Here is a 115,343-nt window from a genome sequence, read left to right as displayed (position 1 = left end):
AGACATGGAACGAATTCGCACACAATACGTTGAAAAAGGTCAATACTATAAATCATTACAAAAATAATTTTCCTGCTGCCATAAGATTGGCAGCTTTTTTCATCCCGATTGGTGAAGGCTAATAATCAGTGGTGGATGAACAGAATCCCCCACTGATTAAAGTTTCACTTTATAAAAACTAACTTTTTCTTTACAAAACATTATTATTCCCTCAACAAAATCTTATTAAAATAGAAGCAAATATCTCCATATATATGTAGATGAGGGAGGAGAATTTTCATGAAGGTCAGTGGATTATATAAAATAGAATGTTACATTTTCAAAGGAATTAATCGCTACTTTGATCAAAAAACATTAAACATCTTTTTCAGCAATATTACTCATATTGGTGGTGCCACTTTCTCCATTGCACTCACACTTTTCTTTTTAATTTTCGCAAAAGGGACTTTGCATCAAGCTGCAATTGCAACTGCTATTTCTTTAGCAATTAGCCATATTCCTGTGCAAATATTAAAAAGATATTATCCACGAAAACGTCCTTATTTAACAATTCAGGATGCAAAATATCCAGTCCATCCATTAAAAGACCACTCTTTCCCGTCTGGTCATACAACGGCTGTTTTCTCTGTGTTCATTCCATTTATTTGCTATAATCCAAGCTTACTTGTTTTTCTATTACCGTTAGCATTATGCGTCGGGATTTCTCGCATTTATTTAGGGCTTCACTATCCATCAGATGTATTCGTCGGTATGTGCCTCGGCACTTGCTCTGGCATCATCTCTTTTTATCAATGCATCCCACTCTTCACGTAAAGGAGCGATATGATGAGAGTCGCCATATTTACCGATACTTTTACACCACAAGTCAATGGGGTTGCGAAAACATTAGAGCGATTAACACGTTACTTTCAAAAAGAAAATATCGCCTATTCTGTTTTCGCCCCTCAGCATACCGCTGAAGATAATTTCGTAGCAAATGTGAACAAAATGAGGAGTATCCCGTTAACAATATTATATCCAGAATGCCGCTTTTCTTTTCCTACCCCGCGCATTAAACGGGAACTTCTTACCTTTAAACCTGATATGATTCACATTGCTACACCTTTCAACATGGGACTTTGTGGATTGTATTATGCAAAAAAGTTAAACATTCCAGTTGTCGGTTCTTATCATACTGATTTCGATGCCTATTTACGCTATTACAAAATCGAATTCCTCTCTAATATGCTTTGGAACTATTTAAAATGGTTTCATAGTCATATGCAAAAGAATTTTGTTCCTTCCTCTGAAACATTACATCAACTAAAAAATAAAGGGTTTCAGTCCCTCTCTATTTGGGGACGTGGTGTAGATTGCACACTCTTTCATCCAGCTTATAATACAGACCTATTCCGAAAAAAATATAATATTACAGCGAAGTATGTCCTTTCCTATGTTGGACGGATTGCTCCTGAAAAAGATATTGATACGTTGCAAGACCTTATCGTTAAATCCGCGCATACTCGAAACGACATTCATTGGCTCATCGCAGGAGATGGTCCTCTAGCAGGAAACTTATGTGCAGCTGTCTCGAAAACAAATGTCACTTTTACTGGCTATTTACAAGGTGAAGATTTAGCTGAAGCATATGCTTGTTCTAACATAATGGTATTTCCATCAGCTACTGAAACGTTTGGAAATGTCGTACTCGAATCACTTGCATGTGGTACCCCTGTCATTGGTGCAAATAGTGGCGGAGTTAAAAATATTATTACAGATGGAAAAACGGGAGTTCTTTGTCCACCAAAAGATGCGGATGCATTTCTATCATCCATTTATTCTTTATTACAAAATGAAGAAAAACTTATACAGATGGGAATAGCAGCTTCGTCTTATGCGAAATCCAAAAGCTGGGATGAGATTTTTCGTGGCTTACTTAATCAATATGAAGAAGTCCTTCAGCACACCACATCAGAATTACTCGCTTAAACACAAAACTCCCTTCAAAAAATGAAGGGAGTTTATTACACGAACACAAATTTTAGTTTAATAAATGATACATAAGGTTAAATATCACTTTATTTCTATATTCATTATAACAAAAATAAACATAACTAAACAGACTTGTAATAAAAACCCATAAAAATTAATATATGGTTATACAGTGTTTTTACTGTATAGTGATTTTAAGAATTCCCCTTAAAATCAGCTTACTCACATACCTTTATACAGCAATTGTTCCCCAATTCTGTATATCAAAAAACCTTTCATTCATTTGAAAGGTTTTTTTGAGCTTGCGCATATTCTTCTTTCGTATTCACATTTATAAACCATTCTGCATTTGCTTGTATATCTTCTCCGGCAACATATTTCACATTACATTGTGATAAAAGCTGCCCCATACTTCTTTTTTCTTCTTGAAGTAAAGTATAAATCTTTTCTTTCACACGGTTATGATACGCTGCAAGTAACGGTTGTTTTCTTCCATTAATAATAGGTACAACCGCATCATATTCATTGTTCGTTTGCTCTAATAAAATAGTAAACCACTCATGCGAAACATTTGGCGCATCGCAAGGCATAATAGCGTACCAATCTGCTTCTATATATTCCATTCCTGATACAATTCCAGCAAGTGGACCGTTTCCTTTATAGTGCGGAATATCTTCTATAACAGGAACTTGTACGAATTGCTCTACTCGCTCTTTTATATCAGAATGACTAATGACTATAACTTCTGGGAGCGTACTTTCCATCACTTTCAAAATATGCTCAATAAAAGTACTCCCTTGCCAGTTCACTAATGCTTTCGGTTCGCCAAACCTACTCGACATACCACCTGCTAATACAATTCCAGCCCACTTACTCATTGGCGATGCAGTTCGAATGTAATATGACCTAACTCCGGTAAAATCAACTTATTCATCGCAAGGCGAACTGCTCCGCTAGATCCTGGCATTGAAAAGACAACTTTTCGCCCAATTGTGCCACCAATCGCTCTACTTAACATTGCACTACTTCCGATATCTTCTAAATAACTAATCATGCGGAACAACTCACCAAATCCGACAATTTCTTTATCTAATAGCGCTGATACGGCTTCAATTGTGACATCACGTTTCGTAATACCTGTACCACCATTTGTTAATACAACATCAACATCTTCCTTATGATAACCAGCTAACACTGCTTGCTGAATACTTTCTTTATCATCTTTTACAATTGCATAAGAAGTCACTGTATGGCCTGCTTCTTTTAACAATTCATGTAATAGTTGTCCGCTCTTATCTGTCTCTTCCGTACGTGTATCGGAAATTGTTACAATCTTGCAACGCACTTCTTTTGGCGCTTGTTTTTTATGTTCATTGACACTCATTTTTCTTCTTCCTTTCTTAAAGACTTTTCTTCATTTTATCATACATACCTTTACACAATTATGTATGAAGACGATGATGCATCATGATACAATATAAGTATAGTAATCCACAAAAAGGAAAATGAAAAACATTCTTTCTTATCCCCCTAGACTTCACATCATTAGCTAACCTTTAACTTTTCTTATATTTTCTACATAGTAGAATTCAGTTTTTAAAATTGCACTACCAAATAAATCGGAGGTCTACCTATTATGGAACTATACAAAAAATTAACAACAACATTCATCCTCTTATTCGTTGCTTCCATCACTGTCGGTTTTTCTCTAAAAGGAGCAATTCCATACGCCACATTAGTAAGTATTATATTCGCAACGCTATTTTTACTAAGCAGTGCCTTTTGCGCGGGTAAAGCACGTCAAATGAAAGGTTGATTGCATATGTTACATAAGAAACGGACCATTTGTAAATCATGTGAAAAAGAAATACAAACATATGAAAAATCACGGATTCATATGCCATTTCCAGCAAGTGATATGACTAATATGAAAAAATATATTGAGCTAGACGGAGAAGTGTATTGTAAATCATGCATTCAAATTGTAAGTAAAACGAAATAAAAAAAGCTTTGCGCTCACTGCGCAAAGCTTTTTTTCATATATTATAGACCAGCTTGCTCTTTTAAAGTAGCTGCTTTGTCTGTACGTTCCCATGAAAGATCTACATCAGTACGTCCAAAGTGACCGTAAGCTGCTGTTTGTTTGTAAATTGGGCGACGTAAGTCTAGCATTTTAATAATACCAGCTGGGCGAAGATCGAAGTTGTTACGAACTAGTTCTACTAGTACGTCTTCAGATACTTTACCAGTGCCAAATGTATCAACTGAAATTGATACTGGTTGTGCTACGCCAATTGCGTATGCAAGTTGTACTTCTGCTTTGTCAGCAAGACCAGCTGCTACGATATTTTTCGCAACATAACGAGCTGCATATGCTGCAGAACGGTCAACTTTCGTTGCATCTTTACCAGAGAATGCACCGCCACCGTGGCGAGCGTATCCACCGTAAGTATCAACGATGATTTTACGTCCTGTTAAACCAGCATCACCTTGTGGTCCACCAATTACGAAGCGGCCAGTTGGGTTAATGAAGAATTTCGTTTCTCCATCCATTAATTCTGCTGGAACTACAGCTTTAATTACATGCTCTTTTAAATCGCGATCGATTTCTTCCCATGTAACATCTGGATGATGCTGTGTAGAAATTACAATTGTATCTACACGTACAGGTTTACCATTTTCATCATACTCAATTGTAACTTGCGTTTTTCCATCCGGACGTAAGTATGATAATGTGTCATCTTTACGTACTTCAGTTAAACGGCGAGCTAATTTGTGAGCAAGCGAGATTGGAAGTGGCATTAATTCTTGTGTTTCATTACATGCAAAACCAAACATTAAACCTTGGTCTCCTGCACCAATTGCCTCAATCTCAGCGTCAGTCATTTGACCTTCGCGTGCTTCTAGCGCTTGGTCAACACCCATAGCGATGTCAGCAGATTGCTCATCGATAGATGTTAAAACTGCACAAGTTTCTGCATCGAATCCGTATTTTGCGCGTGTGTAACCAATGCCTTGAATTGTTTCACGAACGATTTTTGGAATGTCTACGTAAGTAGAAGTCGTAATTTCCCCCGCTACCAATACTAAACCAGTTGTTACAGTTGTTTCACAAGCTACACGTGCATTTGCGTCTTTTGATAAGATCGCATCTAAAATTGAATCAGAAATTTGGTCACAAATTTTATCTGGATGTCCTTCAGTTACAGACTCAGATGTGAACAGATGACGTTTTTTTGTCATGTGGTAAACCTCCCTACAGTAATTGTATATATTGTACGGAACTCATCCTTAATTTGCCACAAACTGCGACATACATTTATTCTCCCACACAAGCATACAGAAAAACCTTTCCTACTTAACATAGAGGAAAGGTTTAATTTGCTACTTGCATACTGCTTTTTGCCCTTTGCTCTTATCGTTCGAGACCATTAGCCTCGCACAGGTTTTAGCACCTATTCACATGTATTTACCACTACAAGTGAGGTTGCTGGGCTTCATCGGGCCTGTCCCTCCGCCAGCTCGGGATAAGAGAGTATCCGTCCCAACCTATACTAAAGAAATGATATTCATTTGTCAATTAATATTCACATTTTCCTGAAAGTTTTTCTCAATACGCCTGGAATGAAATATTAATAAGGAAATAATACATTCACACAAACAAAAATAAATAAATAGTATACATTATTTATATAATTGTGTTATACTCTTGATGGGGATTACGAGAAATATTTCATTAAATGAAAAGGATGGTATATAAATATGAGTACTGTGAATGTCCAAATCGGTTTACATGAATTATTGAACGGAAGCAATGCACAGATTCAACTAAGTGTTCCGCAATTAGTGGAAAAAGTATTAATGCGAAATGAAGGGAAATTAACTTCTACTGGTGCAGTTTCTGCTTCAACAGGAAAATACACAGGACGTTCTCCTAAAGATAAATTTATTGTGAAAGAAGCATCGGTTGCTGACAAAATTGCTTGGGGAGCTGTGAACCAACCGATTTCTGAAGAACATTTTAATAAATTATATACTAAAGTTTTAGAATACTTAAAAGAAAAAGAAGAGTTATTCGTCTTCAAAGGATTTGCAGGCGCTGATCGCAACTATCGCCTACCAATTCAAGTTATTAACGAATATGCATGGCACAATCTATTTGTACATCAATTATTTATTCGTCCAACTGAAGAAGAATTAACAACTCATGAATCAGAGTTTACAATTGTTTCTGCACCGAACTTTAAAGCAGATCCAGTAATTGACGGTACAAACTCTGAAGCATTCATCATGGTTTCATTCGAAAAACGTATCGTACTAATTGGTGGTACAGAATACGCTGGAGAAATGAAAAAATCAATCTTCTCTATTATGAACTTCTTACTACCTGAACAAGATATTCTTTCTATGCATTGCTCTGCAAACGTAGGTGAAGAAGGTGACGTAGCACTATTCTTCGGTTTATCTGGAACAGGTAAAACAACTTTATCTGCTGATCCAAACCGTAAATTAATCGGTGATGATGAGCATGGTTGGTCTGATAACGGTGTATTCAATATTGAAGGCGGTTGCTATGCGAAATGTGTAAACCTTTCTCATGAGAAAGAACCACAAATCTTTGATGCAATCAAATTTGGATCTGTTTTAGAAAACGTTGTCATTAATGATCAAACACGCATCGCTGACTATAACGATACTACTTTAACAGAAAATACACGTGCTGCCTACCCTATGCATGCGATTGACAATATCGTGCTGCCAAGTGTTGCAGGACATCCAAATACAATCATTTTCTTAACTGCTGATGCATCTGGCGTATTGCCTCCAATCAGTAAGTTATCAAAAGAACAAGCTATGTACCATTTCTTAAGTGGTTACACTAGTAAACTAGCAGGAACAGAGCGCGGCATTACATCTCCGCAAGCTACATTCTCAACTTGCTTCGGTTCACCATTCTTACCACTTGATGCATCTCGCTATGCTGAAATGCTTGGTGAAAAAATTGAGAAACACGATGCGAAAGTATTCTTAGTAAACACTGGCTGGACTGGTGGCGAATACGGTGTTGGTAAGCGTATGAACTTAGGTTACACTCGCGCAATGATTCAAGCAGCACTAAGCGGTGAACTTGCAAAAGCTGAAACTGCTAAACATGACATCTTCGGTCTTGAAGTACCTCTTCACGTACCAGGTGTACCTGACGAAGTATTAATGCCTGAACAAACTTGGGCTGATAAAGCTGCTTACAAAACAAAAGCAATTGAACTTGCAAACGAATTCAAAGCTAACTTCAAAAAGTTCGACAGCGTTTCTGAAGCTATTATTAACTTAGGCGGTCCAATCGCTTAAGTTAAAACTTTCTGTTGGAATAACCCTTTACTCATATGAATAAGTGTCGTGTAACCGTAAAGTTTCGCGTACTCACCGACAAAACCCAATGCGGCTTAACGGTTACACACACTTACATAAAAAAGAAGCTTACGTTTTTACGTAAGCTTCTTTCTATCTATTTTTTATACAAGTACGGAGCTAAAAAAGGCTCTAATCGCTTCTAACCATCGCCGGATTCTCTATTCCATCTAAAAAATTCCCAACCACAATCTACAATTCATATACTTAAATTTTCACACATACAAATCACGGATTCAAACACACAAACTATTTCCCTACTTACTACATCCTTCTGTTCTCACACTGTATGGAGCTAAAAAAGGCTCTAACCGCTTCTAGCCACCGCTGGACCCTCTATCCCATCTAAAAAGCAGCTTTTATCTTTTTATCTCTTCGTTAATTCTTTCTCATCTTTCATGCTATAGTAGCCTAAATTAACAACAATTAAGAAATAACCGCCCATAATCCCTACTGCAAAAGCCCACATCACCATATGGTGCTCAATTTCGTACATAATAATAGCACCCAAAATAGCAGCGGCAAAACGGTTAAACATACCGAGCGTCGGTGCTTTCGTTTTCTTTACAATGCTATCTCCAAGCTTCTCAATTCGTCTCCCTAAAAGCCAAACACAATACATACTTACGATAAGTCCAATTCCTGCACCTAGAAAATGCGCTGAAAACGGCGTTAACATCCAGCCTAATAGCAGAATACCTAGTAAATAATACGATTGAATTTTAAACGATCTTAATGACATACTAATCATGCTGTACCCCTCTTCAGTAGTTTTAATCTATCCAGCAAAAGCTGTATAACTCATTTCTTTCGAGTTCATACTACTTAAAATTCTCTTCACTCAAATTAAAAACAACATAAACGCAATGTTTATGTTGTTTAAATGTTTTCAGAAAATAATATTATACAAGATTTCGAACATCATATTCTTATAATTTGTGACGTTTTTCCAAACATTTTTCGTCCATTTATGAAAAAAGTGATATCAATCTATGAACATACGGATATGATGTAATAAATACACAAATAAAGGGGGCGTCTAATGATTTATTTTTTAATGGCTCTCATTCACCTCATTGTCCCTGCACTTATTGGACTTTCGCTATATTGGTACACGAAAAATCATAGTATTTTCTACGCTGTCCTCGGTGTTCTCCTTCCAGGTATTATTCTTATCACACTCTTCCGTATTCCATTTTTAAACTTAATTCCACTTATTACTGCTATCTTATTTCTCGTCTTCTTACCAAAAATAAAAAAATAGGAAAGCAGATCATAAGTGATCTGTTTTCCTATTTTGATATAGGTTCCTGTACGGTAGTATGAACTTTTACTTTCTCCAATTTTACAAACCATAGACCAAAGAAAATGATTATCCCACCGATCATTTGTTGTACTGAAATAGATTCATTTGTCCATATAGCTGCAAATAAAACCGCTACAATCGGTGTAATATACATATATACCATCGTATGGGATGCCCCAATTTTTTGAACACCGATATACCACATTACTAAACCAAATACTGTTACAAAGAAAATAGAATATAGTAAAGCAAATAGTGTCATCCCTTTTGTAATAAGAAACGGCATGACAAATACATGTGGACCACTTAATAATAAAAGCGGAATTGCTCCAACTAATGCCGACCATGCAGTAACACGTAGTGCTGAATATTTTTTAATTAATGGCCCTGCTAAAACAGGATAAAGCCCCCAGCATATTGATGTAATCATTCCAATTCCATTCCCGTAAAAAGAACTAGCGAGTGAATGCCCCGCTACTAAAACTAATGCTGCACCCACAAAGGCAATCATAGAACCAATTAACTTCCGAGAAGAAAACTTTTCTTGTTTCAAAAAAACCGCAAATAAAGTTGTAAAAATAGGTGAAATAGAAATGAGTAAAGAGGCATTTGTAGCGGATGTATATTTAACAGTTTCCATAAATAACGTTTGATATAGTACAATACCTACAAAACTAACAACGATTAATCTTGGTATATCTTTTCGCTCCACATAAAGCGACTTTTCAATAAAGAATGTAAGCAATAACAGTAACGGTGCCGCCGCCATCATCCGAATAGCAGTAAACTCAATTGCTGTAAATTCTACAAGCCCATATTTTGCAATGGTATAGTTAATACCCCAAATCATAACGACACTTAAAATTAATAACTCAATTCCCCATCTTCTCATGCGTATCCCCTCCGCAAAGAAAATTATACAGAAAATTCAATCACGTGTACATTTCATTATGTGAAAAAATCTTTTATTGTATCAAGAGCTTTACTTTGACACATGAAATTATATCGGCGATTTTTTAAGTATATCGACTTATCAACAAAAAACGGCAATAATAACACCTTATGCAATGAAAAAGACGATTCCAAAAACATATTGGAACCGTCTTTTCTTTATTATACTCGAACATGTAACTTCATATTTGGATTATAAAACTGGCTCGGGCTTTTCAACTGAAAAGTTCCTCCACCTTCATGCCAATCAACCGTTAACTTATCATCCATAAATACAAGCTTTGTGCGATCGGCGATAAAGCTAAGTGTACTTGATTCAATATCTACATCACGCTCATCTTTTTCGACTACAGCTACTAAATCAATGATTCCGCTCATAACACAACCGCAACCTTCATTATCGTAAAATAACTTTATATATTTCGCTTCATTTGGAATCGTATCCATGATTTTTTTATATGCTGCTTCTGTTACAGTAACGTACATCTGTTAATGTTCATCCTCTCTTCTCGTATCATTCATATATTGTACCACTATTTTTCTAAAACTTTGTATACAGAAAATTAAGACTAATATACAATGTATGTGATAAAGGAGGTTCTATCACTGATGTCTCAACTAAAGCGATATCCTATTTTATTAGGCCTATTAGGTAGCTTTTTTATTTCTAGCGGAATGATATTACAACATATACTTCCCTATTCTCCTTCTATTGGTTGGATTCTAGGTTTTATTTGTTTCCTATCCGCTTCTTATTTTGCCATGAAAAACAAAAATAACTATAGAGTAAGAATTAGTTTAAGGAGGATAACACAACATGCCAGCTTTAAAAGAAATAGAACAATCACTCAATCATATATTCCAAATCGAAAAATACGGAAAAGACATTGCCTTTAGTCGCTTTATCCCTGCTGTATATGATTCTATCCAATTTCCATGGCAACAATTTTTTGAAGCAACTTTTGTAGAGCTATTTAACGGTCTTATGATACGAGGGGCTGAAAATGTAAACAAAGTATTTTTAGCTGTATTCCCTACAGATGACGTTCTTGAAGCTTTCATTTCACAATCGACACCCGGTGATTTACTCTTTATGCATCATCCACTTGTAATGGAGTGCGGTGATCCGCTTGGAAAATCAGGCCGTGGTTTTATTCCCATTCCAGAAAAATATTTGCAGGCGATAAAAGAAAAACAACTTTCTATATATACATGTCACGGACCAATGGATTTTCATCAAACGTATGGAACAAGCATTTCAATCGCAAAAGCACTCCAAGCCAGTGTAATTGACGGATTTGCTTACGGTGGTCCAGAAAGCGAGCCAGTCGGTCTCATTTGTGAAATAGATGAAACATCAACAGAAGCACTCCAAAAACGTCTAAAAAAACTCTTCCACATTCCTTACACAGACTTCGAAGGTAAACAACACGATTCCATTAAAAAAATTGCAATTATCGCTGGATGTGGCGATGTCGTATCTTTAATGAACGAAGCAGAAGAAAAAGGTGCTGAAGCATATATTGCAGGAGAAATCCATTGCCATATCGACAATGATTACGGTAGACATAAATACTCGCTCATTATGGATTATGTAAAAACAACGAATATGTCACTCATCGGTGTGTCGCACTCTGCCTCTGAATACTTAGTGAAAGAGACATTGATATATGATTGGTTTAAAGAGAACTTTCGTTTGGATATTACTTTAATTCCGCAGGAGAAATGGTGGTTATAAAAGGGCGCTTTAATTAGTGAAGATGGGTACACACACCAATTTATTTTTTACAGAATAAAAAAGGAGATCGCTCTCAAGTAAGTAATCTCCCTTTTTCGAATATTTTATCATTACATCGGCAACATTACCTTTACCGTCGTTCCAACTCCAACTTCACTTTCAAAGCTCATTTTACCGTTGTGGTCTTTAATAATTTTTTCTGTAACTACTAACCCTAAACCTGTGCCCGTTTCTTTCGTTGTGTAAAAAGCTTCATTTAACTTTGGAATTTTATCTTTCGGAATGCCGCACCCCTCATCTTTCACCTGAACGACGATTCCATCTTCTACGGTAACTTTAATCGTAATCGTTCCACCAACTGACATTGCTTCAATCCCATTTTTGATTAAATTAAAAAATACTTGTTTTAATCGTTGTTCGTCGCATGTAATTGACGGTATGTCTTTACTGTAAATACCTTGTATGTGCACCCCTTGTTCTAAAGCAGGCTTACCCATAACCCGAATAACATAAGCGATGATTTCTTGTATGTTATGAGTTTCTGATTCTAGCGATTTAGATTTCTCAAACCCACTAAGTTCTGTAGTAATTGTATGAATTCGTTCTACCTCTTGCTTCATAATATCGCTATAAATCTTATCCTCGGGATGCTTGTTTGCTTGTTTATTCACAAGTTTTTTTAAAGTTGCTAAAGGTCTTCTAATCTTATAGCCAATAACTGTTGCCATTTTTCCAACAGTTGCTAGCTTTTCTGTTTGTTTTATTTCTTTATCCATCATCTCAATCGTACGAATGTAAGACTGGAATCTCAAAAATATAATCCAACATATAATGGAGAATACGCTACATAATGCCATTGGGATTAAAACGAGAGAAGATTGAATAATGATTCCAATAAGAGCGTACCTTCCAACAATTATCCCTATAACTAACCAAAAATATTTTTTACTCACGAAGATTGGTGCAAATAAAATGAAAAATCCTTCTACTATATTTCCACCATCAAACTCAGCATCACTACCAGAATAAATCATAATATTATGGATAAAATCTAATATATTATAGCCAATTAAAATGATATACTTTACCGCAAATGGATTCTTCCATTTCATAAAATATATGCCGATGCAAAACAATATCACCATCCAAAAATAGAGCCATAAACCTAAACCATCTTCGAATTTTCCTACTCCTTCTTGTTCCCCCCCTATTAAAGGTACGATAAATTCATAGGCAAGATCATATACAAAAAATATAATAAAAAATAAGCTTAAAAATACTTTGAGTGCCTTTATTTCTTCATTTTTAAATATATAGCCTTTATTCATATGGTAACTCCTAGCTTTTCTTCCACTTGGACTTCATAATTTCCAAACTTCATTGGAAGAATGATGTCTATTCTTGTTCCAATATCTCTTTCACTTACAATGCATAATTCACCAAGATGCTCGGCAACAATTCGATCCGCTACCGTAAGTCCTAGACCAATTTTATCTTGTTTCGTTGTATAAAAAGCCTCTGTCACACGAGCTAAATTTTCCTTCTTAATACCGTAACCACTATCGATTATACTTATCATCACATAATCTTTCCCTTTATTTTCTAATCGCAAATCTAAAATGCCACCTTGCTCCATTGCCTCCAGAGCATTATTTATGACATATAAAAAAACTCCTCTTATTTTTCGTTCATCACATTCAACTTCCACTGTTTTTTCTTCCACATTAGAAATAAGTTGAACATTTGATTCATTCATTTTTTCGTGAAGAGTTTTTACTGCTTGTAATACAATTTTTCCTACATCATGTTTCTCATAAATAGAAGGTTTACATGTAGCAACTTCCATTAACTCACTTATCATATTATTCATATTTTCTATTTCAAAGATCATTCGTTTATAAATAGGATCATCTTCATGCTTCTCTCGCTGTAATTGCGTAAATCCTTTTAACGAAGCAAGTGGATTTTTAATTTCATGCCCGACTGTCGCTGCCATTTTTCCGATCACTGCTAATTTTTGTGATTCACTAGCAATCTTAATACTTTCCTTTACAGCTGAAAGATATTGTAAAAATCGATTTAAAATGATGTATGCAGCTATTAATAAAAGTATATACATAATAAGAAACATAAACGCTTTTACTTCCTCTAATACAAATAAATAAATCACATATTTCCCTATAATCGTAGCAAGTAAAAACACAAAATACTTTTTATTTAAAAATATAGGTACAAAGAAAATGAGAATAATTTCCATTATATTTACCCCATCAAATGCCGCCTTATTATAAAGAATATACGAAAGTATATTAGCCATTTCTATCCCTACGTATGCAAATAAACATGTATATTTAACAAGGTTTGCTTTCTCTTTTTTTATTAAATATATATTCACGCCGAGTATTGCTGTTCCACAAATAACTTGCCATAGTATGTTATGTCCCTTATCCGTTAGTGATTTATTTTCTAATACGATTGCATAGAAAATTTGATATGCAGTAACAGTAACAAATAGCACCCATAAGAAAATTTTTGCATTCCTTTCTTCTTCTTTATATGATAGAAAACTTTCTTTCACTTTAACACCCCTTCAAAATAATATCTCGAAGAATACCATTTATTATAATAAATGATTTTCATAGACAAACAAAGATAAATCGAACATTTGAGGAAAATCATACCAACAGTGTAATATCTTCAGACTATGTGCAAGCATAAAAACTACAATCAATAATACGTATATTATGGGAGGTGTTTTATATGGACGGCAAAAAAAATAAAAAGACAGAACAGCTCCAATCCTTTACACGCGAAAATGAAGGAAAGGAGATGACAACAAATACAGGTGTTAAAATTTCAAATGATGAAAACTCTTTAACTGCCAGTGATCGTGGCCCTACCCTTCTGGAAGATTTTCTTATGCGAGAAAAGCTTTCTCATTTTGATCGTGAACGAATTCCTGAAAGAGTCGTTCATGCACGAGGATACGGAGCACATGGCATTTTTGAGTTATATGAATCTTTAGAAGAGCTAACAATGGCACACTTTCTACAAAACCCTTCAAAAACAACACCACTTTTCGTTCGTTTTTCTGAAGTAGCGGGATCAAAAGGAGCCAATGAAACGAATCGAGATGTTAGAGGATTCGCTGTTAAATTTTATACAGAAGAAGGAAATTTCGACTTAGTAGGAAATAACATACCAATTTTCTTCATTCAAGATGGTATTAAATTTCCTGATCTTATTCACGCCCTTAAACCAGAGCCACATAATGAAATTCCACAGGGCCAAACAGCACATGATACTTTTTGGGACTTCATCGCCAATAATCAAGAATCAGCTGCAATGATGATGTGGATTATGTCCGACCGTACAATTCCAAGAAGTTTTCGAATGATGCAAGGATTTGGCGTTCATACATTTCGTTTCGTTAATAAAAATGGAAAGTCGCGATTCGTAAAATTCCACTGGAAGCCAAAGCTCGGCGTTCATTCGTTAATTTGGGATAGAGCATACTAACACACATAAGGGGGATACTTCATGTTTGTTACGGTCGAGAAAGATGTTCATATTTTTGTGCAAGACGTTAATCCCGGTACCGGTAGTAAAACTGTTTTTTTCGTCCATGGCTGGCCTTTAAATCATCAAATGTATCAATATCAACTCAATGTTTTACCGGAGCACGGCTTTCGCTGCATCGCCATGGATATACGCGGAAATGGGCAATCTGATAAGCCATGGACTGGTTACACGTATGACCGATTAGCTGATGATATTGCAATTGTTCTGGAAGCACTCCAAGTAGAAAATGCTACGTTAGTCGGTTTTTCAGTCGGCGGTGCTCTTTCTATTCGCTATATGTCTCGCTACAATGGGCGTCGTATTTCTAAGCTCGCATTAATTGATGCCGTCTCTCCTTCTTTCGTGAAAAATCAAGAGTCCCCTTACGGTGTACCAAAAGAACAAGCAGATACCCTCATTCATCAAATGTATGTAAATTTACCAAAATTTTTAAGTGATGTATCTTTATCATTTTTCAATAGAAACTTAGGAGCTGCAACCCTTGAATGGTTTTCTTATCTCGGTATGCAGTCCGCTTCCTATGCTCTCATCAAAATTTTGCAAGCAGCTGCAAACGAAGACGTAACGAAAGACTTAAGTAAAATTAACGTTCCAACAAAAATATTCCACGGCGTTCACGACCAACTGATCCCATACAAAAGTGCTGAACTCACGCAAAAACGGATTAAAAATGCTCAACTACATGCTCTTACAAATAGTGGTCACGGCTCTCCAATCGACCAAGCAGATGAATTAAATGCAGAACTTATAAAATTTTTAAATTCATAGTTTCCTTACAGCAAATTCTTTTTTATTAACTATCTTTTTTGTTTACCCAATTAAACCGGCCCATTCGTAAGTAAGAATAACTACGATACGAATGATACATTCTGTTATCTTCCCATCTCTTTTTTTAATTTATCCCATCGAATATCATTACAACTTATTTTTCCGTTAATATAATTTATTTTTCAAAGAAAGTGAAAGTATATGCCCTATAGGTTATTTGTTGAAGTGAATGAAGTTTTCACAAAATAAAATTCACACATTTCTCACAAATCAATTAATAAAACGATTACATTTTTGTTTATACTAAATGTACAAGTAATACTCCCTAAACCCAGCTTGCCTGGTTACCCCGTTAAATACTATGAAAAAAGGACTTGTATCCTATACAAGTCCTTTTTTGTTTCTCCTATTTAAAGAGTATATCTTTACTATACTGCTTTCCAACGAGTAAATCATATTGAATCATTTTATATTGCTCTAACATTTCTTTTTGTTTCTTTGTTAAGTCTTTAATCTCTTCGCCATTTTTATCAACTTTTAATTCATCTCTAAGCACTGGGATTTCTTTATATAATCCCGATAAAAATTGATAAAATGGTGATTTATTTAATCCTGCGTAATCAAAAACAAGATTTGAGAAATACATTGGACTTACTAAACCTAAGTTGTCATTTGGTATATCAAAATTTGCATACATTAACAATGGTGTTTCTGCCATTGATAATCTTTCACTTACAGTTTCTTCATTCTCTATATATCCAGCCTCTTTATAAATAGCCTTATTTGTCCCTAGTACTGGTAAATGATCTCCAAAAAAGACTAATAAAGTAGGTCTTTCTAATTCATCAAGCTGGTCTATTAAATATTTTAAAGCTTCATCGGAACGCCTTACACCTTCCGTATATATTTCTAATTCTGCCTTCGATGCATCTTCTGTTAATCCATTAACTTCTATTTGATTTTCTTCAAATCGTCCCGGATTATACGGAAAATGATTTTGCATCGTTACCGCATGAATAAATGTAGGCTGTTTTCTCTTATTCAATTCATCTATTATTTCTTTACTCATAGACAAATCACTAACATTGTCCCCAGCTAATTCTTTATGCTTCATCGTATCTTCTGCATTAAAGTTATCAAATCCAAATACATTATATACAGTATCTCGTTTGTAAAATGAGCGATCAAAAGCATGAATTGCACTTGCATAGTATCCTTGTTTTTTCAATTCACTTGCAATAGATGGGATTTCTTTCTGACCTGTAACAGCTTGTTGATACGGTATAGAACCGGGCATTAACAAACTCATTGAATAACTCGTTAGCGCTTCAAATTCGGTATTCGCTGTATTCCCCCCAAATGTAGGAGCTATTGTTTGTCCACCTGGAAAATTCTCAATATAATGATGTAGATTCGGGACTGGATCTTCGCTAAATGAAAGATTCGTTAGTTTTGTAGGGTCCCAAAAAGCCTCGCTCATCAGAAATATAATATTCGGTTTCTCGGCTTTTTTTTGTTCACTCACATTAACACCATATTGTTTCTTTATGTCATTCGCAATTTGAAGCATATTTTCCTTTGAATATTTTTCTGGTTCCTGAATAACTGTCGTATCTAAGTTACTTAAAAATCCTAAAACCAAGCCATTTTGACCATAGTTCATATTTTGATTCCATAAAGGGAAGTATACCCCACCCTTTACAAATAACTTATTCACAAATGTATTAGGGTAATTACTAAACGCATACACCATAAACAGAGATGTACATATTAAAACAATTCGCATACCGATATGGATTTTTATAGATTTAATATGCTTTCGAATAGTAAAAACAACAAATGCAAATACAACTATACTAATGATTCCTATTAATATATTTTTCAAACTAAAATAATCCATAACCATTGGTATAACTGACTGCATATGCCCTATTTGTGTAAAGTCAGATGGATATAGCGGCTCTCCTCTGAACATACTCTTGAAGTAATTAACAATCCCTAAAATAATAAAAGAGCAACTAGTTAACATTACACTTAGTAAAATTTTTCCAATTGAATTGTAAACTAAAATATACACCATATAAATGAGTAAAACGCTGAATAGGTACTGTGTATACTGCAAATAAATCCAGTTATTCACAAGCAAAAAATTCATATATTCTTGTATGAATATATGAATAAAAACTATTAAATGAGCTATTGGCAGCAATAAAATATGAACTCTTATAGCTGGTCTAAGTTTATTGATTATCCCTTTATTCAAATAATCAATAAAAAATAGTATGCTCCATAAAATTATAGTAATTATACTTAACGTGATTCCTTCATTAAAAAATAACTTCGTCTTCTCTAATTCGAAATAGCCTAATGTAATAACAAACAACGTTTCTAAAAAAACAGTCCATATTCCGCTAATAATGAAAGAAAGTAATGGGCTCTTTCTTTCTTGCTGAACAGAAAAATTATAACGAAATTCATTTCTTCTTTGTTGCTGAACTACAAAATCCAAACTCAACTTATTTCCCTCTTTTCTCTTCTTGTTTTCTTCTCTCTATTTCACCCCGCATCAGTAAAAAACATTATACTTATGATCTTCATATCTATTTTTATTATATATATATAACCTTAAATACCCCTTAAAAAATAACATTTTTTCGTACTTTTTACAACAAAATAGATTCTAAAAAGCACAAAAATACTGCATATACAAACTATATTACAAAAGGATTCTATCTTCAAAAAAAGTTAAAATTTACCGTTATTTTAGGAGATATAATCTATTTATTATGCAAATTAAAATCCGAAGCAAAACCTGATCAAACTTGCAGGTTTTGCTTCGGATTTTGATTTCTATTTCTTTATTCCTTACAAACTAAGAGGACAAATCATGATGCCTTTAAGAACGTGTTGAAACATCTACTATAAAAGAGAAACTATCCACATTCTCCATATAATACATACGATTACTATAAATACAAAATCAAAAAAATCTAGTCCCGGACCCTTTTCCATATGCATATGTAGCCACATATGAACCCATTTCATTTTTTATACTTATGAATATTTTTCTGTGTAAATTGATAAATGAGCAGTTGCATGATGTAAAAACCGACTACAAAAATGAATACTAAAATGAGAAATCTAATCACGAAATTCCTTCCTATTTTTGTAGCGGTTTTTCGACGATATGGTTCTTCAAAACCCACTCCTCAAACTGAGCACTTCCAAATTCCCAGCTTAAATCACGAGCATGTACAGAAAAAACGTAATAACCAGCATATTCGTCCATAAACCTTCCTAACTCTACATCGTCTTTCTGAATACTGTATACTCCAAAATTAAAATACACATCCCATACGTCTTCATTCTTCCTCTTATAAGCAATCGATTCCATATCACATTCTGTTCCGAAATAATCAAGATGTAAATGTACGCTGTCATCATATTCGTACTTCATTTTATCACCCCTTATATTTGTACTTCTTTATCACTCAAAAAATTCCTGCTATCTATACTCACATATGGGCACTTACCTACATATCATGCTTGTAGAGTGACTTCTAGGAGGTGTTATATAGTGAAAAAATTAATAGCTGTTTTTTGTATCATGTTACTAACTGTTTTCACTTTTGCTGCTTGTAGTAGTAAAAAAGAAGGGCCAAAAGATCAAACTCAAAACATTCGCGTCGGCGAAGTTACCCATTCTCTTTTCTATGCACCGTTATATGTTGGGATTGAAAAAGGTTTTTTTAAAGATGAAGGACTAAATATTGACCTACAAACAACAGCTGGCGGAGATAAGACGATGACCGCCCTATTATCTGGTGGAATTGATATTGCTCTTGTCGGTTCTGAAACGTCTATTTACGTTCATCAACAAGGAGCAAAAGACCCTGTTATTAACTTCGCACAGCTTACACAAACAGATGGGACATTTTTAGTTTCACGTAAAAAGCTAGATTCTTTTAATTGGAATGACGTAAAAGGTGTTACGTTTTTAGGTCAGCGTAAAGGCGGCATGCCGCAAATGGTTGGAGAATACGTTTTAAAGAAAAATGGCATTGATCCTCACAAAGATACGAACTTAATTCAAAACATCGAGTTTGCTAATATCGCAAATGCCTACGCATCTGGTACGGGAGAATTTGTACAGCTCTTTGAACCGACTGCAAGTATATTCGAAAAAGAAGGTAAAGGTTATATCGTCGCTTCGTTCGGAAATGAATCTGGTACTGTTCCTTATACATCGTTCATGGCAAGAGAAAGTTTCTTAAAGAAGGATAAAACTGCTGCTGAAAAGTTCACACGTGCGCTCTATAAAGCGCAGCAATGGGTTGATACACATAGTCCCGAAGAGATCGCTGATGCCGTTTCTCCGTTATTTAAAGACACTTCAAAAGACATTACAGTAAAAGTAATTGAACGGTATAAAAAGCAACATTCTTATGCGACAAATCCGCTATTAGATGCGGAAGAATGGAAACAGCTCCAAACTATTATGAAAGACGCTGGTGAATTACAAAAAGAAGTCCCACATGAAGCGCTCGTCAATACGAAAATTGCCGAAAGCGTTATTAAGAAATAGAGGCGAAGTGTATGAGTTTTTTACAAATACGTAACGTTTCTCACTGCTTTTTCGCAAAAGAGAACGCCAAACTAATTCTCGAAGATATGAGTTTACAAGTGGAAGAAGGAGAATTTATTTCTATACTCGGTCCAAGTGGTTGCGGGAAAACAACGCTTCTCTCGATTATCGCCGGTCTACTTGATCCAATTGAAGGCATCGTATTTTTAGATGGTGAACCAATTACAACAAAAAGTCCATCTATGGGTTATATGCTCCAGCAAGATTACTTGTTTCCGTGGAAAACAATTGAAGAAAATATTATGCTTGGACTTCATATTCGAAAGATTTATGATGAACGAACGAAAGAACATACTTTAAAGCTTTTAAAACAAGTCGGTTTGCATGATGTAGAACAGCAATATCCTCGTGAATTGTCCGGTGGTATGCGTCAACGCGCTGCACTCGTTCGAACATTAGCGACTGATCCAAAAATTTTATTGTTAGATGAACCATTTTCCGCTCTCGATTATCAAACAAAGTTAAAACTAGAGGATCTCGTCTTCACATTATTACGTAACTTTAAAAAAACATCTTTACTCGTGACACATGATATAGAAGAAGCAATTGCGATGAGTGATCGTATTTATTTACTACAAGCGAATCCTGGGAAAATTGCAAAAACGTTCGTCGTCCCAGAAAGTATTCGCTCCTTATCACCGTTAGAATCGCGCCATCACTACGACTTTCCAGCCCTTTTCCAAGACATATGGAAGGAGCTGGAGCGCCTTGGATAATATAAAACAGCTACATGAACAATTTCGAAAGGAAGAACGCAGGCGTGCATGGATTGCTCGTTCGCTACAACTTTTACTGCTCATTCTTTTCTTTGTATTATGGGAAATAGCTAGCAAAAACGAATGGATTGATCCTTTACTCTTTAGCTCTCCGTCGAGTATTTGGGATCTCTTTCTTAGCAAGTGGATTGATGGTTCGCTTTGGATTCACATATGGACGACGCTACTTGAAACAGGAGTAGGCTTCATTCTTGGAACAGTACTCGGGGCTATTATTGCCACGTTCCTTTGGTGGATACCACTTTTAGCTCGCGTTCTTGATCCATATCTCGTCGTCCTAAATGCAATGCCAAAAGTCGCACTCGGCCCTATTATCATTGTAATCTTCGGTCCTAATATTTCATCGTCTATTGCAATGGGCGTAATCATTTCCATCATCATTACCATTCTCGTTATTTACAGCGCATTTCAAGAAGTCGATTCTAACTATATAAAAGTAATGGACACATTTGGCGCAAATAAATGGCAATGCTATAAGCAAGTTATACTCCCCTCATCGTTCCCTGCAATTATTTCAACGCTAAAAGTGAACGTTGGATTATCATGGGTCGGTGTTATTTTCGGTGAGCTTCTCGTTTCTAAACAAGGACTTGGCTACTTAATTAGCTATGGATTCCAAGTCTTTAACTTCACACTCGTCTTACTGAGTGTGCTACTCACATGTGTTCTCGCAACACTGATGTATGTGTTTGTAGAAGCATTTGAAAAACTTCTAATCGGAAAACGAAAAAGAAGCTGACTCAAAACAATATGCTAGAGTCAGCTTCTTTCTTTTACCTTTTATCACACATTTTTGTTTCATTTGTAACATTTCCATCCGCAACCGTAACTGTATGGAAACAGTCTTTCACACGTACTGTAACGACATTATCTTTTCGATCTATTACATGATAATCGTTGAACTTTTTATTTAGTGCACTACGAATTTGCTCCCCTTCAAAAATCGGAAAACCGTGAGACATTACCCAAATGAGACCAGCAACAGCAAGAATCGTTTTCATACGTTTCATTACCTCCTCGAGAGTAAACTTATAGTCCCTACAACACGCGCATTATAATTGTGTCTAAATTGTGACATTTTTATACTAATTCTCTTTTATAGCACTAGTTCCTTCTTCTTTTTTTAAAAAGATAGAATTTTCAACTTTCTCAACATAAAAAACGTAAAGAACTAAAATTCTTCACGTTTTCTCTTGGCTAAAATATATCGGATACATAGCTCACATTCGTGTCCAATTGGTTACTCTATCGTTTTCGAAACATCATATAATCCAGCTAACACTTCCGCTCTCATTTTTACAAGCTCAGGGAACTGATAGAAAAACGCAATTTTTTTATATTTTAACTCAGTTCCTTCTTCCACCTTTTTTGAATCTTGTAAAATAAACGCTGTAAATGTATCTGCAATGTCTTCTGCTACATTTGTCGTCCCGTAAAGAGAAACAAACTCATTTTGTTTCTCTTTAAAAAATTCAATTTGAGCTTCTTCGCTTTCTTCCACTTTCTTTTCTGTCCACTCCTGCTCAATTGGTTTCCAGAACAAATTGTGGAATTGATTTATATAAGAGCTCTCCTTCGCACATCCTTCTTGCAAGAAAAGAGATTTACATTTATTTTGGTATGATGAAATATCTTTTTCTTCTTCAAAAGCCTTTAAGTATTTTTCATTTACTGATATTTGTTTATGTCCGAGTGTTAATACGTGGGCTGTCTCATGTATTAATGTTTTCATCACTTGATCAATATTTACTGCAGAATCAAGCGTATCTAAACTAAGGGTCCACTCTTTCGGATACTCTACACTCGGCATAACGTGGGCGACAATTCCGTCGTAACCATCTGTTACCATGTCAAACTCTTTTATGTCAGTGCGATACTTAGCTGGAATAAGAGTGCTATACATCTCCCATAATGATTGATGATACTCTTTATCTTGACGTTGTTTTAGTATCTCTTCTTTCGCTTCTTTATCTTCTGCGAACGCCGTATTCAATCGTTTCCGATCTAGTTTATCGAAATACGGATCTACAATTTCATCACCATCAATATAATAAGAAGCTAAAAAGAAATAATTTTCATCATCCTCTTTTTTCATTTCCGCTTCTTTCATATCATTACTTGAATTTCCTTCTAAATCATAATCCTCTAGTACTTCAAGTTCTGAAAGTCCATCTATTTTTTTATATACCTTTTGAAGCGTCTTATCACCTATTTGTGCACATTCTTCTGTCGTTTCGCACGCATCTTTTTTCTCTCTTTTTGAAGTTTGCTCCGACATATCACATCCAGCTACTAAGCCCGTTGAAATCATAAAACACACTAACTTGCCATATAGTTTTTTCATACGCCCTCCATTATTCCATTCTACAAAAATATCATAATCATTTTTTAACGAATATGCGATAATTAATTATAAAAACTGTATGGAGGTTTCCCATGATTCGAGCAGTCTTATTTGACTTAGATGGAACACTATTAGATCGTCGCCAATCTCTAGAGCAATTTATTCGAGATCAATATAATCGTTTCGCCTTTCATTTGATAAACATAGAAAAATCCGAGTATTGCTCTCGTTTTCTCGAGCTCGATAATAATGGTTACACGTGGAAAGATAAGGTATATTCCACTCTCCTTTGCGAATACAACATTACCACTTTAACGCCAGAGCAACTGTTGCACGACTACATTACAAACTTCCGACATCATTGTATTCCTTTCCCAAACATGCATGAACTACTTCAACAATTAAAACAGCTAAACATTAAAATTGGTATAATTACAAACGGCTTTACTGAATTTCAAATGAGCAACCTTCAAGCATTAAACATACATACGTATACAAATACAATTCTCGTTTCAGAAGCGGAAGGAATCAAAAAACCTCATCCTGAAATTTTCAAACGTGCTTTACAAAAGCTGAATGTAAAAGCCGAAGAATGTCTTTACGTTGGAGATCATCCAGAAAACGACGCGCTCGGTTCTGAACAAGTAGGAATTCTTGGCGTTTGGAAGAGAGATTTATTTTGGGGTGACTTCGAGCATTCACGTGTGATAGATGATTTATTAGATGTTCTTTCATTTTTAGAGGTAGAGATAAAAACAAAATAATAGGAAATAAATTATATAAGCGATTTACCGCCAAAAAGAGGAGGCCGTTATTCAAAAACGCCTCCTCTTCCTTTATTGTTCATAAACTGTAAACTGCGGTTTACTCGGATGATCTTTTACTAGTGCATCATCTGGAAACTTTGAAACTTTTTGATATAGAGCAATGTCACCAATACAACTTGCTGTTAGTAGAACACCTAAAAATGAAAGTGGCTCCAGATTCATGGCTAATCCTAATACAATTGGTAAAATTCCAGTCGGTAAAAATGGCAACATTAAAACTTTCTTCATTTGCTTTACTGTAATCACCTGTTTAGAATGAGCATATGCTACACCTAATTTCCAATTGACACCCCATGTTAGTTCACTCCACGGAACACCTCCGATATAACGAAACCCTATTAAATGTATCGCTTCATGAATACAAATGAGAACAATCATTCCAATAATTAAAAGAAACATAACGGGCAATGTAAATTCAACTTGAAATCCGCCTAAAAAAAGCGCATGTAAAAAACTAATTCCAATCGCTAGAGCGAATATTATAAAAAATGAATAGATATTTAATTTAACCATCGAAACAGTAACAGTCGTTTCTTTTCCTTTATCCATCTTCTCCTCCTAAAATGTAAATACATCTTTACAAAATTGTATAATATACCCAAAACGATATAAAGATATATTTACATTCTCGAACAAAAAAAGAAACCGGCCATTTTACTTCGTAAAACAGCCGATTTCTTCTATATGTTTCATCGTACGCGCTAATACATCGTCGCGCATAATAAAGCTAAATTTTCTATCAGTTTTAATGTTATCAGGAATGTCTTTCAATAAAACAGACCCTTTCGTTTCTTCGTAATGCGTATGTTCTTCTACCGCACTAATTGTTGCAAAATAAATGTTTTTAATGATTATTTTGTCTTTTCCAGATACTTTATATTGTCCTAAGTAAGTTAAATCCGAAACTATGCCGCCGGTTTCTTCATGAACTTCTCGAACCGCCGCTTCTTCCGGTGTTTCCCCTAGTTCTACTTTACCACCTGGAAATTCAAGACCGCGACGTAAATGATGCGTTAATAACCATTGATCCCCGTACCGGCATACAACCCAAACATGCTTTGGCTCAGGAGAAAATGGATAACGTTCAAACGATAATTGTACAGTGTTGTGGTAATAATCTTTAAATTTGTACATGCCATTACTCCCCTATTGATGGTTACAAGTTTTTCCTACCACAAATTGTAGCATATTCTCGCTTTTCTGCATAATATTATCCAATTACAATCCATTGATTATTCCCATTTGTGCGACTAATTCTTTCGTCTCATGATTTCCTAATTCGTAAATCATTTTATATGCTTTTTGTAGTTGTTCATCATATCGATCATTATTTGAATCGTGATGATATTCAACAAATGGAACGTGAGACCGTACAAATGAACCTAAATCCTCTACATATGCTTGATCAAAGTACGCTCTTAACTCCGTAATTTCCTCATCATTTGCGTAAACTTCAAAATTGTACGTATCTGCCGTCTTCACTTGTGAAATTTGACCATTACCTATTGATATATAATATGTTTTTTTCTTCTCCATGTAACACCCTTCTTTCATCCTTTTAGTTTCTATTGTTTTCATCAATTACAAAATTATGTAAAATAAAGAAAAGGAGGGATTTCATGTTCAAAATATTAATTATCGGTATTATAATCGTCCTAGTCATACTAGTACTCTCCGTCATGACGATTAATAAAGGCTATGCATACAAACATTCCGTTGATAAACCAGAAGATAATCCTTATACAAAAAATAATAAGGAGGATTCATAATATGCTTCGTGTACTTCGCATTGCAATCGCACTCACTGTGATCATAATGTCGATAATCGGGCTCTATACAGGTCAAAATAACTTTCTACCACTTTCACAATTTTTATTAGGAGCTCTCATGTTCCTCATTGCAATGGAACAAATAAAAAAGAAGGATTCAGGAACAGGATTCATTTGTATTGTTGCCGGTGCTTTCATTTGGATTGTTCTTATCATTAGCTATATAAAATAAAGGGGATACATGTATGCTAAAAGGATTGCGAATTACTTTTTCACTTATTGCTTTATGTATAGCAATCTATAGTTTCTTTACTAGTAATAGAGAAATTATGCCTTATATGTTCATCTTTTTAGGGATGATGGCTTTCGTTATTAGTATAGAGGAAATCTTAAAACAGCAAAAAGGTGGTAGTATACTTGCTCTGTTAGCAGGAGCTGGTGCTTTATTTCTTGGCTTCTCAGAAATATTTCGATAAATAGTCTCTTTAAAGGAGGTATACAATGCTAACTGGATTACGCTATTTTTTCATGCTTCTCACATTCTCTCTTTGCACTTATTCTCTTGCTACCGACAACTTCACACTTCTCCCATACATGCAATTTGCTCTCAGTTGTTTCTTTATTCTTCTAGGAATTAATGAACTGAAATCCGGAAGAAAATCAATGGGCATCTCGCATTTTTTCGTTTCTAGTCTTATGCTCTTCATTGTAATATCGAATTACTTTCACTAAAGATAACATGTAATTTCCAATCACCTACTGACCATTATCTCTCACTAATTTGGATTTTTTAAACAGTTAATAAATTGGAGGATACTATGCTAACAAACCTTCGAATCTTACTATCTGCTATTGCTTTTATTCTTGCTTTTTTTAGTCTTTTTGCACAAATTTCTATTCTTTCCTCTTATGTATTTATCCTTTTAAGCATCACATTTATTCTTTCGGGAGTTGCTGAAATACAACAAAAGCAAAAACCGAAAGCTATCTTTTGTTTTATAGTTGGGATAATCACTTTCTTCGTTGGGATTTCTGACATACTTCCATAAAAAAGAAGAGCTTGTGTGCTCTTCTTTAACTCACTACTTTCAATCCAATAATCGTCCCCATAATCCCAACGATACAAATAATCCGAAAAGCGTTTTTAGGTTCTTGAAAAAATAAAATACCGACAACTGCTGCCCCGAGCGTTCCGATTCCAGTCCAAACTGCATATGCGATCGATAACTGAATTTCTTGAAGCGCCATCGTTAAAAATTGAAAACTAATAATAAAACCACCTATTAAAATAATATTATTCGTCCAACTATTATTTTTTGCTACTTTCTTTATCCCAATTACACCGACAATTTCAAAGAGCCCAGCTATAATTAAATAGATCCATGCCACTTTATTTCACCTCTTCCTTATTCCCACTAAATTTCAATCCGATAATAAATAGTGCCAATAAGCAAACGAGGAAAATTTTGATGAGCGAAAATGGTTCTTTGAAATATAAAATATCTACCAATATCGTTCCAACTGTACCAATTCCAGTAAATACTGCATATGCCGTACCAATTGGAATTTTTTTAGTTGCTTCAATTAGTAGTTGAAAGCTCACTAAAATTGCAATGAGTGTCAAAATACTCATTGAATTTGTTTTTAATCCTGTCGCCCAATATATTTCAATTAAGCCCCCAAATACTAAATACATCCACACCCTATTTATGCTAATCTCCTTTTTCTTTTTCACTTCTTCTTTTATCTCTTCTCTTGTTTCTTGTTTCGAAGAATTACGCTTCTTTTTCGGAAAAAGAATGTAAGACATCGCCCATATAAAATGAATAATAAGCACTGATGTCCAGACACTTGTAATCGTATTAATCGTTTCATTTTTATAAAATCCAATTTGTTTATTTAAAATCCACTCTTTCATATGAAGGAAATAGGAACCGCTTGGCAACTCTTGAGCTGGTACAAGCCCTACTATAAAAATAAATAGAAGCTGTGCAAAAATGAAAATCCCCAGATGCTTATAAAAATATTGCCTCTCCATCCGCGCATGCTTAATTCCATATAGCTTCTCTTTTCCCGTGCCCGTCATTTACCCTCCTCCTTTTTTAAATAACAATCCATCATCTTTTCTAAATAATTCATCGTTTCTAAATCAAGTCCGTATACTCTTGCAATCTCTCCCTCTTCAGGTTTAATTAAATCCCAATACTTATTTATTAATTGTTCATCTTCATGAAATACGTGCATTGAAAAGGCCACTACCCTTTCCGCTAATTTTTGAATTTCCGGTGAATCTACTGGTTCATTTATACGCTGACGAATTTCTCTTAATACTTGTAACCATTCTTTTGTTCTTTCATCGTTTTCTTCAAGTGTTGGTAAATCCTCTATAACCTTCTGTTCTTCCTCCGTAAAATATTTTTGTCGGAAATTTTCTCTCTGCTCAATTCCCTGTACTGATTTTATGAATAACATTAAATCTTCTGTTTTAAGCTCTCCAGTTAATTCAATGGAATGAAATGCTGTATATAATAGTTTTTCTAAGTCCTGTAATCTTTTTACTTCCGCTTGTATTGTTTGAATTTCATTTTGAATTGCACTTTTCCATCTTTCTTCTGAATTCCCCTTTTCCTCTTTTAACACTTTTTTTATTTCCGAAAGCTTAAAACCAAGCTTTTTAAACGTTGTTATTTGTTGCAATGTAATTACATCATCTTTTGAATAGTAACGATATCCTGACTCAGCAACGTACGACGGTTTTAATAATCCAATTTCCTCATAATATCTAAGTGTTCTCGTCGTTACATTCGTTTCTTTTGAAATTTCACCAATGCTATACTTATCCATCGTTTCCTCCTCACGCCTTATTTATCTTCACTATAAACTTTGACGTATACGTTAAAGTCAATACTCCATTCACACAAAAAACTCCTGTTTTTCAAACAGGAGCTCTCATTAATATATTCACCTACTGCCTTTCATTTCTTAAAAATGCTCATAAGTGAAACTCATTGTTTTTCTATAAAACCTGTACTTTTCTCTTTTACAAATAAAAAAACTGCCTTTTCACAGGCAGTTTTTCTTTATCCAAATACTTTTTCAAGTTCGTCTTTATCTTGGCTTAACCAGAAGTTCATTAAGCGTTGTGCTCCTTCTAAATCGTGAAGCTTCGCTTGGCCACATTGTGTTTCGTTTGCAGCTGGAATTTCTGTAATTTGAACCGCATCTTTTAATGTTAGTTCTAATAAATCAATGATTTCACGAACTGTTGGTGTTCCGCTTACAACAAGATAATATCCTGTTTGGCAGCCCATTGGTGAAATATCGATAATATCAAAATGCGGATAACGATCAATATATTTACGTAAATTAAATGCTAATAAATGCTCTAACGTATGAATAACATCTGGTTTCATTGCTTGTTTATTCGGTTGGCAAAAACGAATATCGAATTTATTTACAATACCGTCACTACCTACGTTATGAACTCCGCAATGTCTTACATAAGGTGCCTTTACAATCGTATGATCTAATTCAAAGCTTTCTACTGATGGCATACAACATCTCTCCCGCTTTTAATTTAATTCCGTTATATCCAATATGATATAACGGAAATGCACATTAGTAAAGTATTATGTACAGTCGTGCTATAATACTTTAAGAATATGCTGAAAAGGAGACCATTATGAAACAGATTTTCATTGGAATTATACGCTTTTATCAAAAATTTATTTCGCCGATGACACCGCCAACGTGCCGCTTTTATCCGACTTGTTCTCATTACGGATTAGAGGCGTTTCAAAAGCATGGTGCATTGAAAGGTTTTTGGCTTACTTGTAAGCGTATATTAAAATGTCACCCTTTCCACCCGGGAGGATTTGATCCTGTCCCAGATAAAAAGGATGACAAAGTAAATTCTTAATTGTCGTAACCATTCACAACTAAATCTAATTTTCCTGTATCAGGATCTATAACAAGACCGTGAACAGGTACTTCTTCCGGAAGTAACGGATGATTGCGAAGTATTGATACACTATGTTCTACACTTTCTTCAACACTAGAGAACCCTTGTAGGAATCTTTCTAAATCGATTCCAGAATAACGAAGTGTATCTAATTTCTCATCTGTTACACCGCGCTCTTTCATCTTCTCAATTGTACTGCTTGCTTGAATTTTTGCCATACCACAATCATGATGACCAACTACACAAACTTCATCGGCACCAAGTTCGTATACAGCAACTAAAATACTACGCATAATACTTCCGAATGGATGGGAAATAACAGCGCCTGCTACTTTAATAATTTTCACATCACCGTTACGCATATTCATCGCTTTCGGTAATAATTCAACAAGACGAGTATCCATACAAGAGATAATTACCATTTTTTTATTTGGAAATTTTCCTGTTTCATACTCTTCGTATTTTTTCTCTTCAACGAATTTTTCATTGTATTGTAAAATCTCTTCTAATGACTTCATAGTACAGAACCCTCTTTTCTCTCATTTACATTACATATGTAGTGTACCAAAATTTGAAAAACTCAAAAAGGATATTGCTTTATAGTAAAAATGAGATATTTTCAGATAACCGACATAATTCTTTCAAAATATACACACACCTTTGTAACAAGTCTCACATACTTTAAACGTATTTTCACTATAAACTGATTGTAGATAATGTAAAAAAGGAGTGAATATTTATTATGTCCGACGTTCTGTTACTAAGTCGTTTTCAATTTGCAATTACTATTTTTTATCACTTTTTATTTGTACCTTTAACAATCGGACTTGTTATTTTAGTAGCATGTATGGAAACTCAATACGCCCACACATTGAATCCAACATACCGCAAAATGGCAAATTTCTGGGGTAAATTATTTACAATTAACTTCGTAATGGGGATTATAACCGGGATTACGATGGAATTCCAATTTGGAACAAACTGGTCTGAGTACTCCAAATATATGGGAGATATTTTCGGATCCCCTCTCGCAATCGAAGCACTCGTTGCCTTCTTCTTAGAATCTACGTTCATGGGAATATGGTTATTCGGTAAAGACAAAATTTCACCAAAGTTCCGTGCCTTCTGTATGTGGATGGTTGCACTTGGAACAAATATTTCCGCACTTTGGATTATTACAGCAAACGGCTTTATGCAAAATCCTGTTGGCTATGTAGTACGTAACGGCCGCGCTGAATTAAATGATTTCTGGGCACTTGTTACAAATCCATATGCTTGGAACATGTTCTTCCATACTGTAATTAGTTGTTATATCGTTGGTGCTTTCTTCGTTATGGCCATTAGTGCCTATCACTTGCTACGTAAAAATGAAGTGGAATTCTTCAAAAAATCATTTAAGTTTGGTTTAATGTTAGGCTTATTCGCCGCAACTATTACACCGTTTATGGGACATCAATCTGGTGTATCGGCAGCTAAATATCAACCTGCTAAAGGCGCTGCGATGGAAGCAGTTTGGGAAACTGGAAAAGGACAAGGTTTCTCAATCATTCAAATTCCTGATGTGAAAAATGAAAAGAACTTTGAACTACTTACAATTCCAAAACTCGGAAGTTTCTTCTATACAAACTCATTTGATGGAGAAATTGTTGGTTTAAAAGATATTCCGAAAGAAGATCGTCCAAACGTTAACCTCGTGTACTATAGCTTCCGCTTAATGGTCGCACTTGGCATGTTCTTTATGGCATTAACTTGGTTCGGTTTCTATTTAAACCGAAAAGGAAAACTAGAAAACTCAAAACGTTATTTAAAAATTACAATGTGGTCTGTCTTACTTCCGTACATTGCGATTAACGCTGGCTGGATTGTCGCTGAAGTAGGTCGTCAACCATGGACAGTTTATAAACTAATGCGTACAGCAGAATCTGTATCACCTATATCAGTTCCACAAATTTGGTTCTCATTAATTAGTTTAATATTGTTCTACACCTTACTTTTAATTGCAGATGTATACTTAATGCTGAAGTTCGCAAAAAAAGGACCAGCTGCATTAGAAGAGCCTGCTACTGAAGGAGGTACAGCTCATGTCTCATGATATGCTTGCAATCATCTGGTTCGGTTTATGGGGCGTAATTTGGACAGTTTACTTCATTCTTGATGGCTACGCACTCGGTAACGGAATGATTTTCCCATTCGTTGCGAAAGACCGACAAGAACGAAATCAATTACAAGAAGCAATTGGTCCATTTTGGGGTGGTAATGAAGTATGGTTAATTACAGCTGGTGGCGCAACATTTGCTGCCTTCCCAATCACATATGCAAATATGTTTAGTTACCTATACACACCACTATTTTTAGTATTACTTGCACTATTTGCTCGTGCTGCTGGACTTGAATTTATGCATAAAGATGATTCACCAATTTGGCAAAAAACTTGTAAATGGGCATTTACAATTGGTAGTTTCCTAATCGCTTTTTTATTCGGTGTTACATTCGCTAACCTATATTACGGACTACAAATCGGAAAAAATGGCTATGAAGGAAATTTACTTAGCTTACTAAACCATTACGGTATTTTAGGTGGTCTGTTCTTCACTGCTATATTCGTCGTATCTGGCGCTCTTTGGGTTATGATTAAAACGACTGGTGAAGTATCCGATCGTGCTTATAAAATCGCAAGACCATTTTCAATGGCAGCTGCTATCATTTTAGCTATCTTCTATGTAGCAACTGCAAATCGCACAAACTTATTCCAAAACTTTACGGAATATCCGGTACTATTTATTCTTCCAGTACTTGCAATGTTAATGAGTGTACTCGCACTTATTATGGTGTACAAACATAAAATCGGCCTCGCCTTTACATTTGTTTGCTTAACAATCGCAATGTTTATGACAACTGGCTTTGCAGGTATGTTCCCAAGAATGTTACCTTCTCGCATTAACGACGCCTATAGTACAACGTTATACAACGCAGCTGGTAGCCAATTAAACTTAAAAATTATGTTCTTCGTTGCAATAGTTATGGTACCAATTGTTATTGGCTATCAACTTTGGAGCTACAGTATTTTTAAAAATAAAATCCACAAAGACTCTGCTAAAGGATATCACTAAGATAAAAAAGACACTTCGTTTGAAGTGTCTTTTTTCCGTATGATTTTCGATAAAGTGAAACTATAATCAGTGGGGGTTTTGTTCACCCCCACTGATTATTAGCCCACACCAATCGGACATTTCCGGACATTCGATCCCCCACCTAAATTGAGGTGGGAGTCTTACTGCCCGCAAATAGCAGGATAAGATGTTATACTTTCAATCTAACAACTATGATACAGAAGAATCACAAACAGCTCACAACTAAATTGTATCATAGGGCAAATTCATCATTTTATGCAATTTTACATATTGCACTATAAGGTAAATTGTATCTCTTGGTCATTTACATCATTATCCCTTACATCTGCTGTACTAATCCCGCTAAATGTTCTCACATTTAATCCAGTGTTCGATGATCCCGATCCATTATAAGCTTTCGTCTTTTCAATCGGTTGCACGTTATATTTATCCCCTAAATTAATCGTTCCATTGCAGTTTTCAATAATAACACCTTCAACAACTGCCGGCATATTGTCACCTACTTTCATTTCCTTACTTTCATTTTATGAAAATCGCCTATAAAAATAGCATGTTTCAATAAGAAAAAGCACTCAAAATGAGTGCTTTTTCTCTAAGCATGAATGGCAAGTTTGGAGACAGTTGACTTCTTCAAAATTTTATTAGGGGTAATATTTTGAAAAAGAAAGCCTTTCATATTTAACTTAACACCACTGGAATATATAGTAAATTGATAATGTTTATACGGAAGATTGCTAATGTTTAGTATAGATAGTTTCCACTATGTTAACAGTAAAAACTCATCTCCACTAAACAACAAAAAGTGCCCTCAAAGAAGACACTTTTCATAAACAGACACTATAAAACAGAATTATTTATTGTTATACGATTGTTAGATACAAAAAAGTAGAGGGAAATGCTTGTACAAAATTCTGCTTTATAAAGTCTGTCTACAACTTATATTTTAATCCTCTTCATTTGAAAATAAATATAATATGCACAATTACATACAAAAAAGAAAAGACACTCTACCGAGTGCCTTTTCAACCACTTTACTTTTAATATATCGCCTTACATACATTTTAACATATGTATCTATATAACTTATTGAGAAAATTCAAAATCCTTTTTCTTTCATTTTCACTTATGAAATCATGTAATATAAAAGATATGTCAAATTCTTATACAAGTTGAGGTGTACTATATTTATGCTGTATTTTGGAATTATTCCTCTTATATTGTTTATTATTTTTCTTATCTCTTATTTAAAAGATCCGCGAAAAATCATAAACGGCTTTTTATTTAATGCCTTTATCTGTTTTTTCCTTCTTTTTTGCGTAATCGTATCTTTGAACTCAGATAGTGCTGTCTTGCGTTACATTATATTTTTACCTTTTTTAGCACTCCTCATTATGCTTCCTTTCGGTATTATCGCTTTAATGTTTGGATTATTTCTTAATGCAAGAATTTTAATGAAGCGAGAAGGAAGACGGTTCACTAACTGTTTAACGCTCCTTGCTGCTTTAGGGATGTTATTCTTTATGTTACTCCCTATTATAAATCCAGCAAGTTTGGTCTCATCACATTTAGAGCCTATTTTTGCAGGTATTTCTCTTATAAGCGTATATTTCTTTATACACTTATCTAACTTTTTAAGTGCTTATTTTCTATACCAATTCAACAGACCTAGACGTAATCAAGATTTCATCATCGTTCTCGGTAGTGGCTTAATTAATGATAAAGTACCACCTTTACTTGCAAGCCGCATTAATAAAGCTATCGACTTTTATTGGAAACAAGCAGCTGTGAATACACCACCAACAATTATTTTCTCTGGTGGACAAGGTCCAGATGAAGGGCTTCCTGAAGCAGAAGCGATGCAAAATTATGCGGTCGAAAAAGGAATTCCTCTTAAACATACAGTGCAAGAAAATCGCTCTGTAAACACATATCAAAATATGTCGTTCTCTAAAGAAATTATGGACTCTTTAAAACCTGAAGGTAAGTATAGAAGTATTTTTACAACGAATAATTTCCACCTTTTCCGCGCTGGTATATATGCAAGACAAGCTGGCCTGAATAGCCAAGGAATTGGATCAAAAACTGCATTTTATTACTGGCCTAATGCAATGATTCGTGAATACGTTGCGATTGTCGTAATGGGACGTAAACGTCATATGAAGTTTTGCGGGGCTATTTTAGGATTCGCTTTATTCGTGTCAGTACTTAGTTTTATATTTTCTTAATAGCATCCCATCCTTTGAAAGGATGGGATTTCTTATACTCATTTCAAAAATATTTTAAAGATAATATGGCGATAATATTCCCTGCATACATCCATTAAAGGAGAATTTTTTCAAATTAAATGTTAAAATGAAATTTAGGTGTGAATGATGTAACAAACAAGAAACTAGTTTGAAACGAGGAAATTATATGGAGAAAACTATCAAAAACAAGCCCAATAAGCTAAAAATCGCTTCAAAAGCTTTGATGATTATTATTGGGGCATTTATTACAGCGTACGGATTAGAGGCTGTCTTAATTCCAAATAACGTATCCGACGGTGGTGTAACTGGTTTAAGTATCGTTAGTTCAAGATTATTTGGATTGCCATTAGGGGCTCTAATCGCAGTTATTAACATTCCTTTCGTTTGGTTAGGATATAAGCAAATCGGTAAAAGTTTTGCAATTTATTCCATTATCGGGATTGCTTCATTAGCAATAGGTACCGTTGTCATGCACGGAATACCAACTATTATTGAAGGCGATACATTATTAGTTACAGTTGTTGGTGGTATTATTATCGGTTTTGGTATGGGACTAGCATTACGTAACGGCGGAGCATTAGATGGAATCGATATGCTAGCTGTATTACTTTCTCGCAAGTTACCTTTTGGAACGAGTGACCTTATTTTATTCTTAAACATGTTCGTGTTTATTTTCGTATCAACAGTATTCGGTCTTCAAGGAGCTATTCTTTCGGCAATTGCTTACTTTATTGCTTCGAAAGTGATTCATATCGTTGAAGTTGGTTTAAGTGGTTCGAAAACATTTAAAATTATCACAAAAGAGCCTGAATTAATGGTAGAAACAATTCGCGATCGTTTAGGCCGAAGCGCAACGTATAACGAAGTATACGGTGGTTATTCAAGAGAGAAATTCAAAGAAATTTCTTGTGTAATTAACCGTTTAGAAGAAAGTAAAATGAAAGATCTTATTAATGAAATCGATCCAAATGCCTTTATTACAGTTTATGACGTAGCAGAAGTAAAAGGCGGTAATTTCAAGAAACGTGATATTCATTAATCGTTATGAAAAAACGAGGCTGTGCCAACATTTTGGCACAGCCTCGTTTTATTATTAAGTTGCTATCGTTGTCAGTTTTTGTCGGTAAGTCGATATATTTCAATAATCGCTGATATATTTGGAGTTGTGGTCGATATATTCCAATAAGCGCTGATATATTTGGAGTTGCGGTCGATATATTCCAATAAGCGCTGATATATTTGGAGTTGCGGTCGATATATTCCAATAAGCGCTGATATATTTTTACTCGCCCCACCGGCTCCCTCGTTTAATCCACTCTACATACTTTTGAAAAACCGGCACTTCTTGTTGAAAACGAAGCGGAACATATAGAAAAAGAGTACATGTACATAGTATCCATAGAATACCTACTACAAAGTGAAATTTCATCGTTGTGCTAATAAACAAACTTAAGAATAATACGAGGAACATAATTACACTAAATCTTTTATACATAGTCATAATAATCTCCTCCTTATAACTTCATTGTACCAGCTATAAGGAATTAATTTCCACGACATAAAAAAGACCAAAAAGCAATTTACACTTTTCGGTCTCTATACTATCTTCTCTTCGTAATTTTCCCAGAACCACCGACCCTCGTTTTCGGAGGAGATGTATTCCTTGGCGGGGTTTTAATAGATGATTTCGGCTTCACATCTGATCCGCTTGAACCACCTGGTGTTTTTGTAATTTTCCCTTTGCTTCCGGTAGAAGGTGGAGGCGTCGTATTATTTCCTTTTTCAGTAATACTTCCCTTATCACCTACTGATGACTTCGAATCTACATTATCGCCTCGCTTAATGATAGATCCTTTCCCTTCCTTCGTAATTGGAGGCGGGGTTTTCTTTTCTTCTTTCGTAGGTGGCCTTTCCGGAATAACTGGTTTATGATTTTGTCTGTCATTGTATCCTCGATAATCACCAGATGATGATTTTTTTGAACCGAATATATCGTTTAATATACTCCCCATAATATACCCTTGCAAGAAGGATGGTTGGTAATTTTGACGGACAAACTCTTTATTACTTATTTCAATTAACGTATCAGACGGTTTCTCTTTATCCTTTTGCAGATTATAAATCTTATCAGAATAAACGAGGAACATTTGATTTTCGTCTTCTTTAGATGCTTGCTTCGGTTCTCTTTCATTAATGAGTTCCTTTGCTACTTCAGGAACAGACCGATTGGCGGCCCTATACACGTAAGATTCTTGTTTACCTTCCTTTGCAACAGACTCGAGTGGATAACGGTCTTGAATCGACTTCGTCTGCCCGCCTTGACAGCCTGATAAGGCATAACCGGCAACAACAAGTAAAATAACGATAGCAAGTATAGGGATCACGAACGATTTAATCATGGTAAACAATCGGTTTGACATGATTACGCCCCCTTACGTTGCTCTTATAATTTGTACATCAGCAGGAATGATAGCTTCTCCCTCATACATCATTGTGCGACCATTTTGCCATTCAATACGTAATAATTTTCGGTTATCAGATTGAAATTCCCATACGTACTGTTCTTCTGAAGCAGAGAATGGTGTTTTTCCCATTACAACAACACGTCCGTTATATTGCTCTTCCATATGGTACTCAGTATCATCCATTTCAATTGTCGTCGGAACTTCATCAATTGAATCTAAACGACCATCAATTGGTGTATATAATTTATAATACGTATTTTCACGATCTTCAATTTTCAAATAACGAATATCTTTCCCATCTTGCAGTGTTAAAACAATTTCCTTACGAGAATGCATGCTCGTTTTTCCAGTTAATTCGTACATAACTAATGAAACTTCAATCATATCGCCAGGAGCTAACGTTAAAAGACTCTTTTCCGGCTTCGGCGGCTCTGGACTTTTCATTATATTTTTAATTCGTTTAAATAAGCTCACAATCTACCCCTCCTTTTCTCTTTATAAACAAGCCCCTAAAATAAGTGCACCAACAATATGTAATGATCCAGCTAACATCGCATGCGCAACACTGCCTTCTTTCGTACCTTCTTCTAAATCTAAACCAGACATTTTCTTTAGCACAAATTCAATAAACATTTCTACCACTAATAAAATAACGAAAGAAACTGCTGAAGCAAGTAGTGCTTGCCATAAGTCATTTGCTTTCGTTATTGATTGAGATAAAATGTAACCTTGTGCGAATAATTTCATGACAAAACGAGTTGTTACAGCTGTATTCCCATTTTTTATTTCTTTTAAATCATTGTATTTTGTAAAAATCGAATCAACCCACATAATTGCAAATAAAAGTACTGCACTCGCTCCAGTCCATACGAGCATGGCTACTACATTCATCCATGTCATTGCAAAACCTCCTCTAAATATAAAGTGAAACTTTAATCAGTGGGGCATTTTCCATCCCCTACTGATTATTGGCTCCTACCAACCTCTCTGCTTTCACGAAATGTTGAGGCGGGAGTCTTCCTACCGTCAAATAGCGGGGTAATAGAAAACCGACATGAATTTGTTTAGACATGTCGGTTCATTTGTCTCTATTCTATATTATTTCTCATACTGCTTCATAATACGAGCTAATTCATCGTCAACAGCAGAATTTTTGTTTAAGCTTGCGAATTCATCATCTAATGACTTTTCTTTTTTGTAAACTTCACCGCTTGCTTCTGCTTCAGCTTCTAATTGAAGAGCTTTCTCTTCCATACGGCTTAAACCAGCTTTTGCTGAATTTGAATCAAACCCAGACATCGCCTGATTAATATTCTTTTGTGCTTTCGCTGCATTTACACGTGCTACAAGTGTTTCACGTTTATTTTTCAGCTCTGTTAATTGCTTACGCATTTCTTCTAACTTCGCACGAAGATTATCAGCAGCTGCTTTATTTTGCTCATAGCTTGCTTTATACTCATTCATTTTTTGCTCTGCATTTTGTTTTTCTTCTAGTGCACGGCGCGCAAGATCTAAGTTACTAGCTTGAACAGCCATATGAGCTTGATCTTCACGCTTTTTCACAAGTGCTTCTTGTTCTTCAAATAATAATTTAAACTTTTTCTCAAGCGCGATTTGAGCTGCTACACTTTTCTCAGCTTCTTGTACATCCGCTTGCATATCGCGTAAATATTGATCCGTCATCTTAACTGGATCTTCCGCTTTTTCAATTAATGAATACACATTTGACATTGTTAAATCTCGTAATCGTTTAAATACAGACATCCAAATTCCTCCTATGATATACCACATATTTCAAATTCACTACTTGGAAAACTTAAAAATCTCCCTTTACAGTAAAGAATATTCATTTTTACAGCCTATGTGTTTATTATAACAAAACTAATATGTCCTTACATGTTATTTCCAAAATATAACCAATATAATATGACATTCCAGATATAACATTGTATTCCTAATATATTATATTACCAATATATTATAATTAAAACCCTCAAAAATTGACTTATTTTTATTTACTTTCACTAAATTACATTATTGTAATGTTACTGTAAGCTAACTCGATAGTTACATTCCGATATTTCTTATACACTAATACCAGAAGCAACAAACAAGCTTCTCAAACTGTAAGAACTAATACAAAAACTGTATTTACTATAAAGCATATGACAAGGAGAAATCATCATGAAAAAATTAGTAGGAATCGGATTAGCAGCAGCAATTTCATTCGGAGCATTATCAGGTTGTTCTTTATTAGGAGAAAAGGCAAACGGCTTTGTATTGTACGGATCAGAAGAGCAAGTAACACAAATTGCAGATAAAAACAAAAAAGAAGTGAAAGAAAAAGACTTCTATAAAATGAAACTTACAACGTTAGAAGATAAAAAAGTTCTTGTAATGGATAAAAAAACTGGTGAAGAACTAGTGAAGAAAGAGTTACTTAGCAAAGTGGATGCAAAAGACGACACGAAACCACTGGATAAATTACCAGCTGTAACAACAGAACAAGGTGTATTATTCGCAAAAAACAAAGTTGAAAATGCTAAAATCGATGGCGCGAAATTAAAATATGAAGGCAACACAATTATCGGAAGTGGCCGTGCATATGCAGATATGTTCGCGATTGTTGATGATGCAACTTACAACAATGTAAAAGGTGAAGAAAAATCGGTGGGTGTATTAAAATTTGATAAGGACCCGAGTAAAGAATTCCCTGGCAAAAATGGTGTAGAAACATCACAACTTGTAAAAATTAAAAAGTAAGAAAAAAGCTTTGCGAGATTCGCAAAGCTTTTTTTCTACTTGTGAGCGATTTGCTCCATATCCGGACTACAAGTTTGCGACTGACATGACTTATTTAAAGAACATGCTGCGCATTTTCCTTTTTTACTTCTTTTTACGAAATTAACTAACGTATATGCTGCATAACCAAAAATGATAGCTCCAATTATAATATTGACCATCATCATACATCTCCTTTTAGAATCCGAGTAAAGATCCAACTTGGTATATAATAAGCGTTAATACATAAGCAACTACGAGCGGATAAACGACTGAGAAAATCGTCCATTTCGCTGATCCTGTTTCACGTTTAATAACAGCTACTGTCGCTAAGCACGGAACGTATAATAAAATAAAGAACATAAATGCATACGCTGATAATGCTGTATAATGTGCTCCCATTACGTTTCCAAGCACATCTTCTTTAACCGCATAAATAATTGCCATTGTAGAAACGACAACTTCTTTCGCTAAAAATCCTGTTAAAAGGGATGCTGCAGCTTGCCACGTTCCAAAGCCGAGCGGTGCAAATAGCGGTGCGATAAACCCACCAATCATTGCTAAGTAACTGTCTCCCATATCAACACCAAATCCTGATGGACCTGCATAGTTTAATAGCCAAATGACAACCGAGCCACCAAAGATGAATGTACCTGCTTTACGAACAAACCCTTTCCCTTTTTCCCATGTGCTAAGCCATAACGTTTTTGCTTGTGGCACACGGTAAGGCGGTAATTCAATGACGAAAATAGATTTTTCTGCTTTTAAAATAGTAAGAGACATAATTTTTGTAACTATTAACGCAAGAACAATCCCTGCAACATATAAAGAGAACACAACAGTTGCCTGACTATGAGGGAAGAACACTCCCGCAAATAATGCATATACAGGTAAACGTGCTGAACAAGACATAAATGGTGTTACAAGAACTGTAAGTAAACGCTCTTTCTCCTGTTCAATCGTTCTCGCTGCCATAATACCTGGAACGTTACAGCCAAAACCGATAATCATCGGAATAAAAGCTTTACCGTTTAATCCGAAGAACTCCATAATTCTATCCATCACAACTGCAATTCGCGCCATATATCCTGAGTCTTCTAATAATGAAATGAAAAAGAATAGTGCAAAGATTTGTGGCACAAATACTAACACAGCACCAACACCGGCAATAATACCTTCTGTAACGAGTGCTTGAATAAAATCAGAAGCTCCAATACTTGTAAGCCCAGCCGTCACCCAATCCGTAAGCTGGCCACCAAAAAACTCATCTAACATATCCGATAAAGGTGTACCAATCCAAGTAAACGTAACCTGAAAAATAAAAAACATAACTGCTAAAAAGATTGGAAGTCCTAAAATTTTATGTGTAATTAATCTATCAATTTTTTCTGAAAAAGGAATTTTTCCTTCTTTCTCATGCTTCATAACATTTGTTTTTAACTTTTCAATATACGCTTCACGAGTTTTGTAAATGTGCTCTTCTAACGTACAATCAAGTTTTCCTTCTAAGCGAGATCGAATGGCTATGAGTTCCTTATAAATTGGTAATGCTTTCATTTCTTTTTCTACTACTTCGTTATTGCTTAAAAATTGAAGTGCTAACCATCTCGGATGCTCATAATTTGCTGTCTCTAAAAGAGCTATTACTTCTCCGATTCCTTTATCCATTTGTACACCATATGAAATAACAAATGGGGTTTTCTCGTTTTTGTCAATTTCTTTAAGAGTCGCAAGTAGTTCTTCACAGCCTTTTCCGCTTCTTGCAACGACAGGCACAACTGTTACACCTAATAGTTCTGATAGTCGTTTTACATCAATTACAATTCCTCTTTGCTTCGCCACATCAACCATATTTAAACCGATTGAAACTGGCTTACCAAATTCAAGCAATTGCAACGTTAAATGCATATTTCGTTCAAACTGCGAGGAATCCACAATATTTAACATATGCTGAAATTCTTCTGTTAATAGAAAGTTTGTTACAACACCTTCATCACGCGAAACTGGATTTAAATCATAAACGCCTGGTAAATCAATCAATGTGCCTTGCTTATCTTTTAATTTACCAACCTTCTTTTCTACTGTTACACCGCTCCAGTTTCCTACATATTCATAAGAACCAGTAAGTGCATTAAATAATGATGTCTTCCCTGTATTCGGATTCCCTAGCAAAGCTACCTTATTCACGCTAATTCCACCTTTATCATTTTCGCGTCACAATGACGAATACTAATTAACTGTCCACGACACTCCAATGTACAAGGACCTTTAAACATCGCTTTCTGTTTCAGGCGAAGTTCGCTTCCTTCCGCTAGACCGAAAGCAGCTAGTCTACGCTTTAATAACTGATCTAGAGACTGAATGCTTTTTACTAACACTTTCTCTCCAATTTTAATATCTACTAAGCTCATAACCTTCCCCCTCAGAAGAGAATGATAATTATTTTCAAAAAAATTATACCACACCCAATTTCTCTTGTACTATACCCTTTTGCTTCATATTTATTAACATTTCGCTACAATTCTATTTCAATTATTGTCATACTGTATTCATTTGCCATTCTCATCCATTTCGCTTACAATAAACAATAGCAAATAAAGAATCTCGTTATCACTGGGGGAGCCATGCCGCTGAGAGGGAACACTTCGTTCCGACCCCTCGAACCTGTTAGTTAATGCTAACGCAGGGATTGTGCAAACGTCCGAAATACATACCTCATTTTTATTTACGTATTTCGTATCCTCCTATGATAATGTTCTTTTTTATGCAACTTGGATTTAGGGGGAGACAACATGCGTAACACTAATTTACAAGCGATGATCGAATCTGCAATTCTTGCAGCCTTCGCCATGGTCATCGACATTTTACCATTATCAATTAAACTTCCAACAGGCGGTTCTATCTCATTCGCTATGATTCCTATTTTTATTATTGCTTACCGCTGGGGCTTTAAATCAGCTTTCTTAGGTGGTTTAGTTTGGGGACTATTACAAATTGTCGTAGGTGATGCCTACATTTTAACACCAGTTCAAGCATTCATTGAGTACTTCATTGCCTTTGCTTTTATCGGATTTGCTGGTTTATTCTATTGTCCAATTCAAAATGCACTTTTAGCATCTAATGCGAATGGCAACGAACAATCAAACTTAAGTAGCCATAAAGATAAACCTTCATCAAAACAAAACCAAGGAAAGAAAGTAATTGGATTCATTATCGTTGCTACATTTATCGGTAGTCTAGCTCGTTACTTCTGTCACTTTATTGCCGGTATTATTTTCTGGGGACAATATGCACCGAAAGGTCAATCAGCTGTGCTATATTCATTAATCGTAAATGGCAGCACAATGATTGGTTCCTATATTCTATGTACCGTCTTACTTATATTTTTATTTATCACTTCACCACGCTTATTCAAAAGCATCAATGCTTATCAAATAAATGCAAACAAAAAGGGCGCTTAACTAGCGCCCTTTTTTTATATCAAAATTCTCAATGAGTAATATCAATAATAAATACAATAAATGCACAAAGAAAAATAAATACCATCACACCTAGTAAATTGCTATTCACGGCTAATCTACTCCTTACATAACCTCATTTTCTAACAAGATTATATCTCTTAAAAATAAAGATTAGGTAAAGATAATATGAAAATAACTTAAAAAAAAGCGTAACATGTATGATCTACGCTTTTTTCAGTAAGTAGAAGTAAAATAACACACCATCTTCTGTATTCTTTACTCCATATTCAGCATCATGCAATTCTAAAATATTTTTAGAAATGGCAAGTCCAAGTCCTGTTCCACCTTGTGAACGATGACGAGCTACATCCACACGATAAAAACGATCCCAAATTTTATCTAATTGCTCTTCTTCAATATGAGTACCTTTATTTTCAATACACACTTTTATACGATTTTTCTCATCTATTGTAGAAATAATAATATCCTCTTTATTCGGTGTATAACGTATGGCATTCGTAATGAAGTTCACGATGACTTGTTCAATCCGGCCTTGATTTGCGACTACTTCAAATGGACCTATGTTTTTATGAACACGAAGTTCTTTTTTCTCTATTTCTACAGAAAGGTGTTCACATATATCTTCAATTACTGTATCGATATAAAATGAATCCATTTTCATTTTATATGTACCTGACTCAAATTTAGCTAACTCAAGCATATCTAAAATTAACGTATCCATTTTATCTACTTCTCGTTCCATCGCTTGAAAATAGTACTCTTTTTTATGCTCAGCTACTCCATCTTTTAAAATAGAAATACAGCTTTTCATAATACTTAACGGTGTTTTTAATTCATGTGAAACACCAGAAATGAATTCTTTCCGCGTCTTTTCTAACTTTCTTTCCTTTTCAATATCTTGTTCTAGCTGTCCAATATGCGAATGGAGTTTATTCGATAGCGTATTAATATTTTTCGATAAATCCCCAATTTCATCTTTTGAAGTAATTGGAATTTTTTCTGTGAAATCTAAATGCGCTATTTTTTTCGTTGTATCATTTATTTTTAGTAACGGTTTTGCAATTTGTTTTGAATAATAGAACGAAGCTAGAAAAATGAGAACAACTACAAATGCAATGATGTATATGTAATAATCTTGCACCATTTGTACAGCCTCATCTACAGGCTGTAAAGAAGCCATCGCATATATATATGCTACTGATCCATCTTTTTCTTTTATTGGCTTGATTAATAATTTATATTTTATATCATTTTTTTCATAGTCCATTGTTTGTGTTGCATATTGTATGTGCTTGCTCTCTTTTAATAATAAATCCGTTTGAAATTCTTTTATGTTATCCAAGAATATACTATTTTTATAAATTGGATTCACAGGACCTTTTACATCTGGGAACTGTACTTTTGTAACACGCCCTGCTATGTAAAAGCCTAATTCCTGAGCAACTTCTTCCTGAACAGCTGGTTTCTTTTCCTTAACAAGTTGCTCCCCAGCTGCTCTCCTTTTCTCCTCATCTAATTTAATTTTCTCCTGAAACGCTTTTTCTAATGGCTTATTAGATCCATTTAAATTTTGCTTACTTAACGTGAAAGAGAATGGAATAAAACTATCTTCTTGTTTCATCCCAGAAACAGACATTGTTTGTCCTAAAAACTGATCTGATGATTTATTATCAATCTCCTCTATATTGACGAGATTGTATAAGGGAATCTTGAATATTTGTTGTCCAAACTCCTTTTGTTTCCTACGGTCTATCGTTACCTCAAAATAAAAATCATCCACATGTTTTAAATTCCCATTCTGATCTAATGTCGTAATCCACGTATTATTTTCTCTAAAAAAGTCTTGCTCCAGTTTCTGAATTCCTTCTGCATTTCCTGCGTAATTTAAATAATTCTTTTCAAAGGAATTTAAATTCACTTTAATATCTTCTACTTTTCGATTCGCATAATATTGTTTGAAAAATATCGTTTGTCCAATAAATATCGTCGCTAAAATTAACATACATAATGCTGTTGTGAGAGTAAATAATTTTAGTACAATCCCTTTTCTCATACATTCCCCTCAAATTTATATCCAGTTCGTACTACAGTTGTAATGTACTTTGCTTTCTCTCCTAATTTATTTCGTAAATTACGAATATGGCTATTAACTGTTCGATCATCGCCAGCAAATTCGTATCCCCAAATTCTTGAAATTAATTGTTCCCTTGTTAGTACAATCCCTTGGTTTTTCATGAAATACACCAATATTTCAAACTCCGTATGCGTTAAACTAACATCTACCTCATCAACAGTAACAGTACGTGATGGAAAATGAACGTGGATACCATGAATTGATAACGTATCATCTTCATTCTCTAAAGGTTTCTTCGATGCTTTTCTACTTTCTAATAATCGTTTCGCTCTTGCTAATAAAATTGGTGGACTGTACGGCTTCGTCACATAGTCATCTGCTCCAAGTTCAAAACCAAGTAACGTATCATCTTCATCTACGCGCGCCGTCAACATAATAATAGGCACCTCGGACGTCTTCCGAATTCTTCGGCAAACAGACCATCCATCGAGTTCCGGCAACATAATATCTAAAATAACTAAATCAACCTCTTCTTCTTCAAATACAACTAAAGCTTCTTTCCCGTCCCTTGCTTCAAACACTACATATTGTTCACTTAAAAAATAGTCCTTTAATATTTCACGTAATATATCTTCATCTTCAACAATTAAAATGTTTTTTGACATAACGTATGTGTCCCCCTCTCGCCTTCAGAAACTATAATTTTATTTTGAATAACTAGCAGTTAACTTCGCCTCGATAATATATCTATCCGGTGCATCTCCTATATAATCAAATGGGTAACAAGTTGTCAGTGTTAATAGTGGTTCTTCTTTTTTTATAATAACAGTACGATCATCCGCATGGGTAATCCACGTCTTTTGAATTTCATATGTGTAAGTTTTATTATCATACTCTAAAATAAGAGTATCCTTTTCTTTCAACTCTCCTAAATCTGTAAATACAGTATCCCGGTGCCCACTTAATACAGTATGTCCCCCTCCAGATGGCGTTGTCGTTAAATCGCTAACAAACATACCAACTCCTTTTTTGAGCGTTGCATCATTCGCTCCCCAATATATAGAAAACTTCTTCTTTATTTTCGGTATATTTAACATTGCTACTTTTTCTCCTTCTTTATGTTCTATTTGAGAAGAAGGCACTTGAGAAGTTACAGGTGTTTCATGAGAAAGTTGAGTATCTTGTATATTTTTAAGTTTCTTTATTTCTTCTGCCGTTAATTCTTGCGCAGAGCTTTTTCCTTTATACCATTCCACAGCGTAATATGATCCCATGAATAGCCCTATGGCCATCAATATGATACCGATATAATTGAGTAACTTCATGTTTCATCCCTCCATGCAAAAAATGGTAGGGATAACCTACCATTTTTAATATGTGAAATTACCCCATTCTTTATAGGACAATATTTTATTTACGCCTTAACTTTATTACGACGATTCAAACCAAATAATGTACCTACCGCTACAAGACATGCGCTTAATCCCATCATTGCTACATTATTAGATGCTGTATTTGGTAATTTTTCACCTTTTACAATTGGCTTCGCTACTTCTTTTTTTGCCGCATCATTTTTTTGTTGCACTTGTGCTTCTTCTTTTTTCCTTACTTCATTCTTTTGTTGCTCTTTTATCGCTGCTTCTTTTTTAGCCATATCACTTTTCTCTTGGACTTGTGCCGCTTGCTTTTTCTCTTCTTCATTTTTTTGCTGCGCCTTAATTGCTTCTTCTTTTTTAGCTTTATCCTGTTGCACTTGCGCTGCTTCTTCCTTTGTTACTGTTCCAGTATCCGCACTTGCTACTGAAGAATATCCTACTGTTAAAAGTGCCATTGCACAGATCGGTAATAGTTTCTTTTTCATTTTATCTCTCTCCTCTTATACGTTTTACATCACTTCGCATCGGATGTATCACTAGAATAAACAAGAGATATAAATATAAGATGCAGATGAAATATATTTCATTTAAAGATTTCATTGTAAAAAAATAAAAAAACATCGCAATATATACGATGTTTTTTGGGTGCGTGTCTCAATATTTACATGTTACTTTCGCGTGTTTCAGAAGTAGAGCGGGCCGGAGCGATAACTAATTGTCTCGGCTCAGTTTTCTTGAAGTGATTTTTGACGTTACACTTACGACGTTGAACAACCCACGCTTTAATAGGATTTGTTAAAATAATCTTTTGCTCTTCGTTAGGGGCCTCTTCTTCCAATCTACAACTTTCGCTCCATTTACGCCATTTCATTGTAAATTGGGAAGAAGAATGATCGTCTTTACGATCAAACAAGTGCAAAAAATCCATTTCTCCAGCTAGCATTACGGTATTACTAGTTGCTAAAAAAGAAAAGGTCGTCCAACGTTTCTCCATGCCCTCCTACTCCTTCTTCACATATAGAGTGCCTAAAACTTAATTTACCTAAAATATGCTTGCCTTTTACCTTACACCCCTAGTTTATCCAAAATGCTATTATGCAACTATCGATTTTTCTTACAACTACCTTACATTTTTGTAAGAAAAAAACCTTCACTCTATATAATGAAGGTTTCTCACTTTTTATCTATATGATTTTTCATATTATCAACTCCAGCTTCTTGAAGCTGTGATATCATACCGTGGGAAATTGCGCCTAATACTAAAGTCATTCCGATTAGTGAAATGCGAATTGCAGGTACATCAATTATGTAAGCCAACATACCAAAAACAATTGTTAACAGCAATGCTTTTATAAATGTTACACTTGTATACTGTTTCTTTTTCATCATAATCACCCTTCATGGAAGCGTTTTCTTAATGTAATCAGTATATCATATCATCTGACTATTTTGTGGGGATTTTTGTAAAAACCTTATGTCTTCTTTGACTTTTTTCTTTCTATCCTTTACAGTCGAAATGTTCACAAGTTTTACACTGTAGGAGGATTCAAATGAAAATTGAAATAAAAGACACTTTAATTTCTGAAGAACAATTACAAGCAAAAGTAAAAGAACTAGCACTTCAAATCGAGCGTGACTTTGAAGGAGAAGAAATCGTAGTAATCGCAGTATTAAAAGGTTCATTCGTATTCGCTGCTGATTTAATTCGTCACATTAAAAACGAAGTAACAATCGACTTTATCTCTGCATCTAGCTACGGAAATCAAACAGAAACAACTGGAAAAGTAAAACTATTAAAAGATATCGATGTAAACATTACTGGAAAAAACGTAATTGTCGTAGAAGACATTATCGATTCTGGTTTAACACTTCACTTCTTAAAAGATCACTTCTTCATGCATAAACCAAAAGCATTGAAATTCTGTACGTTACTTGATAAACCTGAACGCCGTAAAGTGGACTTAAAAGCTGAATATGTTGGCTTCCAAATTCCAGACGAATTTATCGTTGGCTACGGTATCGACTGTGCTGAAAAATATCGTAACTTACCATTTATCGCTTCAGTTGTAACGGAGTAATATAATAAAATAAAGTGAAACTTTAATCAGTGGTTTTTTTCTCCCACTGATTATTAGTTGAACCAATCGGGCTTTTACGGGCAGTTAATCTCCCACCTGACTTCCTCGTATTCGGCGAAATTTGAGGTGGGAGTCTTACTGCCCGTTAAGCGGGGTAAACTTCCATCAATTACTGATGGAAGTTTATTTTCTATCACAATTCGTAAAAGACAAAGGGAGAGAATAAAAATGACAAAGACAAAATTTGAAAAGGTACTCCTCATCGTAAATCCAAAAGCTGGACAAGGCGACTTACATACAAATTTGGCGAAAATCGTACCACCTCTTGCGGCAAATTTTCCTGACTTACGTATCCTTCATACGAAAAAACAAGGCGATGCAACAAAATACTGTCAGGAGTTTGCTAGTAAAGTAGATTTAATTATCGTCTTTGGCGGTGACGGGACTGTATTTGAATGCACAAACGGCTTAGCCCCTCTTGAAACTAGACCTACACTTGCAATTATTCCAGGCGGAACTTGCAACGACTTCTCTCGCACACTTGGTGTTCCGCAAAACATTGCAGAAGCGGCAAAACTTATCACAAAGGAACACGTAAAACCAGTTGACGTTGCAAAAGCAAATGGACAACATTTCTTAAACTTCTGGGGCATTGGCCTCGTATCTGAAGTATCAAATAATATCGATGCAGAAGAAAAAGCAAAGCTTGGAAAAATCGGCTACTACTTAAGCACAATTCGAACTGTAAAAAATGCTGAAACATTCCCAGTCAAAATCACTTATGACGGACAAGTATATGAAGATGAAGCTGTTCTTGTTATGGTTGGAAACGGTGAATATCTTGGTGGTATTCCCTCCTTCATTCCGAACGTAAAATGTGATGACGGTACACTTGATATTTTCGTAGTTAAGTCAACAGGCATTCAAGCGTTTAAAGATTATATCGGAAAGAAACTATTTGAAGACTCAAATGAAAATGATATTTTCCATGTAAAGGCGAAATCCATTCATATTGAAACAGAAGAAGAAAAAGAAGTAGATACAGATGGCGAAAGTTCGCTTCATACACCGTGTCATATTGAATTGTTACAAGGACACTTTACGATGATTTATAATCCTGCGGTTGTATAAGAAAAAACGAGTGCTATCACTCGTTTTTTCTCTTCTAATCTAGTTATGTTGTTGAATCATTTCTTGTATTTCTTTAACCCTCTCCAAAGTAATTCCATTTCTTTGTTCGATCGCTAAAGTAAGTACATTAAATGTGCATGAAGTTTAGCATATTTTAGGACATAAATAACGATAAAAAAGCAAAAAAACATAGTCTTCACTACGTTCTCTTGCTTTTTTCATTTACTAACAATCCGAAAATAAGCACGAACCGTCAACAAATAATAACCAATATAAATAACGCTATACACGCCAATGCTAATTAACAACGGAACTGCAATTTCATACGGAATAACTGTCGCTAATCCTTTCAGCGCAAATAAAGTGTGTAATATACCAAGTACTAAAGGAGTGAAGAAGATAAATCTCATTTGTTTTGCGATTGCCTTTTTCATTTCTTTTTTCGTAACACCGAGTTTTCGAAGAACGATGTACCGTTCACGGTCTGCATGTGCTTCTGTTAATTGTTTGAAGTAAATGATAGATCCTGTTGCAAGTAAAAATACAAGTCCTAAGAACATACCACTAAACATCATTAAACCTGATATTTCAATACCATCACGGAAAATAGTATAGAAATCACTGTATTGCTCTCTTCCTTCTGCATCTTCTTCCGGTATTACTTTCTTTAATTTCTCTGTTAACACTTTACTATTTCTTTCATCTTTCACATCAATATTTTTCACAGTATGAGCTCCAATTGCCTTCTTCGCTTGCTCATACACTTCATCCGGAACGACAACTAGAAGTTCATATAAGTTTGTAATATTTTTTGCTTGTACATCTTTCACTTGTACTGGTGCTACTTCTCCAATTGGGAAGATCGCTTCTCGATTTTTATATACGCCACTATCCCTCTTCCCTTCACTGTACATGCCATCAAATGCATACGCTTCTGTCTTCTTTAAAGACACAGTTTCTTCATTTAAATACTTTGCAATTTTATTAAATGCTGACTGTGCGATAATTTCAGTTGTTCTTGCATGTAAACTATCTTTATTTGAAATATTATCACCGTATTCACCTATCACTTTTACTGTCTCTAACTCATATTGATGAATGACTTCATTCTTTTCTTCTTTTAAAATCTCATTCACTTTACGATCCACATGATTATCTTTCACTTCATATGAATAACTAACTGGCTTATATTTTTTTGCTTGCATGTATGTGTTGTAATACATCGTAACAGAAGTTCCAACCGCCGTTAACGTTACTGCGCTTAATACTGCAATCGTCGCTAACGATTTCGCATTTCCTTTAATGCGGTATAGTAACTGAGATGTCGTCACAATTTGCATTCCGTTATAGAATGAAGATTTTTTGTTTCGCACTCTTTTTAATACAAAGACTGTAAAGAACATAAATAATAAATATGTTCCAAGCACTGTTGCTAATAAAATGTAAAGAGCAAGTGGCATAAAGTTATCACTGTTTGCATTTTTAATAGCCGTTACTGATAAGAAATACCCTGATCCAATTAATAATATAGAAATGATAGCCATTATTTTAGAACCTTTTGGCATGACTTCGCCTTCGTTATCTGCACGGAATAGCTCAATTAACTTAAATTGATAAATAACGCGGTACCCTTTAAACGATGTGTATAAAATAATGAAACAAAAAATAACTGCTGTATCTATAACCGCTCCAATCGGTACTTCAAAGTGAACTTTTACACCTAACTCCATCATATTTACAAGTAAATTCAGGAACCCTTTTGAAAGTAAACTACCTATTATAATTCCGATTACTAACGATAATAACCCCATTAACATGTTTTCATAAAAAAGCATTTTGCCTATTTCTTTCTTTCGAATACCAAGTAAAGAATAAAGACCTATTTCTTTCTTACGTTTTCGTGTAAAGAAACCATTCGAATATATAATATATATCGCAACGAAAATAATGAGCATTACACTCGCAAGCTGGAATCCTCGTCCGATATTATCTCCAGCTTCACTTATTTGTGAATTGTATTGCAACGCCTTAAACGTAAAATAAATGACGATGCTAAAAATCATAGACGCAAAGTAAATAAAATAATCTTTAAAATTTCGTTTTATATTACGAAGCGCAATGCTAGATAAGCTCATTTATAGCACCTCCAGAAATTGAAGACATCACATCAATAATTTGTTGGAAGAATTGTTTGCGTGTCATACCCCCGCGGTGTAATTCTTTATATAACTTGCCATCTTTAATAAATACAACGCGTTTACAATAACTTGCTGCAAATGCATCATGCGTTACCATTAAAATTGTTACACGATCTTTCTCGTTTAATGTTTTCATGCTTTCTAATAAATCTGTCGCTGACTTTGAATCAAGTGCACCCGTTGGCTCATCCCCAAAAATCATACTTGGATTTGTTACAATCGCTCTTGATGCTGCACAGCGCTGTTTTTGTCCACCTGATGCTTCATACGGATATTGATTTAAAATATGATCTATTCCAAACTTCTTCGCAATCGTCTCGACTCGTAATTCTACTTCTTTCGCCTTCACTTTTGATAAAGCGAGTGGCAGTGCAATATTCTCTCGTACTGTTAACGTATCTAACAAGTTATAATCTTGAAAAATGAATCCTAAATGATTACGACGAAATAGCGCCAATTCATCATCATTCATCTTCACAATATCTTTTCCATCAATTAAAATCTCACCTTTTGAAGCTGTATCAATGGTAGAAAGGACATTTAAAAGTGTCGTCTTACCAGAACCAGACGGTCCCATAATACCGACAAACTCTCCTTCTTTTACCTGTAAATGAATATCTTTCAACGCTTCAAACGTATTCCCGCCTGTATCATATATTTTCGAAATCCCTTTCGCATCTAACATTGTTTTCATCTATCTGTACCTCCTGTTATGATTCTTGATGTCCTCTTTAAGCAACAGAATTCAGTATAGATACATTTTCTTAACAAATAGTGACGGGGTTTCTTAATATTTTCTTAAAAAAGAAATTTAATAATCATAAAAAAGCCTGCAGTTGTTACACTGCAGACTTTCAAATGTTTAATAAATTGATTAACCTAAATATGCTTGTTGTAATGCCTCTAAACCATCTTTATAAATTCCATGGAATAGATTAATTGCCTCTTCATCAGTAACCGCTACAGGAGTGAAGCTACCAGACCATTCAACTAATGATGTGTTAGCATCTTTACCTTCTTTCACACGAATTGTAGATAAATAGTTTGTCACAGGGAACGGTGCTTGCATAATTGAATATGTGTAGTAGCGCTCTTTCTCATTAAATGCTTCTAAACGCTCTACAATCGCATCGCCATCAGGATTAGCTAAATGGCGTACACGCCCGCCTTCCGTTACTTTACTGCTAGGAATATACGGTAACCAATCTGGAAGTGCATCAAAACCTCCAATTAATTTCCATACTTGTTCAGGTGAAGCTGGAATTTCAATAGATGTAATAGTGTTTGCCATTTTCATTACGCTCCTTTCTATTTAACGTTAATTGGTAGTGGTGCATGAGCTGCAACTAGTTTTTGTTCACGCATTTCTTCCCAGAACGCTGCCGGAATCACTGTTTTCAATGCAGCTTGGTCTTCTGCAATTCGTTCCGGTTTACTTGCACCAGGAATAACAGCTGCAACCGCTGGGTTAGCCAGTGCAAACTGTAAAGCAGCAGCTTTAATACTGATTCCATGACGATCTGCAAGGTTTTTCATTTTATTAACTTTTGCAACGATTTCTGGTGACGCTTTTTGGTATTCGAAGTGAGCACCTCCAGCAAGTACACCTGAGCTATATGGTCCACCAACAACAATGTCCATATTGTTTTTTACAGCTGCAGGCATTACGCGTTGTAACGCACGCTCATGGTCTAATAATGAATAGCGACCCGCTAGTAAAGACACATTTGGTTTTGCTTCTTCTAAATCCAGCATAAGTTCAATTGATTCTACTTTGTTTACCCCAAGGCCCCAGCCTTTAATTACACCTTCATCACGCAATTGAGTAAGTGCACGGAATGCTCCTGTTCGAGCAATTTCAAATTGTGAAATCCACTCATCTCCATAAAAATCTTGTGCTACATCATGAATATAAACAAAATCTAGACGATCTGTTTTTAAACGTTTTAAACTATCCTCAATAGAACGAAGAGTTGCATCCGCACTATAATCATTGATGATTTTATTTTTACGACCAAATTCGAAAAGTCCGCCCTTTTCACCTAAATCACGTGTAGATGGATCTTCCAATTCATCTGAAATAATTCGACCTACTTTTGTACTTAAGAAGTAATCATCACGATTTCGTTTCGATAGTGCTTCGCCAAGACGAATCTCTGCTAAACCAGATCCATAAAGTGGCGCTGTATCGAAGTAACGAACACCATTATCCCAAGCAGCATCCACTGTTGCGATTGCTTCTTCTTCTGGAATATTACGGTACATATTACCTAGTGGTGCTGTACCAAAACCAAGTGTGCCTTTTAATAAATCTTTCATTTAAAATCTCCTCCTAAAATCTATTTAAAAATAATGAATGGATATCAATTAATGTGAAAAGAAATGACTGATCAAAAGCGATATAAAGGGTTCGAACAGTCAGAGAAGTATGCACTCCAAAGCACGATAATTATTAAAAAAACATAGATACTTTGTAGTTTCATATTACTCATGTCCCTCTTACGTATGTAATTATGTCTCATCTAAGACCCAATAAAAAGTACGCACTTTAAAGTGTTATAGATACTAATAAGTAACAATTTTATGTTTCAACGTCTGTAGCTCCAAAATAAAATTATTTAAATTGATTTTATTAAAAAAATCCACTATTCCTGTGGAGGTCACTATAGAAGTTATCAGTGGAAAATGGAAAGTTAGTATTATTCCTTATAAAAAAGGCAAAACGAACCGAAGTATGTTCGTTTTGCCTTTTTATCTTCTTTAAAATATTACATTACATTTCGAACAAAAAGGAGCAGAATTCCCTTTTCTAATTTTCGCATCACATTCTGGACAATATACATATCGTTCTTCTATCTTTTGCCGCTCTATCATATGTAAGGGTACTATTCTCAAACTACACATAACCCCAATTAATATAAGGCTCACAATGAGTAGCATACCTCTCACTCCCCCTTTATATATTACCATAAAATAACAAACCCGATTCTCTCATTAAGAATCGGGTTTATACTTACAATCCTAACTTTTCCTTTGCACCGTTAGGAATTTTATCTATCGTTACTTGCACTTTATCATGTAAAAACTGTCCTCTTGTAAGCACATGCCAGTACGAACCTTTTTGTAATTCACCTACTCCATCAATCGTTACTTCTTTTTCCTTACCATCCTTATCGTAAGCTTTCACTGTATATTCACGGCCTTTATTTCCACCTAATTCTTTTCCATTCGTATCAATAATTGCGTAATGATTCTCTATGTCAAGAAATGGGTTCATCTGATCTAATAGCTTACTCCCATTTAATAAATATGCCGCTCCCGCTACAATCACAAGTAATGATCCTAAAATAAATCTTTTCATCTATATTCCGCCTTTCATTATGTTTTTCAATAAGACCTTTCTAAGTATAGAGAGCATTTCTTAATAAAAACTCGTACAGTTTCTTAACTTTTTCTTAATGTAACAGGGCTGTGCATCAGCACTCCGATACATGAAACCATATTCATAATAAAGGAGGCTGCCGCCTCCTTTATTTACTCATCACTGTATTCCTTTTTTGTCTGTATAAATAAAACACACTCACAATCACTGCGATAATTCCTCCAAAATACACACCATACTCTATCGCAACTGCTACAATTCTTTCAATATGTTGTCCAAATATAGAACCAAGCACAAAGTAAACGAGCGTCCAAACAAAGCCTGTCGTATATGAATATAAAACATACGTCTTAAATGACATGTTATTCATTCCAACTAAATACGGCACGATATGTCTTACAACCGGTATGAAATAACTCGTAATTAGTGCGTAATGTCCGTATGCCTCGACCATTTCTTGTGATTTTATAAAATACTTCGCCTTCTTCTTTTTCATTAATTTATGGAGTACTTTTGTCCCAAATATTTTCCCTAGTATATAACCTAAAGAAAGCCCGGATACAACACCTAAATATGTTAATAAAAACGCAGGAATAACACTTAATATACCTAATGAAGATACGAAACCACCGCTCATCACAATCATTTCATCTGGAATTGGCATACCGATAATTCCTAACCATAAACAGAAAAATAATGCCCAATACCCGTACTGCTCAATGTATGATAATAATTCATGTAATTCCATTATGCATATGCTCTCCTTAGCTCTTTTTTACAGCTAAAAACATAAGCTGGCGGGAAATTGAGCCACACTTTTTCTAATGTAATTTCAGGGAAGAAATGCTGTATAAAGCCTTTTTTCACAAGTGAATATTGAAATGTTATGAATTCCCCATTCTCATGTATCGCTTCCATTGCATTGTTTAAAATACGTTTTGAAACTTCTTCTGGTAAAGAAGTAAAAGGCAATCCTGATAAGACGTAATCAATGCATTCTATATTGAACTCTTCCATATACTTCTTTATATTTTCAGCTGAACCGTGTACAACAATGACGTTCTGCTCATCTTTAAATTTTCTCTTTAGCTCTTTGCAAAACACTTCATTAATTTCAATAAGAAGAAATATTGTTTCCTTCTTCTTTCTCTTCATAATTTCTTTCGTAAAGACTCCTGTACCAGGACCTAACTCTACAATGCATTTCGCTTTATTAAAATCAATTACATCTACCATTTTCTTTGCTAATATTTTTGAACTTGGCGCAATTGCACCAGTATGTTTCGGATGTTTAATAAATTCATGTAAGAATGTTATGAGTTGCATGTAAACCTCTCCCCATTCGTTCAATAGTTTTTAACTTGAGTCTAAGTATAACTATCGTTTCTTAATAAAAATTGAGGAGATTTCTTAAGATTTTATGAAGAATAAAAAAACAGCTATCGCCTATAGCGATAGCTGCCCCCTTATTACTTCGCACTCACGATCTTATAATAAGAACGAACTGTTAAGAAGTAATATCCAATATAAATAGCGCCGTATACTCCGATACTAATTAGAAGCGGAATCATAATTTCAAATGGTAGTATGTTCCCTAAACCTTTTAATGCAAACAAGCTGTGCAGGATTCCGATTACTAACGGAATCGCAAAGATAAAGCTTACTTGTTTTGCAATCGCTTTTTTCATCTCTTGTTTTGTGACCCCTATTTTGTGAAGTACAACATAACGCTCACGATCAGCATTTGCTTCTGTTAATTGTTTAAAGTAAATAATAGAACCTGTTGCTAGTAAGAATACAAGTCCTAAGAACATTCCGATGAACATCATTAGTCCAGTTCCTTCAAGCCCCATATGAAAACCAGTGTAAAAGTCTCTAAATGGTGGCACCATTTCTAATTCACCAGCTGGCATCACTTTTGCTAATTTTTCCGTTAACACTTTACTGTTTCTTTCATCTTTTACATCGATATTTTTTACAACACGTGTTCCAAATGCTTGCTTCGCTTGCTCATATATTTCGTCTGAAACGACAACAACCAATTCACCTAAGTTCGTAATTGCTATATTATTTGCACCTTGAATCGTTAATTTCTTCATTTCATTTCCAATTTGGAATACCGCATTACTTCCTTTATATTCTGGGCTAAACTCATACCCTTCAATATAAGAACTATCATATATAAATGCTTCACCAGCAGTTACATTCACTGTTTCTGCATCGATTTTTTTAGCAATTTTATTAAATTCAGATTGAGATATAAATTGATATTTCTCTGAGATACTGTAGTTCATATTAAGGATGAAATCAACTTTATCCCCTTCAAACTTTCCTTTTACAGGAACCATCTCAACTTCAAATTGATCTTTTACAGGATGATTTTCTTTCTCTTCAGCAAAAATCGCATTTACTTTCTTATCTAGTTCTGCATCTTTCTTCTCATAAGAGTAGCTGTATGGTGCAACTGCTTTTGATTGTGTAAATGTGTTGTAATACATCGTAACTGACGTACCAACCGCCGTTAATGTTACCGCACTTAAAATAGAAATTGTCGCAAGTGACTTTGCATTCCCTTTAATACGATATAGTAACTGTGACGTTGTTACCATATTCATACCGTTATAAAACGATGATTTATTATTTCTTGCACGTTTCAATACGAATACTGTAAAGAACATAAATAGTAAGTACGTACCTAATACTGTCGCAAGTAAAATATAAAGTGCAATTGCCATAAAGTCTGCATACTTAACTGCCTTCATGAACATTAACGCTAAGAAATAGCCTGAACCGATTAAGAAAACTGAAATTAATGCCATAATGACAGATCCTTTTGGCATTGCTTCTCCTTCACGTTCTGCGTGGAAAAGTTCAATTAACTTAAAGCGATAAATTAAACGATATCCTTGGAGTGATGTATATAAAATAATCACAAAGAAAATAATTGCTGTATCAATAATGGCCGCCATCGGTACTTCAAAATGAACGTTTAAGTTTAATCCCATCATACTTACTAATAACTCAAGGAATAATTTTGAAAGGACACTACCAATCGCAATCCCAATTACTAATGACATTAATCCCATTAACATATTTTCATAAAAGAGCATTTTACCAATTTGTCTTTTACGAATACCTAATAACGAATATAAGCCAACTTCTTTTTTACGTTTACGTGTAAAGAATCCGTTCGAATATATAATGAACACTGCTACGAAAATGATAAGCATCACACTTGAAACTTGAAACGCACCGCTAATTTTTTTAGAGGCTTCCGCTGCTTTTTCCATTTGTGAATTATATTGCAGTGCTTTAAATGTAAAGTAAATGACGATACTAAAAATCATAGATGCAAAATATACAAAGTAGTCTTTAAAGTTCCGCTGTATGTTGCGGAGGGCAATGCTAGATAAGGTCATCAGCCATACCTCCAGAAATAGAAGACATTACGTCAACGATTTTTTGGAAGAACTGTTTACGCGTCGATTCACCGCGATGCAATTCTTTATATAGTTCACCATCTTTAATAAAAATAACTCGTTTACAATAACTCGCCGCAAATGCGTCGTGTGTTACCATTAAAATGGTAGAGTTATCATATTCATTTAACGACTTCATACTTTCTAACAAATCTGTAGCTGATTTTGAATCAAGCGCTCCAGTTGGCTCGTCCCCGAAAATCATACTTGGATTTGTAACGATTGCACGTGATGCGGCGCAGCGCTGCTTCTGTCCACCAGATACTTGATATGGAAACTGACTTAAAATATGATCGATACCGAACTTTTTCGCAATTTCAAGAACACGTCGATCAATTTCATTTGCCTTTACTTTCGATAAAGCAAGAGGTAACGCAATATTCTCTTTCACTGTTAACGTATCTAATAAGTTATAATCTTGGAAAATGAAACCTAAATGATCGCGGCGGAATAACGCTAACTTATCATCATTCATCTTTACAATATCTTTTCCATCAATTAAAATTTCACCGTTCGTCGCATTATCAATTGTAGAAAGAACATTTAGTAAAGTCGTCTTACCAGAACCAGAAGGTCCCATAATTCCAACGAACTCACCTTCTTTTACTTGTAAGTTAATACCTTTTAACGCTGCAAATTTATTACCACCCGTGTCATACACTTTTTCAATATTTTTTGCTTCTAACACTGTTTTCATCTCGACATCCCTCATTTCTTCTATTCTCTATTTTCAACTATATACACTCTCTACTCTTGCCACTATCGATGTTTCTTACACAAACATGACAGTTATGTAAGACGCATAAGTAAAGATATAAAAATTTAACCTACTGAACGAAAGTACTTTGTTACTATAACATTGGGATATCATACCATCCATTCATTCTCCTTACAGGAACATTACAATTTTGTAAGGTGAAAAAGCTACCTACAAAGTTGTGCACGAAATGTCGGATGGAGCTATTCTGTTCCTGCTATTCTATGTACAGAGGAGGTCATAATATGGATTCACTTAAAAATATGAATGCAGCAATGCACTATATTGAAGATAACCTTACGAATGAAATTGATTTTAAAGAAGTTGCGAGGCTAGCACTCTGCTCCGAGTATCACTTTAAAAGGATGTTTTCATTTCTAGCTGGCATATCGCTGTCAGATTACATTCGCTGTAGACGTCTTACTCTTGCTGCTTTTGAACTAAAAGATAGCAATGCAAAAGTCATTGATGTTGCTATAAAATATGGCTACAATTCACCAGATTCATTTGCACGTGCATTTCAAAATTTGCATAGCATAACGCCTTCAGAAGCTCGAAGTACTAGTCATTCTTTGAAAGCTTATTCACCAATGACCTTCCAGTTATCGATTCAAGGAGGAAATGAAATGAACTATCGAATTGAAGAAAAAGACTCATTTCGAATTATAGGTATTACAAAACGAGTGCCAATCGTTTTTAACGGTGTAAATGAGGAAATTGCTTCTATGTGGAAAAGTTTAAACCCACAGTCCATTCAAACATTAAAGATGCTTTCAAATGTGGAACCAAATGGAATCATTAGTGCTTCTACAAATTTTTCTGAAGGAAGAATGGAGGAAAAAGGCGAACTCGATCATTATATTGGGGTAGCCACAACGAAAGATTGTCCAGAGCAATTCGCGCAACTTGAAGTCGCAGCTTCAACATGGGCTATCTTTGAAGCTGTCGGCTCATTTCCTGAAACATTACAAAATGTATGGGGACGCATTTATTCCGAATGGTTCCCTTCTTCAAACTATGAACTAGCGGAAGGACCGGAAATATTGTGGAATGAAAGTAAAGACCTATCCTCACCGAATTTCAGAAGCGAGATATGGATACCTGTTTTAAAAAAGTAATATAAGATTCTAAACCTTTTCAAAATAAAAAAGCTGCTCTTCCTTTTTAAAGGAAAAGCAGCTTTTTTATTTTATCCCGCTATTTGCTTGCAGTAAAACTCCCACCTCAAAATTCAGGTGAAGCAAAGAAGTTAGGTGGGAGATAAACTGCCCGTAAACGCCCGATTGGCGAGGGCTAATAATCAGTGGGGATGAACAACCCCCCCCCCACTGATTAAAGTTTCACTTTATACTTCTTCTCGACTCGTTCTTATACAAGAAAATAGTAATAATCGTAAGCACTATAATAACTGCAAAAGTAAATACTCTGTAGTTCGAGATAGTAGCAGTACCAATTAACAAGGCAGGTATAACCGCCACAATTAAGCCACCAAACATACCAACAAACGATCCTATACTTTGTTTTACTACTTGAGTTTCTGATACCCAATCATAATAACCAAATCGATTATTAATAAAAATTCCCCATACTGCTGAAAATAATGAATATGTTATCGGTGTTATTACGATGAAAAGAGAACTCCAAACATCTAGCTTTAACCCGATTATCAGTAATACAGCACTAATAAGTGATGCAGGTATACTCAATGAAAGATTCATAAGAATTTTACTGTCATAAACCATCTTTGGCGCAATAGGCAATGACTTAATAATCCATACATTTTTTCCTTCTAAAGACAATGACACACATGTTGTACACGTCATTGAAATCGCTGCTGCAATAGCAAATGGAGCAATCTTTTGCAACAAGGGCTCAATTCCAGGGTACGCTATTAATTGACTTGGCCCTACTACAACTACAGCTAACGAGAAAGCTATCGCCATCACGACTCCCATTCCACTATTTATGACATACACTGTAGAAGAGAAGAAACGTCTCAGCTCTTTTTTATACAATGCGACCAATACACTTTCTTTTCTCATACTATTAATCTCATAATTTGAAAGCATATGATAAGTGGAAATCCCTGTGTTTATTTGCTTATATTTTAACGAAAGTATTTTTACAAAAAGATAATACCAACTAACTGATATCCCAACGAATAAGATGAAAGCTATAATATCAGCATGAACAATTGCTTTTTGAAACATGTTAGCTAGTGGATACACTTTAGTTAATTGCTCCGTAACAATTGCACCAATTCCGTTCATATCATTAAGGCTATATTGAGTATTTCCGTTTTTTAGCATAAAGAAACCGAATGTAATAATTACTATAAAACTTAAAATCGTAGTTATTTTATTCGCATTTTTAAATTTAGAAGCGATTGCCGTAATCGCAGCTCCAAAGATTGCTGCAATTGTTGTTGGAATTAAAGATGCTATAAACATACTGATGAACCACATAAAGTAAAAAGAAGCTGATGGATTTTCATGTATGCAATATACAACTCCCATCGGTAGCATAATTACGATTGAAAAGATTGTATTCAGCAAGTATAAATACAAAAATCTACTTGCAATAACAGTACTTACACGAATCGGCAATGACATTAAAAAGTCGTAATCCTTAAAAGCAAAAATTTCTCCATTTGCCTTAAATATAGTGAAAAACAACGTTAATACACTGCTAATAACTAGTGCATAAACGGGAATAATTTCACTCATTCCTAGTTTCACCAATCCATATGCCGAGGCTCCGCAATATAACATTAACATGACACCAACTAGAGCAATAGATGCTGTCAGCAAAATCTTATTCTGCTTCTTTTTCTTATCTTTTTCGTATTTAAAAGTGTTTAGACCGAGCTGCGTTATTAACCGGATTTTTAAAAGCCCTAAACTATTAGTATTCATTAGCAAGCTCCTTCATAAAGAGCTCTTCCAATGAGCCTTCCTTTATTAAAGAACTCACTTCCCCTGAAAGTGCTAATTTCCCTCGATTAATCATCGCTATTTTATTACATAACTTCTCCGCTACATCTAAAACATGCGTAGAAAAGAAAATCGCACTTCCTTTTTCACAAAGCTCTTTCATAATACCTTTCAATACTACGGCTGCCTTTGGATCAAGACCAACGAAAGGTTCATCTAAAACTAATAATTTCGGTTTATGTAAAACCGCCGATATAATCGCTACTTTTTGTTTCATCCCATGCGAATAAGAAGATATTAAGTCTCCCAAGTAAGGTGTAATCTCAAAGGCATCCCCATACTTCTGGATCTGTTCTTCCCGATCCTTCGCCGGCACTTTAAATACATCCGCAACAAAGTTCAAATATTGAATTCCTGTTAATTGCTCATATAAATCTGGATTATCAGGAATATACGCCATTACTCTCTTACATGCAATCGGATCCTTTTTTACTGAATGTCCATCAATAAAAATTTCGCCCTCTTCAAAATCTATAACTCCTACTAACGACTTAATTGTTGTACTTTTCCCCGCACCGTTATGTCCAATAAATCCAAAGATATCTCCTGCTTTAACAGTAATATTTAAATGATTTACTGCTTTCTTTCCACCTTTGTATGTCTTACTAAAATTTATAATTTCTAACATGTAAAATCCCCCTAAGTCATCTTTTTAACTGAATTTTCAGACCTTTAAACAGAAAATTTACTCAGCGAGCTTTTCATTATCCCCACTGAGTATTAAAATCTCTTAACACATAGAAACTATAACTATAAAATTTGATTAATATAGCTCACAATTGTATTTCTTTTTTATATAAAACGTAAGAATATAAATTCGTTATAATAACAGCAACTACTATAATCCCCAGCATCATATAAGATCTCCAATCAGCCGGAGCGAAAACACTTATAATCATAATAATTCCTAAAGCCACAAATACTTTTCCGCTAAATCGATGTGTTTTCCGCCACACTTCTTCATTACTTAACGTCCATGGATTACGCATCCCGACAAAAAAGTTTGGCTTACACTGTGGTAAATAATTACCCATTACTAAAAATAAAACACCCACTAATAATTCTGGAACCCGATTAATAAATAAGTTATATCCTAATCCACTTGTAATAATATCTATATTCCCTACAAATAGTAGCAGGAGTACCCCATTATTCATCATCATAAAAGCTTTAGAAAATTTCTCGTAATTTGCTTTTCTTGGATCAATCTTAGGTATCACATTTAGAAATATATATAATGCAATCATAATTCCGACCATAGAAATCATTCCGTAAAATTTAGACGAATAGCCATCTACCTTACCGCCGCTCCAATGTGTCGCAATTGTATCCGGCAAATGCGGCCAAGCAAACGCCCAAGCTAAACAAGTTGTAACAATTAATATAATTGCGAAAAGATGTTTTTTCATTTCCCCTCTTCCCCCTTATTTGTAAACGTAAACACCCAAGTCAACAAATCTTGAAAGACAGTTGTGTTTAAAGAGTACACAACGAATTGCCCTCTTTTTTCATCTTGAATAAGTTCAGCATTTTTAAGTGCACTTAAGTGGTGTGAAATACTTGGTTTCGTCATATTGAAATGTTCGGCAATATCACCAGCGGTTAGATCACCTTCTTTTAATAAGTCTAAAATTTTTCGCCTTGTTGGATCTGCTAATGCTTTGAATGCTTGATTCAATGTCTTTCTTCCTTTCGATAATTAGACATTTAGATATTTATCTAAATGTTAAAATGATTTCAGTTAATTGTCAATAATATGTAAGGCCCTTTTTACTTTTTCCACTTTTAACCTACATTAATTACTTTATAGAGTAAAACTGTAAAGATGAAAGAAATACGAGGGATACAAAATAAAAGAAGCTCTTCTAACCAAAGGAAGAGCTTCTTTTATTTAAATTTTATCATTTTATTAACAAACGAAGAAATCCAAAAGATTATCAAACTTATAATAAAGGACATACCTACTATCGTTCCGAATTCATTTAACCAATAACTAATCATGCTTTCACACACCTAGTTTGGATTCTATTAACTATAATAAGAACTCATCCATTCTTTGTAGAGTCCTTTTGGACAGTTTTATGCGCCATGTCCACTGGAATTTTCGTTGTCCAAGTTCCTTCCGTTCCTCCAATTCTGTTAATATTAATATGTACAGATAAGAAGTCTGGGAATTTTTCACCTTCTAACGTTTCAAAAACCGCTACTCCCTCTGGTTTGTCGTGATTAGCGTATGCCGTTTCAAAGCTCTTTCCTGCTTCATCACTTAAGTAAAAAGTACTTGCCTCTGGTGCATCAGGATTACCAATACGATCTTTTTGATAATTATCGATATGAGTGTTACTAAGAAAATGCAAATATTGCACAGCATTAAATTTCTTATTTTCATAATGTGGACTCTCTACTTGTTTCCCGTCTTCTTTACCATCAGATTTAATATCAAGCCCAGTTGTATTAAATTCATATGGAACGAGCGAACCATCTTGTTGTTCAAAACGATAATAAACAAGTATTTTGGCATCTTGAATTAATATTTCTTTTATATGAAGAGTAATACCATTATCGACTATATTTTCATTTAGCTGTATAGACTTTCCATCTGCAGCATCCTTTTTAACTTGATCATTAATCATGTCATTTAATTTTACTTCCGGTTTTACAAAATAAGAATTGTTTAATGCCATTGTACTCGTCGGTATAACGACAGCCGCTATTAAACCCGCTATTAATAATTTCTTTTTCGTTTTCTTTTTGCTATCTTTTTTATACATTTGACTAAAGGATTGATAAGCATGCTCTTTAACTTCTTTAGGGACCTCTTGTTTCATTGCTTTTTTAAATTCATTTGAAAACGACATTTGAATTAGATTCCTCCTCATCTATTTCTATACTAGATTGATTCCGAATTTTTTCTAACGCTCTGTGAATTCTAGACCTCACTGTACCTATAGGGATTTGTAATAGTTCTGCAATTTCTTCATACGTATAATCGTGGTAAAAGCGATACACGATTACTATTCTAAATTTAAATGGAAGTTCTTGTATCACCGTTAATAACTGCTCTTCTGTTTCTTTTCTTAATAATACTTTTTCGGGAACGTCTACAACTGGATTATCACTTAATTGTTGTTTTTCAAATAAGCGCATCCTCTTCCATATATTTTTTCTCCACTGACTAATCTGTTTGTAAACAATTCCATTCAACCAAAATAAAAACGGTCTAGATTGATCATATGTTGAAATAGATTTCCAAAGTTGAAAGTAAACTTCATTTACGATTTCATTTGTATCATGCCGATTTTTAACTATAGCGAAGACAGTTTCATATATTCTCTGACTCGTTAAATCAAATATAAATTCAAAAGCCTCCTCATCACCTTTTAATAAACGTTCTATCCAGATATGTATATCCTCATTACTTACCAAGTAGTGCCCCCTCCTTAACGATGTTCTCACTATATATTGGAGAGTAAGCAAAATAAAGTTCCAAATTTCATAAAAAATATATTATTTTTTATTCATTTCATCTATTTAAAAGGAAAATAAATTCAATTATCTCTATAATACTTTTTACTTTTCTCACTTTTAACCTATACTGTTAACTAGCTTATATTTCAACATAATGAAAAGACGTGAAACACATGGTACACTATAGCTACAATTGTTTTTTTGAGGAGGAATATACATATGTATAAAATTTTAATCGTTGAAGACGATCCAAATATTTCATCATTACTGCAATCTCACATTCAAAAATACGGGTACGACGCTGTTGTTACTGAAAACTTTGATGATATTATGGAATCGTTTAACGCCGTGAAGCCACACCTTGTTTTACTTGATGTAAACTTACCGAAATTCGATGGATTCTACTGGTGCCGTCAAATTCGTCATGAATCTACTTGTCCAATTATTTTCATTTCAGCGCGTGCTGGTGAGATGGAACAAATTATGGCGATTGAAAGCGGTGCGGATGATTATATTACGAAACCGTTCCACTACGACGTTGTAATGGCAAAAATTAAAGGTCAATTGCGCCGCATTTACGGTGACTATGCACCAAATATTTCTGAACGTATCGTTGAAGTAGAAGGTTTAAAACTATTCCCTGAACGTCCAGAAATTCACTTCGGATCTGAACAAGTTCTTTTAACGAAGAAAGAAGCAATTTTAGCCGAAATGTTATTATCTAAATTCCCTCGTACAGCGAGCCGTGAAGATTTATTAGCTGCTCTTTGGGATGATGAGAGCTTCGTTGAGGAAAATACATTAAACGTAAACATCACGCGTCTTCGTAAAAAGTTCAATGAGCTTGGTATTGAAAATGCTATTGAAACAGTACGTGGGCTTGGGTATCGTTTTAACGCAACTTGGAGTGAATAAGCATGAAGCTATTTTTACGTGATCATTTTACATTTTTTCTACTGTACGTATTAAACTTCGGTATCATTTTCGTTCTCTATGATGCAGTAGATGGATTTCAAAATAATAAATTTTACTTCATCGTTTTAAGCTTATACTTATTTATTTGTTTCCTCGCTTATCGTTACGTTCGTAACCGTAGAATGTATCATAGATTAAGTGAGCAGCCAGAAAAAATGGAAGATGCGTTTATTGAAAGAGCAACCGCTCCGATGCCTCACGGTGTAAATGAACTCGTGCGTACGCAATACCGTCTCTTCCAAAAAGAACTACAATCGTATGAAGTAAAACAACAGGAACATCAATTGTTCATTAACCATTGGGTACACCAAATGAAGACACCTGTTTCTGTTATGCAGCTTATGGTACTGGAAATGGAAGACGAACATTTAATTCCGAAATTCAAAAAAGAGTTAGAGCGTCTAAACCAAGGACTTGATATGGCTTTATACATGGCCAGGTTAAATAACTTCCATGAAGATTTCCATGTTGAGACGATTTCATTAAAAGATACGGTAACAAAAAATATTAATGGATTAAAAGAACTATTTATTCGTAATGGCGTCTTCCCTGTTTTAGAAGTACATTCTGATCTAAAGGTTGCTTCTGATGCGAAATGGCTAAAATTTATTATCTATCAGTTAATGACAAATGCAGTCCGTTACTCTGGTGAGCGTGGAAAGAAAGTGTTCTTATCCGCTTATCGAAATGGAAAAGACATTATTCTAGAAGTTCGCGATGAAGGCGTTGGTATTCCGCAAGAAGATATTCGAAGAGTATTTGAACCATTCTACACTGGGAAAAACGGTCGTACATTCGGAGAATCTACCGGTATGGGGCTTTATATTGTAAGTAAAATTTGTGATTATTTAGGTCACTCTGTCAAACTAGATTCTGAAGTTGGTAAAGGAACGACGATTAAAATCATCTTCCACAATGCTGCGAATAATCAAGCAGAGAATGTAGAGAAGGTGACTGAAGCATGATCAGAACATATGCTAGCAAAATGTATGAGAACTCACTCTCATACATTTTTTGCAATACAACTACTTCTATATCTTCTAACCGGAGGTATAATCTATGACATTTTGGCAATTTGCATTTAAAAACGTCACGCGCAACTCGAGAGCTTATTTTGCTTACTTTGTAAGTAGTTCCTTTTCCATTGCTGTGTTCTTTTCGTTTGCTGTTTATTTGTTTCATCCGAAATTACAAAATCCCACTATGATCTCTGAAATTTCAGGATTAATGATTTTTTCAGAAGTTGTTATTGTTTTGTTCTCGTTCTTTTTTCTACTCTATTCAATCGGATCGTTTTTAAAAGTTCGTAAAAAGCAATTTGGAATTTTAACTATTTTAGGTATATCAAAAAAGCAATTACATCGACTCGTTTTCACTGAAAATATGTTAATTGGTATTTTATCTATCTTTTTCGGTATGCAGTTTGGGCTTGTTTTTTCGCAGTTTTTCTTATTAGTGACAGCGAAAATTACACATCTACCAGGGATATATTTATATCCCCCTACGAATGCTTTCATTTTAACAACAATTGTGTTTCTTGGTCTCTTTATCGCTGTATCTTCATTTACACCCATGCTAATTCGTACGAAAAAGACGGTAAACCTTTTAAAAACGAATGGTGGGAAACAAAAGGAAAGAAAACCATCCATATTTATCTCTCTATTTGGTGCTATCTGTTTATTAGGTGGTTATATTTTAGCTGCAAACCCTAAATATTTCTTCTCAATAAACACGCAAGTAGGCGTTATCTATATGGTTTCGAGTGTTTTTGTGATTCCAGCACTTGTTACAATTGGGACCTATTTTTTCTTTTCTCAAATTAGTTTCTTACTTATTTATATTTTAAAGAAAAGAAGAAAGTTTTATATGAAACGAATTAATATGCTTTGGATTTCGGATTTAGCAAGTCGTATTCGAACGAATATCAATATGCTTTTTATTGTAGCGATGCTATCTACAATTGCTTTCACAATGATTACGTTCCTATATGGATTCGGAAAGTTTACAAAGCTAGATGTTGCGAGAACTTCACCTTTTCCATTTTCTTATTTTTCATATGACGCAAATCCTTTTGCTAACGAGCATTTAACTTGGCTTGAACAGCAGTTACAAAAAGAAAATTTCTCTTATAAAAAGATCAAAGCTGATTTATATGAAACACCATTGAAAGAAGATGAAGGTATAACAACTTACAATGACATCTATGCCATGAAACAAAGTGACTATAACAAACTCGCAGCTCCCCTGCGAATGAAACAACTATTCATGAGCGATAACGAAGCATATGTCTTAAGCGGTGGCGCTTATTTCACCTTATTCAGCCAATTTGAGCCAAGCTTCAATAGAAAATCCATTACACTTTCTAGCACAAATACGATATTACAAGTAAAGGGCTATGAACAAGTAGGGGCCATTCCCTCTGACTTTTCATATCAAACTTTAATTTTACCTGACGCTGTTGTAAACAACTTACCAAATACAACAAAGCATGTAGCAGCGTACAATTATAACGTACAAAACTGGGAAAAGACGTATGAAATTGCTGATAATTTTATGAAAAAAATACAAAGAGATCGACAGGAATTCCAATACGAAGGACCCCTTATACGCTCCTATGAATCAGCAGGCTCATTATATAGAATCACATCAGGAAGTGCCGCATACTTCCTAATCGGGACATTCTTAGGTGTCATTTTCTTTATTGGAGCCGGTAGCGTTCTTTACTTCAGAATGTATACAGATTTAACGAACGAACAAGAAAAATATGTAGCAATTTCAAAAATTGGTGTAACAGATGCAGAGATGAAAAGATCTGCAACCATTCAACTTAGCATTTTATTTTTTGTTCCGTACGTTATGGCGTCCATTCATACAATGTTCGCAACAAAAATGCTCCAAGATGTAATTAATTTATCACTATTCAAAGAAATTTCAGCAGTTCTTATTATTTTTGGCGTAGTTGAAGTCATCTTTTTCTTATTCATTCGCTCCTTTTACATGCAAAAGTTATCAGAGTATACGAATGGTTAAGTTTTATAAATATATTAGTACAGGAAAAGGATACCTCTTATATCCTTTTCCTCTTCACTCTATTAGGAGGTTTAGGTGAATGACTTTTTGGCAGTTTGCCTTTAAAAACGTAACAAGAAACGCCAGAGCTTATTTCGCCTATTTTGTAAGCAGTGCGTTTTCCATTGCTATTTTTTTCTCATTTGCAGTTTATTTATTTCATCCTAAATTGCATATGACAGACGTGAATTATGCTCTGAACATATTAATGACAATTTCAGAAGTTGTCATTGTGTTCTTTTCATTTTTCTTTTTACTCTATTCAATTGGTACATTTTTAAAGGTTCGTAAAAAACAATTTGGGATTTTAACAGTACTTGGTATATCTCAAAAACAATTAAAGCGACTCATATTTATAGAAAATATGCTGATTGGTGTTCTTTCTATATTTTTTGGCATTCAACTTGGGGTTGTCTTTTCACAGTTCTTTTTATTAGTTACCGCCAAAATTACACACGTACCTGGTTTATATTTATATGGGCCTACAAGTGCTATCGTTTTAACTATCATCACCTTTCTTGGGCTCTTCATTCTCGTATCATCTTTTACACCAATGCTCATTCGTACGAGAAAAGCCGTACGTCTTTTAAAAGAAGGAACAAAACAAAAAGAAAGAAAAGCATCCGTTCTCATCTCTCTATTTGGTGCGATGTGTTTAATATGTGGATATGCGTTAGCCGCAAATCCGCTGTATTTTATGTCGCTAGGTGACATCATTGGGCTTTTATATGCCGTCTCTAGTATATTTGTCATCCCATCGCTTATTGCAGCCGGAACATATTTTTTCTTTTCACAGATTAGTTTTTTACTTATTCGTATATTAAAAACGCGAAGAAAGTTTTATATGAAACGAATTAATATGCTTTGGATTTCTGATTTAGCAACGCGCATTCGAACAAATATTAATATGCTATTTATAGTAGCGATGCTATCAACGCTCGCTTTTACAATGATTACATTCTTATATGGATTCGGGAAATTTACAAAGTTTGATGCGATTAGGCAAAACCCTTTCCCTTTTACGTATTTATCACATACTGAAAATACGTTAGCTGATGAACATTTAAACTGGTTAGAGCAAAAATTTAATGAAGAGCACTTTACTTATACAAAATTTAAAACAGACATATATGAAGTATCTTCAGCTGAAGATAACGCGCAGCTCTATTATGCCATTAAACAAAGTGACTATAATGTACTTGCTAAGGCGTTAAATTGGGAAACTCTCTCGGTGAATAAGAATGAATCTTATATTCTTATGAAAGACTTAGACGATCAAGTTGTTGGAACAATTCATACTAAAGAAAAGAAAAATACTCTTACACTTGCTCAAAACAATTTACAACTACACGTGAAAGAATATAAAAGTTATAACCCATTCCCAGACAGCTTAATATACCAATTGCTCATACTATCTGATGAAAATGTAGAAACATTATCCACCGTTTCAAAACAGATGAGTGTATATAACTTTAAAGTTAACGATTGGGAAGAAGCACATAATATTGGTTCAGCATTTATAACAAAAATCGATAACGACAATGCAGCTATTCAAGCAGAGCACCCACCGTTCCACGCAAGTGAAGCAAGTGACTCTTTATACAACACGAAACTAAACGTTGCTTCATTCTTCTTAATCGGAACTTTTCTTGGTGTTATTTTCTTCATCGGTGCGGGCAGTGTTCTGTATTTCCGAATGTATACAGATTTAACAAATGAGCAAGAAAAGTATATAACGATTACAAAGATTGGATTAACAGAAGCCGAGATGAAACGTTCAGCGACAATTCAACTTGCTATTTTATTCTTTGTTCCTTACATTATGGCATCCATCCATACGATGTTTGCGACAAAGATGCTACAAGAGATATTACATCTCTCGTTCTTCGCTGAAATTACAGTCGTACTTATGATTTTTGGAACGGTTGAAATTCTCTTTTTCCTTTTAATTCGTTCCTTTTATATGCAAAAATTATCACAACATATTAAGTTTTAAAAATAGAAAGGTGATTATTATGGAAGAAGTATTACACATAAAAAACGTCTCAAAAGTGTATGAAGGGAAAGTCCCTCATACCGCTTTAAAAAATATAAATTTACACGTGGATAAAGGTGAATTCGTCGCAATTATGGGGCCTTCTGGAAGTGGTAAATCTACGTTTTTAAACGTTATTTCTACAATTGATTCCCCTACTTCTGGAGAAGTCGTAATTAACGGCAAACAACCTCATACATTTCGTAGAGAAAAATTAGCAATTTTCCGCCGTCAAGAATTAGGATTTGTTTTCCAAAACTTTAACCTATTAGATACGTTAACGATTGGAGAAAATATCGTATTACCTTTAACGTTAGATAATGTTCCTTTAAAAGAAATGGACGAACAGCTCGATAACATTTCAAAGAAACTTGGAATTGATCATATTTTGGACAAACGTATTTTTGAAGTTTCAGGAGGACAAGCACAGCGTACTGCGGTAGCACGTGCTGTCATTCATCATCCGTCTCTTTTACTTGCGGATGAACCAACAGGAAACTTAGATTCAAAAGCAGCGATTGATGTAATGGAATTATTTACGAAATTAAACAAAGAAGAAGAGGCAACGATTTTAATGGTTACGCATGATCCGTTTGCAGCAAGTTATTGTAACCGTGTTATTTTCATTAAAGATGGAGAGCTTTACAATGAACTACACCGCGGATTGTATCGCGAGAAGTTTTATCAAGAAATATTAGATGTCCTAGCATTATTAGGAGGAAGACGTGGATGACATTTTGGCAATTCGCATTTAAAAATGTCTCGCGTAATTCTAAAGCATATTTCGCTTATTTTGTAAGTAGTGCTTTTTCTATTATGGTTTTCTTTTCATTTACTGTATATGCGTATCATCCGCGGTTACAAATTATGAATCAATTGCATGAACAAGATCCGCTCATGAACTTAGCTGGCATGGCACAGTTTGTTATCGTCTTGTTCTCGTTCTTCTTTCTCCTATATTCTATCGGTACATTTTTAAATGTACGAAAACAACAATTCGGAGTTTTAACTGTTCTCGGTATATCTCAAAAACAACTAAAACGACTATTGTTTACAGAGAATATGATCATTGGAATACTAGCTATCTTTGCTGGTATTCAAGGTGGTCTTGTTTTTTCTAATTTTTTCTTATTAGTTACTTCTAAGCTAACGGGTGCTGAAGGGTTATATTTATATTGGCCTACACAAGCAATCATCGTTACAACAATAACTTTTATTATTTTATTTCTCATCGTATCTACATTTACACCTATGTTCATTGGTACCCGTAAAACAACTCGATTAATTAAAAATAATAAAAATGAAAAAAGTGAAAAAAGACCTTCTATACTCATTTCATTGTTTGCCTTAATTTGTTTAGGGCTGTGCTATTATATTGCAGGATTTCCCAAAAGCTACGTAACAGAATCAAATACACAAAATGGATCTGTATTCTTTATCATATTATCCATTTTGCCACTCGTAGTAATCGGGACATATTTATTCTTTTCACAAACATTTCTTCTCTTTATCTTTATTTTAAAAAAGCGGAGAAAATTTTATATGAAACAAATAAACATGTTATGGATTTCAGATTTAGCTAGCCGTACTCGTAGTAATATTAATGTGCTCTTTATCGTTTCTATGCTATCTGCACTTGCATTTACCATTATTATTGCGCTATTTGCTACTAATAATAATACGAAAGCAATGATATTAGAACGATATCCTTTTCCCTTCACATATACGTCTAAAGAGGGAAATTCACTTGAACAAAAGCACATTGCTACAATTGAAACCGAGCTTACAAATGCTAATTTTCAATACAACAAACATAAATCTATAATGTTAAAAGATACAAGTTTAAAAGAAGACATTACTCTTATGAAAATGAGTGACTATAACACGCTTGCGAAACAATTAAAGAGACCAGAAATAACTCTTAATTCTACACAAGTTTATATTATTTCTCGGTATTCGCCAGAGCTCTTAAATCTTGTATCAAATCCATTTGCAAAACAAAATACAATTACAATCGGATCTAATAAAAAGGAATTTCATATTAAAGGATTTATTAATAAAGCGATTGAACCAGCCTTCGCATTCCCATATTTAATGGTTGTACAAGATGATGTATTTAATAATATGATTCCTCATATTGAAACAACCATAGTGTATAACTACTTCGTTGAAAACTGGGAAAATGCAATTACTCCGACGAAAAATATATTAAAACATATTAGGAATGATACAGATAGCTTCTATGAGGCACATAAAGATGCTGAACCTGATCTGCGTACACCATTTGATATTTATACAGCGACTGATGACCTAAAATACAGTAAAGGAAATTCAATTGCTACTTTCTTTATTTGGACATTTCTCGGCTTTATTTTCTTTATCGGAGCAGCTAGTGTTTTATATTTCCGTATGTATAACGACTTAACAACTGAAAAACAAAAGTACATTACGATTACGAAACTCGGCTTAACAGAATCAGAAATGTTTCGTTCTGCAACGATTCAATTAGGGATTTTATTTTTCATTCCTTATATCGTCGCTGGTATTCATACAGTATTTGCGATTCAGTTTTTACAAAGCATGTTTTCTTTCTCTTTATTAAAAGAACTACTCATTATACTTACGTTATTCGGGATTATCGAGATCATTTTCTTCTTCTTAATTCGCTCTCTGTACATTAATAAATTATCACAGCATATTAAAACGTGAATAAAATGGCCTTGTGCAATACGCACAAGGCCATTTTCAATAGTTTTTAATTAGCAGCAATATCCACCATAGCCGCCTGCATAACCGCCGTAACCACCATAACCACAACCGCTGCCTCCGCCGAAGCAGCTAGCACCGATGATGATTAATAAAATAAACAATACGATTAGAAGCGCAAAACCGCCGCCGCACCCATGTCTGCGGTTACAATCATCATGTCTGTGTTCACACTTTTCGCTCATTACTCTATTCCTCCTTTAGTATCATTCATAACAAGTTCACCTTGCTCTAAATGAGGGGATTCCATTTATAGTATGTTTTCAGGGCGAATAGGAAGCTTGGCTTACTTAAAAACGGGCTTGTTTTGGCAATTGGGCTTCATCAAAAAAAAGATACCTATTCAGGTATCTTTTAAAGAAACATATTCAACACAAGGGCAAAACCGAATGCAATAAATGATAACAATGTTTCCAGCACCGTCCACGTTTTAAACGTTTCCTTCACCGTCAAACCTAAATACTCTTTTACAAGCCAGAAGCCTGCATCATTTACGTGAGAAAACATTAGTGAACCTGCACCGGTTGCTATAACGAGCAATTCTAAATTTACACCAGACATGTGCTGAATAACTGGTGAAACAATTCCTGCTGCTGTCGTTAATGCTACTGTAGCTGATCCGGTCGCTATTCGAATTAATCCAGCTACCATGAAAGCTAAGACGATTGGTGATAACGATATATGTTCTGCCATTTGCGCAATCGCCGTTCCAACTCCACTTTCAATTAATATTTGTTTAAACCCACCACCTGCACCAATTATTAAAATAATTGAGCCTACAGGTAGTAAACTTTCATCTGTTAATTTTTTTATCATCTTTTTATTAATTCCTTGTTTGATGCCAAGTAAATAAAATGCTGCAAAACATGAAATAAGTAAAGCGATTACTGGACTTCCTATAAAGACAAAAAATTCAGTTATTTTTATTGGTAAAGAAATATACGGTGCAACTACTGATAAAATCATTAACACGACTGGCAGTAAAATAATAAAAAACGAAACTTTACGACTTGGTAAATCGGTTGATACAGTCGTAACTCGAACAAGCTCCGGTTCATTTTCAGGTATAACCCTCTTATGTACCCACTTCGCAAATATCGGCCCTGCGATGATGGCTGTTGGTAACGCGATAATTAATGAATATAAAAGTACTTTTCCTAAGTTCGCGTTATAAATCCCGATTGCAGTCATCGCACCTGGATGCGGAGGCACTAGCCCATGCACAATCGATAATCCAGCAATAACAGGTAACGCAATTAACAATATATTTTGCTTCGTCGTTTTTCGAATGGAAATAACAAGTGGTAATAAAATGACGATCCCCACTTCAAAAAAGACTGGAATCCCTATAACAAACCCTGCAAATAACATAGCCCAAGGTAATTTTTTTACGCCGAAAAATCGAATAAAGAAATCTGCAACTTGCATGCCTGCCCCTGAATCAGACATCATTTTCCCTAAGATAGTTCCGAGAGCCAAAATGCCAACTAAATGCCCTAATACACTACCAACACCAGTTTCATAGGCAGCCACTATTTTCGTTAAGTTCAGTCCAGACATAATAGCTAAAAATAAACTAGCAACTGTTAAACTAATAAATGCATGCCATTTCCACCATGATACCCCTAAAATGACAATTGCGATCGCAAGTAACGTGACGATTAATAAGTATATATCCATCTCTCATTCCCCTTACTTTTATAAAAAAAGAGGGAAAATCCCCTCTTTTTTATACGTCATAATTCACGACATAATGCTGCATTTCTGTATTGTAGTAGCCTTCGCTATATTCAATTACTTCGCCAACTTCATCGTAAGAATAGCGCATACGTTTTAATAACGCTGTCCCCTCTTTTTCACCTAACGATTCTGCAACGAAACTGGGCGCAAGTCCAACTGCGAATTCATCTCTGAAGTTTTCTAAATGTATACCTCGGTCTTCGACTAAATCGTAAAGTGATTGTAAATCAAAGTCCGATAAGTCTGTACTTGCCATTTTCGCTGAGAAATAGTGCGTATAATGAATATATGGCGCATCATTTAACGTATATAAACGTTCAATACGAAAACTCTCTTTACCGAATAAGCGAAATGGCACTGTTCCTTCTTCATTATGAACGACTTCTGCCTTTAGCAATTTCTTTTGTACTTTATATCCTTCTTCCACTAACACTTCAGTAAATTTCTTACCCTTTGACAGTTTTGTCGCAGAAGTATTACGGATGACTTTCGTTCCTTTACCGCTCTTCTTTTCCAAATATCCTTCTTGAGCGAGTTCTTTAATCGCATTACGTACTGTAATTTTACTCACTTTGAACTCTTCCTCTAATTGTGGTTCTGAAGGAATATTCGTATGAATCGCATATACACCATGCAATATTCGATCACGAATAATATTTTTTATTTGTAAATATAATGGTCCTTTTTTTCTCGTTACGTTCACCGTTACACCCACTACCTTTCTACATCACCTACTGATGCCGTCATTGCCCGAAGTATATCCTTCTCTGATGACATTGGCGTATCACCGACGATTGTATGTGCAAGCATGCCAGCTGCTGACGCAAATGAAACAGCTTTCTCTGGTGCAAACTCTTCTATCTCGCCATGAATAATCCCGCTCGTATAAGCATCTCCAGCACCTATTCTATCATATACAGAAAACGTAAGTGTTTTTGCAAAAGTGAACGTTCCATCTTTACATATAAACCCGCGCAGTGAATGTGTATTATCACCGTTAATAGAGCGATGTGTACCAGCGATTGTAGCAATATGATACGTTTCAGCTACCTTTGGAATGAGCTCCATCAGTTGTGCCTCTCGCTCCGTCTCTTCTGTTTTCATTCCTAGAACGAACATTGCATCTTTTTCATTCATCATAACAATATCAGCAAGTCCCAGCATTTCTTCATAATGCGGCTTTGCCTGTTCATATCCGTCTTCTCCCCAAAGTGATGGACGATAATTGCAATCAAAAACGACGGTTCCTCCGTTTTCTTTAACTGCTCTCGCTAAAGACTTCATATGATGGCGTACAGTATCATTCATCGCAAGTGTAATACCGCAAAAATGAACGATATCAATCTCCTTAGCAATTTCTTCAAATTGGTACATCTCTTCACATGCCGTATTGAAACTACTTTCTAATCGATTCGAATACGTAACGCGGCTTGCACGTGCTCCAAATCCATTTTCTAAAAAGTACATGCCGACATATTTGCCGCCCCTTGAAACAAGCGGGGTTTGCACACCTAACTTTTGAATGTATGATAATGCCGCATCTCCAACCGAATTTTCCGGTAAAGTTGAGATAAGAAGCCCTTCATGCCCTAGATGAGAAAGCCCCGCTGCAACATTCACACCTGTACCAGAAAATGAATAATTTAATGTGTTTGCTTGCGACAATAATTCATATCCTGGTACTTGCAGGCGCATCATTACTTCACCGAATGCTGCAATTTTCTTACGCATATTGATCAACTAACTTCTTCACGACTGCTAATAATTCACGCACATCTTCTGTTTTCGTATTACCAGTTTCTTTATCAATAATAGAAGAGTACACATGCGGGATAACTTGCTCTACATTTGCTTCAAGCGCAATACGTACAATTGTTTCGAAGTTTTCTTTATCAATTCCGCCCGTTGGCTCTAATGCAAATCCTTCTTCCGCACAAGCTTTCGCAACTACGCGATATTCTTCTTCATGAGCTAGCCCTTTCATCGGGAAGTACTTCAATGAATTTCCGCCCATATCACGTACAAGTGCGATCGCTGTTTTAATTGGAACGATTGCTTTTTCTTCTCCAGCCGCACTAATTGGGCCAGTAGAAATATTTACGTAACCTACTTTTCCTGTTGGCGATACTAAACTATTAATCCAGCTATCTTTTTCGCCAAGATTTGCACGTGTCGCTCCAACTGAAGGGAACACTTGGTTAATATGGCTACCAGGATAATGCTTCGCAATTTCAGCCACAACTGCCGCTTGGCGATTATCTCCTGCTCCTAGTCCGATTGATACAGCATCCTCAATTTCTTTTCCGTATGCTTTCATCGCCGTAACTGCTTCTTCTACTGTTGGGTAGTCTTTTGATAACACTCCCACTACTACATAACCTTCTGCTGCTTCAAAAATATCTTTCGCATTTTCTATATTGTTTGCCAATACATTTAATGCTACGCGGCCTTTATAAAAACGTTTTTGAATGTTTGTCATTTTAGTTTCCCCCTACAATTTCTCTCATTTTTTCTTCAATCACATGTATGTCATCACCTTGAAGTGGACGTGGATCGATATCAAAGAATCCTTGTCTTACTCCGTAATCACGTGTATAAATGGCAATTTCCCCTTCGCGTAATGCTGTCACAACATCTTTTGCTGATTTATTTAATTGTGTCTCGTTAATATGAATACGAGCTCTAAAGATTGCTCTTCCGGCTTCATCTTGAACGATCGTTACATTTACGCCGTTTAATTCTTTTAGCGGTATAAGTACTTGTAACAATTCTTTTTCTTGCTCGCTCTTATCTTCTTTTACTCCGTACTCATCAAGCGCTTGAAGTAAGCCAAATGTTGTTTCTTTCCCAACCTTCATACTTCTTCCGATGCAATGTAATTGCACTTTCAGCCACTCAATATACTTTCTTTTACCGCCCACAATACCAGAAGTAGGCCCTTCAATCGCCTTTGAACCACTATAAATGGCAAGGTCTGCATACTTCACATATTTTTGAATGTCTTCTTCAGCTGCCGCATCGACGATAAGCGGGATGTTATTTCGCTGCGCAACTTCCCATGCTTCTTCAACAGAAATCATATTTTTTTGTACTGCATGATGGGATTTCACATAAAGAATCGCCGCTGTATTTTCACCAATCGCATCTTCAATATGCTCTGCTTTCCCTTCATTTGCATAGCCAACTTCTACAAGTTTACCGCCGCCTAAGTAAATCATCGTTTCAACAGGGGCACCGTATTGAACGTTATGACCCTTTAACATAATCACTTCGTTTTTCGCGATTACTTCTTGATGAAGTCTTTCACTTTTACGGCGATTTCCTTCTGTAACGATACCAGCGATAGAAAGCGCAATTCCACTCGATGCTGAATTCACAACAACCGCTGCCTCTGACTCTAGAATTCTCGCAATATGGTCTCCTGCTTTATCTACTAAATCAGCAATTTCCACATAATTTTGTCCACCATGTTTCATTGCATCCATAACTGTATCTGTCGGAGCGGATACACCTAAAATACTCATTCTACCGCTCGCATTAATCACTCTTTTTAATCCATACTTAGCATTCAATGAATGACCCATTGATTACAACCCCTTTCGTATCAATCCTTCTTTCAGCAATGCGCTGATCCCCTTCTGAATCAATTAACGCAACCTTCTCATCTTTCACCGTAAATAAAGTTAAATTTGCAATATCGCCTTCTTGAATGCGGCCAAGCTCAGGTTTCTTAAGCCACTCTGCTGCATTTTTCGTAACCGCATCAATCACTTCTTCTAGCGGATAACCTAAGTAAAGGAATTTCGAAAGAACGTGAGCCATACTATACACTGGACCGTGTATACGGTTCTTCCGGTAAATATCTGTACTAATTGTATTAAGCGCAATACCGTAACGCTTCGCCGCTTCTGCTACTTTAAAAGAAAAACTAGCATTACCATGACCAACATCTAAATGTACGCCGCGATTCACTGCATCTAGTAACACAGGTAGCGGTTTGCCTTCTTCATCAAATAAATTATTTTCTTTCCCGTTTAAATAATGTGTAATGACATCATCTTTTTCTAAAAGAGGTACAACTTCCTCAATGCGAGGAGGTGCTGAACCGATATGTACCATAATTGGCAATGATGTTTCACGGGATAAATCACGCGCTATATGAAGTGGTTCAATTCCACTATCACAAACGACACTTTTACTCATTCTCGCCTTTAACCCAACGATTACATCTTTATACTTTTCTACTGCTTCTATTACTTTCTCTTTATCTATCCATTCCATATTGGATAATTCATCAATTCGTTTTAAACCGATGCGAGAAATATTTAAAAAGGCAAATAAATTCGTTTTTGCCTGCTCTCTACTTTTTACTAAATCTGCAATGCGATCAGCACCGCAGCTACCTGCATCAACAATTGTCGTTACCCCTTGCTTAACGCCAATTTCGTCCACCTCATCGCCATACGGATCAAACTCTGGAAAAGCATGAACGTGCAAATCAATCCAGCCACTCGATACGTAAGTACCAGAGTAATCAAGAACCTTTCCACCCTCACCAACACCAGCTTTCGTCACCTGTGCAATTTTATTATTTTCAATTACAATGTCAATCTCTTCCCCGTTCACACGTTTCACATTACGTAGTACGAATCGTTCTGTCATTGTACTTCCACCCTTTTCTATAAGAAGCCATAAGAATACGCTTACATTAAAATTTCATTTTTCTTTATCTCTTTCACACATTTAGAGTAGCACAAAAAAAGGGAGAAGTAAATATAACGTTATAATGTTTAAAAGTAAATAAAAAGATGCTCCTCAAAATGCGATAGTACAGGAAATTATATCAACGATTTTTCGAATATATCTATCATAACTTACAATATATCAACGATTTTTCAATTATATCTATCGTAACTCAAAATATATCAACGATTCGACAAGGAATATCGATTTACCGACAAAAAACGCCAATCCCTTTCTTATATACGAAAAGGCTGCTCCAAAACGGAACAACCTCTTTATCTATTCCTGAACCGTCACAATAACCCCATCCATATTGTTCCCCGAAATTTCATACTGCTTATTTACTGGGACATTTACGTTCATATTCTCTGAAACTTTATAATAAGAAACCGTATATTTCTTGCCTTCCACCTCAGTTGAAATTTCTTTTTCCTCTTTTAAGAACTCTAAATATTCCTCTAGCGTAAAATTCTTTTTTTGCATAATTGCGCTATGAGGTAAACCGACGTAACGTATATGCCATGGCTCATATTGAATGCCTGTAATGTTACTTTTATTTTTCGGGTAGCGTAATACAAAGCCATGCTTCCATACGTTCTCTTCCACCCACTTACCTTCAGGAGCCCTCTCCATTTTCTTTTGAGTAGACCCAACATCGAGTGATAATCCTAAATTATGCTCACTGTATCCTGCTGGGAGTGCATAATCTGATCCCATTTCTTTATATAATTTACTTTGTTCTTGAAAATCTCGGTACCCGCTACTCATTAGGAAATGCTGTACTCCATCTTTTCCAGCCGCATCGACAACGTTCAAAAACTTTTTTACAACACCCTTTGATAAGCGAAGGTTTCTATCAAATATTACATAACCTCTTACTAATTCACTATTATGATTTACATTTATAATATCAGACCTAATACTATCTTTCTTTACTGGGTAATCTTTATTAACTAATAGTAGATCCCCTTTATAAATTTGTTCTTTTGTAACCTCTACCTTTTCCATACTTGCAGTCTTTACTGCACTATTTTCCCCGCCGATTTTCACATCAATTTCCTTTTGAAATAACGGTGATATATAAACGCCTACACAGATTGTGCATGCTATAAAAAAAGAAATAAATACCCACTTTTTCATTTCTAGTTCCTCCTTAACGTAACTTACGTATAGAATAGAAAAAACTATTAAAATAAAAAGTGGGGTAAAGTTTAAATTTTTATTAAATTGTTACGTTCTCGTCTTTTGGCAATCTCACTTCAAATAGCGTTCTAACTACATTACTTTCAGCAGAAATCGTACCGTTATGCTGCTCGACAATATTTTTTGCAATAAATAGTCCAAGGCCTGTCCCGCCACGGTTCTCGGTTCTCGCTTTATCACCTGTATAAAACATATCAAATAGATACGGTAAATCTTCTTCTGGAATGCTATCTCCGTAATTCATAACTTGCACGACAACTTCTCCATTATCGACATACCCATTCATATCAACAAATTGTCCATCATATCCGTATCGAACAGCATTTGTTAACAAGTTTTCAAATACTCTAGCTAACAATTTTCCATCACCGTGCATCGGTAAATGAGCATCAACATGCAATCTAGCTTCTAAATGATGTTTCTCTAATAACGGATATAATTCCTCTTCTAACTGTATAAGCAACTCACTTATATCAATAGGCTTTTTATCCAGCTTTAGCATGCCATAATTCATACGTGTAATTTCAAATAGCTCATCAATTAAACTTTCCAGCCTTTGTGATTTCGTATATGCAATCGTGGAAAAATGTTTAATTTGTTCCTTCGTCAAATTCTCATCTTTAAGAATTAAATCTAAATATCCTAACACGGATGTTAATGGCGTTCTTAAATCATGAGCTAAATTCACAACGAGCTGATCTTTACTACTTTCAGCAAAGTCGCCTCTTTCCACAGCTTCTTTTAACTTTTCACTCGCAACATTTATTTCGCGCGCGATATTTCCAAACTCATCATTTGATGAAACTTGAACTTTATTTGTAAAGTTACCGTTCGCAAGATGATGAATCCCATTAGAAATTTCATCAAAGTATTTTAAATACGGTTTTGTCAAAAAGAAGAAAAAGATAATAGATAACGGAATAAAGAAAATTAAAAAGAAGTTAATGTCCCCAAATTCCCTTACCATTGATCGAAATTGCGCTAAAGGCTCTTCGTAGCGAACCATCTTTTTATAATACAGCTGCAATCCTTTATAAATTATATAAGTTACAGTTGCTGCAAGCACCATACTTAACGCAAATAAGGCAATCATTTTAAAACGAAAGCTTTTCATCATGTTAGCCATTGAAAGTATAACCTACCCCCCACACTGTTTTTATTAACTTATCCTTTCTTTTATCTTCCCCAAGCTTTTTCCGTAACGTACGAATATGTACCATAACTGTATTTCCACCTTCATAATAATCATCTGCCCATACTTGCTGAAAAATATTTTCCACATTGTACACTTTCTTCGGATGACTCGCTAATAAATATAAAATGTCAAATTCTTTCGGTGTTAACTCAATTTGCTCTCCATATACATTTACCGTTCGGCGCTCAGGATCAATAATGACTCCGCCAATCTCTAAAGCAGACTTACTTTCCGCTACTTTCGGTTGATTTAACGTAAAAAACCTACGCAGTTGTGCATTTACACGTGCAACTAGTTCTATTGGTGTGAAAGGCTTCGTCATATAATCATCCGCACCTAGTACAAGACCTGTCACCTTATCGAAGTCAGATGTTTTCGCGCTTAAGAAAATAATCGGCATATGATATTTGGCGCGAATCTGTCTCGTCACTTCATATCCATCCATTTTCGGCATCATAATATCTAAAACCACTAAGTCAATTGGCTGCGTTTTAATAATATGCACCGCTTCTTCTCCATCGGCTGCTTTCACAACATGATACCCTTCTTTTTTTAAATGTATCTCAATTAAATCAGCAATTTCTGCCTCATCATCAGCTATCAAAATTGAAATGCGCTTCATCTTACTCCCCCTTTATACGCTCGATTTTAAACTAGTCTATCCAATTTGTACAATACAAAAAAGGCTACCCGTTTGAGTAGCCTTAGTCAATGAAATTATATCAGCGATTATTGAAATATATCGACTTACCGACAATTAACGACAAAACCCTCTCGCTATTTGCGGACAGCCTAACGAAACTTCCATTTACCGCTCAAACACAATCCGCTGCTTCGTAATTTCATCCAGTCTCTTGCGGTCTACTTCATACTCAGCTTCAACACTTTGCGGTACAATCACTTTCCCGCCCTTAAGCATCACTTCCGGCGAAATAATATCCTGCTCCCAATGTCGACTAGAAGCGGATATATCACCAGGAATCGTAAAGTTCGGCAATGAAGCAAGCGCAACATTTTGCGCTCGTGAAATCCCCATTTCCACCATGCCACCGCACCAAACTGGGATGTTATGCTCCATACAATAATTATGAATTTGAATTGATTCTGTTAATCCGCCCACTCGCCCTGGTTTAATATTCACAATTCGGCAACTGCCAAGCGTAATCGCAACGCGCGCATCTTCTAAGCTATGGATGCTTTCATCTAAACAAATCGGCGTTTCAATTTTCTTTTGCAGCTGTGCATGATCAAGAAAATCGTAATCCGCTAGCGGTTGTTCAATCATCAGCAATTGAAATTCATCTAGTCGTTTCAGCCTCTCCGTATCCGCTAATGTATAGGCTGAATTTGCATCAGCCATTAACGGGATATTCGGAAACTCTTTACGAATTTCTTTCAATAATTCGTAATCATGCTCTGGCTTTATTTTCACTTTAAAACGCTCGTATCCTTCTTCCGCGTACTTCTCGATTTGTTTTAGCATAACCGGAATCGTATTGATCCCGATTACAACGCCGACCTCAATTTCAGACTTCGTTCCGCCAAGCAATGTCGCTAGCGGTTTCTTTTGACGCGTCGCATATAAATCCCAAACAGCCCCTTCTATTCCGGCCTTTGCCATTCGGTTTCTCTTTATATGCTGGAACAAACTCGGCACTTCATTCGGATGAGAAATTTCAGTTTCCAATAAATCCGGTATTAAAAAATCCTGAAGTACATGCAGTGCTGTCTTCACCGTTTCTTCCGTATACCACGGTTCAGAAAAAGCAACGACTTCACCAAAACCAACGTATCCATCTTTATCTTCTAATTCAACGACGATACTCTCACGCCTTTCGTAAGTTCCGTAGCTTGCAGCAAACGGGATTACGAGTGGCATTTCCGTTATATAAAGTGTCACTTTTTTTATCTCCACCTAAATCTCCTCCACTAATTGTCTTAACTCTCGTCTTAACAATTTTTTCGAAGCGTTTCGTGGTAATTCCTCTAAGAAACACACTTTCTTCGGCACTTTATATTTCGCTAATTTCTCCTCGCAAAAATGAAAAATTTCTTCTTCTGTTACCTCTCCGTTTTTTACAACAAAAGCAGCTGGCACTTGTCCCCAACTTTCGTCAGCCATACCGACAACACCGGCTTCTGCTACTGCAGGATGAGAGAGTAACACTTCTTCAATTTGAGCTGGATATATATTTTCTCCCCCAGAAATAATTAAATCACTGCGGCGGTCTAATACGTATAAAAATCCTTCTTCATCTAAATAACCGAGGTCACCAGTATGAAGCCAGCCATTTTGAATTGTTTCACGCGTCGCATCTTCACGGTTAAAATAGCCACCTGTTACGTTCGGCCCTTTTACAACAATTTCTCCTTCAGCATGTGGAGGCACTACTACGCCGTCTTTTTCAATACGAAGCTGACATTGGAATAGTGGTTTTCCAGCTGATCCTACTTTCGTTAACATGTAATCTGCTGATAACGTACAAATTTGCGAAGACGTTTCTGTCATACCGTACGTTTGATACACAGGAATTCCTTTTTCTACACACGTTTCTAATAACGGTTTCGGCGCTGGCCCTCCGCCTAGTAACATGCATCGTAAAGAAGAGGGATATGTCTCTTCTCCAAGTCGCTCTAAAAGATCTGTTAACATTTTAGAAACGACAGAAATAATCGTAACGCCTCTCGTTTGAAGTGCTTCATGAATAAAATTAGCATCATATTTCGGAACGAGTAAAATGCGCATACCGTACATAATATTTTTCATTAACAGAGATAGCCCGCCAACGTGGAACATCGGCATACAAGCTAACCAGCAATCATCATCACGAAGCCCTAAATTAAGCGAAGAACCGACTGCGCTTGCCCAATGATTACCGTACGTTAAAATAACGCCTTTCGGCTTCCCTGTCGTCCCAGACGTATAAATAATTGTCATCGCTTCTTCTAAAGAGAATTCTTCCTGTATAGATGCTTCCGCCTTCGATCCATTCATCACTTCAGCGAATGAATATACAGGAACATCTGTAGTCTCAAAATCTTGATCCGTCACTAAACAAACAACTTCAGCATCATCCATTTGCCAAAGTAGCTCTTCTCTTGAAAGACGCGTATTTAAAAGCACAGCTACTGCACCTACGTAAGATAGGGCGTGAATAACTGTAATCATCTCCATACCATTTTTCATCAGAACAGCCACTTTTTGCGCCCGCTTCACTCCAACGTGCGTGAGGTGTTCACAAACAGATACTACTTTTTCATGCAACTGCATAAAAGTAACCTTTTCGTCCTCTATTTCAATTGCAGTACGCTCTGGTGTTAAAAACGCACGTTGCTTTAACCAGTTAGGCATCGGCTCCATCATTCATTCTCCTTTCATGAAAGAAAGAGACTTGATGTGACATCAAGTCTCTTAGTTGTTTTGTTTCCGGTTGATTCCATCTAGCTACAGCGGCTAGAACAGTCGGTGGCTTCACACCTTCCTACGCCCTCTTGTTCTAAGCAAGCCGCTTTCGCTTTTGGTTTCATCCAGCTGCGCCTCCTAGCCCCTTCCGTCTAAGAACCTTCCGCACGAGAAAGTAAAAAACACTTTCTGTGCGAAAGAACCTTAGCCTACGAGGCTAAACAGTCGGCTCCGCTTTTGGTTTGATCACGGGAAACGAGGGAATTGACCGAAGTCCGGGCTGCGTTTTTCTTTGAACGCGTCACGACCTTCTTTTGCTTCGTCAGTTGTGTAGTACAATAACGTTGCATCTCCAGCTAATTGTTGAATACCAGCTAGACCGTCTGTATCTGCGTTGAATGCAGCTTTTAAGAAACGAAGTGCCATTGGGCTGTTTGCTAAAATTTCTTGTGCCCATTGTACTGTTTCTGCTTCAAGCTCTTCTAATGGTACTACAGTGTTTACTAAGCCCATATCAAGTGCTTCCCCAGCACTATATTGACGGCATAGGTACCAAATTTCGCGAGCTTTCTTGTGGCCTACCATACGAGCTAAGTAACCAGCTCCGTATCCACCGTCAAAGCTTCCTACTTTAGGACCTGTTTGTCCGAATACAGCGTTGTCTGCAGCGATTGTTAAGTCACATACGATATGAAGTACGTGTCCTCCACCGATTGCATAACCTGCTACCATTGCGATAACTGGTTTAGGAATTGCGCGAATTAGACGTTGTAAGTCTAATACGTTTAGACGTGGGATTTGGTCGTCACCTACATATCCACCATGACCGCGAACTTTTTGGTCGCCGCCAGAACAGAATGCACGTCCACCTTCACCTGTTAAAATGATAACGCCAACATTTGCATCATCACGAGCGTGTGCAAAAGCGTTGATTAACTCCATTACCGTTTTAGGACGGAATGCGTTATGTACTTCAGGGCGGTTAATCGAAATCTTTGCGATACCATTGTATGTTGAATAAATAATATCTTCGTAATTGCCTTCTTTTACCCATTCAATAGCCATTACAACTACCTCCTTGTATATTTCTGATCTCCTCTATAAGTGTAGCTTCCCTCTTAGGTGAAAAAAGCATCACTGCATAGTTTTTAGAAATCCCTTTACTATTGTATCAAACTTTTCAGGTTGTTCCACATGAATTGCATGGCCAGCACCATCAATTTTGACAAATTTCGCGTCAGAGACGCATTTTTCGATATTTTTTAATATGCGAAAGAACTTTTCATCATGCTCACCGTTCATTAAAAGAACAGGCATTTTTAAGTTTTGTAGCTCATTCCACCATGAAGGCTGAGCCCCTGTTCCCATGCCTCGCAAGCTATTTGCAAGTCCTTTTGGACTGTTAGCAAGTCGTTCTTTTCGCACTGCTTCTTGTACCTTTTCTGCTAAACGTTTTTGCGTTTCGAACAGCGGAATATTTTCCCACATCGCTACAAAACTTTCGATTCCTTCTCGCTCAATTTTATGAGCAAGCCGCTCATCTTTTTCACAGCGTTCTTCTCGCTCATTTTCACTTTCAAGCCCAGCTGTACAATTTTCTAATAAAAGAGAACGTACATATTCTGGATATAGGCATGCCATCGTAATCGCCAGTCTACCGCCCATTGAATAGCCGAGTATGTGCGCTTTTTCAATATGAAGGTAATCTAGCAACTCTTTCATTTGTAATGCCGCATTTCTAATATCATAATGCGTCACAGCTTCAGGACTTTCCGTTTTTCCGTGCCCAACAATGTCTACTAAAATGACTTGAAATTTCTCGCTCCAAGAAGGAACGAAAAAACGCCACGTTTCCATGCTTCCCGTAAAACCATGAAGAAGTAGAAGTGGTTCACCGCTTCCGACTACTTCATATTCATACGATACACCTTGCAGCGTTACTTTCATCGTGATTCACCTTGTAAAGATGTAGTAATCACGTCCATCGTTTTTGCCCATAATGTACGGTGCAATGTTAAGTTCTCATCACGATTCGTACAAATTTCCACAACGTGTAAACCTTCCGCCCTTGTTCCCTTTTGTACCTCTTCTCGGAATTGCTCCCAACCATTTACACGGCTAAATGAACCACCGTACATTTTAACAACGTGTTCATAATCAAGCCCAATCGGTGTTCCAAATAATGATTCAAAATGTTCCTTTTTCTCATACTGTGGTAAGAATGAGAAAATACCGCCACCGTCATTATTTACAACGACAATTGTTATGTTTAATTCATGTAATTTCGCTGCTAACAGTCCATTTAAATCGTGATAAAATGATAAATCACCGATGACTAATACGAGCGGATCACAAATAACGCTCGCGCCTAAAGCTGTTGAAATGATTCCATCGATACCATTTACACCGCGATTTGCCATCACCTGAATATTTTTATCTGATGTGAAGAAGAATGAATCTGTATCACGAATTGGCATACTATTACTCGCAAATAACGTTGCCCCATCTGGTAATACGCGTACAATATCCGTAATAACCTTTCCTTCAAATGCCGTTTCATATGTTTCCATTTCACGAAGCGTTGCCTTCGTTTTTTCGTTTATATGTTGCCACATTCCGAACCAATCATTCTTTTTCATAGCTGGCATTTTTTCTATTAATGCACTACAAAATGCAATATCATTTGCCTGTACAACTTCTGTCGCAACAAGAGCTGGATCTCTCCATTGTCCGGATTCGTCGACAACGATATGAACGGCTTTCGTCTGTTTTTTAATAAACTGCGTTAATGCTTTCGAAACAGGCATACCACCAAAGCGAATCATAACTTCTGGCTTCCATGTTTCTTTTAACAACTCATTTCGTAAAAATGTATCGTAACAGTCGATTACCATCGTTTTATCGTGATGTCCGCTACGAATGTTAGAAAGTGGATCCGCTAATATTGGATATCCTGTTTTTTTAGCTAATTGTGCCGCAAACGCTGCGATTTCTGAATGACTATCATCTCCACAAATAATAAGCCCCTTTTCCATATGTGAAAGGCGCCCTACAAGAGAATCTACATATTCACTCGGCATCGTCACGTTCCCTTGCTGAACTACTCCTGTATATTCCCCGCGTCCTTTATCCCATAAACTTTCTAATGAAAAGTCCGGGATAAGCGGTTCACGAACTGGAAAATTAAGATGAACAGGTCCTTGCGGCGTTAAAAGTGCGCTTGCTATCATGCGCTGCGTCGTCATGCGAGCATAATGATACATCGCTTCACTCGCTTCTGGAATTGCCATCTCTGTAAATTGCTTCACAAACGTACCGTATAAATGAATTTGATTCATCGCTTGTGGTGCACCGACATCTCTTAATTCATGCGGTCTATCTGCCGTTAAGACGATAAGCGGCACTCGTGAATGAAAAGCTTCACATACAGCTGGGTAATAGTTCGCTGCTGCCGTTCCTGACGTACATAATAATGCAACAGGACGTTTTTTTGCTTTTGCGATACCGAGCGCAAAAAATCCTGCTGATCTTTCATCTACGTGTAAATATGTGTTCATTCCTTCATGTTGTTCCATTAGTAGAGCAATCGGCGTTGACCGTGAGCCTGGACTAATGACAACATCACATACATTTAGACGCGTCAGTTCATCCACGAACGCGCCTAAATAATATGATAATGCTTCTATATGATTGTTCATTTCATTAATTCCTCCAAAGCACCAAGCATCGGTCTAAACTTCAAACTTGTTTCTTCATATTCAAGTTGCGGTACAGAATCAATTACAATCCCACAACCGGCAAATAAGGATGCTTTCTCGCCATTTAATAATCCGCAGCGAAGCGCAACCGCAAATTCACCATTTCCTTCATCATCTATCCACCCAATCGGTGCACCGTACAATCCTCTTTCTAACAATTCCACATCACGAATGAGCTTCATCGCTTCCAAACGAGGCGTCCCGCCAAGAGCTGGTGTTGGATGTAATTCTTCTACCATTGTTAAAAGACTCACATCACCTTTTGCTTCTACAGGCGTATATAAATGAATTAAGTTTTTCGTTGTTAATAAACCCGGACTTTCCGGAATATTAACGACGTTGCAATGCTCATTTAATACACCGCGAATCATGTTCACTACATAACCATGTTCCGCTAAATTCTTTTCATCATGAAGAAGCGCATTACCATTTTGTTTACTTTCTTCTATAGAATGACCATGACCGATTGAACCAGCAAGACACATCGACGTAAACTTCTCAGCTTCTTTGCGAATTAATCTCTCTGGCGTCGCTCCTAGGAAACATGCTCCTTTATAATCAAAAGAAAATACGTAACAATCCGGTTGCCCCATGCGAAGCGCTTCTAAAACAAGAGCAGAATCAATAGAATGATTCACCTCTACTTTTAACTCCCTCGCTAATACAACCTTCTGCACGTTACCCTGCTTCATCTCATCTTGCACTTTCTCAATTGCTTTCATCCAGCCTTTCGGATCAACTTCTACTTTAGAAGTAACAATTAATTTCGATCCTTCTAGCGCACATTTACTCTCCCCAAAAATTTTCTCTTCTAAAGAAATCATTTCGTTATAAAGAGTTTCTGCACAATCTGTTTCTGAAACAAACGTATTCATCGTTAACCACGCTTTTTCATTTTTTACAGTTAATAAAAATGCGGGTAGTGAAAATGTTGTATCTTTAAATTCTTTCCATAGGTCTGTTTTCTCTTTTTCTGGATCAAATGAAAACCCACCAAATAAAAGAGGACCTGTTCCAAATTCATATTCATCTCTTTGCACAAATGCATTCTCTTTTACTTTCTCCCACTCATCACGAGCAGTTTGAAAGCGCTTATGAGAAGAATTTGCTATAGTGAAAACAGAGCCAATTCCTGCAAATATTACATGCTGAGCTGGGTCTGCAAAATAACATCTATTTTCGAATGAAGTCCTTTTTCCTGCTGCATAAAACAGAAGTGGATCCACCCAGTCTATTTGTTTGACAAAACTAACTAATGTTTTTTCATTCTTTACACGCTTAATGGCCGCACTAAGAACTTCTTGCAAGCCTTTTTGTTTCGTTTGAATCACAATTGTCTCCCCCCTATGGGCGAAAAATAGTCATAATTACGCTTGATTTTAAGATACACCTCAAACGAAAGGCCTGTCAACGTTTAGCATTTCTGAGAAATTCACCTTCTCTTCCTAGAAAATAAACGTTGACACTAAATGATGCTTTTTCTACACTTAATTGTGTACAATATGTGACCTAAGGAGGATTCAACATGGAAATGAACGTCGAAACGAATTCCTCTCCTACGGCGCCAAAGCCAAGTAAACAAACAGGCTGGCGCATTTGGTGGAGTTTACTACGCCCCCATACATTAACAGCAGCTTTCGTTCCTGTTTTCATCGGAACAGCATATGCGATGCAGGTCGGAGGTATAAATCAAATACATCTCCCTCTTTTCCTTATGATGCTTCTTGCTTGTCTTCTCATTCAAGCAGCAACAAACATGTTTAATGAATACTTTGATTATAAAAGAGGACTCGATCATGAAGGTTCAGTTGGAATCGGCGGCGCTATCGTTCGCGATGGCATTCAGCCAAAAACAGTACTGAACTTAGCATTTGGATTTTTTGGCATCGCAATGCTATTAGGCGTTTATATTTGTATGAATTCTAGCTGGTGGCTTGCTGCAATCGGTCTCGTTTGTATGGCCGTTGCTTACCTTTATACAGGTGGACCAATTCCAATTGCGTATACACCATTTGGAGAGTTAACAGCAGGATTATTTATGGGTGTTATCATTATTGGTATTTCATTCTTTATCCAAACTGGAACAGTAACATCAGAAGTAATTTTACTATCTATTCCAAGCTCCATATTAATTGGTGCAATTTTACTATCTAATAATATTCGTGACTTAGATGGCGATAAAGAAAATGGTCGTAAAACGTTAGCAATTCTCGTTGGACGCGAAAGAGCCGTTGGTGTTCTAGCTTCTATGTTCATTGTTGCTTACATTTGGACAATTGCTTTAATTATCGTAAATATCGTATCTCCATGGATGTTTATCGTATTTTTAAGTGCACCGAAAGCATTTAAAGCGACAAAAGGTTTCATCGGCAAAAGCATTCCAATGGAAATGGTACCTGCGATGATCTCAACAGCAAAAACAAACACAATTTTCGGTTTTCTAATGGGAATTGGATTATTACTTGGATATTTCCTATAAAAAGAGCTGCTTATGCAGCTCTTTTTTATATACCGATTTCAGAGCTGAAATTCATCTCATAATTCCTACTCTCAACGCTCATACTATGTAAAGAAACTGAATTGTAGGAAGGTGGATGACAATGTTAACTCCACAACAAGTAAATCAATTTAAATCCGTTTTAGAAAAACAAAAACAAGAACTAGAGCAAACAATACAAACTCATGAAAATGAAAATCGTGCCTCTGAACGCGATTCCGTCGGAGAATTGTCTAGCTATGATAACCATCCAGGTGATATGGCTACAGAGCTATATGAACGTGAAAAAGATTTCGGGCTTATTGAGCTTTGGCATAAACAGCTAGAGGATACGAAACATGCCTTGCAAAAAATAGAAGCAGGTACGTACGGTATTTGTGAAGTGTCTGGCGTGGAAATTCCATTTGAAAGATTAGAAGCAATGCCGACTGCTACAACATGCATACAGCACGCGACAAATAAATTAAATATGGAGACCCGTCCAGTTGAAGAAGAAGTATTGGCTCCTTCTTTCCATAAGCACGATGAAGATCATTCTGTTGAGTACGATGCAGAAGATGCGTGGCAAGATGTCGCAAATTATGGAACGTCTGAAACACCGTCTGATTTAGAAAGACAAGATTCAAAAAATTATAATGGTATGTATGTAAATAGTGAAGAGAATGTTGGATATGTAGAGGATTTCGAAAACTTTATCGGTACAGATATCTATGGAAAAAACCCACAAGTTTTCGCCACAGAAGAACATGAAGAGTATGAACAAATGCTTGATGACTTTGAAGAGCGTACCTTCAAAGGCGAATTATCTTCAAATGAATCTAGTTCCAAAGAGTAAAGTGAAACTTTAATTAGTGTGGGGACCATCCCCCACTAATTATTAGCCCACACCCTTCGGACGTTTACGGGATAAAAAAAAGCATTCCGAAATTCGGAATGCTTTTTATCGCTAGCTAATTAGTTTTTTGTAACGTTAGCTGCTTGTGGTCCGCGGTTTCCTTCAACGATTTCGAAAGAAACTTCTTGACCTTCTTCTAAAGTTTTGAAGCCTTCGCCTTGGATAGCTGAGAAATGTACGAATACGTCTTCTCCGCCTTCAACTTCGATGAAGCCAAAACCTTTTTCGCCGTTAAACCATTTAACTTTACCTGTTTGCATGTCATGTACCTCCTAAATAAAAATGAAACTATGAATCCACATGAAAAGGTGGATATAAAGGACATGAATGTATAACAAGCTTACAGCCTTTAATACAACGTGCTTTATTTCCGTACCACATTATGTAGCTCAATAGTGCTTTCACTATATCACGCTATATGAAAAACGTCAAATGAGAACACTTTCATTCCATCATTTTTTTATAATTTTAATATAATGTTGAATTTCCATCTCCTTATTTTATTTGAAAATTAACAAAACTAGAGTATTCTAATACTATTAAATTCTGTACAATATAAATATATATTACATATGAGGTGAAAAAAATGAAGGCACATGAAATCGAATATAAGTTATACGGTGACGATATGCAGTTCGTTGAAATTGAATTAGATCCAGAAGAGAGTGTTATCGCAGAAGCTGGGGCAATGATGATGATGGAAGACTACATCGAAATGGAGACAATTTTCGGTGATGGTTCTGGACCATCTAACGGTCTATTCGGAAAATTAATGGGGGCTGGTAAGCGTCTTGTTACAGGTGAAAGCATGTTTATGACTGTATTTACAAATACAGGTCACGGCAAACGCCACGTCTCATTTGCTGCTCCTTATCCTGGTAAAATTGTTCCTGTTGATTTAACAGAATATCAAGGGAAAATAGTTTGCCAAAAAGATGCGTTTCTTTGTGCTGCAAAAGGTGTTTCTATCGGAATTGAGTTTACTAAAAAAATAGGAACTGGTTTCTTTGGTGGTGAAGGTTTCATCATGCAGAAACTTGAAGGTGATGGTCTAGCTTTCATGCATGCAGGCGGAACTGTATATAAGCGCGAATTAAAACCCGGTGAGAAACTTCGCATTGATACAGGTTGTCTCGTTGCCATGACAAAAGACGTTAACTATGATATTGAATTTGTAGGAAAAGTAAAAACAGCTCTATTTGGCGGTGAAGGTTTATTCTTCGCAACGCTAGAAGGTCCTGGAACGGTTTGGATTCAGTCCTTAACACTTAGCCGCTTAGCAGCACGCCTTACGAGTCCAGCAGCTCAAAGCACCGGTGAAGGCAGTGTTTTAGGTGGACTTGGTCGTTTATTAGATGGAAAAGAGTAAAAGTGCCCTTATGGGGCGCTTTTTATTTAGGTGGACTACGCTTCCCCTCCCCCTCATATAACTAAATGTTCCATCCTCATTTTCAAAACCCTCAAAAAGAATGAATCAAGTCCCTCACTGCATATATTTAACCATACCTTTTCTTAAGGAGGGCTTCCTTAATGCGTACTCCTTTATCCTTTGATAAAGACACTGCCATATTGTTAGCTTCTTGTTGTGAGTTAACGTATGAACAATATAAACAAAATGGGATTTTTGAAATACCAGATGGTTTTCAATATGTACAAGGTTTTCAAGGAAAAACCATTCAAATGACAGAATGGTTTGGATTCATATTAGAATCTGAGGATACAATTATTGTAGCTTTTCGGGGCACACAAACAGATACAGACTGGATTATCGATTCACTCGTCAACCAAAAGCCATACCCATATGCTTTAAACAGTGGAAATGTCCATAACGGCTTTCTTTCTATTTATGAATCTTGCCGAGATTCTATTATGGATATGCTCGTATCATTGCCAGCCCATAAAAAACTACTAGCTACCGGACATAGTTTAGGTGGTGCGCTTGCTACATTACACATATTAGATGCACGTATCAATACTGCCTTCGCACAGTATGGCCTTTATACATTCGCTTCTCCAAAAGTAGGAGATATCGCTTTTCGAAATTATTATAAACTACAAGTAGCTAGTAGCTTTCGTTTTGTAAATTTATTCGATGTCGTTCCACTTCTCCCTCCGCGAAACATAAATTTTAATGATCGTGATTGGGAATATGCCCACGTTCATCACAATATGACATTTACAAAAAATACAAAATCTATTACGAATAATCATTCCATGACAACATACAAAACATGTCTGACTTCTCATTTTTAACCAGTAAACAATTGGAAATTATACATTCGTATACTATAATAATATATGAATTTACTTTTGGATGAGGGGACCTTACATGTTAAAGTTTATCTTTGCACTTTTTCTCATTGTAATTTTTTCGGTTACAGGTTTCTTTACATTTTCATACTTTGCGACAGGAGAATATGGTGGAACAGGCATAATCTATACCGCTATCCCATTTCTTTCTTAAGCAAAATAAGTAAACCGAGCTTAATCTCATTAAGCTCGGTTTACTTTGCGAAGCAATCGTATTCCTGTTTTAAAAGCGAATACACTTTAGAATCACTGTACGTATTATTCATTTTTACATTTTGCCTCAATGTACCTTCATATACCATTTTTAATTTTTGCATCACACGTTCAGAAGCTACATTTTTCACACTACATCTCCCTTCAATACGATTCAAATTTAATTCTTGAAAACCAACTTTTATAACTTGTTCTAACGCTTCAACAATACATCCTTTTCCCCAATATGTTGGACTAATTACAGCTCCAATCGATGCACTATTATGTGGCATAAGCCATATTCCACACGTTCCAATTACCTTTTGGTTATCATTCAGCATAATAGACCATATAAGAGCCTTACCATCTCGTATCGTTGTAAACATATTTTCTAATAAACGATGAGTTTCCTCTTTCGTTTTATGTACTTCCCTCGGTACATATGTAGCTGTTTCCGAATTAGAATATACTTCAAATAAATCAGCTGCATGTGCACCATGTATCTTCGTTAAAATTAATCTATTTGTTTTTAAATCCCCTTGTTCATACATACCCTTCATATGCCATTCACCACACTTCTGTATAATGAGTAAAAGTCCCTTCAAAAGGGACTTTTACTTAATACTGTTTAACCGCATTACCAATACCCCAAATTTCATTACTGTACTGCAAAATCGTTCGATCGCTCGCAAAATGACCTGATTGTGCAATATTTAAAATCGACATTTCTAGCCATTTCGTTCGATTTTCATAAGTACGCCCTACAGCTTCTTGCCTTTCCGCATATGGACCAAAATCTCGCAAAACGAAATATTCATCATTTTGAATAACGAGAGAATCGTAAATTGCTTCAAATTCAGCTCCCGACTGTGCAAAGAAACCATTCGTTAACTGATCTACTACTTTTTTAATATGCATATTATGGTGATAATAATCACTTGCACGATATCCACCATTTTGATAGTAATGAAGAACCTCTTCCGCTGTTAAACCGAAAATGAAACAGTTATCATCACCGACCCTGTCATTTATTTCAATATTAGCTCCGTCTAACGTGCCGAGTGTAATCGCACCATTCATCATAAATTTCATATTTCCTGTTCCTGATGCTTCTTTACTCGCAGTTGAAATTTGTTCACTTACATCAGCCGCTGGGAATATATCTTCCGCTACAGAAACTCGATAGTTTTCTAGAAAGATAACTTTCATATATTGGCTTACGTACGGATCGTTATTTACTTTCCTTGCGAGTTCATTAATTAATTTAATAATTTTTTTCGCATAATAATAGCCAGGTGATGCTTTCGCTCCAAAAATAAAAGTACGCGGATAAAATGTAAAACTAGTATCCTCTTTCAAACGGTTATACAAATATAAAATATGAAGAACGTTTAATAATTGTCGCTTGTAAGCATGCAGTCTTTTTACTTGCACGTCAAAAATAGAATTTGGATCAATTGTAATCCCCATTTTATTATGAATACGCTCTGCTAAAATCCCTTTACGCTCTTGTTTTACCTCTGCAAATTTCTCTTGGAAACTCGCATCATATTGAACTGTTTGCAACGCCTGCAGCTTAATCGGTTCTTTCTTCCACTCTGTTCCAATCGCCTCTGAAATAAGGTTCGTCAGCTGCGGATTTGCCTTCATTAACCAACGTCTATGAGCGATTCCATTCGTCTTATTATTAAACTTATCTGGATAAAACTCATAAAACAATCGCATTTCACGTTGCTTCAAAATTTCCGTATGAATTTTTGCTACACCGTTTACGCTATGGCTACCGACAATTGCTAAATGAGCCATTTTCACAAGATCATGTGCAATAATCGCCATATCTTCAATGCGATGCCATTCGTACGGATAACGTTCCCAAAGTTCATGACAGAAACGTTCATTAATCTCTTCAATAATCATATAAATTCTCGGTAATAACGGTTTAAAAATGTGAATTGGCCACTTCTCAAGCGCTTCTGATAACGTCGTATGATTCGTATAAGAAATCGTTTGCGTCGTTATGTGCCAAGCCTCTTCCCATGCTAGTTTTTCTTCATCTAATAAAATACGCATCAGTTCTGGAATCGCTAAAACCGGATGTGTATCATTAATATGAATCGCAATTTTTTCATGTAATTGACGAAGGTCACCATATCTTTCTCTATGCGTACGAACGATATTTTGTAAACTTGCTGATACGAGGAAATACTGTTGTTTTAAGCGAAGTATTTTCCCCTCATCATGCGTATCATCTGGATATAAAAACTCCGATACCGCCTCTGTTTCACGCTTATATTTCAAAATATCTTTGCAGTTTTGCGGGAAAGGAACTGGTTCAGCATTCCAAAGCCTAAGCGTATTTACAGTACTCGTCTCATAGCCTACTACTGGAACATCATATGGTACCGCCATAATGACTTCTGCATTCGTATGCCTGAACTCTAAACGTCCATCCATTTCTAACGGCTCCACACTGCCAAAATAGCTTACTTCTACAGCTTGATCATGCCTTCTTACTTCCCATACATTTTCATGAAGAAGCCATTGTTCTGGAAATTCAACTTGATAACCATCAACAATTTTCTGATCAAACAAACCATGTTTATAACGAATTCCACAGCCGTGTCCTGGTAAGTTTAAAGATGCGAGTGAATCAAGAAAACAGGCTGCTAGACGTCCAAGGCCACCATTACCAAGGCCTGCATCTGCTTCCACTTCTTCTAACTCTTGCAATGAAATCCCTAGTTCAGATAACCCCTGCTCGCATACATCTCTAATACCTAAATTCAAGATGTTACTTCCAAGCAAACGTCCAAGCAAAAACTCAATAGACAAGTAATACATTTGCTTTTGCTCTCCAGACCGATAGCTTTCGTTCGTTGCAATCCATTGACTATTCATATACTCACGTACCATGTACCCAAGCGTATTATATTGATCACGAGTTGTAGAGTCTTTGAAACTTTTCCCATACATCGTCTCTAACTTTTCTAGAAAGGCTGATTTGAAACTTTCAACATGAGTAAACATTTTTTCACCACCTACATGTTATTCCATGAGACTTTTATACAATTTCTTATAAGCAAGAGCTGATTTCTCCCAACTATAATCTTCAGTCATCGCTTGTGTTACAAGCTGTTCCCATATCGGCTTATCGTGATAAAATTCAATTGCACGGCGAACCGTATACAACATGTCATGTGCATTGAAGTTCATGAAACTGAAACCATTTCCTTCTCCTGTTTCTTCATCATAAGATTGTACAGTATCGTTTAATCCACCTGTTTCTCTTACAATCGGAATCGTACCGTACGCTAATGCGATAAGTTGTCCAAGTCCACACGGTTCAAACAGTGACGGCATTAAAAATAGATCGCTTCCCGCATACACTTGATGCGCAAGTTCCTCATTAAATCCGATATATACCTTCACCTTCTCTGGATACTCATATGCCATCCATTCAAAGAACTGCTCGTATTCTGAATCACCGGATCCTAAAATAATACATTGTACATCTTCTTCCATTATTTCACGGAATACAGTACGTACTAAATCAAGACCTTTTTGTTTCGTTAATCTCGTGACCATTGCAATAATTGGTGTATCCTCTTTTTCTGGCAAACCAAAATAACGCTGCAATGCACGTTTATTTTCATTTTTTTCATATAATGACTCTGCATCATACTGAGCTGTAATATACGAGTCCGTTTCTGGGTTATATACGCTCGTGTCAATTCCATTTACAATGCCACTCAGCTTATCATTATATTTTCGTAGCAATCCATCTAATTTCTCACCGAAAAACTCATATTGTATTTCTTCTTTATATGTCGGGCTAACCGCTGTAATTTGATCAGAAGCGATAATACCGCCTTTCATAAAGTTCACATTTCCATAAAACTCTAGCTGCTCACTATGAAAATATTCATCACCAAGCTCTAACAGGTCGTACATCACTTCAGGAGAAAATACACCTTGGAACTGCAAGTTATGAATTGTATATACCGTTTTAATACGCTCATATAATGGGTTGTCTTGATACTTTTCGCGAAGTAAGAAATTAACCATAGCGGTATGCCAATCATGGCTATGAAGAACATCCACTTCAAAATCAAGATGCGGAATACACTCTAAAACTGCCTTCGAAAAATAAGAAAAACGCTCTCCGTCATCATAATGACCGTACAAAGAATCCCTCTTAAAATAATATTCATTGTCTATTAAATAATACGTAATCCCGTCTTGCTCACCTTTTAAAATTCCGCAGTATTGATTTCTCCAGCCAAGAGGAACGTTAATTACTTTATGAAGCGTACATCCATCTCTTAATTTTTGCGGAATAAGACTATAATTCGGAAGTATAATACGTACATCCACACCTAATTTTTTAAGCTCTTTTGGGAGCGCACCTGCTACATCAGCTAATCCTCCCGATTTAACAAACGGTACACATTCTGATACTGCAAATAAAATATTCACTTGTTGTCCCACTGCTCGAAAAGCATATATTACTCTTCTTGCAGCTTCCTCCCTTCGAGTTTTCATTTAAATTAAAACTTTAATCAGTGGAGGAAAGACCCCCACTGATTCTTCAAGAATAACTATTAATCGTACTGTTTTGAATGCTTCCTTTTTCTACAACGTACGGCTCATCGGTGTTTCCTTTTAAAACGACACCGTCACCAATTTTCACGTCTTTATCAATAATAACACCGTCTATTATACAGTTATCTCCAATTTGGCTCTTTTGCATAATAATACTATTACGAACAATTGAACCTTTTCCAATTTTAACAGAACGGGAAACAACACTGTTTTCTACTTCCCCTTCAATAATACTGCCATTTGCAATCATTGTATTTTTCACGACTGCACCCTTTAGGTAACGAGTTGGTGGCTCATCTTTTACTTTCGTAAAAATCGGTGCTTCTTTCTTAAATAATTGCTTCCAAATAGCAGGTTGCAAAATTTCTAAGCTATGTTTATAGTAACTTTCAATCGAGTCAATAATAGCTACATATCCTGTATGCTCATACGTAGCAATATGCAGTGATTTTCCGCGCTTTTCTCTCACTACATCAAATAAACTGTATTGCTCCACATCTTTATATGTCTCAAATAAATCTAACAATAATTGTTTCTTTAACACGTATGTTTGAAGCGAAACCCCTTCATGGCAAACTTCAGTAATATCAGCTGCCGTATGTATATGTCGCTCTAACACCGCCTGGAAATTTAATGCTGTTACGAGATGGCTATTCGTAATAGCAACGTATTCTTCTCTGCTTCTTAGAAAATAATCAATATGTCTTCTAAAATGTGCAAAAGATCCAAACTCATCTTGGTCACATTGGCAATTTGGTGGGAATAAAAACAATCCGTCACGTTTTCTATCTAAATCCCACTGTTTCCCTGAACCAACATGGTCCATTAACGAACGGTTTTTATGGCTTGTAAAAACCGCCACACTATGAATATTAGAATTCACCATATTGGAAAGCATGAAATCAATGAGTCGATAACGGCCCCCAAACGGTAGCGCCGCTAGTGAACGATGCCCTGTTACTTTCTGTAAGGAAGTAAAACTTCCCGTTGCATTAATAATTCCTAACATTTTTTCTCCCATTCATTTCATCCCCCTTTTCTATTTCCCTTCAGCAATTAATACTACATCGTCAACATTTTTTTCTGGACGAATGATTGTTCCATCTTCAATAACCATTTCCGATCCAACAATTGCTCTTTCAATCACAACATTTTTCCCAATCTTCGCTCCTGGCATAACGACGGAATCAATAACAATACTACCTTCTTCCACCGTCACCCCTTGGAATAAGACAGAATGCTTCACGTCCCCTTCAATGACGCACCCTTCGTTAATCAGTGATTCTTCCACTTTTGCCTTTTCCGCAATATATTGAGGCGGTTCGTTTGGATTGACAGAATAAATACGCCAGTTACGATCGTTTAAATTCAATGATGTTTCATCGCGAAGTAAATCCATATTCGCTTCCCATAAGCTTTTCACTGTTCCAACATCTTTCCAATATCCTTCAAACGGATACGCCATTAGCTTCTTCCCTTCATCTAATAAAAGCGGAAGTACATCTTTTCCGAAATCATTACTAGATTCAGGATTTCTTGCATCCATTTCTAAATACTCTTTCAAAATTGCCCAGTTAAAAATATAGATTCCCATTGATGCAAGATTACTTCTTGGAAATTGCGGTTTCTCTTCAAACTCAACAATTTCCATCTCTTCATTCGTATTCATAATGCCAAAGCGACTCGCTTCATCCCAAGGCACTTCAATAACAGAAATCGAAACGTCCGCTTCTTTCTCAACATGGTAATCTAGCATTTTACTGTAATCCATTTTATAAATATGATCGCCTGATAAAATAAGGACATACTCTGGTTCGTACTGACTTAAATAGTTTAAGTTTTGATAAATGGCACTTGCCGTACCTGTGTACCACTTCACACCTGAAGACTCCGCATAAGGAGGTAATACTGTGACTCCACCGTTTACTCGGTCTAAATCCCAAGCATTGCCGATCCCGATATAATTATGAAGTTCGAGCGGTTGATACTGCGTCAAAATCCCAACCGTTTCAATACCAGAATTCGCACAATTACTTAACGTAAAATCAATAATGCGATATTTACCACCAAATGGAACAGCTGGCTTGGCTAAATTTTTTGTTAATGCACTTAAACGACTACCTTTTCCCCCTGCTAGTAACATTGCTACGCACTTTTGTTTTTGAGCCATCTTGTTTTTTGCTCCCCTTTCTAGTCTTCACTGGTCGTAATATGGATACGCCAAATGGTGGAATTGTAATTTCTACATGTGCCTCTTGATTATGGTACGGTTCTAGAGTCGCCTTAAGACGTTTTTTATTAACTTGCCCCGAGCCGCCATATTGCTCCGCATCACTGTTTAAAATCTCGTTATAATACTCGAAATCTGGCACACCTACTTTATAGTTTTCATATGTAGCTTTCGTAAAATTACATACGACAACTAACGCATCTTCTTGTTTATCTCCTTGGCGAATAAACGAGAAAATACTTTGCTCATTATTATTAGCATCAATCCACTGAAATCCTTCAGGTGAATGATCAAGCTGCCAAAGTGGTTTTGAGCGCTTATACAATGCTATGAGCTCTTTAAAGTAATCATGCATATAACGATGCATTTCAAAATCATGTAAATTCCAATCTAAATCTTCAAGGTCTTTCCACTCATCAAACTGCCCAAATTCTCCTCCCATGAAAAGTAATTTCTTTCCTGGGTGAGTAAATAAATATCCATATAATAAACGAAGCTGAGCAAACTTATCCCAGTAATCTCCTGGCATTTTATTTAATAACGACTTTTTCCCGTGAACGACTTCATCATGAGAAAGCGGTAATATGAAGTTTTCAGAGTAAGCATATAGTAAAGAGAATGTTATTTTCTCATGAATATACTTCCTGTATTCAGGTGCACACTCCATATATTTCAGCACGTCATTCATCCAGCCCATATTCCATTTGTAATTGAATCCAAGTCCACCTTCATAAGTTGGAGCTGTTACAAGTGGCCAAGCTGTTGAATCTTCTGCTGTCATAAGAAAGTCTTCATCCTCTGCAAATACCGCTTCATTTAACTCTCGTAAAAATGAAACAGCGTGCTCATTACTTTGCTCCCGTCCTTCTTTATTCCAGTACAACATATTCGCAACTGCATCCACCCTGAAACCGTCAATATGGAAATATCTCATCCAAAATAACGCATTTGAAATTAAGAAATTACGTACTTCCCTTTTTCCTAAATCAAAATTGACAGTTCCCCATACTTGGTTTTCTTGTACATCCTTATCTTTATATTCATAAGTCGGTGTCCCATCAAACAAATATAGACCGTGAGCATCTTTACAAAAATGCCCCGGCACCCAATCTAAAATGACACCGATTCCATATTTATGACATTCATCGACAAAATACATCAAATCATGTGGTGTGCCGAATCTACTCGTTGCTGCATAATATCCCGTCCCTTGATATCCCCAAGAACGATCATATGGATGCTCAACAAGCGGCATGATTTCAATATGTGTAAATTGATGTTCCACCACATACGGAATGAGTTCTTCTACCATTTCCCTATAAGAATACAGCGTTCCATCTTCTTTCTTCTTCCAGGAACCGAAATGTAATTCATAAACTGTCATCGCTTCTTTATAAACCGGCTTTTTCTTTTTCTTACGACTCCAGTTTTTATCATTCCATTCGTATCCCTTCATATCAAAAACTACAGATGCCGTATTCGGTCTTACTTCTGCATATACAGCGTACGGATCTGCCTTAAAAATGACGTCACCAGCCATCGTTTCAATCGCATATTTATATATTTCCCTTTCTTCAATATGCGGTATAAACAAGGACCAAATTCCCTCTTCTGTCTCTTGTAGCATCTTATGTTGCTCATAATCCCATTCATTAAAATCGCCAACAACACTCATTGCTTTCGCATGAGGAGCCCATACTGTAAATCGTACCCCTCGCATCTCATCTTCCGTCACAATATGTGCGCCAAAGATGCTATAACTCTCATAGTACTTTTCTGTATGAAACTCATCTCGTTTCACTTCTTCACAATTTATTACACTCAATATGCTCACCTCACTAAGATGACAGAATTTTTTATACTTTAACTATTTCTGCAAAAAACTGTGATATCCTTGTTAATTTATAAAAAACATTCGTTTTTTTCTTAAAAACGTTTGTTTTTCTTCACATTTCCGTGTAAAATATCGAATTTTGACGAATATTCATTGCAAACGCTTCATTTCCCCCTATCTTTTTTACTATCATTTTTTTCTCAACCTTTATTTTATTAGGTTTAGCCTATTCTTCATGCTATTTTCTACTTAAAACCGTAGCAAAACAATCTGTCATAAAAAAATGTTTCTCAACATTTTTTGTCATAATTTTATTGAAATGCAAAATTCATCAGCATATACTTGTTCTCAATAAAGAACATTGTACTTTCGTAAATATAATTCATACTAGAATACTGTGTTTACTTTGCGAACGTTTCATAAAAAATCATATTAGGAGGCTTTCTTATGTCATTGAAACAAAAAGTAGGAATGGGAGTTGTCACAGCAACGCTTGGCTTATCACTTACATGCGGCGGTGTATTCGCCTACTTCAGTGATTCTGAAACATCTAGTAACTCATTTCAAGCTGGAACACTAGATCTTTCTATTAATCCAAGTGTAATCGTTGATGTGAAAGATTTAAAGCCAGGTGACTTTATTGAAAAAAATTTCACACTTGAAAATAAAGGATCATTGGATATTGCAAAAGTAGCACTTGAAACATCATATGAAGTTACAGATGTAAAGCTAAATAATGACGGTGAAGATTTGGGCGACCACATTATCGTAAAGTTTCTAGTGAATGATGGAAAGCCATCGAATCCAAACGATGATCATGAAATTTTGTGGGAAACAAAACTATCAAAATTAAAAACTATGAAACCTGAGGATGTAGCTACATCTTTAGAACGTCATAACTTAATAGATGGTATTACATCTGGTGAAACAGATTATTTACACGTGCTCTTCTCCTTTGAAGACAACGACCAAGATCAAAATAAATTCCAAGGTGATTCCTTACAGCTAAACTGGACATTCCATGCCGAGCAAACAAAAGGCGTGGAGAAATAATTTTTAAAATACAAATTACCGGAGGCCTATAAATGAAAAATAAAAATCGTTTCGTTACCGGAATTGTAACGGCTGGCGTTCTATTTTCAACTGCCCTTCCGTTCAATGTACTTGCTGAAAATCCTACTAATCAAATTGACTCTGCAAACGCTCAGTCTTTATTATCAAAGCTTTCTAAAGAACAGCGCCTGGCATTACAAACTGTAGATGCCAATCCCGGCTTTACAATTTCGCCAGATATTAATACGAGTAGTTCTGAGCCTGTAAATATCATTGTAGAATTTCAAACTGCCCCAATAAAAATTAATGAATTAAAACAAAAAGCAAAAGGCTTACAAGCTACTCCTGAAAGTATACAAGCGCGCATCAATCAAGAGCACAAAGAATTCCAGGAAGGATTAAAACGCCTTCACCAATTCAGTCCATCAGTAAAATCGGGAAATTTCCAGTCTGTACAAATTAAACGTTCTTATAAGCATGCGATAAATGGTGTTGCGCTGACATTACCGGCAAATACAGTTGAAGAATTGTTACGGATCGGTGTTGTAAAACGTATTTGGAAAGATTACGAAGTGAAATTAAATTTACCGAAACAAGCTGAGCAAAAAGCACCTCAAAAACTATCAGATAGCATCCCACAAATCGGGGTAGATAAGTTACATAGTGAGGGCATTACCGGAAAAGGTATTAAAGTTGGTGTATTAGATACAGGCATCGATTACAATCACCCTGACTTAAAAGACGTGTATAAAGGCTATCGTTCAAAATCTGGCGAGGATTCTAGTAAGATAGATCCAAACTCTGTAAAAGGTTGGGACTTTATTAATAACGATGCAGATCCGATGGAAACAACTTATTCAGAGTGGCAACAATCTGGTGCTCCTGAATTTGATAACCGTGGTTCTGCCTTCTACACATCACACGGCACTCACGTAGCAGGTATTGTTTCTGCTCAAAAGAAAAACAAATCAGATTCAGCAGTAAAAGGTGTTGCACCTGACATTGAACTATATAACTATCGTGTACTCGGTCCATATGGAAGTGGAGATAGTTCAGGTATTATCGCTGCAATTGACAAATCCATTTCTGACGGTATGGACGTTATTAACTTATCATTAGGTGACGATAGCAACAATCCGCTGGATCCAACATCTATCGCTGTCAATAATGCAATGCTTTCCGGCGTGGTTACAGTCGTTGCTGCTGGGAACTCTGGACCAAATCCATCAACACTCGGATCACCAGGTGCTTCTCCATTTGCTATTACGGTTGGAGCAAGCGATAGTTCTATTTCCTTACCGAAACTATCAAGTCATGCTGGACAATTACAATTCCCTAACTTGATTTTATTTGGCAAAAATTTCACTGATAGAATAGAAGATTTCAAAGGACAATCTTTACCTATTGAATCTGTAGGAATCGGTACAGCCGACGAGTTTAGTAAAAAGGATGTAAAAGGAAAAATCGCTCTCGTTGCACGTGGTACAACCTCATTTGATGAAAAAATTGCTAACGCAAAACAAGCCGGTGCAAAAGCCGTTATTATTTATAACAATGTGGATGGAGAGATTCCTTTCTACGTTGGTGAAAGCACAAAATACATTCCAGCATTCCGCCTAACGAAAGAAGATGGCGAAAAACTAAAAGCTCAAATCGAACAGGGTAGCACATCCTTAACTTTCGATGAAATTAATTACATTCAAACAGAAGGCGATCATCTTGCAGACTTTAGCTCACGCGGTCCTGTTACAACAAATGATGACATTAAACCTGATATTACAGCGCCTGGTGTTGCTGTCCTTTCAACAGTACCTGAATATATTAACGATCCGCAAGAGGGCGAAAACTATGACGTTTCCTATGAGCGTATGCAAGGAACATCCATGGCTTCTCCTCATATCGCTGGCGTTGCTGCTCTTATTTTACAAGAACACCCAGAATACTCTCCATTTGATGTAAAAGCGTCTCTCATGAACACTGCTGATGATTTAAAAGAAAAATATTCCGTGTATGAAGTTGGAGCTGGGCGAATAGATGCTTACAACGCCGTTCATACGGAAACAAGCTTTAAAGTGTTAGATACGACACAAACTGTTGTAAATGATGAAGTGATTGAAGTACCTGAAGAAACTGGATCCATTGCATTCGGTAAGTTTTATCAAAAAGACGGCGAAGCTCTTGAACAAAAACGAAATATAAAAGTAGCTAATCATAATAAACAAGAGAAAAAAGAATTTAAAACAGAAATTTCTTATACACCAGCCTCTTCCACTATTAACGATGCTACCGCAAATGGGGTAAAAGTTTCTGTTCCAGAAACAATTACTCTTGATGCTGGAAAATCAGATGAAATTGAAGCAAAAATTAATGTGCCAGCTGGTGTGAAACAAGGCCGATATGAAGGTTATATTCATATTACAAATACGAAAAATAAAGAAGAAACATATCAAATTCCATTTTCTATTCGCGTATCAGAACCTGGTATTGAAAATGCGCTATTATCAAGAAAAGCAATTTCAACTGATACATCTAAATTTAATCCATACGGCGAATCATATGTTCACGGGGCATTCCAATTAAACAGCCCACTTGAAACGTTAGATCTTATCGTGAAAGATTCAAAAACAAATAAAGCGCTCGGCTTCATTGGAACATTAAACACGAGTGGTCTAAAAACTGATGTGTATTACTACCTAGACTCATTCTTTAACGGAAAAGTGTATCCTTTTACAAATGATCCAGCGAAACCAATTGGTGATGAGAAAATCAATTTACCAGAAGGAGACTACACAATTGAGTTTGTCGGCTATGATAAAGCTGGGAAAGCACGTGTAAAAGGCGATTATGTCGTAATCGATAATACACCACCTGAAGTGAAATTAACTGGATTAAAACCTGGCATTTATGAGTTAAATGAAGAAAATTATACAGTAGAAGACGGTAAAAAAGCGTTATGGATTAAAGGAAATGTGTATGATTCGAACGTTGATTACTTAAAAGGAAAAGGTTTAAACATTACGCAAGAAGCGAACGGAGTTATGTATTATGACTATTCTCCATACTTGCATAAGTTTTTACCTATTAATGCAGATGGTGACTTTAAAGTTGGCATTACCCCTGAATCCTTTAAAGTAGAAGGACCAATGAACACAGGCGTATATATTTTCGATTATGCAACTGCAGGTCCTGATTATCCAAGCGGTGTAAATAACTATTGGTTTATCCCACAAGGTGCTCAATATGCGAAAACGAGTTATGATAAAAAAGAAGTATACAAAAATGATGAACTTACTGTAACACTAAACGCAAAACACGTAAAACAATTTGTTGCAGGGGAATTTAACGTAAAATTCCTAGAGAAAAATTTCAAATTTGCAAATGCGAAATTGAATCCTGCTTTTGAAAAGCTACTTTCTGAAAAAGGCGTAATCGCAAAAGTGAATGAGCCGAAATTAGAAGCCGGTTCTGTTACAGTAGGCGGATCTATCGATGATAAAAACTTCGCCGGATTAGATGGTGATTTCCCGTTCATTGATGTAACTTTCAAAGTAGAAAATGATGAATTTTATGAAGCAAATGCCCAATTAGAATCACCAATTTTTGTTTACTGGAAACAAGGTGAAACAGAACCGAATAGAATGCGTGTACTTCAAGATCAAACATTCTCAGTTATGTCCTTAAACTCACTAGTAGAAGGAAATATTAAACCTGGTGCATTCTTAAATGAACGTGGATATTTAGATGAAAAGCTCGATTATACAAAGCTTGGTGTAAAAGTATATGCAACTGATTCTTACCGTCATAAGTTTGAAGGCTCACTAGATAAATACGGATACTTCAAACTGAATGGACTTCCTGTTAATAATCGTGACTATAATTTATACGTAGAAGTACCAGGGCATTTAACAAGCCGTCTAACAACAAAATTAGGTACTGAAAAAGATGGTAAGCTACTTGGCCAATATTATTATGCACGACCTGACGAAAACCTTGCCGGTGATGTAAATGGTGATAAAGTCATTGATATTAAAGATGCTGAAATTATCGCTAGCAACTATGGTAAAAAAGGAGTATCTGTAAAAGGCAGCGACCTTAATAGCGACGGAATTGTCGATGAAAAAGACATTCGCTTCGTTGAAAAGAACTTCTTGAAAAAAGGACCAGATGCATCTAAATCACAAACAGCTGTAGAAAAATCAAAAAGCGGTACACTCGCAGATATTTTAAAGAAATTGGGCTTAACGCCTAAAAAATAATAAAGTGAAACTTTAATCAGTGGGGGTTTTGTTCACCCCCACTGATTATTAGCCCGCACCAATCGGGGTCTTACTGCCCGGCAAATAGCGGGATAATAAAGAGCACTCTACTTTACGTAGAGTGCTCTTTTTCTATAAACGACCCTTATCCAGCAAAAGGGGTATATTGGGGATATACAAGGGAAACCGGAAAAGGAATTTATATTAAATTATATAAGTTCAGAGGTAAGAAGCAGTTTCCCACCTCTGAATTATTTAGCAATTATTATAGTACTGGTGCCATTGTTTCTTTTAATACTTTTACAGAATGAGCGAATTTCACTTTTTCTTCTTCATTTAGCTCAAGTTCTACAATTTCACGTACACCTTCGCGGTTAATTACAGCTGGAACACCTACGTAAGCATCTTTCTCACCGTATTGACCTTCAAGGTATGCAGATACAGTTAATACGCTGTTCTCGTTGTTTAAGATCGCTTTAGTTACACGAAGTAGTGACATACCGATTCCGTAGTAAGTTGCACCTTTACGCTCGATGATATGATAAGCTGCATCACGTACGTTTTCGAAAATTTTATCTAAGTCTTCTTGATTGTACTGTTCGTTGTTAGCTAAGATTGTTTCTAGTTTTTGTACACCGATAGTAGCGTGGCTCCATACTGGAAGTTCAGTATCACCGTGCTCACCAACGATGTAAGCATGAACGTTACGTGGATCTACATCCAAGTAGTCACCTAACATGTAACGGAAACGAGCAGAGTCTAAAGTTGTACCAGAACCGATTACGCGCTCTTTTGGTAGACCAGATTCTTTCCAAGTTACGTAAGTTAAAATGTCAACTGGGTTAGTTGCGATTAAGAAGATTCCATCGAATCCGCTATCCATAATACCGCGAACGATTTGTTTAAAGATCTTTGTATTTTTCTCAACTAAGTCTAAACGAGTTTCACCTGGTTTTTGTGGTAATCCCGCAGTGATAACTACTAAATCTGCATCTTTACAATCTGCATAGCTACCGCTCCAAACTTTTGTTGGTGATGGAGAGAATGGTACCGCATGGCTTAAGTCCATTGCTTCCCCTTCTGCTTTTGCTTCATTAACATCTACAAGTACGAATTCTTCAGCAACACCTTGGTTGATCATTGAGTAAGCGTAACTACAACCTACAGCTCCTGTTCCTACTAATACTACACGATTGATACCTTTTTTCATGTTAATTTCCCCTCTCTATTGTTCACATATATTTTTTTATGATTGTTTAAGTAATTAATTAAAATACTAATTTAATGTTGTTTAACTTCTTTACATTCATATTGTAGCACGTATCATTGTGAATTACTTCACAAATTATGACCTATTTGTGAACTTTTTCACATAGAGTGTAAAGTTATTGGAATAGGTGTGGAATCCATTTCAATGGAGGCGTTTTCTTTAGATTGTGAAAGGGTTTTTCTTATGGTTTTTGTCGATAAGTGAAATTATATCGGCGATTATTTACATATATCAACGATTTTTAGAATACATCTACCGTAACTCAAAATATATCAACGATTCGACAAGGAATATCGATTTACCGACAAAACCCGCCAATAATAACAGCATAAAAAGGCTGTCTCCAGTAGATTACTTATTGGGAGACAGCTTCTTCTATATATTATTTATTTTCCGCAGTAGCCCCTAAAACAGCAGCTTTTACGTAATTTTGACCGTTTAATTTTTGTAAATCCACAGCCGTTCCCGTCACAACAACACCGATAACTTTTACATCTTGCTCACTTGGTTTTATTTTCTTTCCTTTTAGGTAGTCATATATACGTTCATATTCCTCATAATACTTTCCCTTTTGTTCTAATCCATTTTGAATTGCTAAAAGAAAGTCTTTTTCCGTTCCATTCCCAAATTCAATATCACCTGGTTTTGCTTTAAAACCGTATACCTCATAAGCACTTTGAGTGACGTCATCTACATGATATGATCTTTTATCATAATATGTATCTACCCAATACCAAACAGGATGGACTCCTTCTGGAAGCATCTCTTTTATTTCAGATACTTTATACGATTTATCAAAAGATATAGCCAATTCAGCTACTTTCTTTTCGTCTTTTATTTTCTCTATATCATTTATATAACTATTATATGAAGCAAATGGGAGATAAAACTGCATCTCTCTTTCCATCGTTTGATTATTATACAATTCACTTGTCTTATTAATACGTTCATTCCCCACTACAACATTATCAGCTATTGTTAATGGATTTACATTCGATAATCGGCGAAATGTATTCCAAACTTTATACTCATACACTTCATCTTCCCACTTAACGGGTTTCCCTTCAATAACCTTATATGTTTTATACTCTACTGTGCTTTTAAATAAACCGTTAGAAGTAATTGCTACGCCTCTTTCCGTGTTAGGTCTTGTAATTTGTCTTATCATATTTAGGTCACGATCCATAACTAAGTAAGCTCTATTATTCAATTGTGAAATTACTATTATAAAACCGAAGAATAGAACAATAAAAAGTGAAATTGAAATTACTGTAATTTTTAAGAGTTGTCTTCGCTTCGCCTTCTTCAACATTTTTGACACTTTACTCGATTCTATATCAAAATCAAATTCATCTCTGCCCATCTTCAAACCTCCTATACAGCTTTTTAAATTCATTGCGAGCTCTGTATAAGGAAACACATACTGTCTCTTCTTTCATCTCTAATACGGTTGCTATTTCCTTATAAGAGAGTTCATAATCATACTTTAATAAAAGAATGTGTTTATACACCGGATTCATCTTTCCAAGTATACTTTGTATTTCTACTTGAAGCTCTTTTCTTAACAGCGGTTCGTCTAGTCCCTTCATTCCAATAAGTTGAACAGATTCAATCGGGATTTGTTCAATACGCTTGTGCCTTCTTGCAAGATCACGATGCCTATTAATCGCAACTTGAAATAGCCATGTTTTTATATACGTAATTTTCATATTCGGTATAGATAATAATGCCTTATGTATCGTATCTTGAACAATATCCTCAGCTTCTACTGGTGTTACTCCAATTTTAAGCAAGTACCTATAAATACTTTTAGATGATTCTATAATAACTTTTTCATACTCCATCGCTCTCTCCTTTCTATTAGTTAGACGATTCAAATAGAAAAAAGTATACAAGAAATCCATAAAAAAAAGCAGACTATCCAAAGTCCACTTTTATACAACAAAAAAGAGATAGCAGTTTATGCTATCTCTTTTAGTATGACCCGTACGGGATTCGAACCCGTGTTACCGCCGTGAAAGGGCGGTGTCTTAACCACTTGACCAACGGGCCAATTCTGGCAGAGAAGAAGGGATTCGAACCCTCGCACCGCGTTCGCGATCTACTCCCTTAGCAGGGGAGCCCCTTGAGCCACTTGGGTACTTCTCTATAATATGGCTCCGCAGGTAGGACTCGAACCTACGACCGATCGGTTAACAGCCGATAGCTCTACCACTGAGCTACTGCGGA

At 35.7% G+C, this 115,343-nt stretch carries 118 protein-coding genes, 3 tRNA genes, 3 pseudogenes and 2 riboswitches (1 of these 126 running past the window's edge); of the genes and pseudogenes, 41 read left to right on the top strand and 83 right to left on the bottom strand.

Going from position 1 to position 115,343, the window contains the following annotated elements:
• The 3 genes from JDS95_RS18910 to JDS95_RS18900 form a co-directional block, all read left to right on the top strand.
• A protein-coding gene (locus JDS95_RS18910; RefSeq protein WP_000640217.1) for a gamma carbonic anhydrase crosses the window boundary here: on the top strand, positions 1 to 67 show its 3' portion. Its footprint begins 446 nt before the window's first position; the window shows 67 of its 513 coding nt (coding positions 447–513); its start codon lies off the left edge, out of view; its stop codon occupies positions 65 to 67.
• A 212-nt stretch (positions 68 to 279) separates the two neighbouring features.
• Positions 280 to 813 (top strand): phosphatase PAP2 family protein, encoded by a 534-nt coding sequence (locus JDS95_RS18905; RefSeq protein ID WP_000868586.1) that lies wholly within the window; start codon positions 280 to 282, stop codon positions 811 to 813.
• Between the two features lie 12 nt (positions 814 to 825).
• A complete protein-coding gene (locus tag JDS95_RS18900) occupies positions 826 to 1,968 on the top strand; it encodes a glycosyltransferase family 4 protein (RefSeq protein WP_001261639.1) in 1,143 nt (380 codons plus the stop codon).
• A 278-nt stretch (positions 1,969 to 2,246) separates the two neighbouring features.
• Here the strand turns inward: JDS95_RS18900 and JDS95_RS18895 are convergent, their stop codons facing one another.
• Both JDS95_RS18895 and JDS95_RS18890 read right to left on the bottom strand, forming a co-directional pair.
• Positions 2,247 to 2,849 carry a molybdenum cofactor guanylyltransferase gene (locus JDS95_RS18895; protein ID WP_000049471.1) on the bottom strand — a complete coding sequence of 201 codons (603 nt, stop codon included), beginning with the start codon at positions 2,847 to 2,849 and terminating at the stop codon, positions 2,247 to 2,249.
• Complete coding sequence (locus tag JDS95_RS18890; protein WP_000115581.1) at positions 2,846 to 3,355, bottom strand: MogA/MoaB family molybdenum cofactor biosynthesis protein; 510 nt, start codon at positions 3,353 to 3,355, stop codon at positions 2,846 to 2,848. Before JDS95_RS18890 ends, JDS95_RS18895 begins: the two co-directional genes overlap by 4 nt.
• Positions 3,356 to 3,607: 252 nt before the next feature.
• Between JDS95_RS18890 and JDS95_RS18885 the strand changes: the two genes are divergently transcribed.
• A complete protein-coding gene (locus JDS95_RS18885; RefSeq protein ID WP_000424805.1) occupies positions 3,608 to 3,787 on the top strand; it encodes a hypothetical protein in 180 nt (59 codons plus the stop codon).
• A gap of 6 nt (positions 3,788 to 3,793) precedes the next feature.
• A complete protein-coding gene (locus JDS95_RS18880) occupies positions 3,794 to 3,973 on the top strand; it encodes a hypothetical protein (protein ID WP_000902510.1) in 180 nt (59 codons plus the stop codon).
• A 41-nt stretch (positions 3,974 to 4,014) separates the two neighbouring features.
• Here the strand turns inward: JDS95_RS18880 and metK are convergent, their stop codons facing one another.
• Positions 4,015 to 5,214: a methionine adenosyltransferase gene (metK, locus tag JDS95_RS18875; RefSeq protein ID WP_000163114.1), complete on the bottom strand. Its 1,200-nt coding sequence runs from the start codon at positions 5,212 to 5,214 to the stop codon at positions 4,015 to 4,017.
• A gap of 169 nt (positions 5,215 to 5,383) precedes the next feature.
• Positions 5,384 to 5,505: riboswitch (SAM riboswitch) on the bottom strand.
• Between the two features lie 228 nt (positions 5,506 to 5,733).
• Here metK and pckA point away from each other — a divergent pair.
• Positions 5,734 to 7,320: a phosphoenolpyruvate carboxykinase (ATP) gene (pckA, locus tag JDS95_RS18870; protein WP_085450525.1), complete on the top strand. Its 1,587-nt coding sequence runs from the start codon at positions 5,734 to 5,736 to the stop codon at positions 7,318 to 7,320.
• Positions 7,321 to 7,747: 427 nt separating this feature from the next.
• Here pckA and JDS95_RS18865 read toward each other — a convergent pair whose 3' ends face one another.
• A complete protein-coding gene (locus tag JDS95_RS18865; RefSeq protein ID WP_000624935.1) occupies positions 7,748 to 8,131 on the bottom strand; it encodes an ATP synthase subunit I in 384 nt (127 codons plus the stop codon).
• A 291-nt stretch (positions 8,132 to 8,422) separates the two neighbouring features.
• Here JDS95_RS18865 and JDS95_RS18860 point away from each other — a divergent pair, with 291 nt between their 5' ends.
• Positions 8,423 to 8,644, top strand: a complete 222-nt coding sequence (locus JDS95_RS18860; protein WP_000639048.1) for a hypothetical protein — start codon at positions 8,423 to 8,425, stop codon at positions 8,642 to 8,644.
• Positions 8,645 to 8,672: 28 nt separating this feature from the next.
• Here the strand turns inward: JDS95_RS18860 and JDS95_RS18855 are convergent, their stop codons facing one another.
• Together JDS95_RS18855 and JDS95_RS18850 are read right to left on the bottom strand one after the other, a co-directional pair.
• Positions 8,673 to 9,578, bottom strand: coding sequence for a DMT family transporter (locus JDS95_RS18855; protein WP_199690717.1), 906 nt, complete (start codon positions 9,576 to 9,578; stop codon positions 8,673 to 8,675).
• Between the two features lie 221 nt (positions 9,579 to 9,799).
• Positions 9,800 to 10,123 carry an iron-sulfur cluster biosynthesis family protein gene (locus JDS95_RS18850; RefSeq protein ID WP_000289568.1) on the bottom strand — a complete coding sequence of 108 codons (324 nt, stop codon included), beginning with the start codon at positions 10,121 to 10,123 and terminating at the stop codon, positions 9,800 to 9,802.
• Positions 10,124 to 10,454: 331 nt separating this feature from the next.
• On the opposite strand from JDS95_RS18850, the gene JDS95_RS18840 reads away from it, so the two are divergent.
• Positions 10,455 to 11,375 carry a Nif3-like dinuclear metal center hexameric protein gene (locus tag JDS95_RS18840; protein WP_001111097.1) on the top strand — a complete coding sequence of 307 codons (921 nt, stop codon included), beginning with the start codon at positions 10,455 to 10,457 and terminating at the stop codon, positions 11,373 to 11,375.
• Between the two features lie 110 nt (positions 11,376 to 11,485).
• Here the strand turns inward: JDS95_RS18840 and JDS95_RS18835 are convergent, their stop codons facing one another.
• Both JDS95_RS18835 and JDS95_RS18830 read right to left on the bottom strand, forming a co-directional pair.
• The gene (locus tag JDS95_RS18835; RefSeq protein ID WP_144467202.1) at positions 11,486 to 12,703 is read right to left on the bottom strand and encodes an ATP-binding protein; all 1,218 of its coding nucleotides are present in this window, start codon (positions 12,701 to 12,703) and stop codon (positions 11,486 to 11,488) included.
• A complete protein-coding gene (locus JDS95_RS18830; protein WP_144467203.1) occupies positions 12,700 to 13,953 on the bottom strand; it encodes an ATP-binding protein in 1,254 nt (417 codons plus the stop codon). Before JDS95_RS18830 ends, JDS95_RS18835 begins: the two co-directional genes overlap by 4 nt.
• 182 nt (positions 13,954 to 14,135) lie before the next feature.
• Here JDS95_RS18830 and JDS95_RS18825 point away from each other — a divergent pair.
• Together JDS95_RS18825 and JDS95_RS18820 are read left to right on the top strand one after the other, a co-directional pair.
• A pseudogene (locus JDS95_RS18825) lies at positions 14,136 to 14,888 on the top strand (catalase); the annotation flags it as partial.
• Positions 14,889 to 14,915: 27 nt separating this feature from the next.
• Positions 14,916 to 15,725: an alpha/beta fold hydrolase gene (locus JDS95_RS18820; protein WP_000498306.1), complete on the top strand. Its 810-nt coding sequence runs from the start codon at positions 14,916 to 14,918 to the stop codon at positions 15,723 to 15,725.
• A 406-nt stretch (positions 15,726 to 16,131) separates the two neighbouring features.
• On the opposite strand, the gene JDS95_RS18815 is transcribed toward JDS95_RS18820, so the two are convergent.
• The 3 genes and pseudogenes from JDS95_RS18815 to JDS95_RS18805 all read right to left on the bottom strand — a co-directional run bounded on the left by JDS95_RS18815 (position 16,132) and on the right by JDS95_RS18805 (position 19,182).
• Complete coding sequence (locus JDS95_RS18815) at positions 16,132 to 18,240, bottom strand: LTA synthase family protein (protein ID WP_199690715.1); 2,109 nt, start codon at positions 18,238 to 18,240, stop codon at positions 16,132 to 16,134.
• A 404-nt stretch (positions 18,241 to 18,644) separates the two neighbouring features.
• Positions 18,645 to 18,874 (bottom strand): annotated as a pseudogene (locus tag JDS95_RS31860) (hypothetical protein).
• Positions 18,875 to 18,885: 11 nt separating this feature from the next.
• Positions 18,886 to 19,182: a DUF3986 family protein gene (locus JDS95_RS18805; protein ID WP_199690714.1), complete on the bottom strand. Its 297-nt coding sequence runs from the start codon at positions 19,180 to 19,182 to the stop codon at positions 18,886 to 18,888.
• A gap of 120 nt (positions 19,183 to 19,302) precedes the next feature.
• On the opposite strand from JDS95_RS18805, the gene JDS95_RS18800 reads away from it, so the two are divergent.
• From JDS95_RS18800 to JDS95_RS18790, 3 genes are read left to right on the top strand one after another with little or no spacing between them, the layout of a single operon-like run.
• Positions 19,303 to 20,310: an ABC transporter substrate-binding protein gene (locus JDS95_RS18800; RefSeq protein ID WP_000733218.1), complete on the top strand. Its 1,008-nt coding sequence runs from the start codon at positions 19,303 to 19,305 to the stop codon at positions 20,308 to 20,310.
• An 11-nt stretch (positions 20,311 to 20,321) separates the two neighbouring features.
• Entirely contained in the window at positions 20,322 to 21,086 is a 765-nt protein-coding gene (locus JDS95_RS18795) for an ABC transporter ATP-binding protein (protein ID WP_000009038.1), read from the top strand.
• Positions 21,079 to 21,885 (top strand): ABC transporter permease, encoded by an 807-nt coding sequence (locus JDS95_RS18790; RefSeq protein WP_000368764.1) that lies wholly within the window; start codon positions 21,079 to 21,081, stop codon positions 21,883 to 21,885. The genes JDS95_RS18795 and JDS95_RS18790 overlap by 8 nt, the downstream gene beginning before the upstream one ends.
• 34 nt (positions 21,886 to 21,919) lie before the next feature.
• Here the strand turns inward: JDS95_RS18790 and JDS95_RS18785 are convergent, their stop codons facing one another.
• Together JDS95_RS18785 and JDS95_RS18780 are read right to left on the bottom strand one after the other, a co-directional pair.
• Positions 21,920 to 22,147 carry a hypothetical protein gene (locus tag JDS95_RS18785; protein WP_000849116.1) on the bottom strand — a complete coding sequence of 76 codons (228 nt, stop codon included), beginning with the start codon at positions 22,145 to 22,147 and terminating at the stop codon, positions 21,920 to 21,922.
• Between the two features lie 239 nt (positions 22,148 to 22,386).
• Entirely contained in the window at positions 22,387 to 23,490 is a 1,104-nt protein-coding gene (locus JDS95_RS18780) for a hypothetical protein (RefSeq protein ID WP_000737835.1), read from the bottom strand.
• A 92-nt stretch (positions 23,491 to 23,582) separates the two neighbouring features.
• Between JDS95_RS18780 and JDS95_RS18775 the strand changes: the two genes are divergently transcribed.
• Positions 23,583 to 24,254 (top strand): HAD family hydrolase, encoded by a 672-nt coding sequence (locus JDS95_RS18775; RefSeq protein ID WP_000617325.1) that lies wholly within the window; start codon positions 23,583 to 23,585, stop codon positions 24,252 to 24,254.
• Between the two features lie 72 nt (positions 24,255 to 24,326).
• Here JDS95_RS18775 and JDS95_RS18770 read toward each other — a convergent pair whose 3' ends face one another.
• The 3 genes from JDS95_RS18770 to JDS95_RS18760 form a co-directional block, all read right to left on the bottom strand.
• A complete protein-coding gene (locus tag JDS95_RS18770; RefSeq protein WP_000357377.1) occupies positions 24,327 to 24,866 on the bottom strand; it encodes a DUF3267 domain-containing protein in 540 nt (179 codons plus the stop codon).
• Between the two features lie 105 nt (positions 24,867 to 24,971).
• On the bottom strand, positions 24,972 to 25,451 hold the full coding sequence (gene mutTA / locus JDS95_RS18765; RefSeq protein WP_000276384.1) for an antimutator 8-oxo-(dGTP/GTP)ase: 480 nt from the start codon (positions 25,449 to 25,451) through the stop codon (positions 24,972 to 24,974).
• An 84-nt stretch (positions 25,452 to 25,535) separates the two neighbouring features.
• Positions 25,536 to 25,853 (bottom strand): hypothetical protein, encoded by a 318-nt coding sequence (locus tag JDS95_RS18760; protein WP_000412304.1) that lies wholly within the window; start codon positions 25,851 to 25,853, stop codon positions 25,536 to 25,538.
• Between the two features lie 83 nt (positions 25,854 to 25,936).
• On the opposite strand from JDS95_RS18760, the gene ytzI reads away from it, so the two are divergent.
• The 4 genes from ytzI (at position 25,937) to JDS95_RS18740 (ending at position 27,135) form a co-directional block, all read left to right on the top strand.
• The gene (gene ytzI, locus JDS95_RS18755; protein ID WP_000472801.1) at positions 25,937 to 26,086 is read left to right on the top strand and encodes a YtzI protein; all 150 of its coding nucleotides are present in this window, start codon (positions 25,937 to 25,939) and stop codon (positions 26,084 to 26,086) included.
• Between the two features lies 1 nt (position 26,087).
• On the top strand, positions 26,088 to 26,318 hold the full coding sequence (locus JDS95_RS18750) for a DUF3953 domain-containing protein (RefSeq protein WP_000946673.1): 231 nt from the start codon (positions 26,088 to 26,090) through the stop codon (positions 26,316 to 26,318).
• Between the two features lie 13 nt (positions 26,319 to 26,331).
• Positions 26,332 to 26,562 carry a DUF3953 domain-containing protein gene (locus JDS95_RS18745; RefSeq protein WP_000911975.1) on the top strand — a complete coding sequence of 77 codons (231 nt, stop codon included), beginning with the start codon at positions 26,332 to 26,334 and terminating at the stop codon, positions 26,560 to 26,562.
• A gap of 342 nt (positions 26,563 to 26,904) precedes the next feature.
• Complete coding sequence (locus JDS95_RS18740) at positions 26,905 to 27,135, top strand: DUF3953 domain-containing protein (RefSeq protein WP_000957181.1); 231 nt, start codon at positions 26,905 to 26,907, stop codon at positions 27,133 to 27,135.
• 25 nt (positions 27,136 to 27,160) lie between these two features.
• On the opposite strand, the gene JDS95_RS18735 is transcribed toward JDS95_RS18740, so the two are convergent.
• From JDS95_RS18735 to luxS, 4 genes are all read right to left on the bottom strand, one after another.
• Positions 27,161 to 27,475, bottom strand: coding sequence for a DMT family transporter (locus JDS95_RS18735; protein ID WP_000312334.1), 315 nt, complete (start codon positions 27,473 to 27,475; stop codon positions 27,161 to 27,163).
• Position 27,476: 1 nt separating this feature from the next.
• The gene (locus JDS95_RS18730; protein ID WP_000148148.1) at positions 27,477 to 28,172 is read right to left on the bottom strand and encodes a DMT family transporter; all 696 of its coding nucleotides are present in this window, start codon (positions 28,170 to 28,172) and stop codon (positions 27,477 to 27,479) included.
• Positions 28,169 to 28,930, bottom strand: coding sequence for a MerR family transcriptional regulator (locus tag JDS95_RS18725; RefSeq protein WP_000362244.1), 762 nt, complete (start codon positions 28,928 to 28,930; stop codon positions 28,169 to 28,171). Before JDS95_RS18725 ends, JDS95_RS18730 begins: the two co-directional genes overlap by 4 nt.
• 236 nt (positions 28,931 to 29,166) lie before the next feature.
• A complete protein-coding gene (gene luxS / locus JDS95_RS18720) occupies positions 29,167 to 29,640 on the bottom strand; it encodes an S-ribosylhomocysteine lyase LuxS (RefSeq protein ID WP_001141371.1) in 474 nt (157 codons plus the stop codon).
• 128 nt (positions 29,641 to 29,768) lie between these two features.
• On the opposite strand from luxS, the gene yidD reads away from it, so the two are divergent.
• Positions 29,769 to 30,005 carry a membrane protein insertion efficiency factor YidD gene (yidD, locus tag JDS95_RS18715; RefSeq protein ID WP_000809334.1) on the top strand — a complete coding sequence of 79 codons (237 nt, stop codon included), beginning with the start codon at positions 29,769 to 29,771 and terminating at the stop codon, positions 30,003 to 30,005.
• On the opposite strand, the gene JDS95_RS18710 is transcribed toward yidD, so the two are convergent.
• Positions 30,002 to 30,565, bottom strand: coding sequence for a beta-class carbonic anhydrase (locus tag JDS95_RS18710; RefSeq protein ID WP_000838170.1), 564 nt, complete (start codon positions 30,563 to 30,565; stop codon positions 30,002 to 30,004). The two genes, yidD and JDS95_RS18710, sit on opposite strands and share 4 nt — an antisense overlap.
• Before the next feature lie 224 nt (positions 30,566 to 30,789).
• Here JDS95_RS18710 and cydA point away from each other — a divergent pair, with 224 nt between their 5' ends.
• Together cydA and cydB are read left to right on the top strand one after the other, a co-directional pair.
• Positions 30,790 to 32,139 (top strand): cytochrome ubiquinol oxidase subunit I, encoded by a 1,350-nt coding sequence (cydA, locus tag JDS95_RS18705; protein ID WP_199690713.1) that lies wholly within the window; start codon positions 30,790 to 30,792, stop codon positions 32,137 to 32,139.
• Entirely contained in the window at positions 32,129 to 33,157 is a 1,029-nt protein-coding gene (cydB, locus tag JDS95_RS18700) for a cytochrome d ubiquinol oxidase subunit II (protein ID WP_000017645.1), read from the top strand. Before cydA ends, cydB begins: the two co-directional genes overlap by 11 nt.
• Before the next feature lie 296 nt (positions 33,158 to 33,453).
• On the opposite strand, the gene JDS95_RS18695 is transcribed toward cydB, so the two are convergent.
• Complete coding sequence (locus JDS95_RS18695) at positions 33,454 to 33,687, bottom strand: spore germination protein (RefSeq protein ID WP_002039815.1); 234 nt, start codon at positions 33,685 to 33,687, stop codon at positions 33,454 to 33,456.
• Positions 33,688 to 34,365: 678 nt separating this feature from the next.
• Between JDS95_RS18695 and JDS95_RS18690 the strand changes: the two genes are divergently transcribed.
• Together JDS95_RS18690 and JDS95_RS18685 are read left to right on the top strand one after the other, a co-directional pair.
• A complete protein-coding gene (locus tag JDS95_RS18690; RefSeq protein WP_000965211.1) occupies positions 34,366 to 35,403 on the top strand; it encodes a YdcF family protein in 1,038 nt (345 codons plus the stop codon).
• A 187-nt stretch (positions 35,404 to 35,590) separates the two neighbouring features.
• Complete coding sequence (locus JDS95_RS18685) at positions 35,591 to 36,463, top strand: YitT family protein (RefSeq protein ID WP_000415908.1); 873 nt, start codon at positions 35,591 to 35,593, stop codon at positions 36,461 to 36,463.
• 243 nt (positions 36,464 to 36,706) lie between these two features.
• Here JDS95_RS18685 and JDS95_RS18680 read toward each other — a convergent pair whose 3' ends face one another.
• The 5 genes from JDS95_RS18680 to JDS95_RS18660 all read right to left on the bottom strand — a co-directional run bounded on the left by JDS95_RS18680 (position 36,707) and on the right by JDS95_RS18660 (position 39,653).
• Positions 36,707 to 36,925 (bottom strand): hypothetical protein, encoded by a 219-nt coding sequence (locus tag JDS95_RS18680; RefSeq protein ID WP_000180099.1) that lies wholly within the window; start codon positions 36,923 to 36,925, stop codon positions 36,707 to 36,709.
• Between the two features lie 100 nt (positions 36,926 to 37,025).
• Complete coding sequence (locus tag JDS95_RS18675) at positions 37,026 to 37,844, bottom strand: DUF4247 domain-containing protein (protein WP_000071184.1); 819 nt, start codon at positions 37,842 to 37,844, stop codon at positions 37,026 to 37,028.
• 12 nt (positions 37,845 to 37,856) lie between these two features.
• Positions 37,857 to 38,363 carry a DUF4178 domain-containing protein gene (locus tag JDS95_RS18670; protein ID WP_000051753.1) on the bottom strand — a complete coding sequence of 169 codons (507 nt, stop codon included), beginning with the start codon at positions 38,361 to 38,363 and terminating at the stop codon, positions 37,857 to 37,859.
• A 21-nt stretch (positions 38,364 to 38,384) separates the two neighbouring features.
• Positions 38,385 to 38,789: a DUF350 domain-containing protein gene (locus tag JDS95_RS18665; protein WP_000220091.1), complete on the bottom strand. Its 405-nt coding sequence runs from the start codon at positions 38,787 to 38,789 to the stop codon at positions 38,385 to 38,387.
• 198 nt (positions 38,790 to 38,987) lie between these two features.
• Entirely contained in the window at positions 38,988 to 39,653 is a 666-nt protein-coding gene (locus tag JDS95_RS18660; RefSeq protein ID WP_000110292.1) for a PspA/IM30 family protein, read from the bottom strand.
• A gap of 420 nt (positions 39,654 to 40,073) precedes the next feature.
• On the opposite strand from JDS95_RS18660, the gene JDS95_RS18655 reads away from it, so the two are divergent.
• Positions 40,074 to 40,652 (top strand): lipoprotein BA_5634 family protein, encoded by a 579-nt coding sequence (locus JDS95_RS18655; protein ID WP_000737474.1) that lies wholly within the window; start codon positions 40,074 to 40,076, stop codon positions 40,650 to 40,652.
• Positions 40,653 to 40,687: 35 nt separating this feature from the next.
• Here JDS95_RS18655 and JDS95_RS18650 read toward each other — a convergent pair whose 3' ends face one another.
• Genes JDS95_RS18650 through JDS95_RS18640 form a run of 3 tightly spaced genes read right to left on the bottom strand, consistent with a single transcriptional unit; the run spans position 40,688 to position 43,081 of the window.
• Positions 40,688 to 40,855 (bottom strand): FeoB-associated Cys-rich membrane protein, encoded by a 168-nt coding sequence (locus JDS95_RS18650; RefSeq protein ID WP_000989597.1) that lies wholly within the window; start codon positions 40,853 to 40,855, stop codon positions 40,688 to 40,690.
• A 13-nt stretch (positions 40,856 to 40,868) separates the two neighbouring features.
• On the bottom strand, positions 40,869 to 42,857 hold the full coding sequence (feoB, locus tag JDS95_RS18645) for a ferrous iron transport protein B (protein ID WP_001044830.1): 1,989 nt from the start codon (positions 42,855 to 42,857) through the stop codon (positions 40,869 to 40,871).
• On the bottom strand, positions 42,854 to 43,081 hold the full coding sequence (locus JDS95_RS18640; RefSeq protein WP_000060512.1) for a FeoA family protein: 228 nt from the start codon (positions 43,079 to 43,081) through the stop codon (positions 42,854 to 42,856). Before JDS95_RS18640 ends, feoB begins: the two co-directional genes overlap by 4 nt.
• Before the next feature lie 194 nt (positions 43,082 to 43,275).
• Positions 43,276 to 43,377: riboswitch (TPP riboswitch) on the top strand.
• Positions 43,378 to 43,462: 85 nt separating this feature from the next.
• On the opposite strand from JDS95_RS18640, the gene thiT reads away from it, so the two are divergent.
• Positions 43,463 to 44,131, top strand: a complete 669-nt coding sequence (thiT, locus tag JDS95_RS18635; protein ID WP_001246596.1) for an energy-coupled thiamine transporter ThiT — start codon at positions 43,463 to 43,465, stop codon at positions 44,129 to 44,131.
• A gap of 223 nt (positions 44,132 to 44,354) precedes the next feature.
• Here thiT and JDS95_RS18630 read toward each other — a convergent pair whose 3' ends face one another.
• The 6 genes from JDS95_RS18630 to JDS95_RS18605 form a co-directional block, all read right to left on the bottom strand.
• Positions 44,355 to 46,205, bottom strand: coding sequence for a sensor histidine kinase (locus tag JDS95_RS18630; protein WP_001225345.1), 1,851 nt, complete (start codon positions 46,203 to 46,205; stop codon positions 44,355 to 44,357).
• Complete coding sequence (locus JDS95_RS18625; protein ID WP_000041849.1) at positions 46,202 to 46,891, bottom strand: response regulator transcription factor; 690 nt, start codon at positions 46,889 to 46,891, stop codon at positions 46,202 to 46,204. The genes JDS95_RS18630 and JDS95_RS18625 overlap by 4 nt, the downstream gene beginning before the upstream one ends.
• 39 nt (positions 46,892 to 46,930) lie before the next feature.
• Positions 46,931 to 47,551 carry a class D sortase gene (locus JDS95_RS18620; protein WP_000771580.1) on the bottom strand — a complete coding sequence of 207 codons (621 nt, stop codon included), beginning with the start codon at positions 47,549 to 47,551 and terminating at the stop codon, positions 46,931 to 46,933.
• A gap of 89 nt (positions 47,552 to 47,640) precedes the next feature.
• Positions 47,641 to 48,087: an LPXTG cell wall anchor domain-containing protein gene (locus JDS95_RS18615; RefSeq protein WP_000728018.1), complete on the bottom strand. Its 447-nt coding sequence runs from the start codon at positions 48,085 to 48,087 to the stop codon at positions 47,641 to 47,643.
• Between the two features lie 176 nt (positions 48,088 to 48,263).
• Positions 48,264 to 48,596: a hypothetical protein gene (locus JDS95_RS18610; protein ID WP_000415608.1), complete on the bottom strand. Its 333-nt coding sequence runs from the start codon at positions 48,594 to 48,596 to the stop codon at positions 48,264 to 48,266.
• 179 nt (positions 48,597 to 48,775) lie between these two features.
• Positions 48,776 to 48,991 carry a hypothetical protein gene (locus JDS95_RS18605; RefSeq protein ID WP_002045482.1) on the bottom strand — a complete coding sequence of 72 codons (216 nt, stop codon included), beginning with the start codon at positions 48,989 to 48,991 and terminating at the stop codon, positions 48,776 to 48,778.
• A 161-nt stretch (positions 48,992 to 49,152) separates the two neighbouring features.
• Between JDS95_RS18605 and hpt the strand changes: the two genes are divergently transcribed.
• A complete protein-coding gene (gene hpt, locus JDS95_RS18600) occupies positions 49,153 to 49,680 on the top strand; it encodes a hypoxanthine phosphoribosyltransferase (RefSeq protein WP_000687583.1) in 528 nt (175 codons plus the stop codon).
• Positions 49,681 to 49,908: 228 nt separating this feature from the next.
• Entirely contained in the window at positions 49,909 to 50,811 is a 903-nt protein-coding gene (locus JDS95_RS18595; protein WP_000167884.1) for a diacylglycerol/lipid kinase family protein, read from the top strand.
• Positions 50,812 to 50,850: 39 nt separating this feature from the next.
• On the opposite strand, the pseudogene JDS95_RS18590 reads toward JDS95_RS18595, so the two are convergent.
• The 11 genes and pseudogenes from JDS95_RS18590 to JDS95_RS18540 form a co-directional block, all read right to left on the bottom strand.
• Positions 50,851 to 50,928: pseudogene (locus tag JDS95_RS18590) on the bottom strand (DUF2199 domain-containing protein); the annotation flags it as partial.
• Positions 50,929 to 51,029: 101 nt separating this feature from the next.
• Positions 51,030 to 52,946 (bottom strand): ABC transporter permease, encoded by a 1,917-nt coding sequence (locus tag JDS95_RS18585; RefSeq protein WP_000059444.1) that lies wholly within the window; start codon positions 52,944 to 52,946, stop codon positions 51,030 to 51,032.
• Complete coding sequence (locus JDS95_RS18580; RefSeq protein WP_000855626.1) at positions 52,933 to 53,703, bottom strand: ABC transporter ATP-binding protein; 771 nt, start codon at positions 53,701 to 53,703, stop codon at positions 52,933 to 52,935. Before JDS95_RS18580 ends, JDS95_RS18585 begins: the two co-directional genes overlap by 14 nt.
• 180 nt (positions 53,704 to 53,883) lie before the next feature.
• Positions 53,884 to 54,300 (bottom strand): SRPBCC family protein, encoded by a 417-nt coding sequence (locus JDS95_RS18575; protein WP_000024115.1) that lies wholly within the window; start codon positions 54,298 to 54,300, stop codon positions 53,884 to 53,886.
• A gap of 17 nt (positions 54,301 to 54,317) precedes the next feature.
• The gene (locus tag JDS95_RS18570) at positions 54,318 to 55,328 is read right to left on the bottom strand and encodes an aldo/keto reductase (RefSeq protein WP_000653977.1); all 1,011 of its coding nucleotides are present in this window, start codon (positions 55,326 to 55,328) and stop codon (positions 54,318 to 54,320) included.
• Between the two features lie 441 nt (positions 55,329 to 55,769).
• A complete protein-coding gene (locus JDS95_RS18565; protein WP_000924678.1) occupies positions 55,770 to 55,949 on the bottom strand; it encodes a hypothetical protein in 180 nt (59 codons plus the stop codon).
• A 73-nt stretch (positions 55,950 to 56,022) separates the two neighbouring features.
• Complete coding sequence (locus JDS95_RS18560) at positions 56,023 to 56,370, bottom strand: YxeA family protein (RefSeq protein ID WP_000819392.1); 348 nt, start codon at positions 56,368 to 56,370, stop codon at positions 56,023 to 56,025.
• Between the two features lie 169 nt (positions 56,371 to 56,539).
• A complete protein-coding gene (locus JDS95_RS18555; protein ID WP_000418928.1) occupies positions 56,540 to 57,139 on the bottom strand; it encodes a DedA family protein in 600 nt (199 codons plus the stop codon).
• The gene (locus tag JDS95_RS18550) at positions 57,139 to 57,717 is read right to left on the bottom strand and encodes a class I SAM-dependent methyltransferase (protein ID WP_001176057.1); all 579 of its coding nucleotides are present in this window, start codon (positions 57,715 to 57,717) and stop codon (positions 57,139 to 57,141) included. Before JDS95_RS18550 ends, JDS95_RS18555 begins: the two co-directional genes overlap by 1 nt.
• Positions 57,718 to 57,860: 143 nt before the next feature.
• The gene (locus JDS95_RS18545) at positions 57,861 to 59,810 is read right to left on the bottom strand and encodes an ABC transporter permease (RefSeq protein WP_199690712.1); all 1,950 of its coding nucleotides are present in this window, start codon (positions 59,808 to 59,810) and stop codon (positions 57,861 to 57,863) included.
• Positions 59,797 to 60,567, bottom strand: coding sequence for an ABC transporter ATP-binding protein (locus tag JDS95_RS18540; RefSeq protein WP_000859652.1), 771 nt, complete (start codon positions 60,565 to 60,567; stop codon positions 59,797 to 59,799). Before JDS95_RS18540 ends, JDS95_RS18545 begins: the two co-directional genes overlap by 14 nt.
• Before the next feature lie 305 nt (positions 60,568 to 60,872).
• Between JDS95_RS18540 and JDS95_RS18535 the strand changes: the two genes are divergently transcribed.
• Positions 60,873 to 61,745 (top strand): AraC family transcriptional regulator, encoded by an 873-nt coding sequence (locus JDS95_RS18535; protein WP_000377675.1) that lies wholly within the window; start codon positions 60,873 to 60,875, stop codon positions 61,743 to 61,745.
• Positions 61,746 to 61,967: 222 nt separating this feature from the next.
• Here the strand turns inward: JDS95_RS18535 and JDS95_RS18530 are convergent, their stop codons facing one another.
• The 6 genes from JDS95_RS18530 to JDS95_RS18505 all read right to left on the bottom strand — a co-directional run bounded on the left by JDS95_RS18530 (position 61,968) and on the right by JDS95_RS18505 (position 67,046).
• Positions 61,968 to 63,542: a hypothetical protein gene (locus JDS95_RS18530; protein ID WP_001095685.1), complete on the bottom strand. Its 1,575-nt coding sequence runs from the start codon at positions 63,540 to 63,542 to the stop codon at positions 61,968 to 61,970.
• Positions 63,532 to 64,248, bottom strand: a complete 717-nt coding sequence (locus tag JDS95_RS18525; RefSeq protein ID WP_000889766.1) for an ABC transporter ATP-binding protein — start codon at positions 64,246 to 64,248, stop codon at positions 63,532 to 63,534. The genes JDS95_RS18530 and JDS95_RS18525 overlap by 11 nt, the downstream gene beginning before the upstream one ends.
• A gap of 145 nt (positions 64,249 to 64,393) precedes the next feature.
• Positions 64,394 to 65,029, bottom strand: a complete 636-nt coding sequence (locus tag JDS95_RS18520) for an SdpI family protein (RefSeq protein WP_000716342.1) — start codon at positions 65,027 to 65,029, stop codon at positions 64,394 to 64,396.
• Positions 65,026 to 65,298: an autorepressor SdpR family transcription factor gene (locus tag JDS95_RS18515; protein ID WP_199690711.1), complete on the bottom strand. Its 273-nt coding sequence runs from the start codon at positions 65,296 to 65,298 to the stop codon at positions 65,026 to 65,028. The genes JDS95_RS18520 and JDS95_RS18515 overlap by 4 nt, the downstream gene beginning before the upstream one ends.
• Before the next feature lie 367 nt (positions 65,299 to 65,665).
• Positions 65,666 to 66,478 carry a DUF4179 domain-containing protein gene (locus JDS95_RS18510; protein ID WP_000010525.1) on the bottom strand — a complete coding sequence of 271 codons (813 nt, stop codon included), beginning with the start codon at positions 66,476 to 66,478 and terminating at the stop codon, positions 65,666 to 65,668.
• The gene (locus tag JDS95_RS18505) at positions 66,462 to 67,046 is read right to left on the bottom strand and encodes a sigma-70 family RNA polymerase sigma factor (protein ID WP_000254380.1); all 585 of its coding nucleotides are present in this window, start codon (positions 67,044 to 67,046) and stop codon (positions 66,462 to 66,464) included. The genes JDS95_RS18510 and JDS95_RS18505 overlap by 17 nt, the downstream gene beginning before the upstream one ends.
• A gap of 261 nt (positions 67,047 to 67,307) precedes the next feature.
• Between JDS95_RS18505 and JDS95_RS18500 the strand changes: the two genes are divergently transcribed.
• The 6 genes from JDS95_RS18500 to JDS95_RS18475 all read left to right on the top strand — a co-directional run bounded on the left by JDS95_RS18500 (position 67,308) and on the right by JDS95_RS18475 (position 75,876).
• On the top strand, positions 67,308 to 68,003 hold the full coding sequence (locus JDS95_RS18500; protein ID WP_000276732.1) for a response regulator transcription factor: 696 nt from the start codon (positions 67,308 to 67,310) through the stop codon (positions 68,001 to 68,003).
• Positions 68,004 to 68,005: 2 nt separating this feature from the next.
• Positions 68,006 to 69,028 carry a sensor histidine kinase gene (locus JDS95_RS18495; RefSeq protein WP_000765358.1) on the top strand — a complete coding sequence of 341 codons (1,023 nt, stop codon included), beginning with the start codon at positions 68,006 to 68,008 and terminating at the stop codon, positions 69,026 to 69,028.
• Positions 69,029 to 69,122: 94 nt separating this feature from the next.
• Positions 69,123 to 71,093, top strand: a complete 1,971-nt coding sequence (locus JDS95_RS18490; protein WP_000145078.1) for an FtsX-like permease family protein — start codon at positions 69,123 to 69,125, stop codon at positions 71,091 to 71,093.
• A gap of 79 nt (positions 71,094 to 71,172) precedes the next feature.
• Positions 71,173 to 73,128 carry an FtsX-like permease family protein gene (locus JDS95_RS18485; RefSeq protein ID WP_000144994.1) on the top strand — a complete coding sequence of 652 codons (1,956 nt, stop codon included), beginning with the start codon at positions 71,173 to 71,175 and terminating at the stop codon, positions 73,126 to 73,128.
• A 19-nt stretch (positions 73,129 to 73,147) separates the two neighbouring features.
• Positions 73,148 to 73,900 carry an ABC transporter ATP-binding protein gene (locus JDS95_RS18480; RefSeq protein WP_000393257.1) on the top strand — a complete coding sequence of 251 codons (753 nt, stop codon included), beginning with the start codon at positions 73,148 to 73,150 and terminating at the stop codon, positions 73,898 to 73,900.
• Positions 73,897 to 75,876 carry an FtsX-like permease family protein gene (locus JDS95_RS18475; protein ID WP_085450519.1) on the top strand — a complete coding sequence of 660 codons (1,980 nt, stop codon included), beginning with the start codon at positions 73,897 to 73,899 and terminating at the stop codon, positions 75,874 to 75,876. The genes JDS95_RS18480 and JDS95_RS18475 overlap by 4 nt, the downstream gene beginning before the upstream one ends.
• A 50-nt stretch (positions 75,877 to 75,926) precedes the next feature.
• Here the strand turns inward: JDS95_RS18475 and JDS95_RS18470 are convergent, their stop codons facing one another.
• From JDS95_RS18470 to JDS95_RS18395, 17 genes are all read right to left on the bottom strand, one after another.
• Positions 75,927 to 76,118 carry a YjcZ family sporulation protein gene (locus JDS95_RS18470; RefSeq protein WP_001290400.1) on the bottom strand — a complete coding sequence of 64 codons (192 nt, stop codon included), beginning with the start codon at positions 76,116 to 76,118 and terminating at the stop codon, positions 75,927 to 75,929.
• Between the two features lie 169 nt (positions 76,119 to 76,287).
• Positions 76,288 to 77,613: a gluconate permease GntP gene (gene gntP / locus JDS95_RS18465; RefSeq protein WP_085450518.1), complete on the bottom strand. Its 1,326-nt coding sequence runs from the start codon at positions 77,611 to 77,613 to the stop codon at positions 76,288 to 76,290.
• 49 nt (positions 77,614 to 77,662) lie between these two features.
• Positions 77,663 to 78,388 (bottom strand): GntR family transcriptional regulator, encoded by a 726-nt coding sequence (locus tag JDS95_RS18460; RefSeq protein WP_000539290.1) that lies wholly within the window; start codon positions 78,386 to 78,388, stop codon positions 77,663 to 77,665.
• The gene (locus JDS95_RS18455; RefSeq protein WP_144467212.1) at positions 78,388 to 79,404 is read right to left on the bottom strand and encodes a sugar kinase; all 1,017 of its coding nucleotides are present in this window, start codon (positions 79,402 to 79,404) and stop codon (positions 78,388 to 78,390) included. The genes JDS95_RS18460 and JDS95_RS18455 overlap by 1 nt, the downstream gene beginning before the upstream one ends.
• Entirely contained in the window at positions 79,397 to 80,152 is a 756-nt protein-coding gene (gene dagF, locus JDS95_RS18450) for a 2-dehydro-3-deoxy-phosphogluconate aldolase (RefSeq protein ID WP_000181925.1), read from the bottom strand. The genes JDS95_RS18455 and dagF overlap by 8 nt, the downstream gene beginning before the upstream one ends.
• A gap of 1 nt (position 80,153) precedes the next feature.
• Positions 80,154 to 81,257, bottom strand: a complete 1,104-nt coding sequence (locus tag JDS95_RS18445) for a DgaE family pyridoxal phosphate-dependent ammonia lyase (protein ID WP_000510119.1) — start codon at positions 81,255 to 81,257, stop codon at positions 80,154 to 80,156.
• A complete protein-coding gene (locus JDS95_RS18440; protein WP_085450514.1) occupies positions 81,235 to 82,335 on the bottom strand; it encodes an amidohydrolase/deacetylase family metallohydrolase in 1,101 nt (366 codons plus the stop codon). The genes JDS95_RS18445 and JDS95_RS18440 overlap by 23 nt, the downstream gene beginning before the upstream one ends.
• Before the next feature lie 360 nt (positions 82,336 to 82,695).
• On the bottom strand, positions 82,696 to 83,556 hold the full coding sequence (locus JDS95_RS18435; protein ID WP_000759391.1) for a D-Ala-D-Ala carboxypeptidase VanY: 861 nt from the start codon (positions 83,554 to 83,556) through the stop codon (positions 82,696 to 82,698).
• Positions 83,557 to 83,638: 82 nt separating this feature from the next.
• Positions 83,639 to 84,745: a sensor histidine kinase gene (locus JDS95_RS18430; RefSeq protein ID WP_000002593.1), complete on the bottom strand. Its 1,107-nt coding sequence runs from the start codon at positions 84,743 to 84,745 to the stop codon at positions 83,639 to 83,641.
• Complete coding sequence (locus tag JDS95_RS18425; protein WP_000822514.1) at positions 84,738 to 85,436, bottom strand: response regulator transcription factor; 699 nt, start codon at positions 85,434 to 85,436, stop codon at positions 84,738 to 84,740. Before JDS95_RS18425 ends, JDS95_RS18430 begins: the two co-directional genes overlap by 8 nt.
• 186 nt (positions 85,437 to 85,622) lie before the next feature.
• Positions 85,623 to 86,729 (bottom strand): o-succinylbenzoate synthase, encoded by a 1,107-nt coding sequence (gene menC, locus JDS95_RS18420; protein ID WP_000403452.1) that lies wholly within the window; start codon positions 86,727 to 86,729, stop codon positions 85,623 to 85,625.
• The gene (locus JDS95_RS18415) at positions 86,730 to 88,175 is read right to left on the bottom strand and encodes an o-succinylbenzoate--CoA ligase (RefSeq protein ID WP_199690720.1); all 1,446 of its coding nucleotides are present in this window, start codon (positions 88,173 to 88,175) and stop codon (positions 86,730 to 86,732) included.
• A complete protein-coding gene (locus JDS95_RS31565; protein ID WP_254903116.1) occupies positions 88,159 to 88,290 on the bottom strand; it encodes a hypothetical protein in 132 nt (43 codons plus the stop codon). Before JDS95_RS31565 ends, JDS95_RS18415 begins: the two co-directional genes overlap by 17 nt.
• Before the next feature lie 173 nt (positions 88,291 to 88,463).
• Positions 88,464 to 89,282, bottom strand: coding sequence for a 1,4-dihydroxy-2-naphthoyl-CoA synthase (menB, locus tag JDS95_RS18410; RefSeq protein ID WP_000963887.1), 819 nt, complete (start codon positions 89,280 to 89,282; stop codon positions 88,464 to 88,466).
• 69 nt (positions 89,283 to 89,351) lie between these two features.
• The gene (gene menH, locus JDS95_RS18405; protein WP_000869208.1) at positions 89,352 to 90,164 is read right to left on the bottom strand and encodes a 2-succinyl-6-hydroxy-2,4-cyclohexadiene-1-carboxylate synthase; all 813 of its coding nucleotides are present in this window, start codon (positions 90,162 to 90,164) and stop codon (positions 89,352 to 89,354) included.
• Entirely contained in the window at positions 90,161 to 91,915 is a 1,755-nt protein-coding gene (menD, locus tag JDS95_RS18400) for a 2-succinyl-5-enolpyruvyl-6-hydroxy-3-cyclohexene-1-carboxylic-acid synthase (RefSeq protein WP_199690710.1), read from the bottom strand. The genes menH and menD overlap by 4 nt, the downstream gene beginning before the upstream one ends.
• Positions 91,912 to 93,306: an isochorismate synthase gene (locus JDS95_RS18395; RefSeq protein WP_000616759.1), complete on the bottom strand. Its 1,395-nt coding sequence runs from the start codon at positions 93,304 to 93,306 to the stop codon at positions 91,912 to 91,914. Before JDS95_RS18395 ends, menD begins: the two co-directional genes overlap by 4 nt.
• A 194-nt stretch (positions 93,307 to 93,500) precedes the next feature.
• Between JDS95_RS18395 and JDS95_RS18390 the strand changes: the two genes are divergently transcribed.
• Positions 93,501 to 94,454, top strand: a complete 954-nt coding sequence (locus tag JDS95_RS18390; RefSeq protein ID WP_000425758.1) for a 1,4-dihydroxy-2-naphthoate polyprenyltransferase — start codon at positions 93,501 to 93,503, stop codon at positions 94,452 to 94,454.
• 121 nt (positions 94,455 to 94,575) lie between these two features.
• Positions 94,576 to 95,307, top strand: a complete 732-nt coding sequence (locus JDS95_RS18385) for a yteA family sporulation protein (protein WP_000957399.1) — start codon at positions 94,576 to 94,578, stop codon at positions 95,305 to 95,307.
• Positions 95,308 to 95,426: 119 nt separating this feature from the next.
• Here the strand turns inward: JDS95_RS18385 and cspD are convergent, their stop codons facing one another.
• Positions 95,427 to 95,627, bottom strand: coding sequence for a cold-shock protein CspD (cspD, locus tag JDS95_RS18380; protein ID WP_001193053.1), 201 nt, complete (start codon positions 95,625 to 95,627; stop codon positions 95,427 to 95,429).
• A 326-nt stretch (positions 95,628 to 95,953) separates the two neighbouring features.
• Between cspD and JDS95_RS18375 the strand changes: the two genes are divergently transcribed.
• From JDS95_RS18375 to JDS95_RS31560, 3 genes are all read left to right on the top strand, one after another.
• Entirely contained in the window at positions 95,954 to 96,736 is a 783-nt protein-coding gene (locus JDS95_RS18375) for a TIGR00266 family protein (protein ID WP_000643604.1), read from the top strand.
• 161 nt (positions 96,737 to 96,897) lie between these two features.
• A complete protein-coding gene (locus JDS95_RS18370; RefSeq protein ID WP_001260116.1) occupies positions 96,898 to 97,620 on the top strand; it encodes a lipase family protein in 723 nt (240 codons plus the stop codon).
• Between the two features lie 76 nt (positions 97,621 to 97,696).
• A complete protein-coding gene (locus JDS95_RS31560) occupies positions 97,697 to 97,831 on the top strand; it encodes a hypothetical protein (RefSeq protein ID WP_000911069.1) in 135 nt (44 codons plus the stop codon).
• Positions 97,832 to 97,871: 40 nt separating this feature from the next.
• Here the strand turns inward: JDS95_RS31560 and JDS95_RS18365 are convergent, their stop codons facing one another.
• The 6 genes from JDS95_RS18365 to glgB all read right to left on the bottom strand — a co-directional run bounded on the left by JDS95_RS18365 (position 97,872) and on the right by glgB (position 106,526).
• On the bottom strand, positions 97,872 to 98,429 hold the full coding sequence (locus tag JDS95_RS18365) for a GNAT family N-acetyltransferase (RefSeq protein WP_085450513.1): 558 nt from the start codon (positions 98,427 to 98,429) through the stop codon (positions 97,872 to 97,874).
• Between the two features lie 58 nt (positions 98,430 to 98,487).
• Positions 98,488 to 100,896, bottom strand: coding sequence for a glycogen phosphorylase (gene glgP, locus JDS95_RS18360; RefSeq protein ID WP_085450512.1), 2,409 nt, complete (start codon positions 100,894 to 100,896; stop codon positions 98,488 to 98,490).
• Positions 100,897 to 100,914: 18 nt separating this feature from the next.
• Entirely contained in the window at positions 100,915 to 102,345 is a 1,431-nt protein-coding gene (glgA, locus tag JDS95_RS18355) for a glycogen synthase GlgA (protein WP_085450597.1), read from the bottom strand.
• Between the two features lie 112 nt (positions 102,346 to 102,457).
• On the bottom strand, positions 102,458 to 103,492 hold the full coding sequence (gene glgD, locus JDS95_RS18350) for a glucose-1-phosphate adenylyltransferase subunit GlgD (RefSeq protein ID WP_144467216.1): 1,035 nt from the start codon (positions 103,490 to 103,492) through the stop codon (positions 102,458 to 102,460).
• An 18-nt stretch (positions 103,493 to 103,510) separates the two neighbouring features.
• Complete coding sequence (gene glgC, locus JDS95_RS18345; RefSeq protein ID WP_000057607.1) at positions 103,511 to 104,641, bottom strand: glucose-1-phosphate adenylyltransferase; 1,131 nt, start codon at positions 104,639 to 104,641, stop codon at positions 103,511 to 103,513.
• Complete coding sequence (gene glgB, locus JDS95_RS18340; RefSeq protein ID WP_085450511.1) at positions 104,589 to 106,526, bottom strand: 1,4-alpha-glucan branching protein GlgB; 1,938 nt, start codon at positions 106,524 to 106,526, stop codon at positions 104,589 to 104,591. Before glgB ends, glgC begins: the two co-directional genes overlap by 53 nt.
• 456 nt (positions 106,527 to 106,982) lie before the next feature.
• On the opposite strand from glgB, the gene JDS95_RS18335 reads away from it, so the two are divergent.
• Positions 106,983 to 107,588, top strand: a complete 606-nt coding sequence (locus JDS95_RS18335) for a CalY family protein (RefSeq protein WP_000053940.1) — start codon at positions 106,983 to 106,985, stop codon at positions 107,586 to 107,588.
• 32 nt (positions 107,589 to 107,620) lie between these two features.
• Complete coding sequence (locus JDS95_RS18330) at positions 107,621 to 111,844, top strand: S8 family serine peptidase (RefSeq protein WP_199690709.1); 4,224 nt, start codon at positions 107,621 to 107,623, stop codon at positions 111,842 to 111,844.
• A 265-nt stretch (positions 111,845 to 112,109) separates the two neighbouring features.
• Here JDS95_RS18330 and JDS95_RS18325 read toward each other — a convergent pair whose 3' ends face one another.
• From JDS95_RS18325 to JDS95_RS18300, 6 genes are all read right to left on the bottom strand, one after another.
• On the bottom strand, positions 112,110 to 113,054 hold the full coding sequence (locus JDS95_RS18325; RefSeq protein ID WP_000715347.1) for an L-lactate dehydrogenase: 945 nt from the start codon (positions 113,052 to 113,054) through the stop codon (positions 112,110 to 112,112).
• Positions 113,055 to 113,496: 442 nt separating this feature from the next.
• Positions 113,497 to 114,477 carry an anti sigma factor C-terminal domain-containing protein gene (locus tag JDS95_RS18320; RefSeq protein ID WP_085450508.1) on the bottom strand — a complete coding sequence of 327 codons (981 nt, stop codon included), beginning with the start codon at positions 114,475 to 114,477 and terminating at the stop codon, positions 113,497 to 113,499.
• Complete coding sequence (locus tag JDS95_RS18315) at positions 114,464 to 114,958, bottom strand: RNA polymerase sigma factor (RefSeq protein ID WP_000455502.1); 495 nt, start codon at positions 114,956 to 114,958, stop codon at positions 114,464 to 114,466. Before JDS95_RS18315 ends, JDS95_RS18320 begins: the two co-directional genes overlap by 14 nt.
• Positions 114,959 to 115,094: 136 nt before the next feature.
• Positions 115,095 to 115,166 (bottom strand) — tRNA-Glu (locus tag JDS95_RS18310).
• Between the two features lie 5 nt (positions 115,167 to 115,171).
• Positions 115,172 to 115,262 (bottom strand) — tRNA-Ser (locus JDS95_RS18305).
• Positions 115,263 to 115,268: 6 nt separating this feature from the next.
• Positions 115,269 to 115,343, bottom strand: a tRNA-Asn gene (locus JDS95_RS18300).

This window comes from Bacillus cereus group sp. N24, from assembly GCF_016483345.1.
Lineage (GTDB): Bacteria > Bacillota > Bacilli > Bacillales > Bacillaceae_G > Bacillus_A > Bacillus_A toyonensis.
Note: the sequence above shows the minus strand (reverse complement) of the source record. Positions and strands in the feature narration are given on the sequence as shown.

Excerpts from the sequence above, each read along its gene's own strand:
- JDS95_RS31560 (WP_000911069.1), top strand. The coding sequence starts at position 97,697 with ATGTTAAAGTTTATCTTTGCACTTTTTCTCATTGTAATTTTTTCGGTT.
- JDS95_RS18905 (WP_000868586.1), top strand. The coding sequence starts at position 280 with ATGAAGGTCAGTGGATTATATAAAATAGAATGTTACATTTTCAAAGGA.
- JDS95_RS18330 (WP_199690709.1), top strand. The coding sequence starts at position 107,621 with ATGAAAAATAAAAATCGTTTCGTTACCGGAATTGTAACGGCTGGCGTT.
- JDS95_RS18835 (WP_144467202.1), bottom strand. The coding sequence starts at position 12,703 with ATGAATAAAGGCTATATATTTAAAAATGAAGAAATAAAGGCACTCAAA.
- JDS95_RS18560 (WP_000819392.1), bottom strand. The coding sequence starts at position 56,370 with ATGAAAAGATTTATTTTAGGATCATTACTTGTGATTGTAGCGGGAGCG.
- JDS95_RS18555 (WP_000418928.1), bottom strand. The coding sequence starts at position 57,139 with ATGGAATTACATGAATTATTATCATACATTGAGCAGTACGGGTATTGG.
- JDS95_RS18780 (WP_000737835.1), bottom strand. The coding sequence starts at position 23,490 with ATGAAAAAACTATATGGCAAGTTAGTGTGTTTTATGATTTCAACGGGC.
- cydA (WP_199690713.1), top strand. The coding sequence starts at position 30,790 with ATGTCCGACGTTCTGTTACTAAGTCGTTTTCAATTTGCAATTACTATT.
- glgD (WP_144467216.1), bottom strand. The coding sequence starts at position 103,492 with ATGGGAGAAAAAATGTTAGGAATTATTAATGCAACGGGAAGTTTTACT.
- JDS95_RS18480 (WP_000393257.1), top strand. The coding sequence starts at position 73,148 with ATGGAAGAAGTATTACACATAAAAAACGTCTCAAAAGTGTATGAAGGG.
- cspD (WP_001193053.1), bottom strand. The coding sequence starts at position 95,627 with ATGCAAACAGGTAAAGTTAAATGGTTTAACGGCGAAAAAGGTTTTGGC.
- pckA (WP_085450525.1), top strand. The coding sequence starts at position 5,734 with ATGAGTACTGTGAATGTCCAAATCGGTTTACATGAATTATTGAACGGA.
- glgP (WP_085450512.1), bottom strand. The coding sequence starts at position 100,896 with ATGTTTACTCATGTTGAAAGTTTCAAATCAGCCTTTCTAGAAAAGTTA.
- JDS95_RS18850 (WP_000289568.1), bottom strand. The coding sequence starts at position 10,123 with ATGTACGTTACTGTAACAGAAGCAGCATATAAAAAAATCATGGATACG.
- JDS95_RS18565 (WP_000924678.1), bottom strand. The coding sequence starts at position 55,949 with ATGCTACTCATTGTGAGCCTTATATTAATTGGGGTTATGTGTAGTTTG.
- JDS95_RS18685 (WP_000415908.1), top strand. The coding sequence starts at position 35,591 with ATGGAGAAAACTATCAAAAACAAGCCCAATAAGCTAAAAATCGCTTCA.
- JDS95_RS18795 (WP_000009038.1), top strand. The coding sequence starts at position 20,322 with ATGAGTTTTTTACAAATACGTAACGTTTCTCACTGCTTTTTCGCAAAA.
- JDS95_RS18750 (WP_000946673.1), top strand. The coding sequence starts at position 26,088 with ATGCTTCGTGTACTTCGCATTGCAATCGCACTCACTGTGATCATAATG.
- JDS95_RS18440 (WP_085450514.1), bottom strand. The coding sequence starts at position 82,335 with ATGACAGAACGATTCGTACTACGTAATGTGAAACGTGTGAACGGGGAA.
- JDS95_RS18475 (WP_085450519.1), top strand. The coding sequence starts at position 73,897 with ATGACATTTTGGCAATTCGCATTTAAAAATGTCTCGCGTAATTCTAAA.
- JDS95_RS18740 (WP_000957181.1), top strand. The coding sequence starts at position 26,905 with ATGCTAACAAACCTTCGAATCTTACTATCTGCTATTGCTTTTATTCTT.
- ytzI (WP_000472801.1), top strand. The coding sequence starts at position 25,937 with ATGTTCAAAATATTAATTATCGGTATTATAATCGTCCTAGTCATACTA.
- JDS95_RS18785 (WP_000849116.1), bottom strand. The coding sequence starts at position 22,147 with ATGAAAACGATTCTTGCTGTTGCTGGTCTCATTTGGGTAATGTCTCAC.
- JDS95_RS18495 (WP_000765358.1), top strand. The coding sequence starts at position 68,006 with ATGAAGCTATTTTTACGTGATCATTTTACATTTTTTCTACTGTACGTA.
- JDS95_RS18660 (WP_000110292.1), bottom strand. The coding sequence starts at position 39,653 with ATGTCTGTATTTAAACGATTACGAGATTTAACAATGTCAAATGTGTAT.
- JDS95_RS18415 (WP_199690720.1), bottom strand. The coding sequence starts at position 88,175 with ATGGAGCCGATGCCTAACTGGTTAAAGCAACGTGCGTTTTTAACACCA.
- JDS95_RS18540 (WP_000859652.1), bottom strand. The coding sequence starts at position 60,567 with ATGAAAACAGTGTTAGAAGCAAAAAATATTGAAAAAGTGTATGACACG.
- JDS95_RS18805 (WP_199690714.1), bottom strand. The coding sequence starts at position 19,182 with ATGAAGTACGAATATGATGACAGCGTACATTTACATCTTGATTATTTC.
- JDS95_RS18675 (WP_000071184.1), bottom strand. The coding sequence starts at position 37,844 with ATGTCAAACCGATTGTTTACCATGATTAAATCGTTCGTGATCCCTATA.
- JDS95_RS18655 (WP_000737474.1), top strand. The coding sequence starts at position 40,074 with ATGAAAAAATTAGTAGGAATCGGATTAGCAGCAGCAATTTCATTCGGA.
- luxS (WP_001141371.1), bottom strand. The coding sequence starts at position 29,640 with ATGCCATCAGTAGAAAGCTTTGAATTAGATCATACGATTGTAAAGGCA.
- JDS95_RS18325 (WP_000715347.1), bottom strand. The coding sequence starts at position 113,054 with ATGAAAAAAGGTATCAATCGTGTAGTATTAGTAGGAACAGGAGCTGTA.
- JDS95_RS18665 (WP_000220091.1), bottom strand. The coding sequence starts at position 38,789 with ATGACATGGATGAATGTAGTAGCCATGCTCGTATGGACTGGAGCGAGT.
- JDS95_RS18490 (WP_000145078.1), top strand. The coding sequence starts at position 69,123 with ATGACATTTTGGCAATTTGCATTTAAAAACGTCACGCGCAACTCGAGA.
- JDS95_RS18640 (WP_000060512.1), bottom strand. The coding sequence starts at position 43,081 with ATGAGCTTAGTAGATATTAAAATTGGAGAGAAAGTGTTAGTAAAAAGC.
- JDS95_RS18710 (WP_000838170.1), bottom strand. The coding sequence starts at position 30,565 with ATGAAGTCATTAGAAGAGATTTTACAATACAATGAAAAATTCGTTGAA.
- mutTA (WP_000276384.1), bottom strand. The coding sequence starts at position 25,451 with ATGTACAAATTTAAAGATTATTACCACAACACTGTACAATTATCGTTT.
- JDS95_RS18315 (WP_000455502.1), bottom strand. The coding sequence starts at position 114,958 with ATGGAGTATGAAAAAGTTATTATAGAATCATCTAAAAGTATTTATAGG.
- yidD (WP_000809334.1), top strand. The coding sequence starts at position 29,769 with ATGAAACAGATTTTCATTGGAATTATACGCTTTTATCAAAAATTTATT.
- cydB (WP_000017645.1), top strand. The coding sequence starts at position 32,129 with ATGTCTCATGATATGCTTGCAATCATCTGGTTCGGTTTATGGGGCGTA.
- JDS95_RS18695 (WP_002039815.1), bottom strand. The coding sequence starts at position 33,687 with ATGAAAGTAGGTGACAATATGCCGGCAGTTGTTGAAGGTGTTATTATT.
- JDS95_RS18425 (WP_000822514.1), bottom strand. The coding sequence starts at position 85,436 with ATGAAGCGCATTTCAATTTTGATAGCTGATGATGAGGCAGAAATTGCT.
- JDS95_RS18365 (WP_085450513.1), bottom strand. The coding sequence starts at position 98,429 with ATGAAGGGTATGTATGAACAAGGGGATTTAAAAACAAATAGATTAATT.
- JDS95_RS18615 (WP_000728018.1), bottom strand. The coding sequence starts at position 48,087 with ATGAAAAAGAAACTATTACCGATCTGTGCAATGGCACTTTTAACAGTA.
- JDS95_RS18610 (WP_000415608.1), bottom strand. The coding sequence starts at position 48,596 with ATGGAGAAACGTTGGACGACCTTTTCTTTTTTAGCAACTAGTAATACC.
- JDS95_RS18605 (WP_002045482.1), bottom strand. The coding sequence starts at position 48,991 with ATGATGAAAAAGAAACAGTATACAAGTGTAACATTTATAAAAGCATTG.
- JDS95_RS18370 (WP_001260116.1), top strand. The coding sequence starts at position 96,898 with ATGCGTACTCCTTTATCCTTTGATAAAGACACTGCCATATTGTTAGCT.
- JDS95_RS18595 (WP_000167884.1), top strand. The coding sequence starts at position 49,909 with ATGACAAAGACAAAATTTGAAAAGGTACTCCTCATCGTAAATCCAAAA.
- JDS95_RS18500 (WP_000276732.1), top strand. The coding sequence starts at position 67,308 with ATGTATAAAATTTTAATCGTTGAAGACGATCCAAATATTTCATCATTA.
- hpt (WP_000687583.1), top strand. The coding sequence starts at position 49,153 with ATGAAAATTGAAATAAAAGACACTTTAATTTCTGAAGAACAATTACAA.
- JDS95_RS18575 (WP_000024115.1), bottom strand. The coding sequence starts at position 54,300 with ATGGCAAACACTATTACATCTATTGAAATTCCAGCTTCACCTGAACAA.
- JDS95_RS18320 (WP_085450508.1), bottom strand. The coding sequence starts at position 114,477 with ATGGGCAGAGATGAATTTGATTTTGATATAGAATCGAGTAAAGTGTCA.
- JDS95_RS18760 (WP_000412304.1), bottom strand. The coding sequence starts at position 25,853 with ATGGAGAAGAAAAAAACATATTATATATCAATAGGTAATGGTCAAATT.
- JDS95_RS18585 (WP_000059444.1), bottom strand. The coding sequence starts at position 52,946 with ATGAGCTTATCTAGCATTGCGCTTCGTAATATAAAACGAAATTTTAAA.
- gntP (WP_085450518.1), bottom strand. The coding sequence starts at position 77,613 with ATGGATATATACTTATTAATCGTCACGTTACTTGCGATCGCAATTGTC.
- JDS95_RS18680 (WP_000180099.1), bottom strand. The coding sequence starts at position 36,925 with ATGACTATGTATAAAAGATTTAGTGTAATTATGTTCCTCGTATTATTC.
- JDS95_RS18885 (WP_000424805.1), top strand. The coding sequence starts at position 3,608 with ATGGAACTATACAAAAAATTAACAACAACATTCATCCTCTTATTCGTT.
- dagF (WP_000181925.1), bottom strand. The coding sequence starts at position 80,152 with ATGACAAACATTCAAAAACGTTTTTATAAAGGCCGCGTAGCATTAAAT.
- JDS95_RS18550 (WP_001176057.1), bottom strand. The coding sequence starts at position 57,717 with ATGCAACTCATAACATTCTTACATGAATTTATTAAACATCCGAAACAT.
- menB (WP_000963887.1), bottom strand. The coding sequence starts at position 89,282 with ATGGCTATTGAATGGGTAAAAGAAGGCAATTACGAAGATATTATTTAT.
- JDS95_RS18385 (WP_000957399.1), top strand. The coding sequence starts at position 94,576 with ATGTTAACTCCACAACAAGTAAATCAATTTAAATCCGTTTTAGAAAAA.
- JDS95_RS18855 (WP_199690717.1), bottom strand. The coding sequence starts at position 9,578 with ATGAGAAGATGGGGAATTGAGTTATTAATTTTAAGTGTCGTTATGATT.
- JDS95_RS18770 (WP_000357377.1), bottom strand. The coding sequence starts at position 24,866 with ATGGATAAAGGAAAAGAAACGACTGTTACTGTTTCGATGGTTAAATTA.
- JDS95_RS18890 (WP_000115581.1), bottom strand. The coding sequence starts at position 3,355 with ATGAGTGTCAATGAACATAAAAAACAAGCGCCAAAAGAAGTGCGTTGC.
- JDS95_RS18390 (WP_000425758.1), top strand. The coding sequence starts at position 93,501 with ATGGAAATGAACGTCGAAACGAATTCCTCTCCTACGGCGCCAAAGCCA.
- JDS95_RS18470 (WP_001290400.1), bottom strand. The coding sequence starts at position 76,118 with ATGAGCGAAAAGTGTGAACACAGACATGATGATTGTAACCGCAGACAT.
- JDS95_RS18625 (WP_000041849.1), bottom strand. The coding sequence starts at position 46,891 with ATGTCAAAAAACATTTTAATTGTTGAAGATGAAGATATATTACGTGAA.
- JDS95_RS18435 (WP_000759391.1), bottom strand. The coding sequence starts at position 83,556 with ATGAAAAAGTGGGTATTTATTTCTTTTTTTATAGCATGCACAATCTGT.
- JDS95_RS18545 (WP_199690712.1), bottom strand. The coding sequence starts at position 59,810 with ATGACCTTATCTAGCATTGCCCTCCGCAACATACAGCGGAACTTTAAA.
- JDS95_RS18880 (WP_000902510.1), top strand. The coding sequence starts at position 3,794 with ATGTTACATAAGAAACGGACCATTTGTAAATCATGTGAAAAAGAAATA.
- menH (WP_000869208.1), bottom strand. The coding sequence starts at position 90,164 with ATGAAAGTAACGCTGCAAGGTGTATCGTATGAATATGAAGTAGTCGGA.
- JDS95_RS18650 (WP_000989597.1), bottom strand. The coding sequence starts at position 40,855 with ATGATGGTCAATATTATAATTGGAGCTATCATTTTTGGTTATGCAGCA.
- JDS95_RS18430 (WP_000002593.1), bottom strand. The coding sequence starts at position 84,745 with ATGGCTAACATGATGAAAAGCTTTCGTTTTAAAATGATTGCCTTATTT.
- JDS95_RS18570 (WP_000653977.1), bottom strand. The coding sequence starts at position 55,328 with ATGAAAGATTTATTAAAAGGCACACTTGGTTTTGGTACAGCACCACTA.
- JDS95_RS18375 (WP_000643604.1), top strand. The coding sequence starts at position 95,954 with ATGAAGGCACATGAAATCGAATATAAGTTATACGGTGACGATATGCAG.
- JDS95_RS18775 (WP_000617325.1), top strand. The coding sequence starts at position 23,583 with ATGATTCGAGCAGTCTTATTTGACTTAGATGGAACACTATTAGATCGT.
- glgC (WP_000057607.1), bottom strand. The coding sequence starts at position 104,641 with ATGGCTCAAAAACAAAAGTGCGTAGCAATGTTACTAGCAGGGGGAAAA.
- JDS95_RS18900 (WP_001261639.1), top strand. The coding sequence starts at position 826 with ATGAGAGTCGCCATATTTACCGATACTTTTACACCACAAGTCAATGGG.
- JDS95_RS18895 (WP_000049471.1), bottom strand. The coding sequence starts at position 2,849 with ATGAGTAAGTGGGCTGGAATTGTATTAGCAGGTGGTATGTCGAGTAGG.
- JDS95_RS18630 (WP_001225345.1), bottom strand. The coding sequence starts at position 46,205 with ATGAGAAAAGGGATTGTACTAAAATTATTTACTCTCACAACAGCATTA.
- JDS95_RS18335 (WP_000053940.1), top strand. The coding sequence starts at position 106,983 with ATGTCATTGAAACAAAAAGTAGGAATGGGAGTTGTCACAGCAACGCTT.
- JDS95_RS18730 (WP_000148148.1), bottom strand. The coding sequence starts at position 28,172 with ATGACGGGCACGGGAAAAGAGAAGCTATATGGAATTAAGCATGCGCGG.
- menD (WP_199690710.1), bottom strand. The coding sequence starts at position 91,915 with ATGAACAATCATATAGAAGCATTATCATATTATTTAGGCGCGTTCGTG.
- JDS95_RS18580 (WP_000855626.1), bottom strand. The coding sequence starts at position 53,703 with ATGAAAACAATGTTAGATGCGAAAGGGATTTCGAAAATATATGATACA.
- JDS95_RS18535 (WP_000377675.1), top strand. The coding sequence starts at position 60,873 with ATGGATTCACTTAAAAATATGAATGCAGCAATGCACTATATTGAAGAT.
- JDS95_RS18745 (WP_000911975.1), top strand. The coding sequence starts at position 26,332 with ATGCTAAAAGGATTGCGAATTACTTTTTCACTTATTGCTTTATGTATA.
- JDS95_RS18690 (WP_000965211.1), top strand. The coding sequence starts at position 34,366 with ATGCTGTATTTTGGAATTATTCCTCTTATATTGTTTATTATTTTTCTT.
- thiT (WP_001246596.1), top strand. The coding sequence starts at position 43,463 with ATGCGTAACACTAATTTACAAGCGATGATCGAATCTGCAATTCTTGCA.
- JDS95_RS18725 (WP_000362244.1), bottom strand. The coding sequence starts at position 28,930 with ATGGATAAGTATAGCATTGGTGAAATTTCAAAAGAAACGAATGTAACG.
- JDS95_RS18525 (WP_000889766.1), bottom strand. The coding sequence starts at position 64,248 with ATGTTAGAAATTATAAATTTTAGTAAGACATACAAAGGTGGAAAGAAA.
- JDS95_RS18820 (WP_000498306.1), top strand. The coding sequence starts at position 14,916 with ATGTTTGTTACGGTCGAGAAAGATGTTCATATTTTTGTGCAAGACGTT.
- JDS95_RS18865 (WP_000624935.1), bottom strand. The coding sequence starts at position 8,131 with ATGATTAGTATGTCATTAAGATCGTTTAAAATTCAATCGTATTATTTA.
- JDS95_RS18530 (WP_001095685.1), bottom strand. The coding sequence starts at position 63,542 with ATGAATACTAATAGTTTAGGGCTTTTAAAAATCCGGTTAATAACGCAG.
- JDS95_RS18485 (WP_000144994.1), top strand. The coding sequence starts at position 71,173 with ATGACTTTTTGGCAGTTTGCCTTTAAAAACGTAACAAGAAACGCCAGA.
- JDS95_RS18860 (WP_000639048.1), top strand. The coding sequence starts at position 8,423 with ATGATTTATTTTTTAATGGCTCTCATTCACCTCATTGTCCCTGCACTT.
- JDS95_RS18445 (WP_000510119.1), bottom strand. The coding sequence starts at position 81,257 with ATGGGTCATTCATTGAATGCTAAGTATGGATTAAAAAGAGTGATTAAT.
- JDS95_RS18620 (WP_000771580.1), bottom strand. The coding sequence starts at position 47,551 with ATGAAGTTACTCAATTATATCGGTATCATATTGATGGCCATAGGGCTA.
- JDS95_RS18840 (WP_001111097.1), top strand. The coding sequence starts at position 10,455 with ATGCCAGCTTTAAAAGAAATAGAACAATCACTCAATCATATATTCCAA.
- metK (WP_000163114.1), bottom strand. The coding sequence starts at position 5,214 with ATGACAAAAAAACGTCATCTGTTCACATCTGAGTCTGTAACTGAAGGA.
- JDS95_RS18510 (WP_000010525.1), bottom strand. The coding sequence starts at position 66,478 with ATGTCGTTTTCAAATGAATTTAAAAAAGCAATGAAACAAGAGGTCCCT.
- JDS95_RS18520 (WP_000716342.1), bottom strand. The coding sequence starts at position 65,029 with ATGAAAAAACATCTTTTCGCAATTATATTAATTGTTACAACTTGTTTA.
- JDS95_RS18455 (WP_144467212.1), bottom strand. The coding sequence starts at position 79,404 with ATGCGTAAGAAAATTGCAGCATTCGGTGAAGTAATGATGCGCCTGCAA.